This is a genomic window from Planomicrobium sp. CPCC 101110 (assembly GCF_007859395.1).
Lineage (GTDB): Bacteria > Bacillota > Bacilli > Bacillales_A > Planococcaceae > Planococcus.
The window spans coordinates 1,431,120-1,544,878 of sequence record NZ_VOHD01000003.1; the positions used below are offsets into that span (position 1 = coordinate 1,431,120).

Sequence of the window (113,759 nt, forward strand, 5' to 3'; positions counted from 1 at the left end):
GGCAGCCGGAAACTCAAGCAATGGCTGCACCAGCCGCTTGCCAACAGAAGGGGAATCGAAGAACGGCAACGCCTGGTGGAGGAGTTGATCACTCAATATTTCACCCGCGTCGAACTGCAGGGGCTGTTAAAAGAAGTCTATGATCTGGAACGCTTGAGCGGCCGTATCGCGTTCGGCAGTGCAAGCGGGCGTGATTTGGCGCAGCTGCGAAGCTCGCTTGAGAAAGTGCCCGCCATTATCAGCGAGCTTGCGGACTCAGGGAGTGGCGAGCTGGTGAAATTCAGCGCCAAACTGGACCGCTGCGGCGAAGTTTGCGATCTCTTGGAAGCCATCAGTGAAAATCCACCGCTATCCGCAAAAGAAGGCGGGGTTATCCGGGAAGGCTTCAACGACAAGCTGGACCAGTACCGCTATGCTTCGCGCAACGGCAAAGACTGGATTGCGGAACTTGAACAAAGGGAACGCCAATTGACAGGCATCAAATCATTGAAAATCGGCTATAACCGGATTTTCGGCTATTATATCGAAGTGTCGAAAGCGAATATGCATTTGGCCGATTTGGCCCGCTATGAGCGGAAACAGACGCTGGCCAATGCAGAGCGCTATATCACACCGGAACTAAAAGAAAAAGAAGCGCTTATTTTGACGGCGGAAGAAGAAAGTTTGTCCTTGGAATATGAACTGTTCGTCCAAATCCGGGACAAAGTGAAACAATATATCCCGCGCATCCAGAAGCTTGCTTCGACGCTGAGCGAATTGGATGTTTTCGTAAGTTTCTCGAATGTCGCCGAGAAATACCGGTTTGTGAAACCGGAGTTTAATGACGCGAGGGAAATTTCCATTATCGAGGGCCGCCATCCAGTTGTTGAGAAAATGCTCAACAAGCAGCATTACGTGCCAAATGATTGTGTGCTGACGGAACAGCAGAATATGATGCTGATCACAGGCCCGAACATGTCCGGTAAAAGCACTTATATGCGCCAAGTGGCATTAACGATCGTTCTGGCGCAAATCGGCAGCTATGTTCCGGCCGAATCTGCAAACTTGCCGATTGTCGACCAGATTTTCACACGGATCGGCGCGGCGGATGATCTTGTTTCCGGTCAAAGTACATTCATGGTCGAAATGCTAGAGTCGCAATACGCCATTACGCATGCCACTGAACGCAGCCTGCTGTTGTTTGATGAAATCGGACGCGGGACATCCACCTACGACGGCATGGCGCTTGCCCAATCGATGATCGAGTACATCCATGACCACATTGGCGCCAATACATTGTTTTCAACGCATTATCATGAGCTGACTGCACTTGACCAGTCGCTGGACAAATTGAACAACGTCCATGTAGCGGCGATGGAACAGTCCGGAAAAGTGGTGTTTCTTCACAAAGTGAAAAGCGGCCCGGCGGACAAGAGCTATGGCATCCATGTGGCCGAACTGGCCAACTTGCCGCAAGCCATTCTTGGACGCGCTCGGGACTTGTTAAAAAGCTTTGAAGAAGGCAAAAAGCAGAAAGTCAGCCATGTGGAGCAGTTGTCATTTTTTGATGAACGGGATACCGACAGCGAAGAGGTGCTGCAAACCATCGCTGATGTCAATATTGCGGCGATGACGCCGCTTCAATCGCTGCAGCTGTTGAACGATCTGCAGGCAAAACTAAGCAAGAAAGGGTGAGATGATGGGCCAGATTCGATTGATGGAAGAAAACCTATCCAATAAGATTGCTGCGGGGGAAGTGGTCGAACGACCGACTTCCGTGGTCAAAGAATTGGTGGAAAACGCCATTGACGCCGGCAGCACGGCAATCGAGGTGCTGCTGCTTGAAGCGGGGCTGACGTCCATCCAAATCATCGACAACGGCGCAGGAATGGACGATGATGATGCGCTGCTGTCCTTTTCTCGCCATGCGACAAGCAAAATTGCCAACGAGCACGATTTGTTCCGTATCCGGACGCTCGGGTTCCGGGGGGAAGCTCTTGCAAGTATCGCATCTGTTTCAAAAGTGACGCTTCATACTTCGACCGGCGAATCCGGAACGTTCATCCGGCTTGAAGGCGGCCGTTTGGTGGAACACAGGGCAGGATCGCTCCGGAAAGGGACGGATATTAAAATCGAGCAGCTGTTTTTCAATACGCCTGCCCGGTTGAAATACATGAAGACGCTGCAGACGGAACTTGGCCACACGATTGATTTGCTCAACCGTTTCGCACTAAGTTATCCGTCCATTTCCTTCAAGCTGGTGCATGAAGGGAAAATCATTCTCCAAACGGCAGGCAGCGGCGAAATGAAGCGGGTGCTGGCCGATATTTACGGCGTTTCGATCGCGAAAAAAATGATTCCGTTCGAAGGCGGGTCCCATGATTACAAAATATCGGGGTTCGCTTCATTGCCGGAAATCACGCGCGCCAATAAAAACTATATCTCCCTGTTTGTTAACGGCCGCTGGGTCAAGCATTACGCGATTGCAAATACGATCCATCAGGCGTATCACACATTTTTGCCGCTTGAGCGGCAGCCGATTGTGGTCATGAATATCGAAGGTGATCCATATTTGACGGATGTCAATGTCCATCCGGCCAAGCAGCAGATCCGGTTGAGCAAGGAAAAAGAGCTGATGGAATTGATTCATGCAACCATTCGCCAAACCATCAGCGGCACGGTGCGGGCGCCCGTTATCGAAAAACCGAAAGCGCCGAAGCAAATGCCTTCCAAGCAATTGGATATTTGGAAAACGGCCTATACCGTTCAAGAACCGGTTGCACCAATCCCTCCGCCTTTCGCAAGGCCGACAGAAATGGCCGAGACAGCGCCGGACGCAATGGTGGAGCGCGACACTGGACCGGAAGTTTTTCCGCAAGAACTTCCGGTTGAAGAAAGTGCGATAAACGAGGCACCGGTGGAAGAACCGCAGCAGGAAGAACTGGAACAGGCCCTCGAGCATCAGGAAGAGGAAAGCCCGCAGTTTCCCGAACTTGAAGTGGTCGGCCAAATCCACGGCACCTATATTTTGGCGCAGAGTTCAGACGGGTTTTATTTGATCGACCAGCATGCAGCTCAGGAACGCATCAAGTATGAATATTTCCGTGAAAAAGTGGGCCATATCGATGCGGCGGAGCGTCAGGCGCTGCTTTTGCCCATGACGTTCCATTACAGCCGGGATGAAGCGCTGCGTTTGAAAGAAAACCTGGAGGTGTTATACGAAAGCGGTGTGTTCCTCGAAGAGTTCGGCGATACTTCTTTTATCGTCCGGGACCATCCAACTTGGTTTCCTGCGGGATTCGAGCAGGAAGTGGTCGAAGATCTGATCGAACAGGTTTTGAATGAACGGAAAGTGGATGTCAAAAAACTGCGCGAAGAGGCAGCGATCATGATGAGCTGCAAACGATCCATCAAAGCCAACCATTATCTGCAGAAACATGAAATGGAACGCTTGCTGGCTGATCTGAAAACTGCCGAGCAGCCGTTCACTTGTCCGCACGGCCGGCCGGTGATCATTCATTTCAAGACATACGATGTGGAAAAAATGTTCAAACGTGTCATGTAATCCCTCCATTTGAGCAAGATTCGCCTTTATTCGCCTTTATTGATGCCCTGCAGTTTTATCCTGAATCGGGAAGGGTAGAGCATAATGACAGGGCATTTTTGTCCTTTAAGGAGTAAAGACGCATGATCAAGATTTCTTGCGGGTAAAAGGCAGTACATCAAATCGACATTCAAAATGAGGGAGAGGGAATGCTTATGTTTTCTGCAAAGCTACGAACACAACAAGTTGCTCATTTATCCAATCACCAGTACGATATTGTCATTATCGGAGGGGGAATTACCGGAGCAGGGATGGCACTCGATGCCACTTCCCGCGGCCTGAGTGTCGCATTGATCGAGATGCAGGATTTTGCAGCGGGCACATCCAGCCGGTCGACGAAACTTGTCCATGGCGGCCTGCGTTACCTGAAGAATTTTCAAGTGAAAATTGTGGCTGAAGTTGGCAGGGAACGTGAAATTGTCTATGAAAATGCGGTGCATGTAACTGAACCTAAAAAGATGCTGCTGCCGTTTTATAAAGGTGGTACATTCGGCCCGGTATTCATGAATATAGGGTTGCGTGCGTACGATATTTTGGCGAATGTCAAAAAAGCGGAACGCCGGACGATGCTGGATCCGCCGGAAACGCTTCAGAAAGAACCTTTGTTGAAACGGGACGGCCTTGTCGGAGGCGGCTATTACGTCGAATACCGGACAGACGATGCACGGCTGACCCTTGAAACGATGAAAAAAGCGGCAGAACTTGGAGCGGTCTGCCTGAATTATGTAAAAGCGGAAGGCTTCATCTATAATACCGACGGCAAAGTCACCGGGGTGCAAGCAACCGATCTTGTTGATGGCACGCAAATGGACATCTTCGCCAGAAAAGTCATCAATGCTACAGGGGCATGGGTAGATAATGTGCAGGATTTTGATGCGGAAACACCGGAAAAAGAGATGCGGTTGACAAAGGGTGTACATATCGTTGTCGATCAGAAAACTTTCCCGCTTAGCCAATCGGTGTATTTTGATACACCAGACAAACGGATGGTCTTTGCAATCCCGAGGGATACCAAAGTATATGTCGGCACAACCGATGATTTCTACGATGAGGATCCCATATCGCCGGCTGCTGAAAAGAAGGATGTCGATTATTTGATCCAAGCCGTCAGACGGACATTCCCTTCTGTCCAATTAACCCAGGACGACGTCGAATCAACTTGGGCGGGTGTTCGCCCGCTGATTTATGAAAGTGGAAAAGATCCTTCCGACATTTCAAGAAAAGACGAAATCTGGATTTCAGAATCCGGCTTGATTTCCATCGCAGGCGGAAAGTTGACCGGTTACCGAAAAATGGCGGAAACAACGATGGACCAAGTGGTAAAACTTCTGAAGCGGGAAACCGGCACTAAATACGGAAAAAGCGTCACAAAAAATCTGCCGTTATCCGGAGGAGATTTTGGCGGTTCAAAAAAATTCGCTGAATTTGTCCATAATACGGCGGTCCAAGCCGCTCAATATGGCCTAAGCCCCGAAGAAGGCCGGCTGTATGCGCAGTTTTTCGGGACGAATGCCAAAAAGGTGTTCCATTTTCACCGGGGCCTTCCCGATGACGTTCCAGGAGGAATTCCGAAAACACTGGCGGCTGTCGTAAAATATGCAATAGAGGAAGAAATGGCACGGACGCCAAGCGATTTCTTCATCAGAAGAACAGGTGATTTGTATTTCCATATCCAGGATGTTGTCCGGTACCAGGATGGGGTGCTGGAATATATGGCCAAGGCATTAAAGTACACCCCGGAGCAAAAAGAGGCTTACCGACAAGAGCTGCTGGCTGAAATCGAGCAAGCGACCCGCTATGGAAGGAAAGTCCTTGGATGAAAGTGACCAAAGGTTTCCTGGAGGCGTCAGACGGCCACGAAATCTATTATGAGCTGTACGAAGCGGAAAATCCGACGGCCCATGTCCACATCGTCCATGGGATGGCGGAACATATTGGGCGCTATGAGGAATTTTCCAAGTTTCTGGCGGACAACGGCTATTCAGTCTCTGGGCATGATCACCGTGGTCATGGCAGGACAGCTCAGCGCAACGGCATGCAAGGTTTTTTCGCCGATGAAAGAGGCTTCGAGCGGGTCGTGGAAGACGTAGAAGAAGTGATTTCTGCTGTACAGCAAAAAACTGGCGGTTTGCCGCTGGTGGTATTCGGCCACAGCATGGGCTCGTTTGTTGCCCGCCGCTTCATGCAGCTTCATAGCCGGATTTTGAGCCGTGTCGTATTGTCGGGGACTGGCGGCAACCCAGGGGCTGCAGGAAAGCTAGGCTTGTTGTTCGCTGCTTCCACCGCCAAAAGAACTGGCAAGACGGAAACCAGCAAGGTGCTTGGGAAACTGACTTTCGGCAGCTTTAACAAAGCGTTCAAAAAAGAAGAATCTTCTTTTGCTTGGCTCAGCAGCGATGCCGATGAAGTCGCCAAATACGAAAATGACCCCATGTGTGGATTTCCATCGACGAACCAGTTCTACGTGGATCTGTTTACTGGGCTGGCACTGATCCATACGCAGGCTGAAGTAGGCAAAATACGGAAAAATCTACCGGTTTTGCTGATCAGCGGGGCAAAAGATCCGGTCGGCGGTAATGGAAAGGGCATTTTTAGTTCCGCGGAGCAATATGCGAAAGCTGGTCTGAAAGACGTAACGGTTTTCCTTGCCGAAGAAGGACGCCATGAACTGCTGAACGAACGGAATAAAGAAATGCATTATCAAACGATATTAGGATGGTTGAAAAAATATGATTGATGTAGTAGCAATTGTCGGCCCGACGGCCTCCGGAAAAACCGCACTTAGCCTGGAGCTGGCGAAGCGGCTGGACGGGGAAATCATCAACGGGGATTCTATGCAAATCTACCGGGGCATGTCGATAGGGACGGCAAAAATAAAGCCTGAAGAAATGGCGGGCATTCCACACCATCTGCTGGATATCAAAGATCCGGACGAGGCATTTTCCGTCGCGGAATACCAGAAGCTGGTGCGCGGGAAAATCGAAGAAATCAAATCAAGGAAAAAACTGCCGATCATTGTCGGCGGCACCGGCTTGTATGTACAGGCGGTATTGTTTGACTACCGATTTACAGAAGCGCAAGTGGATGAGAACCTAAGAAAAAGCTTGTATGAAGAATTGGAGAATTTCGGCCCGGTACATATGCACGCCAAACTTCTGGCATTGGATCCGGAAGCGGATATCCATCCGAACAATACGCGGCGGGTGGTACGGGCGATCGAGATTTTGCTTAGCGACGAAAAGAAGACCGACCGGAGCCTTGCTTTGGCCCCGATGTACAACGATGCCATTATTGGGCTGGATATGCCGAGGGATCTGCTGTACGACCGCATCAACCAGCGGGTCGACGGCATGATGGAAGAGGGGCTGCTAGAAGAAGCCAAGGCTCTTCACGGAAGAGGTATACGGGGCGTCCAGTCGATTCAAGCAATCGGCTATAAGGAATTGTATGCTTATTTGGACGGGAAACTGGAACTTTCGGAAGCCGTTGACCAGCTTAAGAAAAATTCGCGGAGATACGCGAAAAGGCAATTCACTTATTTCAAGAACAAGTTGCCGATTCTTTGGATAGACGCATTGGCGGACCCTGAAAAAAACTTTCAGGAAATTCTTGCCTATATGCAGGAAAAAGAGCGGAAGCGTCGAATTCAAGAATAAGGTATACAAAAAAGAGCAGGGGATATAAGGGGGATTTTCATGAAACCGGTTAATATTCAGGATGTTTATCTGAATCAGCTTCGTAAAAACAATATTTTTGTTACAGTATTTTTGCTGAATGGCTTCCAACTGAAAGGGACCATCAAATCCTACGACAATTTTACGGTGCTGGTTGAAACGGAAGGCAAGCAACAGCTTATCTACAAACACGCTATCTCCACTTTTTCTCCGGCGAAAGCAGTCGCAATTGAACATCAAGAGTAAAAAAGGACCAGCTGGATACACCCGGCTGGTTCTTTTCATTGACAGCAGTAAGCCTGCAGTATACGATTTCAAAGTGAATAGTTTTTAATCAGGGGGTAACAGACAATGAAATCCATTACAACAGACGATTTGCAGCAACTTGTGGAAACCGGTGCTGAACTGAACTTGATCGATGTCCGTGAAGCGGAAGAAGTCGCTTACGGCATGGTGCCTGGGGCTGTCCATATACCACTTGGCCAATTGCCGGAACAGATTGGCGCTTTGGATCAGGAAAAAGAATATCATGTGATTTGCAAAGCGGGCGGCCGCAGCGCGATGGCTTGCGACTATTTGGCGGGCAATGGCTTCCAAACAGTGAATGTAGAAGGCGGCATGATGGATTGGAATGGCGAAGTTATCGCTTGACCAATTTCTGGCGGCCTAAAAGAAAACAGATCGAGAAGCCCCTTGGCTCCTCGATCTGTTTTTTTAAAGTGGATGGATTTGGCGCGTCGGCAGCCGCCATTTGAAGGTATATGATAATATGCGCAAAATGGTAATGACTAAAAATAACAGATACAGGCCCAGATCAATGCGGATAATTTCAAAGCTGATGACCAATCCTGCGCAAGCTGCCCATACCGCGTAGATTTCAGCCTTGAAGACGAGCGGCTTTCTGCCTGCAAGTACATCCCGGACAATGCCTCCGCCAGAACCGGTCAAAATGGCGGCCACTATGACTGCATAAATCGGCAAGTCTAGTTCAACGGCGTACATCGCACCTTGGACGGCAAAAGCCGATAATCCGATGGCATCAAAAAAATTGCCCCATCGGTTCCAGTGTCCAAGCAATTTATGGGGAAACAAAAACACAATGGTGATTGACGCCAACGCCAATTGAAACATCATTTCCTGTTCCCAAAGCGCTGAAACTGGCACGCCTATCAATAGATTCCGGATAGCGCCTCCGCCAAAAGCAGAGACCACACCGAGAATGTAAACACCAAAAATATCATATTCTTCTTCCATAGCGACGATTGCGCCTGAAACGGCAAACGCAATTGTTCCAATGGCACTTAATACTTCCCAAGCCATTACCTGTATCCTCCTAAAAAATGCAACTCTATGAATTGTAGCAGAATTTGACGCATTTTCAAGTAGGCCCCCATAATAGAAGAGTGACCAAAACAGAACGGAGAATTTGATGCAAACTACAATAAACACAATAGAAGAATTGATCAAGCCACAGTTGAAAAAAGCGGATGACACGGCTTTTCTCAATCAGCGGAAAGTGCTGGAAGCATTTCAGCGGCAGCAAGTCAGCGACCACCATTTCAATCCCTCGAACGGCTATGGTTATGATGACGAAGGCCGCGACACACTTGAGCGTGTCTACGCCGATGTTTTCAAAGCGGAAGCGGCGCTTGTCCGCCCGCAGATCATTTCAGGCACCCATGCCATCACCATTTCGTTATTCGGCGTTTTGCGGCCCGGGGACGAACTTTTATATATAACCGGCAAACCATATGATACGCTGGATTCCATCGTATCAGGCGGCGATCGGGATACGGGTTCGCTCCGCGATTTTGGAATCACCTATCAGCATGTCGATCTGACCGCTGAGAATGGAGTGGATTGGGACTCGGTTGGGCGGGCAGTCCATGAGCGGACCAAAGTGATAGCGATTCAACGGTCGCGCGGGTATGATGCGCGACCTTCTTTCACCGTCGGCCAGATTGAAAGCATGATCGAAAAAATTCGCCAGTTGAAGCCGGAGGCAATCGTTTTTGTCGACAATTGCTACGGAGAGTTTGTTGAAGAACGGGAGCCGATTGAAGCTGGGGCAGACTTGATTGCCGGATCGCTCATTAAAAATCCTGGCGGTGGGCTTGCTAAAATCGGCGGCTATATTGCCGGGAAGCAGGAGCTGGTGGAAAAGTGTGCGTTCCGGATGACTTCTCCGGGAATCGGCGGGGAGGCGGGCGCATCGCTCAATACCTTGGCGGATATGTACCAAGGCTTTTTCATGGCACCGCACATTGTGGCGCAAGCTTTGAAAGGTGCCATATTCACAGCTGCACTGCTTGAATCGGTCGGCATGGTTTCAACTCCCCATTATACTGATGACCGGACTGATCTGATTCAGTCTGTCTCGTTCAAGACGGCAGGGCAAATGATCGCTTTTTGCCAAACAATCCAAGCGAGTTCACCGGTCAATGCCCGATTCAAACCGGAACCGGCTTATATGCCTGGCTATAAAGATGATGTCATTATGGCCGCGGGGACCTTTGTCCAGGGCTCGAGCATCGAATTGACGGCAGACGGCCCGATTCGGCCGCCTTATACTGCCTTTGTCCAAGGCGGCTTGACATACGAACACGTGAAAATTGCCGTTTTGAATTCAGTTGAGGCCTTACGGAAACAAAAACTTCTATAGGAAATTCCCCGCAAAAAAGCGGGGAATTTTTTAGTGTAAGGAAATATAACATCTTGTTGACAAGAAATCTGACATGCATTACACTGAAGGAGTAGTACAAAATAAAGTGGGTGAAACAAAATGACGAATCGCGTTCGACGGTCGATGCCGCTTCTGCCCATCAGCATAGTAATGCAGCTGACGGATTTGACAGCGCGCCAAATCCGGTATTACGAAGAGCACGAGTTAATTCGCCCTGCCCGCACGGAAGGCAACAAGCGCATGTTTTCTTTGAATGACGTGGATGTTCTTCTGGAAATCAAAGAATATTTGGATCAAGGCCTGAATATGGCCGGCATCAAGAAAATTTTCGAAATGAGAGTGCAGCCGAAAGAGGACGTGGCAGAGCCGAAAACAGTAAGCGATGCTGAACTGCGCCAAATTTTGCGGGAAGAAATCCTGCAATCCCGTTCCCATGAGCGCGGCGGCTACCGGCAAGGTGATTTATCCCGTTTCTTTCATTAAAGAACGGGCTTACATAAACATACATAGGAGAGTGAAACCATGGCTAAGTACACAAAAGAAGACATTAAACGTTTAGTTCAAGAAGAAGAAGTTAACTTTATTCGTTTGCAGTTCACTGATATTTTAGGGATTATCAAAAACGTTGAGATTCCTATTTCCCAGCTGGACAAAGCGCTTGACAATAAAATGATGTTTGACGGCTCTTCAATCGACGGATTTGTCCGCATTGAGGAATCTGATATGTACTTGTTCCCGGACTTGGATACATGGGTTGTCTTCCCTTGGATCACAGGAAAAGGGAAAGTCGCCCGTTTGATCTGTGATATCTACCGTCCGGACGGCACTCCGTTCGAGGGAGATCCGCGCAACAACTTGAAACGCGTGCTAAAAGAAATGGAAGAACTTGGATTCACCCATTTCAACCTTGGGCCTGAGCCGGAATTTTTCCTTTTCAAATTGGATGAAAAAGGCGAACCATCACTTGATTTGAACGACAACGGCGGCTATTTTGACTTGGCTCCTGTCGATCTTGGCGAAAACTGCCGCCGTGATATCGTCCTGGAATTGGAAGCGATGGGCTTTGAAATTGAAGCATCCCACCACGAAGTGGCTCCAGGACAACACGAAATCGATTTCAAATACGCGGATGCGATCAAAGCATGCGACGATATCCAAACGTTCAAACTGGTTGTTAAAACTGTTGCGCGCCAGCATGGCCTTCACGCGACATTCATGCCAAAGCCATTGTTTGGCGTGAACGGTTCAGGTATGCACATGAACGTTTCATTATTCAACGGAAGCACGAACACGTTCTTGGATGAAGATGGCGAGTTGAAATTGAGTGAAACAGCATACCAGTTCCTGGCAGGAATTTTGGAGCACGCACAAGGCTTCACTGCAGTAACCAACCCGACAGTCAACTCTTACAAGCGCCTAGTGCCTGGCTATGAAGCGCCTTGCTACGTAGCTTGGTCAGGACAAAACCGTAGCCCGCTTATCCGGATCCCAGCTTCACGCGGCTTATCAACACGCGTTGAAATCCGTTCAGTCGATCCGGCGGCTAACCCGTACTTGGCAATGGCAGTTCTTTTGAGCGCAGGACTTGATGGTATCCGCAGAAAATTGACTCCGCCAAAAGCGGTAGACCGCAACATCTATGCGATGAACAGAAGAGAGCGCGAAGCAGTCGGCATTCAAGATTTGCCTGCAACATTGTATGCAGCTCTTCAGGAATTGCAGGATAACGAAGTGATGAAAAAAGCGCTTGGCGAACATATTCTGCACAACTTTGTTGAAGCGAAAGAAATTGAGTGGGACATGTTCCGTGTCAATGTCCACCCGTGGGAACGCGAGCAATATTTGAAGATGTATTAAGAGGCAGCAAACCGCCAGAGCTAATCGCTCTGGCGGTTTTTTGATAAGATCAGGGAAAGTCATGCCGGCATGTCGGCTTCATCTGGAAAGGGGCAAAGCATAAAGCGGTTAAGGCGAAATGAGATTTGAAGCCCAAAAGCTCCGTTGGCTGTCCGGTGCCTTTGCGGTTCATATAATGGCCATATTGGATAGGCATCCCCATTATGTTTGGCGCTTGCATGTTAGTATGGGGTTGAGAGAATTGGGCTACCGAGCTACTCCTCCATTTTTTATGCAATAGGGTCCTATAGGAGAAAACAAAATCTTTAGCTCCTGAGCTGGTGCCTTTGTAACAATGATGTGCCATGGAAAGGTCCGCCTGTTTCAAGTTTTCATCAATATACGATTGCCTTTTGCTTCAAACGGTGAGAGGCGTTTTTATTTTCCCGGATAAGGGTGCAACGCTTGAAATGGCAGAGCAGACTTTACGGCAACGCTAGAAGGCGATAAAGCAATTTTCTCCTTTTAATGTGTCCTGCGGCTATATAACAACATAGAAAGACCGCCAAAGCAACAGTGCTTTGGCGGTAAAGGAAGAACTACTCATTTTCAGAAAAACAGGCACATTCTGGCTTAAGGGGGAAAAGTCAGTAACAAAACAATCTACGTCTGGAAGTTGCCGTATATTGTTCTGTGCCTATAAATAGGGTAACATAACATGCGTGAAATTAAATGAATAGTTCGAATTGAATATGGTTCGAGAATATAATAAAAATATGGAAGCGATGAGGCGTTAGACTGTATGTATAGGGAGAAAACACTAAATCAGATATATGCTTTAAGTATGAGTTTGCTAAAAGAAAGAACAAGTCGAGCCCTTATGGCCACCTCCTGCTGTTTCTTGGAATGCAAAAGACGAGGGGAGATTTTTTCGGACTAATTCCTCATAAGTGCTATACATTCGGCAAAAAGGATGCAAAACTGCAAATAATATTATATGATTTAGTTTAAAGTGAAAATAGGTGACGGCAGTTCAAACGTGAATATCGCCTAATACATCGTATACTCGGCTTTAGCAGAGCTGGTTTTGAGTGAAGGAGAATCAAGATGCTGAAAAATGAACGACTGCACGAATTTTTATGCTCAAGAAATGAAATGATGACAGAACAATGGTATGAATCCTTGGATAAAAGCAAAAAGGGGATTTATAGCACGACAGACCCTAAAGAAATCGAACAGCTTAAAAAACAGAACTATGATTTTCACGTGCTGTTTTGCTCTATGTTCAGTAAAAACTATGATGTATTTTTAGTGGAATTCCAGTACTGGATCAAACAAGTGGCGAAAGATGAAGCCCATCTGAATACACCGCTTGAAGAAGTGCTGGAAGAATTTTTTAAGACCCAAAAACAATATTTGAAGTTGATCGAAGAATATTATTCTCTGAATAAAGAACAATTGTCCCATGAGCAGTATGCTGAATGGAACTTGGGTGTAGTGGATGCAATCAGTGAAATCATTCAGGAGTTTACTGTCCAAAATACCGAAGCTTCTCAAATCCGGCTGCAAGCTCAGCAGGAACTGATCGTGGAAATGAGCGCGCCGGTCATTTTATTGTCTAAGGATACGGGACTTTTGCCGCTGGTGGGCGAAATTAATACTTATCGTTCGCAAGTGATTTTCGAAAAAGCGTTGGAACAAAGTTCAAAATATAATATCGACAAATTGTACATCGATTTATCCGGAGTTCCGATCATCGATACGATGGTTGCCCAACAAATTTTCCAATTGATTTATGGGTTGAAAATCATTGGGGTCAGAACAGCGCTGTCTGGAATCAGCCCGGAAATTGCACAAACTGCTGTGCAATTGGGAATCCAGTTTACAGGCATCGAGGTATACAGTACTTTAGTGCAAGCAATGGAAAAAACCGGGGTTAACGCCTAGATGACAAGCGCCTTTCTTAAACGGAAAGGCGTTTTTTTTATTTTGAAAGAGGATGGAAAGTATAGCAGTCAGTAGAGGATTATCGGCTTCCGGTACAGAATTTTATAAACAGGAGGTGATGATATGAAAAAATACGTTATCCAATACCACATCGAAAAAGGATTGGTGGTCGAAAGGACAGTTGAAGCGAATTCCAAAGAAGAAGTGGCGGATAGAGTACAGGCGGAACAGATTGTCCAGTACATGGATAATTTCGGGGAACTGAATCTTTTTAACAAAGAAGACGTCAAATTAGTGAAGATAAAAGATTATGCAGACCCTGTTTTCACTTCAAGAAGAGGCGGATAGCCAGTAGAAGGAAAACAGTTTATCAGCCAGCCTTTAGAGAAAATAATACAAAATGGCTTCAGCGAATTTGAAGTCTTTTGCCACGGGGGAATGGATCGATGACTAGCCAATGGGAAATTGCATCGCAAGCACTGTCGAATATATCAGTTTCTGCCAATCCAAATAACGATCCGGTAACGATATACGGATCATCGCCGGAGTTGAAATGCGTCGGGGTAGGGACCGATGCTGCAGTTTTTCAATCTCTTTCAGCTCCATCTTTTGCATTCAAAGTGTACGCAGAGCAAAAATTGGACAAAATCAAAGCGGAGTCGGAAGTATATGATGTTTTAGGCCCGTCAGAGTTCTTTTCCACATGCTATGCGGCAACGGACAAGTTTCTCGTTTTGACATACGAGGAAGGACCGACACTTTTCGATTGTTTGCTTCAAGGCATACCCATCCCGGATCAGGTAATCCAGGATGTCGAGGCAGCCAGAAAAGTTGCCCGTGAAAAAGGATTGAATCCTCGCGACATTCATTTGAAGAACATTCTGATGCAAAACGGCAGAGCTAAAATCCTCGATGTGTCCGAGTATATACATCCGGGAAATGATTTTCGCTGGGAGCACTTAAAAAGGGCGCATCATGAATATTACCAATTTATCTCCGGGACCCCAATGCCATACTGGCTTTTAGAGACAATTCGCAAATGGTATCATCACTGGTCGAAATATTATCCCTCGTTTGAAGATTTCATGGGAACCGTTTTCAAACAGACAAATTATTGGAGAAAGCCATAAGAAAACCACCGGTGAATGACCGGTGGTTTTCTTATGGCTTTTCACATTAATGTTGAAGAATTGAGGTTGCCTTCAACCGCTTCAGCTGCTTGGTCTATGGATTGATAAAAGACGACTTGTCCGGTTTGGATGAATGTCATTTGCAGGACGCCCGTGTTTTTAACGCTTTTCACGATAATATGGTCGGTGTCTTCTTTGCTAAATGTTTGAGTAATGTCAACGGTATTGTAAAAGCTCACAGTTTGCAGAATTTCTTTGATATGCTCTAATTTCATTGGAATTCCTCCTTTTCCAGCGTTGGAAATTGACTAATAAAAGTCTGTAAGAATCCAAGTATTAAGGTCTGCCTCTATTATAACATAAATACCATCCACTAAAAGGGAAGACATAAATTGGCCTTTGTCCCCTATAGGTGGAATAATCGCTACTGGGAAGAAAAGTATAAAGTTATTATGTTTACATTTTAACAAAGAAGGAAATGAAGGAATATTCAAACTATTTTTAAATTCATTTGTATAAAATATACAGATGAAAGAGAGGAGAAATATCTATGCGAAAACTTAAGACATTATTCACGGAGGAAGACATCAAACGTGAAAATTGGATTTTGGAACTTGAAGGCTTAGGAATTTCGTCCGGACCGGAAGGCGAGGATTTGAGAAGTTTAGATTATTACACCATCCGCAACTTAATGGTCAGGGAAGAAATCCGCAGGGAGGAATAAAGGGAATTTCTATCCTTGTTTTCTTCCAAATCAGCGGAGTACAGGAAAGGCATGGCGCAAGAAACAGAATTTTTATTTTCAAGCCCATTAAATGCTGATTAGTTGTTTATCCGGAATGCTACAGGGAACAAATACATATACAAAAAATTCTTTGCTGGCTGGTTGAAGGACAGACTGAAAAGCGAAACCGCAAGAGCCATTGCAGATTTATGGGGCGCAGATTCATGGTCTATAGGGCTCGATATGTTTAAGGGCTCTGCAAACGTGCATTTGGTCCATTTCTTTGGCCATCAGCTATGAAAGCGGGCAAGAAAATGAGGATAAAAAACAAAACAACGTTAATGGACCCGGAAAAATTTCTGATCATTGCCCATCGTGGTGCCAGTGTGCAAGCCCCGGAACATACTATGGCTGCCTACCGGCTTGCGAAAGAACTGGAAGCGGATTACCTGGAAGTGGATGTACAGATGAGCAAGGACGAAGTGTTGGTTTCCATACATGACTTGACTGTCGATCGCACAACCGATGGCAGCGGAGTTGTAGCAGATATGATGCTGTCCGAGCTTAAACAGCTGGATGCGGGTTCTTGGTTCAACCGGAAATATCCGGATATGGCAAAAGAAGAATATGTAGGGCAGAAAATTCCTACACTGCAAGAAATCATCGAAGAATTCGGGGAAAGCGTCAATTATTATATTGAAACGAAGAAGCCGGAAGAAAATGAAGGAGTTGAAGATGAGTTGTTTGAACTGCTGGGTCAATACAACTTGTTGGATGAATCCTTGCCGGAAGGAAAAGTGGTCATCCAATCTTTCAGCGAGGAAAGCTTGAAAAGGATGCGGACTTTTAGCCAGACCATTCCGCTTATCAAGCTGGAAAAAGATCCGGTAGTCGGACCGGATGCAAGAAGACGATTGGAAGAAATTCGAGAGTATGCAATCGGCATCGGAACGTATTTTGAAAGAATTGATGATGATTATGTCAAGACGGCTAAAGAAGTCGGCTTGCTGGTCCATCTGTATACTGTTAATTCAGCAGAAATCGCAGAGAAATGGAAAGCTGTAGGAGCGCACGGAATATTTACAGATAACATACCTGGCACTCGTATATGAATTCACCTTTATTGGGCCCGCATCCGGCAATACGCCGAATGCGGGATTTATATGTTTTGCCGTTCCCTTTTCCTCATCAATTTCCCATGCCTTCACGGCAAGTGCTGCTCTAATGTAAATTTATCTATGTAAAATCAAAGAGCTGGCTTATAATGAAGGCGAAGGGATAGGAAGAGGTGAATACATAAGCATCATAAGGGGAGGGATGATTCTCGTGTTCAGGCAGGGAGATCAAGTTATCATCCATTCGCACCGCTATGCCGCACTTTACAAAGGAAAAATCTTTACGTGTCTTGCTGATGAGGAAAAATGGGATGAAGTAGAAAGTTACATCATTTTGAAAGAACTCGGGCAGGACGGCAAATCATTTTTCACCCGTTACTTGACGAAAGTCTAGAAGAAAACTAAGACTTATTTCAGGTTCAAGGATTAAACCTTAGGGATAAGGGTATAACTAAAATACCCCAGTAGTTTAATAACTCGTACTGAATTTTCTTTAGCGGAGTCTGCAAAGAGGATTTTGTGGGAGGTGATTAAATGAGTAAGATCCAAGGGGTACAAAGCTTGCTGGAGTATTTGGAGTCAGCGGATTTTCCATTATCGGAAGATCAGCTGCACGAGTACATGGCGAAAAGAAAGATTCCGCATAAAAAGTCATTTGGCGGCACCGTTTTTTTTGATCTCGCTCATATAGACTGGTGGATTGCCGAACAGCGGAAAACCGAATCTGCAACTTAAAAAGGTTTATAAAAATCGACGCCCCGAATTCGAAGCTATGAATCCATAGCTTTGAGTTCGGGGCATCGTCTTTTGGATTTTGACGAACTTTCTTTCAGCTGTGGCGTTCTGTATATTAACTTGCGAATTTAAGGAGGGTTGATATATGAAGTTTTTGAAGTTCCTAATCGTAATTCTTCTTGTTTTTGCTGTGATTGGCTACGGCATCTATTATGCGGGAACCAATATTGCATCAGAGAAAATTGCTGATCGGGCTGTTGCCGAACTAGAAAGTACCGGCCAAATCGAAACGGTCAAGTCTTATGTTGAAAATGATCCGCAACTGGCTGGGTATATCGAGGAAGCAAAAGCGGCTGATGAGGAATCTTTGCCGTTTGCCACTACTGGTGAAGCAAGCCGGGTTTTGATCCAGAAAGTAGGGCTGACTGAAATGAACAGAATTAAAACAAGTGTGGAGAACGGAACCATGTCCCCAGTGGATGTTATTGAAACACTGGAAACGAAGTTGACGGATGATGAGCTTCTGGCTCTGAAGGTAGTCGCTTACAAGGAGTTGTATACCAACGAGTAATGGTCTGCAAACCGGTTTAAACGATAGGATGAAAATGAAAAAGACGCTGAGCCGGTATGCTCAACGTCTTTTTTTCAATGAATCTGGCGGTAGACTCCGACCACTTTCCCTAAGATGGAGACCTGGTCTACGATGATTGGATCCATCGAAGAGTTTTCCGGCTGCAAACGGAAGTAGTTTTCCTCACGGAAAAAGCGTTTGACTGTAGCCTCATCATCAGCGGTCATAGCTACAACGATATCACCGTTGTTAGCGGTTTGCTGCTGTTTGACCACAACATAGTCCCCGTTCAGAATACCGGCTTCAATCATACTTTCCCCCATGATCTCCAGCATGAAAACATGGTCATCATCCGATCCGTAGGATTGCGGCAAAGGAAAATATTCTTCAACGTTTTCGATAGCCGTGATTGGTAGCCCGGCCGTTACTTTACCGATCAAAGGAACATGAAGGACAGGGCTTTTTTCAATAAGCGCTTCTTCTGTGCTGATGATTTCAATTGCTCTTGGTTTAGTAGGGTCCCGGCGGATCAGCCCTTTGCTTTCAAGCCGCGCCAAATGCCCGTGAACAGTCGAACTGGAAGCTAAGCCGACTGCTTCTCCGATTTCGCGGACAGAAGGCGGATACCCTTTAGCTCGAACTTCATCTTTTATGAAAGTCAATATATCTTCTTGGCGTTTCGATACCTTTTTCAACAGTTTCACCTCTTTTAGTTGTACTTCTTGTTTTTCTATCAATAGTATATCAACTTGGGCTTTGAAATGCAAACATAGGTTCGAATTTTATTGTTGACAAAAACATTTGTTCGCATTAATATGAGAACATACATTCCGAACACACATTCCTAGGAGGCGGTCTTTTTGACATTTTTTCAACGAAACTCTTACTTGATCTTATTCTTCTCACTCATTCTTACGTTTTCTTTCTATACGGTTCTTTCCCTGAAGGACGATGATGTTCAAGTCAGCCATGTTGAGATTAAAGAAGGCGATACGCTTTGGACACTGGCTGAAGCGTTCAGCGGAAACACTCCCCATCAGCAATGGATAGAACAGATCATGAAGGAAAATGACTTGGCAACTCCCCATATTGTAGCAGGGCAATCGATCAAGATTCCTTCCGACCAGCTGAAATATACGCCTGATGATACTGTGAAATTAGCTGGTGATGCCGAATGAGAAAAGCTGCACTGATTTATTGCCGGGTGAGCACCACGAAAGACACACAGGAATCTTCGCTGGAAAGACAGGAAGAAGAATTGATGAAATTCGCAACCGAACAAGGCTATATTGTTGATGGCGTATTTGCTGATCAGCATAGCGGCTATGAAATGGACAGGGAAGGCTTGCTTGAATTGCTGAACTGCATCAAAACGGATAAGGTGGCTGCCGTATTTGTACAGGACGAAACACGGTTAGGGCGTGGACATGCCCGCATTGCGCTTTTGCACGTCATGAAAAAGTATGAAGTGGAAGTATACACGCTATCCGATCAAGGGCCAATCGCTTTGAACGATATGGATGACATGGTATTGGAGATCTTGGCGATTGTTGAGGAATATCAGCGGAAAATACACAATGCGAAGATCAAGCGCGGCATGAAGCGGGCTGTCGAGAACGGCTATAAACCTGAAAAGAATTTAAAAGGCAGAGGAAATCCCGAAGGGCGCGAACGCTTAGAGTTGCCGATTGACCAGATTGTTAGTTTGAAAGCCAATGGGCTGACATTCCATGAAATTGCGACTACACTGCAAGGGTTCGGCTATCAGGCGAGCAAAGCCACTGTCCATAGAAGGTTTAAGGAATACGAAAAGTTTTCTCAAAGCTAAATCTTTGCAGAAACCTTTCTTTTTTTATACGATATTGTAAGAAGAAAGGTGGATGTCTATGTTATCACCAGATAAATTGAGGCGCATCAATGAATTATCACGAAAATCAAAAAGCGCAGGCTTGTCTTTGGAAGAAGCAAAAGAACAATCTGCACTGCGACAGGAATACTTGCAGACTTTCCGCGAAACAATGCGCGGCACTATTGAAAATGTGAAAGTAATTGACCCGAACGGAAACGATGTGACTCCTGAAAAGGTTAAAAATATCCGAGAGAATAAGTATTTGAACTAATACTTATTCTCTTTTTCGTTGTATTCTTTACCTTAGTTGACTAAACTAGATTAGTAGAATATTTTTGATTTCAGAAAGGATGTTTTTATGTCGACTACAGCAGATAAACTTGCAGTAACAACGATTCGTACGCTTTCCATCGATGCTATCGAAAAAGCTAACTCGGGCCATCCGGGCTTGCCAATGGGAGCCGCTCCTATGGCATATACATTATGGACAAAACACATGAACCACAATCCAAAAAATCCGGAATGGTTCAACCGTGACCGTTTTGTATTGTCAGCGGGTCACGGATCCATGCTTTTATACAGTTTGCTGCATTTGAGCGGCTATGGCTTGTCAATCGATGAGATCAAAAATTTCCGCCAATGGGAATCTAAGACTCCTGGACATCCTGAATACGGCCATACGGTTGGGGTAGAAGCGACCACAGGGCCCCTTGGCCAAGGAATTGGCATGGCTGTCGGTATGGCGATGGCTGAACGCCATTTGGCTGCTACATACAACAAAGATAACTTGAACATCGTCGACCACCACACTTTCGCTTTATGCGGAGATGGCGATTTGATGGAAGGCGTGGCAGGCGAAGCAATTTCTCTTGCGGGCCATCTGAAACTGAACAAATTGGTGGTTCTTTATGACAGCAACGATATTTCATTGGACGGCGAATTAAGCAAGAGTTTTTCTGAAAACATCCAAAAACGATTTGAATCATACGGATGGAATTACTTGCGCGTAGAAGACGGCAATGATTTGGCAGACCTTTCAACAAAAATCGCGCAAGCGAAACAGTCTTCCGACAAACCGACTTTGGTCGAAGTCAAAACTGTCATCGGCTACGGCGCTCCAAACAAATCCGGTAAAGCGGATGTCCATGGCGCACCGCTAGGCGAAGATGAAATGAAATTGGCCAAAGAATATTACGAATGGACGTTTGACAAAGATTTCCATGTTCCGGAAGAAGTTTATGAAACGTTTACGAACGCGACAGAAGAGCTAGGCGGAAAAGCGGAAACAGCTTGGAACGAATTGTATGCTGAGTACGAAGCGCAGCATCCTGAGCTTGCTGCTCAATTGGAGAAGGCTATCCGCGGCGACTTGCCTGAAAATTTCGATGCAGAGTTCCCTGAGTACGAAGTCGGTAAGAAACAGGCATCTCGCGCTTCTTCGGGCGACATGGTGAATGCAATTGCAAAAGCGGTTCCATCGTTCTTCGGAGGCAGTGCCGATCTTGCAGGTTCAAACAAAACAAACATCAAAGGCGGCGGAGATTTCGATGCGGAAAATCCGGCCGGCCGCAATATCTGGTTCGGCGTACGTGAATTCGCAATGGGAACTGCATTGAACGGTATGGCGCTCCACGGCGGACTTCATGTGTTCGGCGGCACATTCTTCGTATTCAGCGACTATGTGCGCCCAGCGATTCGTTTGGCAGCTTTAATGGGTCTTCCTGTAACATATGTCTTTACCCATGACAGTGTAGCTGTAGGGGAAGACGGACCGACCCACGAACCGGTCGAACAATTGGCATCTCTTCGTGCAATGCCGAATCTAGGCATTATCCGCCCGGCAGATGCAAATGAAACGAAAGAAGCTTGGCGTTTGGCGTTAACTTCAAAATCAATGCCGACATTATTGGTATTGTCACGCCAAGACTTGCCTGTGCTGGAACGAAGCGGCGAACTTGCCCGCGAAGGCGTTGAAAAAGGCGCGTACGTGGTATCGCCTGCAGAAAACCCGCAAGCTTTGATTTTGGCAACAGGTTCTGAAGTAAGCCTAGCGGTAGCTGCACAACAACAGCTTGCAGAAGAAGGAATTGCTGTATCGGTTGTTTCTATGCCTTCATGGGACCGTTTCGAGAAGCAGGACAAGGAATACAAGCAGTCAGTGCTTCCGAAAACAGTTAAAAAACGCTTAGCGATCGAGATGGGCACTTCATTCGGCTGGGAACGCTATACAGGCGACGAAGGCGATATTCTGGCAATCGACCACTTTGGTGCTAGTGCACCGGGTGAACGCATTATGCAGGAATTCGGATTCACTCCTGAGAACGTTGTAGCTCGCGTGAAAAATCTGATTCAAGAATAATATAAAGCGGAGGTGAATATCGCCTCCGCTTTTCTTAATGCCCAGCTCCGGCGATCAAACCCTCGGAGTCATAAGCGAGCTCAGCTGCGTGGCAAAGAACGCCGCTTCGCTGATTCCGCTTATCCTGTCGGGTTTTGCTCGATCGCTTCCGCTTTTCTTGTAGTCACATTGAAGTTTTTATAGTATAATCCTTTGTGGTGCAGTATTATTTAGGCAACGCGAAGGAGGTAACAAATTTGGATACTTGGATCTGGATCGTAATAGTAATCGTGGCGTTGATCGCCGGTGTTGCTCTAGGCTTTTTCATCGCTCGTCAATATATGATGAAGTATTTGAGAGAAAATCCACCGATTAATGAAGAGATGCTCCGTATTATGATGATGCAAATGGGACAAAAACCGTCTCAAAAGAAAATCAATCAAATGATGGCTCAAATGAATAAAGCTTCTAATAAACCTGCTAAAAAGTAAATATGAAACTTGGCAGCAGCTCCGCGAGTTATGGGCTTGGTCCACGATGCGTGAGGAGATCAACCATCTGGGAAGTTATTCCTCTAAAGCTTTAAAGGGATTTTTTCATATGATCATAGTTGAAAGATTATTTGTTTGCTGCTGTAAAACCACTTTTTCCGTTGAAACGGAAAAAGTGGTTTTTTATATGCGGCAGTTTTCTAATGCTCATTCCGGCTCAATCCTCTCACAAAAATGTCTTAGAAATATTTTCTGAATCTATAATTGCGTGGTACAATTTAACTATAAAGGCAATTAGGTAGATTGGAGAATGGGAAAATGAAATCGATGGTATTAAGGGCCGGATTACTGATGGGCTTATTTCTTGGATTGGCGTTCGAAGAAACTTCTGCAGCGTCTGACTTGGCCTCCAAATGTTCTGCGTTCGGGGAAATAAAGAAAAAGGAAGATCCTTCTTTTCAGCATATTAACTGCCTGCTGACAAATGCAGCTTTAGACGCAAATATTCCGCCAGAGGTATTAAAAGCGGTAGCGTACAAAGAAAGTGATTGGCGTCAGTATGAAGAAAAAGACAAGCCTCTTATTGCTAGTGACGGTGGAATCGGAATTATGCAAATTACGACAAAACCAAAAGGCTATGAAGATGTAAAGAGATTAAAATACGACATTGTCTATAACATCGAAGCAGGAGTAAAAATTTTAAATGAAAAATACCTTTACAAAATTCCTAAAATAAAGGATGCAGGAATAGGCGAAATAGAAAACTGGTATTTTCCAATAATGGCTTATAACGGAACAAAGTCAGTTAATTCACCACTTTATCAAAAAACTGGTTTAATTAATGTAAATGCCTATCAAGAACAAGTTTTTTCTTTGATTAAAAAGAAAAGTTTTTTAGCTGAGGTAAGCTTATCGGAATTTCCATTCAAGACCGAACATTTTAAGTACGACCCAAATTCTACAGAGAATATAATCTTTTTAAAAGATACATATACATTAACCAATCCACTACATCTTTCTAATTATCTCTTTAAAAAAAGTGATCAAGTTATTGTAACGGGCGGGGTAGGAAACTTAAGGTTTCAACCTTCAACTTCTGGAACAGACAATAAATTGGCTACAAAAAAAACCGTCTTAGAAATTACAGGACCCTTTCAATATGATAAAAATACAGAAAGTAAAAATCAATTTGTCTGGCTTCCTGTCAAAACTTTAGACGGAAAGTCAAAAGGATTCATTTCTTCTGCTTATGTAAAAAAACATATAGACAAAACCGCTCCGAAAACTCCAACGATCAATGCGGTCTCGGATAAATCTACTGCAGTTACTGGCAAAGCGGAAACAAATGCAATGGTTTATGCTAAAGTCGGAACCAAAGAAATCGGAAAAGCAACATCCAAAAACGGTGCTTTCTTGATTAAAATTTCCAAACAAAAAGCGGGAACAAGTATATCGGTTTATGCAGAGGATGCAGCAGAAAACCAAAGTGCAAGTAAAACCGTGAAAGTAACTGACAAAACGGCTCCAGGCCTTCCAACAGTAAATGCAGTTACCGATAAAACGACCACATTAACTGGCAAGGCCGAAAAGAATGCAACTGTATATGCAAAAGCAGGTTCCAAGAAGATTGGAAAAGCGACAGCCAAGAACGGTGCCTTTTCCATCACAATCTCCAAACAAAAAGCTGGAACGAGCGTATCAGTTTATGCGGTCGATAAAGCAAAAAACAAAGGTCCTGGTAAAACGGTCAAGATTTTGGATAAAACCGCTCCTGCAGTACCTGCGGTGAATAAAATAACCAGTAAAACTGTTGCGGTAGCCGGCAAGGGAGAAAAAGGGGCAGCACTTTACGTTTACAGCGGAAGCAAAAAAATCGGGCAAGGAACAGTGGACAGCCGAGGAGCTTTCAAAGTGAAAATCAAAGCGCAGAAGAAAGGCTCGGCCATAAAAGTCTATGCCAAAGACAAATCCGGCAATAAGAGCAAGAGCAGAACGGTCAAAGTGAGCTGAGAAGCTTCTTTCCTGAAGGCGCAACAATGCTGAAAGACGAACAGAAAACCCACCGATGCGTTCAAAGCTCCGGTGGGTTTTGCTATGTAATGCTATAAAATTGCTTGATAATGCCAAATAATTCTTTATGAAAGGCGTTCATCTTGTTTAGTGGAGGAATCGTTAGCCAATTGGTTCATCAATTCATGCAGTTTTGCTGCTTTCAATTCGTTTTTTATGCTTGTTTTGTAAGCGCGGGATTCCAGGATTAAATTCAAAGTAAATACGCCGGCAAGAAGAAACGCAGGCAGGGACTGTTGATAAAATCCGTATCCCAAAAGGGCGATAATTCCAGCCATTAAAAAGCCCATCGCATGTGCCGAATTGGTGTTCAACTGTTTGATTTCTTTGAAAGTATGGTTTTCCATATGCATTCCTCCTTCAATAATTGAATTATACGCAAAAAAATGAAAAAGAAAAGAAGAAATTTAAAAAAATATTGGCTGCTTCGTGACATTTAGGTTTATTTCAAAGGAGAAAAGGGTAATGAAGGATTTTTGGCCAGAAAGATGACCAGAAGAAAAACACAATTCTTCCTGATAGGAGAATTGAGTTTTGGGATTCCATTTACACAATCACTGGTGGCCTATTATTGAATGTTGAATATATGGTTCTTCAAGAAATGCCATTTCTTCTGCTGATAGCTTAACAGACAAGGCAGCTGCAGCATCTTCAAGGTGGGACAGCTTTGTTGCGCCAGCCAATGATAGGAGACGTTATTGGTTCTTTTTCCAGCAGCCAGGAAAGTGCAATATGGATGCGGGGAACACCTCGTTTTTCTGCAATTGCTGCAACTCGTTCTACAACCAGCCGGTCAGCATCAGCAGTAGCATCATATTTGGATTTCTGGATTTGATCTGTCTCGGAGCGGCGGGTTGTTTCTGACCAATCACGGGTCAATCTTCCTGATGCAAGTGGGCTGTATGGCGTAACACCGATTTTTTCTTCTCTGTAAAGAGAAAGCATTTCCCTTTCTTCTTCACGGCAGATGAGATTGTAATGGTTTTGCATCGATACGAAACGTGTCCAGCCGTTCTTCTCGGCAACGTGCAAGGCTTTCTGGAACTGCCATGCGTACATGGCTGAAGCGCCGATATATCTTGTTTTCCCGGCTTTTACTAGGTCATGCAATGCTTCCATCGTTTCTTCAATAGGCGTATAAGGATCCCGGCGCTGGATAATATACAGATCAACATAATCGGTCCCCAATCTCTTCAAGCTCTTATCGATTTCACTCATGATGGCTTTTCGTGATAAGCCTGACTCATTCGGACCCACATGCATCCGGCCGTGAATCTTAGTCGCAAGCACAATTTCGTCCCTATTTGCATAATCCTTTATAGCGCGGCCAAGAAATTCCTCGCTGGTTCCGAGAGAGCAGCCGGGAATATTCCCGCCTGTTCGGTTTGCCGCCATAGACGGATGTAAACCGGCTGAGAGAGAACTACAATTGAATGAGAATGACCCTTTACAGGGGAAATGTAAAACCAGCCGGAAATCTTCCGGCTGGTCTTTTTGATCACAACACCTTTTATGATTCATGGGTTCAAAGAAAAAGTCAAAGAAGAAAAGGGCTGCAGTTCTATTGGGAAATTCTGCTGCAGGGGTTTAGAAATCCTGTGAAGGGCTATGGAATGGGAAAGAAAAGGTGAAAGGAGGTGGAGGCATGGCTGGTGAAGAAGAGAGATTCGTCGTCTACATGCCGGTAATCGAAGAAGAAGAAAAAGGCCGGTTTCAAGTGAAGAAAAATGAACTTCAAAAAGCTTTCCCGCTTTCGCTGGATAAAATCAATGATTTGGTAAAAGGCATGACAGATTACAGTCTGGATACAATCGAACTCCACATTACAGGCGTGGTGAAATCGGGGCCGATCACAGAGCTGTTTATCGGGGCGGAAGGAGAAGCCGGCATGAAGTTGGTTTTGAACAAGAAAAAAACGCCGGATCAATGAAAAAGCTGCCGGGAGTTTTTCGACAGCCTGTTAAAAAGCGCTCACAAGGCGCTTTTTTTCGTTTCTTCACCTAACAAACCAAAATGGGCCAAAAATTCTTCTACTGTTTTTTCGTACGCAATCGGATCGGCATTGAACGATTGGGCATGGGCGCATTCTTCAAAAAACTTCAGCATTTTTGGTTCCGGCTTCAACTCATACAATTCTTGCGTCATTTTCGGAAGCACAAATTCATCATGTGTGCTATGGATAAACAAAACGGGGCTTAGGATTTGTTGGACCGCTTCGCGGGGCGATACAGTCCGGATGGAATAGCCGTCGCGCAGCTTTAAAAAAACGCTGATCAGCTTCAAGCTGATGGCAGTGGGGAGCTGCGTCTTTGTTTTCATGACATGCAGGATTTGTTCGTAGATGTCTGAATAAGCACAATCGGAAATATAAAAAGCAGCGCTGTCTTCCATGCCGGCATACAGGAGAGTGGTTGCCGCCCCCATTGATTCGCCATGGATTCCGAACATCAACTCAGGGCCAACGTGCGTTTGAAGCGCCTGGACAATCGCCTGTAAATCCATTTTTTCATAATGCCCGAAGCTCGTCGTTTTGCCGCCGGAATCTCCATGGCGCCGATGGTCATAGACGACAGAGTTGAAACCGAGGCGTTCAAACATGCGGGCATATTTGAAGGAATTGACTTTATTTTCCGTGACGCCATGGCAGATGATGGCATAGCGGTTGGTGTGGTGTGGTTCAAGAAAAATCGCTTTGATGGAATAGCCATTCGCCGACTCGATCCAGCGCTCGCTTTTGTTGGCATTGGCGTACCAGTATTCATCATATCGCTTTGCTGTAGTTTCCCGTTCCAATATCAAATGTTCATCTTTTTTCTTCAAGTACATCAGTTGATTGGATATGGCAATTCCGGAAACCGTGGTCAATGCAGTGAGGCTTGAGAAAATTCCAGTAAACCAGAGCATGCGTTTTGCCATAAACAACACTCCTCATTTGCGGTTTTTAAATAATGTGTACATGCCTGTTGCAATGGGATGAGATACATAGGGTTCGATTTTTTCGACAGCTGCGCATAACTGATCGAGATCAATGCCCGTCTCGATGCCTAAGCGATGCAGCATATTGACCACATCTTCAGTTGCCACGTTTCCCGTGGCCCCAGGCGCAAACGGGCAGCCGCCAAGGCCGCCGGCTGAACTGTCAAAACGGCTGATGCCGGCCTGCAAGGCCGCGTAAATATTGGCAATTGCCATTTTTCTCGTATCGTGGAAATGGGCGGTCAACATCACGCTCGGAAACGCTTCGGCCAATTGGCTGAACAAATCATAGCTTTCTTTCGGAGAAGCCATGCCTATCGTATCCGCCACGCTCAGTTCATCAATGCCCCATTCAGTGAATTGGCGGCATAAGGAAACTGTATCGTCAGGCATGACAGCACCTTCGAATGGGCAATAAAAAGCTGTGGAAATGCAGGCGCGGACAAATACGCCGTCCTGTTTCAATTTGAGGACAAGGGGTTTCAGCGTCTCCATGCTTTCAGCTGTTGTTTTGTTGATGTTCTTTTTGTTGAACGCATCGGAGACCCCAACAAAAACCGCTACCGCTTGGGCTCCTGCATCAAGGGCGGAAGCGATGCCTTTTTCGTTTGGCGTCAACACAAACTGCCGCCCTGTTTTTTGGACAGCGCTTACAATTTCTTTCGAATCTGACATCTGCGGAACCCATTTCGGGGACACGAACGATGTCAGCTCCATTTCTTCGATGCCTGCTTCCTGCAGGGCATGGATGAACTCCAGTTTCTTTTCAGCGGGAACAAGTTTCGCTTCATTTTGCAGGCCATCACGCGGTCCCACCTCGATAATCGTCACTTTGTTTGGTAAACTGAACATACTATCCCTCCTAACTCCATTGTATAGAGCTGGAGGATAAAAGAGCAACTCGCAACTGAAATTCTCAAGTGAAAAAGTCTGTTAAGGCATCAAGGGTGTCATGGGTGGCCTGTTGCGCCAAGATCGAAGGAGGGAAGTTTATGGCAAAGAAAAAGGAAGAAAACATCAGCAATTTGCCTCAAGATATTCTGGCGAAATTGCAGGAAACAAAGAATGCCCTGTTAAAAGAAGAACAAAAACAGGCGGAAGAAAAACAGGCCCGTGAATTGTTTGAGCGCAAGGAGCGGGAAAAGAACTTAACGTTCGAAGAATTGCTGGAGCGCCACGGCGATAAAGGAAACAAGTATTAACGGAAATCGCATCTTTCGGTACAAAAAAGAGCCTCCGCTGTTTTGCCATGCCCCGTCCAGTCGGAAGGCGCAAAAATACAATTATAATATCAATGAGACTGTTAATTCGCGCGTGAATTAACGGTTTTTTTAATGCTGTCATACCAAGATTTATCCTGAAACCGCGCTCTTTTTAGCAATCGAATTAGCATGATTTTCAACCTCCTTGCATTGATTATTGTAAGAGGCTGAAACTTGCGCCAAAACGGCTGCCAATTCATTTGTTAACAATCAAGTAAGGAAAGAAATATTATAGGATTTATACAGCGCCAGAAATTTTTTTAAGGTGCCTGTTGTTTCTTTGAATAAGTAAGTATATTATTTTAAGGAGGAAAAAAATAGAAATTATAGACGATTTAATCCAATCACCCTAACTAAGAAATGGAGTTCTATTATGCCGCTTATCGATCCCTTTTTAGAGCAACTAGTGATTGTTCCTTTCGGAGTTGTCGGGTTCGGGCTATTTGCAGCTATCCGTTCAAAAAAAGTAATTGTAGGTCCAATCGTAACTTTGCTGCTTAATGTGTTGTACGAAGTCTGGTATAGCTTTTCTTTCGACCCTAATATCGAATTATTTTTATCATTAAGGAATATCACTTTTCCATTGCTGACATTGGCCTTGTCTTTGCTCGTCTTGGTGGCAAAAGTGCCCAAAGTTCCCAAGGACTCGGACTAAACCGCATTTAATATAAGTGAAATTTCAACGTGTCCACTCAAATGGCGGATTCTTGATTGAAGGAAAAAGCATAAAAAATAGCATCTTGATTCGCTGCTATGGTCTTTAAACCATGCAAAATTGAGGTGCTATTTCTTTTTTTAAAGTGCTCTTTTTTTTACTGAATCATTGCAGTTCCGGTTGGTAGTTCAGCGTTTTGCACCTCTTATCTGAATGGGGTGGTTTTGCTGGCGGAGGTTCTTTTTATGAAACCGGAATGCTTAATGGCTTTCAGTGATTCTGATGCCGTTGACCGTTTTTTCTTTTGTTGAGATCCACTGAAGAACAGGCGGTGTATGGGGCTTTTTTAAGGCAGCCTTTTTTAAAGTGAAATAAAGGTTGACCGGAAGGGTGACTTATTGGTAAAAGAAATACTGGCTTAGAATTTGGGAAGGGATATTGTCATGGACTGTAATGGCTAAGACTGTATTTTGGGGAGTTTTGATAATCTTCATCATGGTTCTCATCTGCTTTCTTCTGTTTTATCTTTTGGGGAGTCCGATTGGCCCTACTGTTAAATATTTTGGGCTTGAAAGTTCTCTTCAAGCCCGGAAAAAATGGTTTCATTTGAAGTTGTTCTCAGTGGCCATGTCCGTGGCCATGATGGCGGCCGCCCCCGAAAAGACGGGCATCTGCACCGAGCTCTTCTAACTGCGTTTCGGCGTCATCCATTATGGCTTGGGCTTTTTCTTTTGTTTCATCATCAAGGCCAGCGAGAAAATCTTGGCGCCCTTGTTTTTCCGGAATTGTTACACCAAGGTTTCAAGTTCGGTTTTCGCTTCTTCGCGGCTCAGTGTACCTTCTTTGACTTTCTCGAAAATCGCTTCCGCTTTCGCTTTTGTCTCTTCATCAAGATTAGCGAACCTTTCCACTTTCGCCCCTCTTTCCGGCAGTACCACGCCAAGCGCTTCCAATTCCGTTTCGACCTGCTCCCGGATTTCTTCTATTTTGCTTTTTGCCGCTTCATCTATATTGTCCAAACCCCGCATGCCTTTTACTGTGCTTGCTTCTTCTGCCATGGAAGTTTCTTCTGAGTCTGCTGCATAAGCAAGTGTCCCGCCTACTGTCCCCAATGATAAAGCGGCAGCCAGTGCATAACCGAATAGTTTTCTGTTCATACTTATTCCTCCTTGAAATCGATTTTGTGAAGTCATCAAGATGCTTGCAATGAAAAATATAATGGAGACAGATGAAAATCCGATGAAAATGATAAAGGGATGAAAGGGGATTTTATTGGCAGCGGAGCAGAAGGAGTTTTCATTTCTTTTTCATCAAGAGATGATTTACTATTTATTTAGCTGAAAGGACAGTGGAAGGATGACGGCGATGAAAATATTGTTAGCAGAAGACGATGAGAATCTTGGTGAATTGATTGTCCACTTATTGAAGAAAAAAGGGGCGCAAAACGTGGATTGGGTGACAGAAGGCATGGAAGCATACGACTATGCATGCGCTTCTTTCTATGATGTTCTTATACTGGATTGGATGATGCCAAATGGCGATGGCGTTGAGGTTTGCCAACGCTTGCGCAAGGATGGATACAGCGGAGCGGTTTTAATGCTTACAGCCAAAGACGCGCTTACTGACCGGGTGAACGGATTGGAAGCCGGAGCGGACGATTACTTGGTCAAGCCGTTCGAAATCGATGAACTCTGGGCGCGGTTGCGTGCATTGGCGAGGAGGAATCTGGCGCCGATACAAGAAGAAACGGTCGAACTGAAAGGGCTGGCCATAAACAGAACAAGCCATACGGTTTCCAAAAAAGGCGAGATCATCAATCTGACTCCCCGCGAATTTCAGCTTTTGGATATGCTGGTGCAAAACCGCGGCCAAGTACTCACCAGAGAATTGATTTTTGACCGGATATGGGGATTTGATGGAGAAGTTTCCCTTAAAACGATAGATGCTACTGTAAAATTATTGAGAAAAAAGATCGACCAACAAGATCAGGGGAGCATCATCGAAACAGTCCGGGGAGTAGGATATAAAATTGAGGCTACCTGATGTTTCCAAAAAACGTCCTAACGCAGAGCAGGCAGATGTGTTTTCCCGGACTGGAAAAAATCTAACCTTGTTTTACAGCGGCATTATTTCTTTGTTTTTGATTGTCTTTGTAATAATCACACTGCTTATTCTGTACCAAGTTCTGATCAATGAACAGGAACAGAATATCCGGTCGCTCGCCGAGCGGGAAATGGGGAATATTCTGCGGTCTATTGACGGGGACTCCCGTAAGCAGGGTGAAGGAAGGCGTTTTTTGAGCGAAAACCAATTGTTTTTATATGTGACAGATATTGAAGGGCAAACAATTGAAGCAAATGAGAGCATTGATGAACTGCGTCCCTTTTACATGCGTTTTCTCGAACATTGGACTCCTGAACGTACAGAAATAAGAACAGAGAATATCAAAATTCCCGACAATGATCCGGAGTTTAGCCGTTTCAGGGACTTTGATATCCGGATTTTGATGTTGGCCGAGCCTGTAGTGACGAATGGCCAAACAGTCGGAATGATGTATTTAGGGCTGGATATTTCCTTTTTGAACAATATTTTCAGGTGGGTTCTAATTGTCTTTGTCAGCATCGCCGCCTTGTTTATCGGCATCGGAGTTTTGCTGAGCCTTTGGATGTCGAAGCGTGCCCTCGTGCCGATCCAACAGGCATATATTGCCCAGCAGGAATTTGTGTCTGATGCTTCCCATGAACTTCGGACTCCCCTTAGCGTCATATTATCTGCGGTGGAAGCGTTGGACATGGAAACCGATGCCAATGATCCATTTGCCAGAAAAATGTTATCGACGTTAAAGTTTGAGGTGAAGAGGATGACCAAACTGATTGATGAATTGCTGGCCCTTGCAAGATCCGATTCTGGACAGATAGTGTCTGCTTTAAAAAGGGAATGGTTTGATATTCGGCCGGCAGCCCTTGCTGTCATGGAATCACTCGGAAAATCAGCGGGGGAAAAATCCATCGATTTACAGCTTTCTGCGCCACATCCGATGAATGTATTCGGCGACCAGGATAAACTTACTCAGTTGATTTATATATTGGTTGAAAACGCCATCAAATACACGGCTGAAGGCGGCAGCGTCGAAATAGTGATAGGAAAAAGCTGCAGCAAAAAAGGTCAGGAGTTCAGTTTGTCTGTCGCAGACAATGGCATCGGCTTGACAGAGGAAGAACAAGAGAAAGTTTTTGACCGTTTCTACCGCGCTGATAAAGCAAGAACCAGAAAAGAAGGCGGCTATGGCCTTGGCCTTTCCATTGCAAGGTCGATTGCAGAAGCCCACAAAGGCGACATTGAGATTGAAAGCAAACTTGGCCAAGGAACAATGTTTTGGGTTAAACTGCCTTTCTCCGAGTAAGTGATGAAGAAGAAGTGGATAGAATTCTGTTTTATCGAAGGCACAGATGGCCATTGACGGGCTCTGTGCCTTTTTCCAATAGCTTGAATAGAAAGGCGAAAACAAAATGATAAGAATTTAAAAATTCTTTCAATTTAGTCTTGATTTATCATGAAAGCGCTTTTATAATTACCCTAATAACAATTGTTACGCATTAGAACATATGTAAAGAGGAGGGGCAAACGTGTGGGGATGGGTAATCGCTATATTCGCTGGCGTTTGGCTTTTGCAGCTATTGCTTACCAGAGTCCAAATGAAAAATTACCAGGAGACAATCAAAAAGCTGAGCAACCGGCCATCTGGATTTCTTGGAGTCGGCATAAAAAAACAGAAATTGGGTATAGGTGCTATCGCCATTTTGGTGACTGATACAAATGGAAGAGTAGTGGAAAGCCAAATAATGAAAGGGGTTACAGTATTCAGCCGTTTTCAGCCATTTGTCCAATGGAATGGAATGGCGCTGGAAGAAATAAGAGCACGCCTGCAAGAAGAACCTCTTGATGCTGCTTTTGTCATGGCAATTGAGCAGATTGAAAATCAAATGGAAAAGAAGACAAATTTAGCTTTTTAAGGAGGAAGACACATGGATTTTCTAGTTAAGCTGGCGGAAGGTTTCATCGGGATGTTTCAACAAGGGGGCGAAACGTTTGTAGGTTTGGTCACCGGAATTATTCCATTGCTAATTGTGTTGATCACAGCAATCAATGCCCTCATCCGGATTGTCGGAGAAGAACGAATCGATAGGCTGGCGCGGAAAAGCACTAAAAACATCATTCTCCGCTATACGCTTTTCCCGGTTTTAGCAGTGTTTTTCTTGACCAACCCGATGGCTTACACTTTCGGCAAGTTTCTTCCCGAAAAGCAGAAGCCCGCTTTTTACGATTCAGCCGTTTCTTTTGTCCATCCGATTACAGGTTTGTTCCCGCATGCCAATCCGGCAGAGCTATTTGTCTACCTGGGAGTTTCCGCAGGAATTACCACACTCGGTTTGTCGCTTGGGCCATTGGCTATTCGGTTCTTTCTCGTCGGTATCATTGTCATTTTGATCCGAGGCATTGTAACTGAAATTATCACTACCAGAATGATGAAGGCTAAAGGGATGGAATTATAAACAAATAGTACCGTGTTCACAAAAGGGGAGGCGTAAATAATGGAAGCAGTTCATGGATCAACGAACTATAAGGCGGTTACCATCACAAAAGGCCGGGGCGGATGGGGCGGCCCTCTGACCATCCAGCCAAGCGACGTCCAAAAATACATTGTTTCGGTAACAGGGGGCGGAATTCATCCAGTCGCTCAAGAAATCGCTTCATTGACCGGGGCTGAAGCGGTCGACGGATTCAAAGGATCCTATGAAAAAGAGTCGATGGCCTGCGTTATTATCGATTGCGGCGGTACTGCAAGATGCGGCGTATATCCAAAGATGGGTGTAATGACTGTCAATATCAACGCCACATCACCTTCCGGTCCGTTGATGAAATTTATCAACGAAGAAAACTTTGTATCCGGTGTTGGAGTATCGGATATCCGGGTTGCAGACCGCACGTTCGAAAATTCCAATGCGGTAAAAGAAGCTGTGGACGAAGTGGAGAACCCGAGTGTCAGCCAGCAGAACCGGACGCCACAAGAAATCAAGGAAGAAGCAAAACGCAAAGCGGCAGCGTACCAGCCGCAAAAAAAGCAGAACATCATTGAGAGGGTCGGCCGCGGCGCCGGGAAGATAGTCGGTATTTTCTATCAGGCCGGCCGTGAAACCATCGACCAAGTTATTAAGAATATTTTGCCGTTCATGGCATTTGTCAGTATGCTGATCGGGATAATTTTATACACAGGCATCGGCGATGTGATTGCGAATTTCGTTACGCCGCTCGCAGGCAATATTTTCGGGCTTTTAATCTTATCGGTAATTTGTGCGATCCCGATTCTTTCGCCTCTCCTTGGGCCAGGAGCCGTAATTGCCCAAGTTGTCGGTGTTCTTGTCGGAGTGGAGATTGGCCGTGGAAACATTCCGCCAGAACTTGCCTTGCCGGCTCTGTTTGCCATAAACCCGCAAGTCGGGGCAGACTTTGTTCCAGTCGGATTGACATTAGGGGAAGCGAAACCGGAAACAATCGAAGTCGGGGTTCCAGCCGTTTTGATATCCCGGTTAATCACAGGGCCATTGGCAGTGGTAATCGCTTATTTATTCAGTTTTGGCATGTATAACTAATAAGGAGGCAGACAGGTGAGGGATGTTATGACTAAAAAATACGAATCTAAAATAGTGGAAATCGGTGAAGAAGTTGAACTTTTCGCAGAGGAAAGCATGTTGATCATTTTTAATGATACTGTACCCGAAGCTCTGAGAATGATCGGTGTGATTCATGAAAAATCGGATCTTCTTGGAGAAGTTGAAGTCGGGGATGTATTGGAAATCAGTGGGGAAAGCTATGAAATCCTTTTTGTTGGCAGCAAAGTGAACGATACGCTCAAGGAAATCGGGCATTGCACGATTGTCTTCAATGGAGAAAAGACAGCGGAACTTCCAGGGACAATGTGCGTGGAAAAGAAGCCTATGCCTGTTCTGACCAAGGATTCTGCAATTCGCATCGTAAAATACTAACAGCAAAGGGGCTAATTGAATGCTAGGAATCAATAGAAAGCTAGAAGAATTGGAAAACCGAGGGGTATCCATCAAGGTCGGCTTGGTCGGTGCAGGGCAAATGGGAAGAGGAATGATTTCCCAAATAGAAAATATGGCCGGCATGAGAGTTGTGGTAACAGCCGACATCCAAGTCGACAACGTAAAGAATGCTTATGTTAAATCCGGTGTTTCCTCATCCGATATAGTCGAGACAAACGACAATGCTGAAGCGGCAGCAGCGATTCAAGCAGGAAAAGTTGTAGCGACGACTGATGCGCAATTGGTGACTTCATTGTCTGAAGTTGATGTTGTTGTTGATGCTACTGGAGTGCCGAATATTGGTGCCAAAATTGCATGGGATGCTATTTTGAACAAAAAGCATATCGTCATGCTGAATGTTGAAGCGGATGTTACAGTCGGCCCGCTGCTCAAAAAAATGGCGGACGCAAGCGGAGTGGTTTATACAGGGACAGCAGGCGACGAACCTGGAGCTATTATGGAGCTTTATGATTTTGCAGATGCGCTTGGTTTTGAAGTTGTAGCGCTAGGAAAAGGGAAAAACAACCCGTTGAACCAAGCGGCCAACCCCGATACGGCAGCAGAAGAAGCTGCAAGAAAAGGGGCAAGCCCTAAAATGCTGGCTTCGTTCCAGGACGGCACAAAGACGATGGTAGAAATGACCGCGGTGGCAAACGCTACTGGATTTTTGCCGGACAAGCCTGGAATGAACGGATTTGTAAGCGATGTAAAAGGACTTCCTGAAATTTTCAAATTGAAGGAAGATGGTGGACAAGTCAACAACAAAAAAATAGTAGAATATATCAATGGAGTGGCTCCGGGAGTTTTTGCCATAGTGGCTTCCCATAAAGAGGAAGTCAATCACGAAATGCAATACTTGAGCATGGGGGACGGCCCTAACTACGTGCTTTATCGTCCATATCACCTGACGAGTTTAGAAACGCCAATTTCGGTCGCGCGGGCTTATTTCTATAATGAAGCGACGATAGCGCCGTGGAAAGGCCTGCAGGCAGAAACGGTAACTGTAGCCAAAATCGATCTGAAAGAAGGCGACTTTCTGGACGGAATCGGCGGTTTCACAGTTTACGGCTCGATTCTCTCTGCAGAAGATGCCGGAAAGGAAAATGCGCTTCCATTGGGTTTGGTTGACCGCAATGTCCAGTTGAAACGCTCAATCAAAAAAGGTGAAATCATCACTTATGACGACGTTGTCCAAACAGTGGATTCCACGATCTGGCGTTTGCGCCGCATGCAGGATGAAACGTTCAAAACGGACACCGGCAAAGCGGTTGCGGTGAAAGCATAATATCCAATCCGACAGATAAATGATACATTGAAAGAGCAGGAAATGTATCAAACATCTAAACGGGAAGGTGTTCTTTATGAAGGTAAAGAAAATGGAAGCAGGTTTATATTGTCTTCATTGCCGGGAAGAAGTCGACCATGAAATAACGTATATCAACAGCCAGATCAAAAGCATCCGCTGCCTGGAATGCAACAAAACAAAAGAACTTAAAATTGATGTAAAAAAAGAATTATATAAAGAAATTTACGAACGCATATCGACAAAGCCCACGCGGGTGACAGAAGAATACCGGAAAGATCTCAGCCATTTGCTGTTTTCGCTCCCGGTAAGAGTTATAAAAAAACCTTACCAAGTTTTAAAAGATGTTAACAGCACACGTAAAGTGATCTGGAATTATAAAAAAAAGAAATAATGTTTATTGGGTATTCGTTATCATTGGGCCAAGCTTCTTTCTCGAATGTTGAAGAGGCTGGCCTTTTGGGGAATTGACGGATGCACTTTTGCATACCCGGGCGATTACATATGTAATCGTTCGGAACAAATGTAAATAGGAGGAAATGCTATGACCCAAAAAGTTAATTTACCACCTCGAGTAAACCAAAAAGATCTGGTGAATCTGTACAAGCAAATGTGGCTGATCAGATTTTTCGAAGAAAAAGTAGATGAATTTTTCGCTAAAGGCATGATTCACGGAACAACCCATCTGGCGGTTGGACAGGAAGCATCAGCTGTCGGGGCTATTGCGGTTCTGGAAGACCGGGATAAGATAACGAGTACGCACCGGGGCCATGGCCACTGTATCGCCAAGGGTGCAGAAGTCAACGGAATGATGGCTGAATTGTTTGGGCGGACAACCGGCTATTGCAAAGGCAAAGGAGGCTCCATGCACATCGCGGATGTCGAGAAAGGAAATCTCGGGGCGAATGGGATTGTTGGAGGCGGCTTTGCTATCGCAACGGGAGCAGCATTAACTTCTCAGATGAAGAAAGAAGGTTTTGTAGTGCTTTGCTTTTTTGGCGATGGCGCCTCAAATGAGGGGAGTTTTCATGAAGCGCTCAACTTGGCTTCCATTTGGAAGCTGCCGGTCGTCTTCGTGTGCGAAAACAATCAATATGGCATGTCAGGGCCTGCAAAAGAAATGATGAACATCGAAAATATTGCACAGCGCGGGCAAAGCTACGGCATTCCGGGGAAAGTGGTGGATGGCAATGATATCTTTGACGTCATGAACGGAGTCGGCGAAGCGGTGGACCGTGCACGCAATGGTGAAGGACCATCGATTGTCGAGGCAAAAACTTATCGGTGGAAAGGCCACTCAAAAAGTGATGCGAAAAAATACCGGACACGGGAAGAAGAAAAAGAATGGCGCCTGAAGGATCCGATTGAACGGATGCGATTGGTACTCGTTCAAGAAGGGATCCTGACCGAAGAAGCGGCTGAAAAAATCAAAGCTGAAGCAAAAGATGAAGTTGAAGCGTCGGTGGAGTTCGCGGCTGATAGCCCGCATCCCAGCTTGGACGATTTAATGGAAGATATCTACGCTTGATTACGGATAGAGGAGGCAAATAGAATGAGGGAATTAACTTACTTGGAAGCGGTCAGAGAAGCCATGAGCCAGGAAATGCGCCAAAATGAAGACGTTTTTATTTTAGGGGAAGATATCGGCGTCTACGGGGGAGCATTTGGCGTTACTCGGGGGATGATTGAAGAGTTCGGCCCCGAGCGGATTCGCAATACCCCCATATCAGAAGCGGCTATTTCCGGTACCGCTGTCGGTGCGGCCTTGACCGGCATGCGTCCGATATTGGAGCTCCAGTTCTCCGACTTTATCACGATCGCTATGGACAATATGGTAAATCAGGCAGCTAAAATCCGGTATATGTATGGCGGGAAAGGGAAGGTGCCGATGGTGCTGCGGACCCCGGCAGGATCTGGAACCGGAGCGGCCGCCCAGCATTCCCAAAGCCTTGAAGCTTGGATGGCACATATTCCGGGACTGAAAGTCGTTCAGCCTTCGACAGCCTATGATGCAAAAGGCCTTTTGAAAGCGGCGATCGATGATGATAATCCGGTCATTTTTTATGAGCACAAGCTCTGTTATAAAACCAAGTCCGATGTGCCGGAAGAACAATATTCCATCCCGTTAGGAAAAGCGGATATCAAACGGGAAGGAAAAGATGTCACGATTGTGGCTACGGCCATCATGGTCCATAAATCGCTGGAAGCCGCTGCCGAGCTTGAAAAAGAAGGCATCAGCGTCGAAGTGATTGACCCTCGGACGCTTGTTCCTTTGGATACAGAAACCATTATCGAATCGGTGAAAAAAACAAGCCGGCTAGTTGTCGTGCATGAAGCGGTGAAACGCGGCGGGTTCGGAGGGGAAATTGCCAGCGTGATCGCAGAAAGCGAAGCTTTCGATTATTTGGATGCGCCGATCAAACGGCTTGGAGGCAAGTCCGTTCCAATTCCTTATAACCCGGAACTGGAAAAAGCGGCGATTCCGGGAGTGGACGATATTATCGCCGCAGTCAAAGAAACAGTAAACCGATTGTAGGGAGGAGCAACGTAAAGATGGCTAAAGAAATCTTCATGCCCAAACTAAGCAGCACGATGCAAGTGGGAACCCTCTTGCAATGGTTCAAAGATGAAGGGGACACCGTAGAAGTCGGAGATCCTTTGTTTGAAATCATGACTGATAAAATCAATATTGAAGTCGAAGCTTACGAGGAAGGCGTCCTCCTGAAAAAATATTTTGAAGAAGATGATGAAGTTCCGATCAATCATGTGGTCGGCTATATCGGAAAACCCGGTGAAAAGGTTCCGGATTCGCCTCCAGGCGAGGCAGGAGCAGCAGGGTCGGTTCAGCAAGAAGAACAGCAAGAAGATGAAGAGGACGTATTTGACACGACTCCTGAGGAGCGAAGCGAACCTTCAGGCCAACCCTCTTCAGAACCGGCTGCAGCAAGCGAAAAACCGCGTGCCACTCCGGCAGCCCGCCGTGTAGCAAAAGAGGAGGCTGTCTCACTTGCTGATGTTGAAGGTTCAGGGCCGAACGGACGGATACATCAGGGAGACGTAATGGCTTTCGCTGCTTCAAGCGCTGCTCCAAAAGCTACTCCGCTCGCCAAAAAAGTTGCTGAGGCAGAAGGCGTCCGTTTGCAGGATGTGAAAGGAAGCGGCTCGCAAGGCAAGATTTACAGAACGGATGTCGAAGGGGCCAAACAACCGGTTTCTTCGCCGGCAGCTGCCGCCGGCAAACGGGTGAAAATGGAAGGGATCCGAAAAGTGGTAGCCGAGCGGATGGTGAAAAGCAAGACATCAGCCCCTCATGTTACTTTAACAAGCGAAATCGACATGACGGAAGTTGTAGGCATGCGCAAACAGCTTTTGAGCAGTATCGAGAAGCAGACAGGACTCCGCCTTTCATATACAGAAATCATCGTAAAAGCTGCAGCCCATTCCTTGAAGCGCCATAAAAATATCAATGTATCCCTAGAAGGCAGCGAAATTGTTTTTAATGAGGCTATAAATATCGGATTGGCAGTGGCGGTTGAAAATGGCTTACTGGTGCCTGTTGTGAAAAATGCAGACCAAAAAGGGCTTGCCGCGATTACAGAGGAATGCAAAGCATTAGGCAAAGCGGCGAGGGAAAGCAAGCTGAAGCCAGATGCGATGTCCGGCGGCACGTTTACAATCAGCAATCTTGGCATGTATGCCATTGATGCTTTTACACCGGTGATCAATCAGCCGGAATCGGCGATACTCGGTGTCGGCCGTATAAACGAGAAACCGGTTGGCTTGAACGGTTCAATCGTGCTCCGTCCAATGATGACAGTCAGCCTGTCATTCGATCACAGGGTAATAGACGGCGCGCCGGCCGCAGCTTTCCTGACCGAACTTAAAACGATTCTTGAACAACCGTACGAATTATTAACTTAAGGAGTAGATGTCATTGAATAACTATGACGTGGCGGTAATCGGTGGAGGCCCGGGAGGTTACGTGGCGGCAATCAGAGCAGCGAAACTGGGAAAAAAAGTTGCGCTTGTTGAAGCACGGGAACTTGGAGGGACTTGTTTGAATCGTGGCTGTATTCCTTCTAAAACATTATTGCGCCACGCTGAAATCATTGAAGATATTGAAAGGGCAAAAAGCTGGGGGATTGAAACCGGATCCCTTACTTTTTCCCTTTCAAAAATGCTTGAGAGAAAAGATGAAGTCATACAAACGCTGCGAAACGGAATCGCATATTTGATGAAAAAAGGCAATATCGATGTTTTCAACGGCCATGGAAAAGTGCTACAGGATAAAATGGTCTCTATCCGATTGGAAAGCGGGGAAGAAACCATACGGGGGGAAAAGATCATTCTAGCTACCGGCTCAAAGCCCATTGTACCGCCGATTCCAGGGTTGGATCAGGCAGCCTATTATACGAGCGATACCATTTTTGATATACCGGAAATTCCAGATTCCATGGTGATTGTTGGAGGGGGAATTATCGGTGTAGAGTTGGCCTGCATTTTTTCCAGTTTGAATGTGCCGGTCACAGTTGTTGAAATGGGCGAAAGAATTGTTCCAAGCGAAGACAAGGATGCCTCAAAACTTCTTGCAAAAGAGTTGAAGAAGAAAAAAATCACCTTGCTGACCAGTACGAAAGTGATGAGCGTCGAGAAGCGGCAAAACCGGCAGCTGGTGAATGTGGAAACAAAAGACGGGAAAAAAGATGCGTTAGAAGCTGCAGCCCTTTTGTTGTCGGTTGGAAGAGCGCCGAACACATCTGCATTTCCGGATTTAGCCCTGGAAATGGATGGACCTTTTGTAAAAGTGGATGAATATATGCAGACCAGCCTCCCTGCCGTTTTCGCTGTCGGAGATTTGGTGGGCGGATGGCAACTGGCGCATGTCGCAAGCGCAGAAGGGCTTATAGCAGCTGCAAATGCGGCCGGGGGAAAGGAAAAGATGGACTATAGCGTTGTGCCGCGCTGTGTTTACACGAGTCCCGAGATTGCCAGTGTCGGCCTGACTGAAGAAGAAGCGGAAAAGAAAAACCTGTCTTATAAAGTGGTGAAAATCGACCATGCAGGAAACGGTAAAGCTTTGACCCGAGGCGAAAAAGAAGGGTTTACAAAGTTGATAGCGGGCACAAAGTATGGAGAAATACTTGGCGTTACTATGGTCGGTTCCCATGTTACAGAAATGATAGCGGAACCGTCAGCATATATCCATTTAGAGGGGACAGTCGAAGAGTTGGCTGCCATGATACACGCTCATCCAACTGTTTCCGAAAGCGTATACGAAGCGGCATCTTCATGGCTCGACAAAGGAGTCCATCACTAATTTTTTTGGAAAACCTTCTGCCAATCCCCACAAAAGATGGTAGAATTTAGTTAGTGGTAAACTGTATGGAATAGACATGGGGAAATAATCGATAACGGGTATTTCTCACTTTAAGAAACTTTGATGAGAAGGTGTCACGATGATCGATTGGGAAGAACGCAGGCAAATTGTAAAAGTATCGAAACTGTATTATTTCGACGGACAGACACAGGCGGAAATCGCAAAAAAAATCGGCGTTTCCCGCCCTGTGATTTCCAAGTTGCTCAACAAAGCCAGAGATATTGGCATCGTTGAAATATACATTAAAGATGAAAGCGCCCACACAGTTGAATTGGAGCATCGTTTAGAGAAAACATACAATCTCAAAGAAGCGATTGTCATACCCACTACCGATTTGACGACGGAAATGGTCAAGCAAACATTGGGTAAAGCCGCTTCCGTATATGTATCAAAAAAATTGCCTGGCATCAAATCTTTAGGGATTTCTTGGGGAAGTACACTATCAAAATTTGTCCAGGAATATCCGTACGAGCAGCATCAGGAATTGAAAATCATTCCTCTCGTAGGCGGCATGGGAAGAAAGCTGGTTGAAATCCATTCGAACCTGTTGGCGTATCAGCTGGCCAAGAAGATGAATTCGAATTGTTCCTATCTTTATGCCCCCGCAATGGTCGGGTCGGATGAATTGAAACAGCGTTTGGTCCAATCAGAAGATATCGCGATGGTATTGGAAGAAGGGCGCAACGTTGAAATGGCTGTAGTAGGGATCGGCAATCCATTCGAAGGCTCCACTATGTCTGCGATGGATTACCTGAACGAAGCCGACTTGGAATCTTTGCAGCAAGCGGGAGCCGCAGGAGACATCGGCTCACGTTTCTTTGATGCGGCTGGAAAGCAGATCAAGCATCCGTTGAACGATTTGGTGATTGGCCTTGACCTGAACGAGTTCAAGAACATCCCGGAAGTGATCGGCATAGTGGAAGGGGCTCATAAGGCGGAAAGTGTAAAAGCCGCGTTGAACGGCGGCTATCTTGATGTTTTGGTTATAGACGATGTAACAGCGGAACTGATGTTTCAGAAATAGAATTCAAACGAAAAGCGCATCCGCGGCAGAAAGCTTTCCAGAGCTTTCTGTTTTTTTATGGAGCAGCATGGTAAAATATCACTTAAGTTACAATTTGTATCCAATGAAAACCTATAGCCTCGTTCTGGGAAGCGGCATGAATCGTGAGGGATGAACTGCTATTAAAAAGCGATTGCTGGCACAAAAAGGTCCAATCCGATTGTCAAACCGAACTATAAAGCAAACAGGGACTGGAGGGGATGGAAATGCTGATTCAAGAACAAGCGGCAGAAAAAATCTGTGCGAGCTTAATGGAAGATCCGCACGTCCAAGCAGTTTTCTTGAAAGGCTCCATGGGCCGCAATGAACACGATGAGCATTCCGATATCGATTTGTATTGCTTGGTCGAAGAAAGGGATGAGAAACAATTTTTGGCAGCGCGAGAAGCGCACCTCAGAGCATATCGCCCGATCATTTTCCAGGATGATATCTTCATCATTGCGCCACAGCTGATCGCTGTCTATGATAATCTGCTGCATATTGATTTGTTTACTGTCACACTGGAGTCTTTTCCGGTAAAAGATTATTTTCGGGTGCTTTACGATCCGGAAGGTTTGCTTGATCCATTCAAAGCTGCGCAAACGCTTGAGCTGAAAGCGGAGGAGTTTTCGGATGCCGTCATCGATGTCGCCTGGTTTTTGTTTCAATACAAAAAAGCAAGCGCACGTGGAAATGGTATATGGGCGGCAAGGATGCTGACGAATGTGACGGACCATTTGGCGCGTGTTTTGCTGCATCGATATGCTCCTTGCCGAGCGCAGCTGGGCATGAAAACACTTGCCCAATCATTGCCGCAAGAACTTTTCGAGAAAATGTCAGCAATCATGGATGCCACCACTCCGCAAGAACATCCAGCAGCGGCAATTCGGATCAGCCAGCTGATCGGCAAAGAATTGGATTGGATTTTAGCGGATTTGCCGGAAGATGCACAAATTGAACCTTTGCTCCGTAGAATGATAGAGGCCCCTGCAAAAACAACGGAAGGAACTAGTTAAACCGCATAAACACAAAAAAACAGGACAAAAGCTTGTGAAAGCTTTTGTCCTGTTTTTTCAAAAGGGCAACTTACTCAAGGTTGGCGTGCCTGCCATACATCGTTTGGGAAGTTAGCGATTTTTTTTCCATGATTTTTAAGATGATGGCATCGAAAAACAGCAGCAGCGACTGTTCGAAAAGAGAACCCATCGGCTGGATCGATTTCCCGCTATCGCCATCCGCTTTGGCTTGTGCCGGTATTTCGACTACCATATCGCCAAGTTTTCCGATTGAGGAAGCAGGGTTGATGGTCACGGCTGCGACAACAGCTCCGATTTTTTTGGCCTTTTCGGTCATGGCAACGAGGCTTTGTGTTTCGCCTGAGCCGGAAGCAACAACAAAAATATCTTCAGCTTCTAGATTGGGGGTTACAGTTTCCCCGACGATATACGGATCGAGTCCGACATGCATCAGGCGCATAACAAAAGATTTTGCCATGAAGCCCGAGCGGCCGCCGCCGGCAACAAAAATTTTCTCCGAAGCAAGCAGGGCTTCCGCCAGTTTATCGGCCTCGGAATCCTCAATGGCCGACAACACTGTCTGCAGTTCTTTTAAAATCACTTCCGTGTATCCCGCTGTCTTCATCTTAAACAGCCGCGCCTTCTTGAATCAGTTTGTAAATTTTTTCAGCTTCCGCTTTTTTGTCCTCTTTGCTCGTGATGCCGCCGCCGACGATGATCAAATCCGGCTGTTCTTGGATGACTTCCGGCAATGTCTCAAGTTTGATGCCGCCAGCAATGGCAACTTTCGAGTTTTTCACAACGCTTTTGATAGTGCGAAGATCGGCAAACGAATCTTTGCCTTCTGCTTGCAAATCATATCCCGTATGGACGCAAATATAATCGGCGCCAAAAGCATCCAATTCTTCAGCGCGAGTTTTAATGTCTTTTACAGCAATCATATCCACAAGGATTTCTTTCCCTTGTTTTTTCGCTTCTTCGACAGCGCCTTTGATCGAAGCATCTTCAGCTTGCGCAAGGATGGTTACGATATCCGCGCCGGCTGCGCTTGCCTGGGCCACTTCATATCCGGCAGCGTCCATGATTTTCACGTCAGCCAAGACAGTCAAATTCGGAAAAGCGGCTTTCAGTTCAGAAACAGCTTTCAGCCCTTCTTTGTTTATGACAGGAGTTCCGATTTCAACGATATCAATATGCTGTTCTACTTCTTGAACAAGCTCGATCGCTTGTGGAATGTTCACCAAGTCTAATGCCAATTGTAATTTCATCTTCTCATTCTCCTCAGTTTCGTTTTAGTTGCTCCTCCAGTGTATGCCTATACTTCGATTTCCGAAAGTACGCACATTATTCTCATATAGTGCTAAAAAGTATACCGTGGGAAAACGGAAATCAAAAAGCGGAAATCCGAATGGATTTCCGCGTTGAAGACCGTTATTTCGCTTTCGCCTCTTCTGCTTCGGCAGCAGGCACTGCTATCTCTAAAAAGCTTTTATATGTTTTGCCCCACTCATACATGTTCTCTAAGACAGGCATCAGCGACCGTCCTTGAGCTGTCAGCGAATATTCGACTTTCGGTGGAACTTCCGGATAAATTTCACGATGAATGATAAAGTCGGACTCAAGTTCCCTGAGCTGAGTGACAAGCATCCGTTGGGTTATGCCCGGAATCAGCCTTTTCAATTCGTTGAAGCGCTTAGTGCCTTCTTTGCCAAGGTGCCATAAAATCAACATCTTCCATTTGCCGCCGATTACAGCAAGGGTCAGTTCTTTTTCGCAGCTGAATTCCTTTTCGCATACATGTCCCATCTGTTTCCATCTCCTTGTCATTCAAGCGCAATCCCTGGTATCCCGGACGCAGCTGCTGTACTTTCGTTCTTCGTATAAAAGAGTATACGCCGTGCAAATATGGAAGTAAAACAACTGGTTTCTGCTACTCCCGGTGCTCTTGGTAGATATCTTGTTTGGCTGCTTTTTTTGCTTCTTTTATTTGGTCTGCAGATACCGGCGTCCCATAGGCGGCAATCGTATCTTTGATTTGCTGGGGAGAACTTGCGCCAGCTACGACAGAAGCGACTGTGCTGTTTTGCAGAATGCTATGAAGGGATAGGGCATGCAGGTTATCGTGTATTCCCATCAGTTTTTGCAGCGTACTTTTCAATTCGCTTTCGCTGTAAGTCAGATAGCTGCCCATTTTTTCGGCGCGTCGGAGGCCATCATTTGTCAAAAGCCCTTTTGCAAGTGTTCCGCGGGTCACAACAGAACGCCCGGCCGAGCCGATGTCCGAAAGCCACTCTTCAGGCCGGCGATCGAACAAGCTATACTGCATCATGATCGAGACGATATCACTTTTTGCCAAAAACCGTTTGATGACATTCGGACGGATAGAAGAAATCCCGTATTCCCGAATCAGACCTTCTTTTTTCAAAGATTCGAAAGCGTCGATTGTTTCTTCTGCATCGTCAGAGATCATCCCGCCATGCAGCTGGTATAAATCGATGTAATCGGTTTGAAGCCTCCTCAAGCTATTATGGACTTGTTCGAGTATATACGGTTTAGTGGCGTTCCATGTGACTTCGTCGCTGTCGCGGCTCCACCGGTTGCCGACTTTCGTGGCTATGATTACGTCTTGCCGGCGCCTTTTCAAAGCATGGCCGACAAGTGTTTCATTTTCGCCTTTGTTATAGAGATCCGCGGTATCAAAATAATTGATGCCGTTGGCGACCGCTTCCTCTACAATGGCTGAAGCCTGCTTGGAATCGATCGGCAAAGACATGCAGCCGAAACCGATTTCGCTCACTTTCAACGGGCTGTTTCCAAGATTCACTTTTTTCATAACGTCCCTCCATTGTAATTTCATGTTTCCCTTATGGTATACTGTGCGATAGAGAAATCTCAAACGAAAAGAGGAATATCATGAAAAAGTTTGAAGAAAAAACCATCGTTTCAGAACGCATCTATGAAGGCAAAGTGATCAACCTGAAAGTGGACGAAGTCAGCTTGCCGAACGGCAAAACCTCTAAACGTGAGCTTATCGAACATCCCGGGGCTGTCGCGATTGTTGCGTTTACCCCGGAAAACAAAATCATTATGGTGGAACAGTACCGAAAAGCATTGGAGCGTTCCATCATCGAAATTCCGGCCGGCAAGTTGGAAAAAGGCGAAGCGCCGGAATACACAGCCATGCGGGAGCTGGAAGAAGAGACCGGCTATACGGCCGATTCATTGGAACTGATTCAATCGTTCTCAACTTCTCCTGGTTTTGCGGATGAAGTGATTCATTTGTTTTTCGCAGATGGATTGAAAAAAGCCTCAAACGGCGCTGCACTCGACGAGGATGAATTTGTGGAATTGCTGGAAGTGTCAGTTGAAGAAGCGGAACAAATGATGAAAGACAACCGGATTTATGATGCTAAAACCGCTTTTGCTGTCATCTGGGCAAAACAGCGGCTATCAATTATCAATTAAACCGTCTCTAAATGATAATCATTCTAAAGTAAGAATGATAATATGTTGTAAATGAGAACACTCCTTTGCTATAATGGAAGCAGTTTAAGGAGGGCGTCGCATGGAAACAAGGATTGATCGTATCAAAAAGCAATTGCATGCTGCGAGTTATAAATTGACGCCACAGCGTGAAGCGACCGTCCGGGTTTTGCTGGATCATGAAGAAGACCATTTGAGTGCTGAAGATGTCTATCTTTTGGTAAAAGATATTGCACCGGAAATTGGATTGGCCACTGTTTACCGGACATTGGAATTATTGACTGAATTGAAAATTGTCGACAAAATAAATTTCGGTGATGGAGTTTCCCGTTATGATTTGCGCCAAGAAGGCGCAGCGCATTTCCATCATCATTTAGTGTGTTTAGAGTGCGGAGCTGTAGATGAAATACAGGAAGACTTGTTGGGAGATGTTGAAGGCGTTGTCGAAAAGCGCTGGAACTTTCAAATTAAAGACCACCGTCTTACGTTTCATGGCATTTGCTGGCGTTGCCATGACCGCAGCTCACAAGATCCATCTCAATGATTCGTGAGAAAAAAGAAGGGCGGCCATTAAAGGTCGCCCTTCTTTTTTAATTTCTTCTATAAAAAGGGGGTTCAAAGATGAAATACGCAAAAGATGCTCTTGATGATTATCTACATTTTCTGCGCGTGGAGCGGCAGTTGGCGGCCAATACGCTTGTGTCTTACGAGAGGGATTTGAAGGGCTACATTCAGTATTTGAAAGAAGTTGAACAACTCGATTCACTGCGTAAAGTGGAACGGATACATATATTGAACCATCTTCGCCATTTGAAGGAAACGACCAAAACATCCCGGACCGTAGCAAGGCATATCTCGTCAATCCGGTCATTTCACCAATTTTTGATCCGTGAACGGGTAGTGGACAATGATCCGACGGTCCACCTGGAAATGCCGCAAATGGATAAGAAGCTGCCGAACATCTTGTCAATTGAAGAAGTGGACGCACTAATGCAAGCCCCTGCTATTGATAAAGCGAACGGGATGCGGGACCAAGCAATGCTGGAACTATTGTATGCGAGCGGCATGCGCGTCAGTGAATGCATCAATTTGGATGTGGAAGATGTCAATCTGACCATGGGTTTTGTGCGGTGTTTCGGCAAAGGGGGGAAAGAGCGGATTATTCCGCTTGGTAAATCCGCTTTGAAAGCATGCAAAACATATTTGGAAAATGCACGGCACACCTTATTGAAGCCAGCGGAAAAAACCGATGCACTGTTCATCAATCAAAGAGGGAGACGATTGACTCGGCAAGGATTTTGGAAGCTGCTGAAACAGCACGCCCAAAAAGCCGGCATCCAAAAAGAGCTGACTCCCCATACATTGCGGCACTCGTTTGCAACCCATCTGATAGAGAATGGCGCTGATTTGCGCGCTGTGCAGGAAATGCTGGGGCATGCAGATATTTCAACGACCCAAATCTATACACACGTCAGCAAAACCCGTTTGAAGGATGTGTATTCGCAATTTCATCCCAGAGCATAAAGTAGACGTCAGACTTCCGACGAGAACGCGCTTTGTGGTAGGATAGAATCGTATACAAGGAGGAAATAACATGACACTAAAACCTTTTGAAAGAATTCATTTGATTGTCCTCGATTCAGTGGGAATCGGCGAAGCTCCAGATGCTGAAGCTTTTGGCGACACTGGATCGGATACGCTTGGCCATATTGCAGAAAGCGTCGGCGGCTTGCATATGCCAAATATGGAAAACCTCGGCTTGGGCAATATCAAACCTGCCAAAGGAATCGCTGCAGCTGAAAAACCTGCAGCATATTTCGGCAAGCTGCAGGAAGCATCTGTCGGAAAAGATACAATGACAGGGCACTGGGAAATAATGGGTCTTAATATCGATACTCCTTTCAAAGTTTATCCGGATGGATTCCCGGATTCCTTGATCCAAGCGCTGGAAGAAAAAACAGGGCGCAAAGTAATCGGCAACAAACCTGCAAGCGGAACAGAAATTCTCGATGAACTGGGGCAGGAGCATATGGAAACAGGCGCCATCATTGTTTATACCTCGGCAGATCCGGTTCTTCAGATTGCCGCGCATGAGGAGATTGTGCCATTGGAAGAGCTTTATAAAATCTGCGAAATTGCGCGTGGACTTACACTGGATCCGGAATATTTGGTCGGCCGCATCATCGCTCGCCCTTTCCTTGGTGAACCCGGCGCATTCAAACGCACATCGAACCGCCATGATTACGCGTTAAAGCCTTTTGACCGCACTGTCATGAATGAGTTGAAAGACATCGGAAAAGACGTCATAGCAATCGGCAAAATCAATGATATCTATAACGGTGAAGGTGTGACCAAAACGGTCCGGACAAAAGACAATATGGACGGCATGGATAAGCTGGTGGAAGTGGCCGGCGAAAACTTCAATGGCCTCAGTTTCTTGAATCTGGTGGATTTTGACGCCTTATACGGCCACCGCAGAGATCCGGAAGGATACGGTGCAGCGCTTGAAGCATTTGACAAGCGGCTTCCGGAAGTGCTTGAAAGGTTGACTGAAAACGATCTGCTCATTATCACGGCCGACCATGGCAACGATCCGACATTCCCTGGGACAGACCATACGCGTGAATATGTGCCGCTTTTAGCTTTTTCCCCGCGTTTTGAAAGTGGAAAAGAATTGGAGCTCGGCAAAACGTTTGCAGATATCGGCGCGACAGTAGCGGAAAATTTCTCAGCGCCAATGCCGAAATTCGGCATTAGCTTTTTATCGAAATTAAAATAAAAAGGCAGGTAAAACTCATGAGAATGGTCGACTTGATAGAAAAAAAACGCGATGGTTTGGAACTTTCCACCGAAGAAATTCAGCATATTATCACCGGCTATACAAACGGCGAGATTGCAGATTATCAAATGAGCGCCTTTTTGATGGCTGTCTACTTCCAGAATATGAGCGACCGGGAGCGTGCGGATTTGACGATGGCGATGGCCGGTTCAGGCGATCAAATCGACTTGTCAGCCATCGAAGGCATCAAAGTGGACAAGCATTCGACCGGCGGCGTGGGCGATACGACTACACTGGTGCTCGGCCCGCTTGTTGCGGCGTGCGGAGTGCCGGTGGCGAAGATGAGCGGCCGCGGGCTCGGGCATACAGGCGGTACAATCGACAAACTTGAAGCCATTGAAGGCTTTCATGTGGAATTGTCCACTGAAGATTTCATTAGACAAGTCAATGATATTAAAGTGGCTGTGATCGGACAAAGTGGAAACTTGACGCCGGCGGACAAGAAGTTATATGCTCTCCGGGATGTGACTGCAACAGTCAACAGCATACCCTTGATTGCAAGTTCGATCATGAGCAAGAAAATCGCTGCTGGCGCGGATGCCATCGTCTTGGATGTTAAAACGGGCGAAGGCGCTTTTATGAAAACTGAAGAGGATGCAAAGGAATTGGCGCATGCGATGGTTGGCATCGGCAATGCGACCGGCCGCAAAACAATGGCCATCATTTCGGATATGAGCCAACCGCTTGGCTTTGCGATTGGCAACGCGCTTGAAGTGAAAGAAGCGATTGAAACGCTTCGAGGCAAAGGGCCGGAGGACTTGACGGAGCTTTGCCTGGTTCTTGGCAGCCAAATGGTCGTTGTCGGCGGCAAAGCAAAAACTTTGGAAGAAGCGCGCGCCATGCTTGTGCAAGCGATAGAAAATGGCGAAGCGTTGAACATTTTCAAGCAATTCATCGAAAGCCAGGGCGGCAACCCGGCTGTTGCCGATAACGTGGAACTGCTTCCGCAGGCTGCATTCAAAACAGCAGTACCGTCTGAGAGGGAAGGCTATATTTCATTTATGGAAGCTGATGAAATTGGTACTGCAGCCATGATCTTGGGAGCAGGAAGAGCTACGAAAGAGTCTGAAATCGATTTGGCGGTCGGCATTGTCCTCCATAAGAAAGTGGGCGACTTTGTCCAGGAAGGCGAATCAATTGCAACGGTTTATTCCAATACGGAAGATGTCGCAGAATGCCTGCGCATGTTGTATAATAGTGTAGAATATTCAAGCGAACCGGTCGAAAAGACACCGCTTATTTCTGCGGTGATCACCGATTAACTCGTCTTGCTGAGATTATTCTCAGCAAGATTTTTCATATCTGCCATTCGCGGCTAGGAGGGAACTCATGCATTTATACGGAACACAAGCCATCAATGGCCAAGGCCATCTGACAATCGGCGGAACAGACACTGTAGAATTGGCAAAAGAATACGGAACACCGCTTTTTGTATATGATATTCAATTATTCCGTGATCGTGCCAAGGCATTCCAGAAGACATTCGAAGACGAGGCGGTTGCCTATCAGGTGGCTTATGCCAGCAAGGCGTTTTCAAGCATAGCCATTTATCAGGTGGCGGCTGAAGAGAATTTGTCTCTTGATGTAGTATCCGGAGGGGAATTGTACACGGCCATCCAAGCCGGATTCCCGACAGAAAAAATCCACTTTCATGGCAACAACAAAAGTGAAGCGGAATTGCGCATGGCCTTTGAAGAAGGAATCGGCTGCATCGTAGTCGACAACTTTTATGAAATCGATCTTTTGAAAAAACTTTCGGAAGAACTTAAGCAGCCGATGAACATCCTATTGCGGGTGACTCCGGGGATTGAAGCTCATACGCACGATTATATTACAACCGGGCAGGAAGATTCGAAATTCGGATTTGATTTGAAAAACGGCCAGGCGGATGAAGCGTTCCGACGGACATATGGCCATTCGTTCCTGAATCTTATGGGGCTTCATTGCCACATCGGTTCACAAATTTTTGATACAACCGGTTTCCAGTTGGCTGCCGAAAAGCTGGTCGAAAAGATGTCAGGCTGGGAAAAGGAATATGGCTACCGCTGCCCGGTTTTGAATCTTGGAGGCGGTTTTGGCATCCGCTATACAGAGGAGGACCAGCCGCTCGAGCCGGCAATCTACGTAAGAGATATGATCCGCACTGTCAAAAAAGTGTCGGCAGCTGCGGATTTCCAGTTGCCTGAAATCTGGATTGAGCCAGGACGGTCGTTAGTCGGCGATGCCGGCACAACGCTGTATACAGTCGGTTCAATGAAAGAAGTGCCGGGGCTTCGCAAATATGCGGCAGTTGACGGGGGAATGTCCGATAATATTCGTCCCGCTTTATATGGAGCCAAATACGCTTCGCTTCTTGCCAACAAAGCGGATGCGGAAGCAAACGAGCAGTACACCATTGCTGGAAAGCTTTGCGAGTCAGGGGACAAGTTGATAGAAGAAGCGCGTTTGCCGGCTGTGGAAGCAGGCGATATTTTAAGTGTGTTCTGCACGGGCGCCTATGGCTATTCCATGGCCAGCAACTATAACCGCATCGGCCGTCCTGCTGTTGTCTTTGTGGAAAACGGAGAACATCAGCTGGTGGTGCGACGGGAGTCCAATGAAGACTTGATCACCCATGACATGTCATACAAGCAAAAAGTCAAAGACAAATGAATAGAGCCAACGTGCTGTTATTGATATTCCTGCTGGTAGTGGCCATCGGGTGGGGAATCCTCTATTGGGTTTTCTTCGCAGATAATGTTCTAGGCGGTTAAGCTTTTTGTGAACTTGTGTTCTTCGCGAGTTTATAGTAGGATGTACAAAGCCGTGTATGGACGAAAACGAGGGATTAGTTATGCTACTAAGATACAAAAAATCATTCGAAAAAATCGCGATGGGTTTAATGTCATTCATGCCAAAAGAGCGGGATTTGAAAGTGCTTCAGCAAACGATGCAGAAATACGAAGATAATCCTGAGTGGCAATTGTTTCTCTGGAAAAAGGGAGAAGATTTTGTCGGGTTATTGGGAGTGGAAGTAGAAGAAGGCGCGTTCACGATCCACCACATGTCGGTCAACCCTTCTTATAGAAACGAAGGGATTGGCCATGCCATGGTCGAGAAAATCCAACAAACAATGCAGGACAGGGAAATGCGCTCGACGGAAGAAACGCGTGCATTTCTAGAAAAATGCCCTCAAAAAAAAGGCGGACTTTGATCAAAGGTTCCGCCTTTTTTTTTGTTCACGCAAACTGATGATGGAAGAACGGTCCCGCAGCCGGTGTTTATGCATGATATAATATGGATCCTGAGGGGCGATGGGATGGGCAGTCTGATAGCTTGCCACCATTTCCTTCAAGTCTTCAGATTCTATCGGGATTTGATAAGGGGAAAATGGCTTTCGGTCGGTAACCGCTTCTATGGAGACGGTCAACAGCCGGATCAGTTCAGCGTGATCGAATCCTTCCACCCAGATGCCTCCATCCGTGAGTTTTGCTTTTGCGCGGATGAACGATCGCAAAGCGCCAGGGTAATTGCTTCTTCTCCAATGGTACATGCCGACGGCCATCTGGATCCAGCCGGTCAGGGGATGGGTTTTATCTTTGGGTGCAAGAGATTTCCAGTAATCTTCGCCAACTTCGTGGCATTCAAAATAATCTTGTTCGCTATTGAAATTTATTAGGAATTGGATAAATAGCGGATGGTGGAGTGGGTGCATTTCAATCCCCTTTCTACTATAATAATATAAGTATCTTTAACAGTCAGGTGGTTAAGCATGTCCTATGAAGTAAAAGTTGAGGCCTTTGAAGGCCCTCTTGATTTATTATTGCATTTAATACACCGTTTGGAAATTGATATTTACGATATCCCGGTTTCACAGATCACTTCACAGTATATGGAACATATTCGCGCTCTGCAAGTTCTTGAACTGAATGAGGCGAGCGAATACCTGGTCATGGCTGCGACATTGCTCGCGATCAAGAGCAAGATGCTGCTGCCGGTCCATGAAGGGGAACTGGAGGATATCGAATACGAATTCGAAGACCAGGATCCGCGGGATGAACTGGTTTCACGGCTAGTGGAATACCGGAAATTCAAGGAAGCGTCTTTGCAGATGAAGGAGATGGAGAAAAATCGTTCGATCCTTTTCACGAAATCGCCCAAGGATTTATCCGAATATCAGCTTTCCATTCCAGTCGAGAACGTCGATTTGGAAGTGAACGCATACGATATGCTGGCCGCTTTTCAGAAGATGCTGCGCCGCAAGCAATTGAAGGCGCCATTGTCCGCCCGCATAGCACGCCAGGAAATTTCAATCAAAGACCAGATGACGTCAATTGTCAGCAGGTTGAAAGCCGCAAAAGGAAAAACGTCTTTTACAGATTTGTTTCCATCAAGCGACAAGTCAGTTTTAGTGGTTTCGTTTTTGTCGGTTCTTGAACTGATGAAACGGCAAGTGATAGCCGTAGAGCAGGAAAAGAATTTCACTGATTTGCTGGTGGAACTTAGAAAGGAAACGTGGGAATATGAAGACGAATCTTTCGAATAAAATCGAGGCGCTGCTTTTTGTAGTTGGCGATGATGGGCTGACGATGGCCCAGCTTGAGTTTCTGACTGAAGCGGCAGAAACTGAAATCCGGGAATGCATCGATGAAATGGCCAATCGCTATAAAGAACCTGAAAGCGGATTGATGATCAAAGAATTTTCAGGGGTTTTTCAGCTCGTCACGAAGCCTGAAGCAGCGGAAACCATCCAAAAGCTTGTGGAAAACCCGACGCCGCAAGCGCTGTCGCAGGCATCGCTTGAAGTGCTTGCAATCATTGCGTACAAACAGCCGCTGACGCGCTTGGAAATAGAGGATCTACGCGGCGTCAAAAGTGAAAAGCCGCTCCAGACGCTTGCTGCAAAAGGCCTGATTCAGGAAATGGGCCGTGCGGAAGGCGCCGGGCGCGCCATTTTATACGGTACAACGAACGAATTCCTCAATTATTTTGGTTTGAAAAACCTGGGTGAACTTCCGCCTCTTCCAGAAGAAGCGGGTGGCGAGCCGGAAGAAGAGACGGATTTGTTTATGACCAAGTTTCAAGAAACATTCAAAGAAGAAGTGAAAGCTTGACCGTTTGAAGGGAGACTGGGGATGGGGTGCAGTCTTCCTTTGTTTTTGTGGAGGCGTCGAACTTTCGCTTTTATGCTAAATGTGACATAATTCCGAGAGGAACGAACGGAAAAATATCAATGAGGTGAACTTATGGAGAGATTACAGAAAATGTTGGCACATGCCGGCATCGCATCAAGACGGAAGTCAGAACAGTTGATTCTTGACGGAAAAGTCAAAGTCAACGGCAAAGTGGTAAAAGAATTAGGCACAAAAGTATCGCACTCCGACACGATTGAAGTGGAAGGCGTGCAGCTTGAAAAAGAACAGAAAGTATATTATTTATTGTACAAGCCGCGCGGAGTCATTTCTGCGGTCAGCGATGATAAAAATAGAAAAGTGGTCACCGATTTCTTTGAGACGGTAGAAAAACGCATTTATCCGGTTGGACGCTTGGACTACGATACATCAGGCTTGCTGATCATGACAAATGACGGGGAGTTCGCCAATCTGCTGACCCACCCTAAATTTGAAATCGACAAAACATATGTTGCCCGCCTCAAAGGCATTCCGGCGCGGGAAGATTTACAGAAGCTGGAGCGCGGCATAAAGCTTGAAGATGGCATGACGGCACCGGCAAAAGTCAAATTGCTGTCTGCAGACCGGAAAACTGGAAAGGCCATTGTGCAGATTACGATCCATGAAGGCAGAAACCGCCAAGTGCGGAGAATGTTCGATGCCATCGGTTTCCCTGTCCAAAAACTGAGCCGGGAACAGTTCGCATTTTTAACGTTGAAAGGCTTGAATGCAGGAGAATCGAGAGAACTCAGCGCCCACGAAGTGAAGCTATTGCGGGTTATGGCGGAAACCGGAAAGCGCCATTAACGTTCACAAACCATTCAAAACTGCGTCCATTCAATAGTAGAAACTTTGCTATAATTGGTTTTGCATAAACCTCGAAGGAGGGAACATAAATGAGCGAAAAGAAAAAGAACAAAAAGAAAAACAGAGTCATTATGCGTTCAGTCATTCTCTTTTTGATGATTGCTGCTATCGGATACACCCTTTACAACAACGCAACAGCTGAAGATGTCAGCGTGTTGAAGGTCGGCGATGAAGCGCCCGATTTTAAACTGGTTGACCTTGAAGGCGAAAGCCATCAGTTGTCTGATTATAAAGGACAGGGAGTTTTCTTGAATTTCTGGGGAACTTGGTGCAAGCCTTGCGCAAAAGAGATGCCTGCTATGGATCGCCAATTTGAAGTGTTCAAAGACCAAGGCGTCCAAGTGCTGGCAGTGAATATTGCACAATCCGAATTCGAAGTCCAGTCGTTTGCCGATCAATATGATTTGTCATTTCCCGTTGTTATCGACAAGACGAAAAGCGTAATGACCGCTTACAACATCATACCGCTGCCGACGACGGTATTGGTGAATCCGGAAGGCAAGATCGAACGGATTGTCACGGGTGAAATGACAGAACAGGATATTGAAGGGTTTATGGAAGAAATTAAACCTGAATAAGGAGTTTTTTCGGATGGACAAAATGCAATGCCAATGCGGTCATGTGAATCCGCCCGGGACTATCCTTTGTGAATCGTGCGGACGCTCTTTGACCGAGAAGGAACAAAACAGCAAGCTTGTGGACATGCGCTATGAAGGGACCGCGAGAAGATCCCAGACCTACAACAAATCGATCATCGACAAAATCTGGAATTTCTTTTCCAGTGTCAAAGTGGGCGTAGGGATTATTGTTGCGCTTCTGGTGGCTGCCGCCATCGGCACGATTTTGCCGCAAGAGGAATATGTGCAAGTGGCCACTCGGAATGAAGATACGATAAAGGCCTATTATTCAGATGTATATGGTGAAATCGGCCGAATCTATCATTTTTTAGGGTTCCATGATTTATACAGTTCGTTCTGGTTCATTATCCTGGTGGGGATGCTTGCCATTTCTCTTATCATAGCGAGCCTCGACCGCTTTGTGCCGCTTTACCGTTCCCTGAAAAACCAGCGGGTTCTCCGCCATGAAAGCTTCATAAACAAACAGCGCATATACGGGAAGGGCTATGCCCAGGAAGATGTGCTGGCCAAAGCGGAAACAAAGCTTAAAGAATTAAAGTATAACGTAAAGCTGGACAAGAACGGCTTGCTTGCTGAAAAAGGCCGTTTTTCACGGTGGGGTCCATATGTCAACCATATCGGATTGATCATCTTCCTTTTCGGGGTTATGCTGCGCATGATTCCGGGATTTTATGTGGACGAAACCTTATGGATCCGGGAAGGCGAGACTAGGGCCATACCGGAAGTGCCGGATTACGCCCTTGAAAGCAAGAGCTTTGAACTGGAAACATATAGCGGCGAAGAAAACGGCGGCGCTTTCAGCGAAGCGGTGGACCGGGTCGGAAGCGTCGCTAAAAATTATCAGACAGATGTCATTCTGTATAAAAAGCCGGAAAACAGCCTGCCAGGGGCAACAGAAGATATGGAAGTGGTAAAGGAATACCCAATCCGCGTCAATCAACCCCTGAAATTTGACGGCTATGCTGTCTACCAGATGGATTTCAAATTAGATGAACTCAAGGCCATGACGTTCGCTTTGACGAACAAAGAGACAGAAGAATCGCTGGGCGAATTGACGATTGATTTGATTGATCCTGAAAAAATGTACGAACTTGAAAACGGTGCAACAGTAGAACTGAAGGGGTATTATCCTGATTTTTCCGGTTTTGAAAACGGAGAACCACAGACAGCCACCCCGCTTCCGAACAATCCAGGTTTCTTGGTTGAAATGACGACTCCTGAAACGCCAAAAGGGGAAACAAGTTTCATTCTTATAAGAAATACGATTGAACCTTTTGGGGATAACCAATTCAAATTGGAGTTTCAGGGCGTTGAAACTCGCGATGTATCCGGTTTGACAATCCGTAAAGACAGCACATTGCCAATTCTCGGGCTAGGCGGTCTGATTTTCATGATCGGTGTAGCGCAAGGGATGTACTTTAACCATCGCCGGTTCTGGATCCAACAAAAAGCGAATGGGGAAGTTATTCTGGCGGGCCATACAAACAAAAACTGGTATGCCCTGAAAAAAGACCTCGAGCAAGTTTCAGCGTATGCGTCACTTCCAGCTTATTCTGATCAGCAGGAAGAAATCGAGAAACAAATGAAAAAGGAAGGTGAGGAAGCGTTATGACTTTGGCCGAAATGAGCTCCAATTTCCTGTACGCAGCCTTCATTGCCTACCTGATCGCCACCTTTGTTTTTGGCGGAGCAGTAAAAGGCAATAAAACAGGCACATATAATTCGGAAAGCCGTTGGGGAAAGACGGCTTTCATAATCACTATCATCGGTTTTCTGGCCAATCTGGCTTATTTCTTTACAAGATGGGGAGCAACCGGACATGCGCCGCTCAGCAATATGTTCGAGTTTACTACTGCGTTCGGAATGACGCTTGTCGGCGGATTTTTAGTCCTTTACTTCCTATATAAAACGCCTGTCCTTGGGATGGTTGTTTTGCCGGTGGCTTTGTTGATCATTGCTTTCGCAAGCATGTTCCCAAGTGAAGTCAGCCCATTGATTCCGGCGCTTCAGTCCAACTGGCTGGCAATCCACGTCAGCACGGTGGTGATAGCTGAAGGGATTTTGGCAATCAGCGCGGCCGCAGGATTGGTCTACCTGTTAAAAGTAGTCGATTTAACAAAAAGGTCTAAACAGCGTTTTTGGCTGGAAGCTATTATGTATTCCCTTGTGCTTGTGCTAGGTTTTGTTATCGCCAGCACTTATTTTACAGCTGCAGGTTATCAAGCGGATTTCTCATACGTTGATAAAGAAGGCGTTGAGGCGGAGATCGAATACAAGATGCCGCCGATTTTCGGCATGAATGAATATACGGCCCTGTCTGAAAACACAATGACGCCGCTTGCAGAAATGCCTGCAGTGATCAATGCGAGCAAATTGACGACTGTTACGTGGTCATTGATTTTTGGAACGATTCTTTATTGGTTGATCCGGCTTGTTGCCCGAAGAAGAATCGCGGCCATCCTGAAACCGTTCGTCAAGAACGTCAACTTGAACTTGATGGATGAGATCGGCTATCGGGCTGTTATCATCGGTTTTCCGGTGTTCTCGTTAGGGGCATTGATCTTTGCAATGATCTGGGCTCAGATTGCCTGGTCGCGTTTTTGGGGCTGGGATCCAAAAGAAGTGTGGGCGCTTATCACATGGCTGTTCTATGCCGCTTACTTGCATTTGCGACTGGGCAAAGGATGGCAAGGCGAAAAATCAGCATGGCTTGGCGTGATTGGGTTTACAATTATCCTATTCAACCTTGTAGCTGTTAACTTGATAATTGCGGGGCTTCACTCGTACGCATAAAATAAAAAGCCTTTTCCATGGCAGGAAAAGGCTTTTTATTTATTTTTAGTTTTGTTGAAGGTACAATGAATCGTAAGAGAGAAAAGTTGGAGGGGTTACAATGTCTGAAGAAATCACTGTATTGGTTGTAGATGACGAAGAAAGGATCCGCCGGCTGCTGAAAATGTACCTTGAGCGCGAAGGGTATGTAGTGGAAGAAGCCGAGAACGGCGTCCAAGCTTTAGAAATGGCAACCGAAAAAGACTACCACTGCATCTTGCTCGATCTCATGATGCCGGAAAAAGATGGCATCGAAGTGAGCACGGAGCTGCGTGAACAGAAAATGACGCCAATTATCATGCTGACGGCAAAAGGAGAAGAAGCGAACCGGGTCCAGGGGTTTGAATCGGGAGCGGATGATTATATCGTAAAACCGTTCAGCCCGAGAGAAGTGGTGCTGCGGGTCAAAGCGATTTTGCGCCGCTCGTCCGCTTATTCGCCTGTAACCAATTCATCCGTTTCGAAGGATTTGGTCGTGTTTCCACATTTGACGATCGATCATGATGCTCATCGGGTCACCGCGGACAATGTTGAAGTGAATTTGACGCCAAAAGAATACGAGCTTTTATATTTCCTTGCAAAATCTCCGGATAAAGTGTTTGACCGGGAACATCTGCTGAAAGAAGTGTGGCATTATGACTTTTTCGGCGATTTGCGTACTGTCGATACCCATGTAAAGCGATTGCGCGAAAAGTTGAATCGTGTATCGGAATCAGCCGCTAAGATGATTGTCACTGTTTGGGGCGTAGGATATAAATTTGAGGTTGGAAATGAATAGAATATGGAATAGTGTCGTCGGGAAGCTGTGGTTAACCATTTTGCTTCTCGTTTCCTTTGTCCTGTTTATTGTAACTGTCCTGCTGCTGGAGTTTCTTGGGAACTATCACAGTGAAGCGGTTGAGGACACCTTAAAGCAGGAAGCGGCAACAATCGCCCGGATTTTCAACGATTACGGGGAAGTTTCCAACTCCATGACAATCATCGAAGATATTCTTGGTCCGGACACCAATGCTGTAATTGCCGAAGTTCCCCATGAAAGCACTTACTATATCCATGAGGGCATTAATGGAGAAGAGGTGCGTGAGACTATTTTGAACGAACCGGACTTCCAGAAAGTGTTCGAAACCGACCAGACGGTCATAAAAGAAATGCTTCTTCCTTCATTGTCCGAAGAAGATATGATGGAATCTTATATAGTGCTTGCCAGTCCGATCCAAACAGGGGAAGAGATGCACGGGACGGTCTTCATCTATCAGTCGCTCGAAGTCATGGACCGTACAGCCGGCAGGACGACTAATATTGTTTTTCTATCAGCGTTTATCGCATTTATATTGACTACTTTTTTTGCCTTTTTCTTATCCACCCGAATCACGCTGCCGTTGCGGAAAATGCGCGAAGGGGCATTTGAACTGGCTAAAGGAAATTTTGACACGAAAGTCCGGGCAGCGTCCAGTGATGAAATCGGCCAGTTGGCTACTGCATTCAATCAAATGGGCCGCCAACTGAAGCATCACGTCGAAGTCATCAATCAGGAAAAAGAACAGCTTTCAAGCATATTGACATCCATGGCTGATGCGGTCATTACATTCAACCAAGACCGGACCATTCTGCTCAGCAACCCGCCAGCTGAAAAACTTCTTCAGCAGTGGCTCAATAAGATCAGCAACAAGGAAAATGAACCGCTGCCCCCCGAAATGGTCCATATGCTTGACCATGTCCTGACGTTTGAAGAGGAAATTGAAGAGGAACTGGAGATGGAAGGCGCCTATTACGCCATTACCTTCAGCCCGCTCTACAGCGGCGAATCGATTCGCGGGGCAGTGGCAGTATTGCATAACATGACCGAACAGCATCGGCTTGAGAAGCTGCGTGAGGATTTTATCGCTAATGTATCCCACGAGCTCCGTACGCCAATTGCAATGCTTCAAGGCTATAGTGAAGCGATACTGGATGATGTTGGGGCAACAGAAGAAGAACGCCGTGAAATGACAAAAATCATTTACGAAGAATCCCAACGCATGGGCCGCCTGGTCACTGACCTGCTGAACTTGGCTCGCTTGGAATCCGGCCATATGCGGCTTTACAAAAACGTTGTGCAAATCAATAGTGTGATTGAACGCATGACAATGAAGTTTTCCCAAGCTGCGAAGGAAAAAGGCATCCATTTGTCCTTCAAAACCAGCCTTGACGATTGGGCCGCCACAGAACTTGACGAAGACCGGATTGAGCAAGTTATGACAAATCTGATCGACAATGCTATGCGCCACACGCCGGAAGAAGGGCATGTCATGGTCAATGTCGAACAAGAACAAGGATACGCGAAAATTTCCGTCAACGATACAGGCATCGGAATAACTAAAGAAGACCTGGAATACGTTTTCGAACGCTTTTACAAAGCGGATAAAGCCCGGACGCTCGGCAAGGGCGGCACAGGGCTGGGCCTTGCAATCGCCAGCAACATCATCAAAGCCCACGGCGGTGAGATTTACGCAGAAAGCGAAGTTGGCGTTGGAACTTCCTTTATCTTTTTGCTCCCATTGAAAAAGATGTAACTTTTTATAAATAGATACGACTAATCTAAAGAACGGGGGGGAGTTCATGAATGACTCCGTTTTTCATCGGCTTTACGATCAATATCATCAAGATGTCTTTCAGTTTCTTATCTATTTAGTAAAAAACCGCACGCTGGCAGAAGACTTGATGCATGAAGTGTATATCCGCGTTTTTCGGGCATATGACCGCTTTGAAGGGAAAAGCTCTGAAAAAACCTGGCTTTTTTCCATTGCCAAAAATGTCGCAATTGATCATTTCCGCAAAGCGGCTGTCAGAAAAAAGCATTCGATGGATTTTTTTGATTGGGAAACACAGCAATTGGTTTCGTCCGAACGCATCCCTGAAGAAATTTCGATGTTGAACGAAGACAAAATAAGGCTTTATAAAACATTGGACCTTTGTACGGGAGATCAGAAAATGGTCATAATCATGCGGTTTTTCCAAGATCTTTCGATAGCTGAAACTGCGGAAGTATTAGGTTGGACGGAAGGAAAAGTAAAAACGACACAGCACCGTGCGATAAATTCATTGCGCGATAAATTATCCTCTATGGAAGGGGGAGAGGCGAATGCCGAATAGCAAATGGGATGAGAGGTATATTGAAAATCTGTTAGGAGATTTTCCGGCAATTCAAGACCATCGGCCAAAAGATGAGGTTTACAGCCGTCTTGCCAAAAAAAGCCTACCCCGACAAAAGCGGCAGAGAAACTGGCTGCCTTTGCTTGTGGCAGTATTGGCCTTTATGACAGTAGGGATCCTTGTAGCCTCTATTCTAAGCCAAAACGGCATCGATTCGGCCTTTGAAGAAAGCGTATCTGACCAGCCGGCAGAGACGGCAGTCACTTCCCCTGAGCCTGAAGGCGATACCGGAGAGAATTCCGCCGCAATTTCAAGCCAGGAAAGCCAGGAAAGCCAGCAAAGAGAAGAATCCTCTGATTTTTCAGCAATGCAGCCGGCTGCGCTTAGCCGGACCGCAGTTTACTCTAATGAATTGGAAGGGGCCACCTTGTTTACAATTGGAATGACTGAAAATGCGTATGTGATTCCTGTTTCTTTTTTGATTCCCAACGAACAGATCGAAAGAGATTTTGACAGTGGGACGCCCACCTCTGTGGAGCTCTACAACCAGTATGCTTCCAATCTTGACGAAGAGGAGCTTGGCTTCGAGGAGTATCACCCTTATGCCGGGACAATAACGAAAACGGATAATGGGGCGGCGCATATGCTGCCGAGTGACCACAAATATGATGAGGCATCAGCAAGCATTGGCGTCTATATGGCTTCAATCCAGGAGACTTTCAAAGATGTGGAAGAAGTGGCGGTATTGAATGAAGACGGAACTCCGGCGGAATTCGGGCAAGTTGGGACAATGGAACCGATCAAGACCGGTGCTGCAAATGTTGCCTATCATGCTTACACAACAGCAACAGGGGCGACATACCTTTTGCCAAGCTACGGCATGACTTTTGGTTCTGCAGCAGAAGCTGTCGAAGGGCTTTCGGCATCGCCGAGTGATTTTCAGCAGGCGACAATCCCTGAAGACGCATCCTTTGCCGTTACCGAAACGGAAGAACTTGTTGAAGTCCAATTTACAGAGCCCCTTGATATGGATTCGATTGAACCATCGGCAGCGGTCCGTATGGTGGAAAGCTTGGCTTTGACGGCTCAATCGTTCGGCAAACAAGTGCAATTGGGAAACACGGTGCAAGAACAGTGGAACGATTTCGATTTCACCCAGCCGATTGCAGCTCCTATAGCGCCGAACAAAATGGAGTGGCCATTGCAATAACGTTTTTAAAAAATGAAAAGAAACCGGGCGTAGTGTAAGCATTATAGTTTACATTACGCCTTTTTTCTACTAACATTAGGATATAATAAAATATCGATTCATCTTCGGGGCAGGGTGCAATTCCCTACCGGCGGTAATAGAACCCAGTTCTTAAGCCCGCGAGCCGTAAATGGCAGGATTTGGTGCGATTCCAAAGCCGACAGTATAGTCTGGATGGGAGAAGGTGAAGGTACGGACGTATGTCGTTTACACGTAAACGAAGCGCTCTTTTTCAGTGTGCCTTTTTCTCCCTTGAGCAGTTTGAACGCTTAAGGGATTTTCTGTGTAACGGCGTAGGCCGAACCTTTCTTCTGGTGAATCTTTAAGGAGAGAGGAAAAAATGAAGAACAAAAAGTTACAATCTATGATCGCAATCGGGATGTTGAGCAGTATTTCTTTTATCTTAATGCTTTTCAATTTTCCATTGCCTGCGCTGCCTGCATTCTTGAAAGTCGATTTTAGCGATGTTCCTGCGCTGATCGCAGCTATTACCATGGGTCCGGCTGCCGGTATTCTTGTCGCCTTTTTCAAAAACGTATTGGATTGGCTGTTCCAAGGGAGCCAGACCGGAGTGCCGGTTGGCCACATGGCGAATTTCGCCACAAGCATTTTGTTTATCATGCCGGTGTATTTGATCTACCGTAAAATGTCCAACAAAAAAGGAATCTTAGTGGGGCTTACTATGGGGACTTTATCGATGGCAATCGGTATGAGTGTTTTGAACTATTTCGTCTTTTTGCCGATGTACACTTATTTCCTGAACTTCCCGGCAGAAACCGGAAGCGCCCTTTTTAATAGCATCCTTCTTGGTATATTGCCATTCAACCTGATAAAAGGATTCATGCTGACGGCAGTGGTTTTGCTTATGTTCAACAGCCTTCAATCCTGGATAGAGAAACAGCGTGCTTATTATCATTGATGCATCCAGCAGGATGGGGATTCCCGGCCTGTTGATAACATAAAAACAGGCATGCATGGAAGTAGCCACTTTCATGCATGCCTGTTTTATTTTCTTAGTCTTCGTATTTGAGGGGGTTCCCATCAAACGGAGCATCCGCTACTTTGATCGAATCAGTTGGACAGCCTTCGAATGCGTCCTCCATGTCTTCCTCTAATTCGTCTGGAACTTGCTCTACTCCCGTGTTATTATCTAGAATAACAAACGCAATTCCTTCATCGTCATAGTCGTAAATATCTGGTGCAGCCGCTCCGCAAGCTCCGCAAGCGATACAAGTATCCTTATCGACAATGGTATACTTAGCCATAATGCTTCCTCTCCTTTATCTCCGAACAAGTTCAGTTATACTATCAGATTCATTCTATAGATGTTTGTTTAGTTTTTCAACCAAAAACGCTAGGGGGACATGCCTTGTTATTTGACGAACTTTTAATCGCAATCATGAAAGCGGTGAATCGAGAGCGGACGATCTCTTCTCCTTTCCATCTGATAAAGGGGAAAAAGTCAGGGCAAACGATCCAAGATATCGGTTATTATGGGCTATATCCTTATTTTGCTGTTATGCCGAGGCTTGAGAAGCGCTTCTACGATCAGGTGGTAGAGGGTCTTTTTGCGCGTGGTCTGCTGCAAAAAAATGAAGACGTCATTGACTTGACGGACTTGGCCTTGACTTCCCAAACCCCCAAAACACAATTGGACGGCTGGAAATACCGTGGCAATGAACAGTTGTTTTTGAATCGGCTGTCACTAATTGTTCAAACTTTTTCCCATATCAGCCAAAAAGTGAACGTTTTTGATCCGGTAGTGAATACAGAAGAAATCCAATTATGGGTAAAGGCTTATTTGCGTAAAAGCAACTTTCGCGATCGGGCTGCAACAGCCGCTTTCAAAACACAACTTATGGACAGTTTGGAAGAGGCGCCTGTGACCGAAAGGCATAAAATGATTTTAATGCAGCGCTTATCAGGGTTAGGCTCAAGCGGATTGACGTGGGAACAGATTGCTGCAAGCCATGGAATGACTCCGCTGGATGTCCAGCTGTTCACAGTTGAAACATTGCATGCCTGGATGCAGATCATCGAGCAAAATCGTTATCCTCTGCTGTCAATGCTGATGGAAGGGGTCATTCAACAGTCAGCTTTGACGGAGTCGGCCCAGCGTACCGAAAAGCTTTTCGCCAGGGGATTTGCCTTGCATCAGATTGCGGAGCTGCGGCAATTGAAAACCAGCACCATCGAAGATCATTTTGTCGAACTTGCCATGAACGATCCTTATTTCGATTATTCATCTTTTCTCAGCGAAGAATTATATCAGGCAATTGTGGCAGTAAGCCGGAAACAGCAAACAAAAAGATTGCGCGATATAAAGGAAAAGGTGCCGGAAGCCTCATATTTTCAAATCCGGCTGGCACTGGCCATCAGATAAGCACAAAAAAAGCGGCACCGAACAGCCGTCAAACAGAAAGGAGAAAGACAAGTGGAATTGGAAAAATTGCTATACTCTACATATGGCTTTAGTTCATTCCGGCCCGGGCAGCGGGAAGTTATTGAGGAAGTTCTAAAAGGCAATAACGTGATTGCACTGCTTCCGACTGGCATGGGGAAATCGATGTGCTATCAATTGCCCGCCCATCTCTTGCCTGGAAGCGTTCTGATCGTTTCGCCGTTACTGTCATTGATGCAGGACCAAGTGGCACAGCTGAAAAAAATGGGTGAAAAATCGGTGGTCGCGATCAATTCTTTCTTGAAACCGGAAGACAAAGAGAAAATCTGGAGCACTCTTGGAAATTACCGTTTTATCTTTATCTCCCCGGAAATGCTTGTGCAGCCTTTTGTCAAAAAGCAGTTGCAGCGCATTTCGATATCGCTGCTTGTGGCCGATGAGGCGCACTGCATTTCCCAGTGGGGATTTGATTTTCGGCCGGATTACTTGCGGATCGCCGAAATCATGCCTTTGCTGAATTACCCGCAAGTCCTGGCGCTGACCGCTACAGCTACATCAAAAGTAACGAATGAAATAAAAAAGTATTTAAACATATCGAACCCTTTCATATATACCCATCCTATGGACCGAAAAAATCTGGTTTATGACGTCAAGCGGTTCGAAGACCAAAAAGAAAAAATCGGATGGTTGAAGAAATTCGTCGACCACTGTGAGGGCCCGGGGATTGTTTATGCCGGTACAAGAAAAAAAGCGGAACAGCTGGCTTTGGATCTTACAAATAGCGGTTTGTCAGCCTCTTTTTATCACGGAGGCATGGATCATCAGGATCGCATATTTGTCCAGCAGCAATTCCAGAACGGGGAATTGGACTGGGTTTGTTCGACCAATGCCTTTGGAATGGGAGTGCACATTCCGAACATCCGCCACGTTATCCATTTCCAGCTGCCGACATCGGTCGAAGGATATGTCCAAGAAGTCGGAAGAGCCGGCCGGGACGGCAAAGCAGCCTTGGCGACGCTTCTTTATGCGGAAGGCGATGAAGGGCTGTTGGAAAGTCTTGTAATGGATGAATTGCCTACTGTCAGAGAAATACGGGAAGTTTACGCCAACCGCACCGAACCCGAACGTTTGGTCGAACAAGGAATTGTCAGGGAAACGGCTCTGCGGGTAATTGCGTACTGGCAAAGCCGGCTGCCGCTGGAAGGGACGCTTCTGCAAATAGAGGAACTGCAGAAGGAAAAAATAAAACAAGCTGAAAAAATACGGAAACTGGTAACTATTGATGGGTGTATACGTCAATATATCAGTGAATGCTTTGATCAACATTTGCTCGACAAACCGGAGAATTGCTGCGTTAATGATGGCATTGACTATTCCGTTTTCAAAAAACGGGTGAAAAAGGCGGTGAAAGTTGTTCCGGCTAGTTGGAAAGACCGGCTAGATGCCCTTCTTCCTTCGTAAGAATACCTAGAAGAAACATTTACAAATAGCAATATTTTAGGCATAATGTAATTATTAGACAGGAATAGGAGAAATCGATTATGGGAAAGCAAAATTACCGGGAATCAATTGAAAAAGATCGCCAAAAAATTGCTGTAGCAAACCCTGCGGCTCCTTCCAGAAGAGCTGCGCGCAATTCGGCCAAAAATCTGCCGAAAAAGAAAAAAAGTATTTTGTTGCCGACCTTATTTTTCCTTTTTATTTTAATCCCTGTAACGATCCTTATCTATGTAGCCGTTTTCTATCAGCCAGATGATACCATCACGACACAAGCGATGAATAACGAAGTCAGTATAGAAACAAATACCGCACCTGACACTCCTATTGTTCCGGTAGAAGTGGAAGAAGATCAAGAAGAAGAGCCTGCAGAAGCGGCGGCAGCAAAAGCGGCCGATTCCGAAAAAGCGGCAGAAACCGCCAGTGAACAACCTGCGGAAGCATCGGCTGAAAAACAGCCTAAGGCAGAACCGAAAGCAGAACCAAAAGAAGAACCAAAAGAAGAACCAAAAGAAGCGGTGGAAAAACAGCCCGAACAGCCGCAGCAAGCTGCAAAAACATACGTAGTGAAACCTCAGGAAACCTTATACCGGATTGCAGTGAACAACTATGGGGCAGCGGGGGCAGCAGCGGCAGTCGAGAAAATCAAACAGGCGAACGGACTGGCATCCAATTCGATAAGTCCTGGACAAACATTAATTTTACCGTAATGGAGGAATTGGCTCCAACGGAGTCGAATAAGTTTTAATATAGATTGAGAAATAGAGGTGAGCGAATGTTTGTTAAAAGCGCTATGGTCAAGAGAGAAAACTGTTACACGGTGAAAATGGACGATTCCATTCAAGTTGGGCTCGATCTGCTGGAGAAGCACATATTGGATGCATTGCCGGTTGTGGATGGCACCGAATACAAAGGCATATTCACCTGGTACCATGCATACAGAGCTTTTTTCCATTCCGGTAAAAGCAAGGAAGAATTTATAAATTCAACACGTGTCAGCGATGTCGTGGTCAACCAAGACGTTTACTTGAACATCAATGACGTTTATGAAAAAGCGCTTATTGAACTAAACGATTTTCCAATCATTGCAGTTGTGGAAGGAACAGAATTTTTAGGAGTCGTCACACGGTTTGATGTGGTAAATCAATTGCAGAGTGCATTTGGCATACATAAACCTGGATTCCGCATTACCTTTACCTCAGTGGAGACCCAAGGCCGTATCGGACGATTGGGTGACATCATTGAAAAACACAAGGAATCCGTAATTTCGCTTGTTACATTTGACGAGACCGACAAGCTGGTGCGCCGCATCGTCTTGAAGATCCAGAAAAAAGACAATATCGAACGTTTCGTGAAAGAACTCGAAAAATCCGGTTTCCGCGTATTGGATGTTTCGGAAGATTGAATATAAGGAATAAGAAAAAAGGCATAAGAATAATATTCTTAATGCCTTTTTTCTTATTTTTAAGGAGGTTTTGAACATGAAGTTACTTGTTAAAGCCGGGGGCGCAGCGGTCATGCTTCTGCTCTTTATGTATAAAAATGCATTCGGCCATAATTTGCGGCGCCAGACTGTCCGGTTGGATGCGGCAGTGCCGTTTAGGCCATTCAATCTGCTCTTCATTGCGGATATCCATAGGAGGAGATTATCGGAAAAAATGCTTGATGTCCCGGTTGACGTTATTATTATCGGCGGGGATATGGCTGAAAGAGGCGTTCCTTTAAAACAGGTGGCTGACAATTTGAAATTGCTGGTGAACAAAGCGCCGGTCTATTTTGTGTGGGGAAACAACGACCGTGAAGTGAGGGAGCGGAATTTACGGAATCTGTTCACGCATTTTGGCATTAAGCCAATGGATAACGAAGCGGTTTCGCTTTTCGGAAATCCCCATTTGAAGCTGGTAGGTGTGAATTACTTGTCTTTGGAAAATGATGGTTTGGAACGCGCTTTTTCCCAAGTCAATGAAGAGGATACGGTAATTTTTGTGTCGCATTCTCCGTTTCTGTTCAAACGTGTGAAAAAGAAATACCGTGTGGATTTCTTCATGGCAGGCCATACCCACGGAGGGCAAATCCGATTAGGAAAGCTAGGGATTTACCGAAAAGGGGCGCTAAAGGTAAAGGGCGGTAAACCTGAACTCGTCACTAACGGGTTCGGTACGACAAAACTGCCTCTCCGTTTAGGCGCACCGGCGGAATTCCACTTGTTGACCATAGAGCCGAAGCGTCAAGATTGGCACAAATCTTAAGAATCTTCTATGCTATATAGAGAGATTAGTTTAGGAGAGGTAGTATATGCAAAAAACAGATGTACTGATTATCGGAGGCGGTCCATGCGGTTTATCGGCCGCTATCGAAATAAAAAAAGTCGGCCTTCGTCCGGTCGTTATAGAAAAAGGCAATATCGTCAATGCGATATACCAATACCCGACGCACCAAACTTTCTTCAGTTCCAGCGAACGGCTTTCCATTGGCGGGATTCCATTCATTACGGAAGAAAGAAAACCAAAGCGCAATCAAGCATTGGTCTACTACCGGGAAGTAGTAAAACGAACAGGGATCGAAGTCCGTCCTTTTGAAACCGTTTTGGCGGTTGAGAAAAAAGAGCTCTTTGAAATTACGACGACAAAAAATACGTACCAAGCAAAATACGTGGTGGCGGCGACCGGCTATTATGACCAGCCCAACAAGCTGGCGTCAGAAGGGGCCGATTTGCCGAAAGTCATGCATTATTTTAAAGAGGGGCATCCATTCTTTGATCAGGACGTATTGGTGATCGGGGGAAAGAATTCGGCTGTCGATGCAGCTCTTGAGCTGCATAAAGCAGGGAGCCGGGTGACGGTTTCGTATCATGGCGCCAGCTATTCCCAAAGCATTAAACCATGGATATTGCCTGAATTTGACGGACTTGTCCGCAAAGGGGAAATTCAAATGCTATTTGATTCCATTGTGGATCGCATAACGGAAGATGCGGTAGAACTGACAGTCAACGACGTGAAGGAGAGCATCCCGAACGATTTTGTGTTCGCCATGATCGGCTATCATCCTGATCACTCGTTTTTGACTTCATTGGGCATTGTGATCGACCCGGCATCCGGACGGCCCGAGCATAATGGGGAAACCATGGAGACGGCTGTCAAAGGGTTATTCATAGCAGGAGTGATTGCCGCAGGAAACAACGCAAACGAAATTTTTATAGAAAATGGCCGGTTCCACGGCGAGCAAATAGCAAAAGCATTGGCAGAAAAAGAAAGCGTACTCTAATGTACGCTTTTTTTCTTGAAATTGGCTCTCATTATTTCTTGTATACTAGTGTAGAATGAAATCTGAGAGGTGAAATTTCATGAAAAAAAGAGTTTCTTTAATAACAACTGGCGGGACGATTGCAAGCAAGGAAATTTCCAAAGGCTTATTGAAATCCGGTGCAATTTCCGGAAAAGATTTAGCTGCCTTGTGCCAATTGCCCGAAGAGATCGAAGTGAAAGTGATAGATGTATTTCAGCTTCCGAGCATGCACATCGGATTCCCAGAAATGCTAAACCTCCAAAAGGTGATCAAAGCTGAACTGGAGGATGAAACGGTTGACGGCGTGGTGGTTACGCACGGAACCGATACCCTAGAAGAAACGGCTTACTTTTTGGATTTGACGATCGCGGACAATCGGACTGTCGTCGTGACGGGGTCACAGCGTTCTCCGGACGACGTTGGAACGGATGTCTATTCCAATTTGCGGAATTCCATATACGTATCCGTCGACGAAACATTGAAAGGCGTCGGAACGGTTGTGGTATTCAATGAGAGAATCTATACAGCCAAATACGTCAAAAAAGTCCATTCGAGCAATTTGCAGGGTTTTGATTCGTTCGGCCATGGTTACTTGGGGATTATTGACAACGATAAAGTCAGCGTATATCAGAAGCCGATTGACCGGGATGTCCATAATGTGATGGGGAATCTGCCGCGCGTCGATATCGTAAAATGCTATTCCGGACAAGACGGGCAAATGATTGAATTGTTGGCAGGCAGCGACACAAAGGGCATTGTCCTTGAAGCGGCAGGGCGCGGACAAGTTTCTCCACATATGGTTGAAGCCATCGCCGAAGCTGTCAAAAAAGGCATCTCCGTCGTCTTGACAACCAGTGCAGAAGAAGGCAACACGTATCCCAGTTACGGATATCCGGGAAGCGCGCATGATTTGATGCTCAATGGAGTGCTGCTCGGCAGCGACTACGACAGCAAAAAAGCGCGGATAAAGCTGGCGGTGGTTCTTTCTTCCGGCAAAGAAGTGGACGTAGACACATTCACTAAATAAAAGTGATTCGATCGTTTTCCCTGAAAATGAAACTTGTTACCGTGCTATAATAGGACTACTTCAAGCAAAGGAGCATGCATATGCTTATCCTGCTAACAGTTGCCATTGCTCCGAGTCTGGCTTTGTTCAGTTATTTTTATTTGCGGGATCAATTTTCAAACGAGCCTTCTAAATTGTTGTTTCAATGTTTCATATATGGAGCAATTCTAACGTTTCCCATTTTGTTTGTTCAATACGTATTCGAAGCTGAAAATGTCTTTAGCCACGCTTTTTCACAGACGGTATTGTTTTCAAGCGTCATTGAAGAATTTTTCAAATGGCTTGTATTGCTGATTGCGATTTACCGGCATATCGAATTTGAAGATCCGTACGATGGGATATTATACGGAGCCAGTGTATCACTTGGATTTGCGACAGTTGAAAATATTTTGTACTTGGTGGAATTCGGGCTTCAGACGGCGTTCATCCGAGCGTTTTTGCCGGTATCGAGCCACGCGCTTTTCGGGGTGGTCATGGGCTATTATTTCGGGCGCGCGAAGTTTACAAGCGGGACCCCGAAAAAATGGCTGACAATAGCTTTGTTTACCTCAATGGGGCTGCATGTCTCCTATAATGCCTTGCTGTATTCCCATACGAATTGGCTATATGGGGTTATTCCATTCATGCTGTTTCTATGGTGGTTCGGTTTAAGGAAGGTGAAGCAAGCCCATCTTCTGTCGCTATCCCATTACCACGATCAAAACTCCATACATTCTTAATCCGGAAGCCTTGCCTTAGCAAGGCTTTTTTGTCCGGTTTTTTTGTCTGCTTATGCGCCGGCCGGAACTGGATAGCACCTGCACTTTTCTATTGTCCAGGCTCCGGCGCCTAGCTCCTCGAGCCGCTTCGGCCTCGCCGGCAAATGGCAAAGAGCGCCATTGCCGGCAAGCCCTCCAGCGCTGGCCGGAGCTGAATAGGCACGTGCGCTTTTCTATGCTAAAATATATTGAATACATATGATGAGGTGACTGTTTTGACGAAACCGATACAGATAGCAATTGATGGGCCTGCAGCTGCCGGCAAAAGTACAATCGCGAAAATAGTGGCAGAACAATTAGGGTATATTTATATCGATACTGGTGCAATGTACCGAGCAATTACTTTGAAAGCTCTTGATGAGGGCATAAATATGGCAAGCAATGAAGAAGCGGGGGCTCTATTAATGGAGACGGAAATCGATCTTCAGCCTTCTGAAAACGGCCAGCTAGTGTTCTTGGATAAAAAGGACGTGACTGAGGACATCCGGTCGCAGAACGTTACAAAAGCCGTCTCTGAGATGGCAGCCCATGAATTGGTCCGCCTTCGCATGGTAGAATTGCAGCAGCAATTGGCTGACGGCCGCGGTGTTGTAATGGATGGCCGGGATATCGGCACTCACGTGCTGCCGAACGCGGCACTTAAGGTCTTCATGTCAGCATCTGTAGAAGAGCGGGCAAGAAGAAGGTTTGTGGAAAACAAAAAACGCAATATCGAAACGCCGTTAGAGGAATTGCAGGAAGAAATTGCAAAACGAGACAAAATGGATAGCGAACGTGAAGTTGCACCGCTAAAAAAAGCGGATGACGCAATCTTTATCGATACAACCCCGCTAACAATCCGGCAAGCAGCTGATGAAATATTGAGATTGGCAAAAGAAAGGTTGAGCTGACGTGAATTTATACACCTTTGGCAAAGCGCTTGTAAAAGCAGCATTAACGCCTCTTTACCGTTTTGAGGTAATCGGGCTTGAGAAATTCCCTAAAGAAGGGGGCGTCCTTCTTTGTTCCAACCACATACACGCACTCGACCCGCCGGTAGTCGGAATGACGGCTCCGAGAACGGTCCATTTCATGGCTAAAGAGGAATTGTTCAAAACCCCGGTGCTCGGCCCGATTTTACCTAGAGTGAACGCATTTCCGGTCAAGCGGGGAATGAGCGACCGGGAAGCGCTCCGAAGCGCCTTGAAAATTTTGAAAAGCGGGGAAGTGATGGGCTTGTTTCCTGAAGGGACCCGATCGACTGACGGCGTTTTGAAAAAAGGGTTGAGCGGTGCCGGCTTTTTTGCGCTTCGCGGGGATGCTGATGTGGTCCCATGCGCCATCATCGGCCCTTATAAAACATTTCGCAAAGTGAAAGTGGTATACGGAGATCCGATCAATATGGCGCCTTTCCGCGAACGCAAAGCTTCCGCGGATGAAGTGACCGAGGTCATAATGGAACGCATCCAGGCAATTCTCGATGAATACAAGGAAAATAAGTGATTATTTTTGTTTTTATTAGAGAATTCGCATAAAATAGAAAGTGGATAGTTTGTGAAGGAGGGCTACTTATGTCTGAGGAAATGAACATGACGGAAAACAGTGATTTCCAAGTTGGGGATCGTGTAAAGGGAATAGTTGATAAAATTGAAGAAAAAGCAGTGACTGTAACGATCAATGGAGCACCTTTTGATGGCATTATTCCAATCAGCGAGTTATCAAGCCTCCATATTGAGAAAGCTTCGGATTCGGTCCAAGTAGGGGACGAACTGGATTTAGTGATTACCAAGGTGGAAGATGAAAACTATGTGTTGTCAAAACGCAAAGTGGACGCCGAACAAGCTTGGGATGAACTCGAAGGAAAGTTCCAGTCAGGCGAGATTATTGAAGCCGAAGTGAAGGATGTCGTAAAAGGCGGATTGGTTGTGGACTTAGGAGTCCGCGGTTTTGTGCCGGCTTCATTGGTGGAAGATTATTTCGTCGAGTCGTTCGAAGATTACAAAGGGAAAGTCATGACTTTTAAAATTGTTGAAATGGAAAAAGAAAACAACCGCTTGATTCTTTCGCATCGCGCGGTGGTGGAGAAAGAAAAAGAATCGCAAAAAGTCCATGTGATGGAAACCATACATGCCGGCGACCAGTTGAAAGGCAAAGTACAGCGCATTGCTTCTTTCGGCGCATTTGTTGATATCGGCGGCGTAGATGGGCTGGTGCATATTTCACAATTGTCCCATGAGCATGTAGATAAAGTCTCTGATGTGGTGACAGAAGGGCAGGAAGTCACTGTGAAAGTCCTGTCTGTTGACCGTGATTCAGAACGTATTTCTTTATCAATCAAGGACACATTGCCTGGACCTTGGGATGCAATCGAAGAAAAGGCGCCTAAAGGTTCTGTTCATACAGGAACGGTCAAACGCCTTGTCAGTTACGGTGCCTTTGTTGAAGTGATGCCTGGTGTCGAGGGATTGGTGCACATTTCCCAAATTGCGCACAAGCACATCGCAACCCCGAACGAAGTGTTGAAAGAAGGGCAAGAGGTGCAAGTGAAAGTGATTGAAGTAAACAAAGCGGACAAGCGCCTGTCCCTCAGCATCAAAGAGCTGCAGGAAAAAGAAGTGGAGCAGGATTTCACTGAATATGAAGCCCCTGAAGAATCTTCCGGATTTTCAATCAGGGATGTTATCGGGGATAAACTAAAAGGGTTCAAATCCGAATAAATGTCTAGGTCAGAACGGAAGATGGACCATATTCAATTTGCATTATCCACTTCACAAGCTCCAAGGACGATGTTTGATGATATCCGTGTGGTTCATCAAGCGCTTCCTGGTTTAGGAGTGGAAGATATTCTCCTACAACCCGAAACAGGTGATTTGCATTTAAAATCACCTGTTTTTATTAATGCGATGACCGGTGGCGGAGGGATACAGACCGAAAGGCTGAACGCTTTATTGGCGCGTGCTGCAAAGGAAACTGGGATGGCCATGGCGGTGGGGTCCCAAATGTCGGCACTGAAAAATCCGGTCGAGCGGCATACTTACGAAATCGTCCGGAAAGAAAACCCGGATGGTATCTTGTTCGCCAATCTCGGAAGTGAAGCAAGTGTCCAACAAGCCAAAGATGCTATCGAAATGATTGAAGCGAATGCCTTGCAAATCCACTTGAATGTTGTGCAGGAACTAACGATGCCAGAAGGCGACCGTGATTTCAAAGGGGCTCTTGAACGCATTCAGCAGATTGCCGATCAAGTGGACGTGCCGATCATCGTGAAAGAAACCGGCTTCGGCATTTCGCGTGAGGCGGCTCGCCAGCTGGAAGCAGTGAATATTGCAGCCATCGATGTCAGCGGATTCGGCGGCACAAATTTCGCCGCGATAGAAAATGAACGGCGGGTTAGAAAGCTTGCTTACTTTCAGGAATGGGGCATTCCGACCGCAGCAGCTATTGTAGAAACAGATAGCGTGTTCAGTAAAACGGTTCTAGCTTCCGGAGGCATCCAGAATGCATTGGATATACTGAAAGCTTTTATACTCGGTGCGGATGCTGCCGGTTTGGCGGGTTCTTTCCTGAAAATCGCAATGGAAAAAGGAGAGAAAGAACTGATAGCAGAAATCCAGGCGCTGCATGAGGACCTAGCGATGATGATGACTGCTCTCGGTGCCAAAAGCCTGCCCGAACTGGCTCATTGCCCAGCCATCATTTCAGGGGAACTGTTCCATTACTTGACTGTCCGCGGCTTGGATCCGGCTTCTTTTGCCAGCCGGGTGAAAAACTGAATATTGCACCTTTTAAGGCGATGGACATTTAGAAGATGCCATCGCCTTTTTCGTGTATAATGGCAATATATGAAGTGGAAGGATGAATAAATTATGTCAAAACCGGTAGTAGCAATCGTCGGACGGCCGAACGTAGGCAAGTCGACGATTTTCAATCGTATAGTAGGGGAACGGGTTTCCATCGTGGAAGATATTCCAGGAGTAACTCGTGACCGTATCTATAGTTCAGCAGATTGGCTGACACATGAATTCAATATTATTGATACAGGCGGCATCGATCTTCGGGATGAGCCGTTTCTTGAACAAATCCGCCAACAGGCAGAAATCGCCATGGACGAGGCGGATGTCATCATTTTCCTCGTTAACGGGCGCGATGGTGTTACTGCACAAGACGAACAAGTGGCGAAAATTTTATACCGTACGAAAAAGCCGGTTATTTTAGCGGTCAACAAAATCGACAATCCGGATATGCGCCATCTGATTTACGATTTCTATACCCTGGGAATGGGCGAACCTTATCCGATTTCAGGCTCCCACGGCCTTGGTCTTGGAGATTTGCTTGACGAAGTGGCGAAAAACTTCCCGCAAGACGATGACGGAGAATATCCGGACGATGTTATCAAATTCTCTTTGATTGGCCGTCCGAATGTCGGAAAATCATCGCTTGTCAATTCTTTCCTCGGTGAAGAGCGGGTAATCGTAAGTGATGTTGCTGGCACGACCCGTGATGCTGTCGATACCCAATATGAATATGACGGACAGCCTTATGTCATCATTGATACTGCCGGTATGCGCAAAAAAGGGAAAGTCTATGAATCTACAGAAAAATACAGTGTTTTGCGCGCGCTTCGGGCGATTGAACGCTCCGACGTAGTCTTGGTCGTATTGAATGCAGAAGAAGGCATTCAAGAACAGGACAAAAAAATAGCCGGCTATGCCCACGAAGCGGGAAAAGCAGTTATTATAATCGTCAACAAATGGGATGCCATTGAAAAAGATGAAAAAACGATGAATGTCATGATGCGTAAAATTCGAGAGCATTTCCTGTTCTTGGACTATGCACCAATTATGTTTGTTTCTGCGCTAAGCGGGAAACGGGTCCATACTGTGCTTGAAGTCATCAATCGGGTGAACGAAAACCATTCAAGACGGATCCAGTCGAGCATCTTGAACGAAGTTATTGAAGATGCTGTTGCGATGAATCCGGCTCCAACCGATAAAGGCCGCAGATTGCGTTTGTATTACGCGACACAAGTGGCCATACAGCCGCCGACTTTTGTCGTGTTTGTCAATGAGCCGGAATTGATGCACTTTAGCTATGAACGGTTTCTGCAGAACCGCATCCGTGAAAGCTTCGATTTTGAAGGGACTCCGCTCCGTCTGATTACGCGAGCCCGAACTTAATAGTCTAGAGGTGGTGTAGAATAATGGAAAAAGTTTCGATTTTTGGTGCGGGCAGCTGGGGAACGGCATTAGGATACGTCCTTGCCCAAAATAACCAGGATTTATTGATTTGGACCCACCGCCCGGAACAAGCGGAAGAAATCAATCAGCACACAAACAGCAAATATTTAAAAAATGTCCGCTTGCCCGAAAACCTGGTTGCAACTTCTGACTTGCGGAAAGCTGTTGAGCATGCCGAAGTGCTGGTGTTGGCGGTTCCAACAAAAGCTATACGCGAAGTGTGCGCGAGCATACGGGAAACGCTTGATAAGAAAGTCTTGTTTGTCCATGTCTCAAAAGGCATCGAACCAGATTCCCTTAAACGGATCAGTGAAATGATCAAGGAAGAGATTCCTGAGCAATGGATTGAAGACGTTGTGGTTTTATCTGGGCCCAGCCATGCGGAAGAAGTAGTGCAGGATCAGCCGACAACAGTAACAGCAGCTTGCGAAAATACCCGTTCCGCAGAACGGGTCCAAGACATGTTCATGAATCAGTATTTCCGGGTTTACACGAATACCGATGTGATCGGGGTGGAACTCGGGGGAGCTTTGAAAAACATCATCGCATTGGCCGTAGGAATAACTTCTGGCCTCGGCTACGGGGATAACGCAAAAGCTGCTTTAATGACCCGTGGGCTGGCGGAAATCGCCCGGCTTGGCGTCAAGATGGGGGCAACCCCGTTAACGTTCTCCGGCCTTACAGGCGTCGGAGATTTGATTGTGACATGTACAAGCGTCCATTCAAGAAATTGGCGGGCCGGCAATATGCTGGGCAAAGGCAAAACAATCGACGAAGTGCTGGATGAAATGGGCATGGTTGTTGAAGGGATCCGCACAACAAAAGCGGCCCATCAATTAGCTCATAAATTTGATGTTCCTATGCCGATTACAGATGCATTGTTCTCCGTTTTGTTTGATGGCGTCTCAACGGAAGAAGCGGTCAACAAGTTGATGGCCCGCAACAAGAAAAACGAAATGGAAGACTTGATTAACTTACTTTAATTGTCACAAAAGGAGGGGACGGGAGTCTGAGCCCCTTCTTTTTTTATGCTATACTATTGACTGAAACCGAAAGAAAGGCGGCCTATTATGAGTTCTTTAGATAAAATGTGGGTATCGTTTGCCGGTATCGGCTTTTTGCTTCTTTCCATGGGATTGATCTATGTAAGCAGATACAAAATATCCAACGGCATTCTTAAATTCCTTGTAGCATTAATTGCATATATCTTGCTGATTCTTGGATTCTTTATTACAGTGTTCACGGTATTTAGCGGCCCAACCGGCAGCGCGTGAGGTGGAAAAGATGAAAAAAATAGCTAATATATTTATTATGTTAACTTGTCTGGCGGTATTGTCAGGGTGCATGTATCCTGAAAGCGAACGGGCTGAAAACCAGACTCCTTATGAAGAGCAACTTATTTCTGTTCAAAATGCTGTAAACCAGTTCCGCGGGGCAAACGGCAACCTATTGCCGATTAAAACTCGGGATATGGATGTGGATCAGTACATCAAATATCCGATTGATTTTTCCAAACTTGTGCCGGCGCATATGGCTGAAGTTCCGCCCAATGCCTTTGAAACGGGCGGCATTTTCCAATATGTGCTGATGGATGTCGAAGAAAATCCGACTGTCAAGCTGGTCGATTTGCGGATTGCGGAAGCGATTCGCTCGATTAACATTAGAAAAAGCGCAAATGCCGGCCAGGTGCCGATTTCCGAAATACTTGCAGAAAATGTATATAAATTCAATCATGAAGCGATGGGCATGAAAGAAGAGCCGACGGTAGTCAGCCCTTATAGCGGCAGGAATCTGCCGCTTGTCATTACTGGGAAAGGCGATATTTATGTCGACTATTCGATGGACTTGTATACAGCGATCCAAGAACATGACGGTGAACTGAAAGAAGGCGAAGATATCCGTTTTTTATTGTATGAAAACAGCCCTGTCGTGCCGGCCTACTCTTTACCGTATACTATTAACAAAGACAATGAACCAGTTTTTAACAATAAATAACCCGTGATATAATGAGATTTTGATGTAAAAGATGAATTATAGGGTTATATTGGAAATAATCGGCCGTTTTATCGCTACAGCGCGGTATTAGTGGTTGCTATGCATTTTTCGTTATGATACTCTTTTTACAGGATTGATGGATTGCATCCCCTTTGAGAGGAGGTGAATAGCATGAACAAGACAGAATTAGTGAACTCTGTTGCTGAAGCGGCTGAACTTTCTCGTAAAGACGCGGCTAAAGCAGTTGACGCTGCATTTGAAGCAATTCAAAATGCTTTAACTCAAGGTGACAAAGTCCAATTAATTGGATTTGGTAACTTTGAAGTTCGTGAGCGTGCAGCTCGCAAAGGACGCAACCCGCAAACTGGTGCTGAAATCGAAATCGCTGCAAGCAAAATCCCTGCATTTAAGCCAGGTAAAGCGCTTAAGGACGCAGTGAAATAATCTTCAGTGATGTACATAGAATGGCTTTTGCGAGACTAGTTCACGCAAAAGCCATTCTTTTTTTGAGTGTCCGGTTTTGCCAATCCTAACGCCATATGCTACGATTCATGTGAGAAAAGCGCAAGTGCGTCCGAATAGAGCCGATCGCCGGGTCTTGGAACAGAAAAGCGCAGGTGCCGATACAATCTCTACATGCGCATAAACATAAACTTAGCGGTAAAAGATACCAAAGAATTTCACAAATATAAAGGATATGTTTTCAACAGGAGGAAACAGAGTGATTGATATGGAGTTGCAAAACGTAGATTTGAATAAAATTGAAAAAGCAGTGGCTATGATTTTGGAAGCAGTAGGAGAAGATGTTGAGAGAGAGGGCATACGGGATACGCCGAAACGGGTAGCGAAAATGTATGCGGAAGTTTTCTCCGGATTGCATGAAGACCCGAAGGAATTCTTTAAAACCGTTTTTCATGAGGGCCATGAAGAATTGGTGCTCGTAAAAGATATACCATTCTATTCGATGTGCGAACATCACTTGGTGCCGTTTTTCGGAAAAGCTCATGTTGCGTATATTCCGCGGGATGGGGTTGTGACAGGATTGAGCAAACTGGCGCGTGCTGTCGAAACAGTTGCAAAGCGTCCGCAGCTTCAAGAGCGCATCACTTCGACAATTGCCGATTCACTGGTGGATACATTGAATCCGCATGGCGTTTTTGTCATGGTGGAAGCCGAACATTTGTGCATGACGATGAGGGGCATCAAAAAACCTGGAGCTAAAACAGTGACTGCTGTTTCAAGGGGAGTCTTTGAAGAAGACGCTATCAAACGTTCTGAAATCATTTCTTATATAAAGATGGGCTAAACTATTAAAAGCAGGTGATATGTAATGGCACAAACCGAATATATCATTATCCGCGCGCAAGAAGATGGAGTTAATGTCATCGGATTGACGCGGGGCAATGACACGAAATTCCACCATACTGAGAAGCTGGACAAAGGCGAAGTGATGATCGCCCAATTTACAGAACACACTTCCGCCATGAAAATCCGCGGAAAAGCGGAAGTGCATTCCGCATATGGCATTATAGAAAGCGAATCGAAAAAATAGGCTATATTGCATGAAGGGAATGTATAGCCTGTGATATACTGAAGTGGTATGTCGAAATCATGAATGGAGCAAGCAGTATGAATCTACAGCAAATACAGTCTAAAATAACTTCCATGGAAATCGACGTCCTGAAAGCAGTGCAGCAACGGACGCTCGAAAAATACACAGCAGGTCCTTCTGTTGAACAGGCGCGGTTGTTTTTTTTGCTATTGCCTTTTTTTGATGGCAAACAATGGTCAGGCAAAATTGAAGCTTCTGCGAAAACAGTGTCGATCGTTTATGCTGCGTTACATGCCCATGATCAAGTCAAAGAAGATGCTCCTGTAACAAAAAAACAGCAATTGACGGTATTAGCAGGCGATTTCTATAGCGGGATTTATTATCATATGCTGACCAATCTGAAAAACATTCCGCTCATCCAGAGAATAGCGACCGCAATTGTGCAAGTCAGCGAAAGAAAAGCTTCTTTCTATGAAGAGGCGGTCCGTTCCATTGTGGACATAGACGAGACTGTCGAAGTTATCGAAACAGAGCTATTGACCGCTTTTTACGATTTTTACGGCTATGATGAATACACGCCTCTAGCTAAATTGACATTGAATTATCTTCGATATGCAGAGGAGTTGGAATGTCTGCAGCGGGATGGCCAGACGCATGTATTGAGACTGTTGAAACAGTCATTGCGGCATGAGTTGCATACCGAAAACTGGCTGCTTGAAAAGTTGGACCATTTGCACAGCCAAATCGTAAAGTGTGTTAATGGCTATGCGTTTGACTATGAACTAAAACACTTTGTGCTCCATCAAATAACCCCGCACCAGCATAGAGCTGAGCAGCTAACCCGAGAAGGATGACTAAAATGCAAAAAACGAAAGAACAGCGAGTCCATGAGGTTTTTGAAAAAATATCTGACAATTATGACCAGATGAATTCTGTCATCAGTTTTCAGCAACATAGCAAATGGCGCCGTGACACGATGCAGAAAATGCAAGTTTCTCCTGGCGCTTCCGTCATAGACGTTTGTTGTGGAACAGCTGATTGGACAATAGCACTGGCGAAAGCCACAGGTGAGTCTGGAAAAGTTGTCGGCCTGGATTTCAGCCAAAACATGCTTAATGTTGGAATTGAAAAAACGAAGGATTTGCCTCAAGTTCAGTTGATCCAAGGCAATGCGATGAGTTTGCCTTTTCCAGACAACTCCTTTGACTTTGCAACAATAGGTTTCGGCCTCCGGAATGTGCCTGATTACCGTCATGTGCTATCAGAAATGCACCGTGTGTTAAAGCCGGGAGGAATGATTGCTTGTTTAGAAACTTCTCAGCCTGAAAGTTTGCTGTTCAAGCCTTTTTTCCGTTTATATTTCCGTTTCATCATGCCGGTTTTCGGCAAATTGTTTGCTAAAAGCTATAAGGAATATTCGTGGCTTCAAGAATCGGCGAAAAGTTTCCCGGGAATGAAGCAGCTAGCTAAATTGTTTACTCAAGTCGGTTTTGTGCAAGTAAAATACAAACCTTATACTGGAGGAGCCGCCGCGCTTCATTTGGGTATTAAAAAAGTAAAATAGCGGGAGAAGGTTTTTTTAGTGGAAAAGATGAAGTTGAAATTGCTCTATTCCGACCTTAAACCGGAGTTAGATATGATTGAAAAAGAACTAGAACAGGCAGTGGATTCCAATTCTCACCTATTAACTGAAGCTTCTCTTCATTTGCTGCAGGCCGGAGGGAAACGAATCCGACCTGTTTTTGTTTTGCTTGCCGGAAAGTTTGGGAATTACAACATTGATATCATGAAGCAAGTGGCGGTTCCGCTTGAGTTGATCCATATGGCTTCTTTAGTTCACGACGACGTCATAGACGACTCGGAGATGAGGAGAGGCCAGCCGACTGTCAAAGCACAGTGGAACAATAGTGTGGCGATGTACACGGGAGATTTTATCCTGGCGCGCGCCCTGGAGTATATTACGGAAGTGGACACTCCGAACATCCATGAGATTTTATCGAAAACGATGATTGAAGTGTGCAGGGGAGAAATCATTCAGATCGAAGACAAATACAAGCTGGATCAGAACATGCGGGATTATTTGCGCCGCATCAAGCGCAAAACGGCATTGCTGATTTCTTCCAGCTGTGAACTCGGCGCCCTGGTGTCGGGAACTGATGAAAAAACGGCGGCTCATTTGCGCCGCTTTGGTTATTTTATCGGGATGTCTTTCCAAATAATCGACGATATTTTGGATTTCACTTCGACTGATGAAGAATTAGGAAAGCCTGCAGGCAGCGATTTTATCCAAGGGAACATTACCTTGCCGGTTCTGTTTGCCCGCAAAGACAAGGAAATCTACCGGCTCCTCAAAGAAAGCCTGTATAAGGATCTGACAGATGACGAGCGGATGCATATCGTTAAGCAAGTCCGGAACAGTCCGGCCATCAAAGAATCCAAAGCGATAAGTGAAAGGTATTTGAACAAAGCCTTGAAAGAATTGGCCTATCTGCCGAAAAGTACAGCTAACAAAACAATGCGCAATATCGCGTTTTTTATCGGGAAAAGAAAGTTTTAACTGGGCAGTTGACAAATAGTGTCACAATGTTAGTATTTTTTAGGGTGGGCAAATTGCCCGAGTTCTAATTAGAGGAGTGTTTATAATGGAAAAAACTTTTTTAATGGTTAAACCGGATGGCGTTCAACGCAATGTAATCGGTGAAATTGTCGCTCGTTTCGAGAAAAAAGGCTATCACTTGGTAGGCGCTAAATTGATGCAGATCCCTACTGAATTGGCTGAAGAGCATTACGGCGAGCACAAAGAGCGTCCTTTCTTCGGCGAATTGGTAAGCTTCATCACTTCAGGTCCTGTATTCGCAATGGTATGGGAAGGCGAAAATGTTATTTTGACTGCGCGTCAAATGATGGGCGCTACAAACCCTAAAGATGCAGCTCCTGGAACAATCCGCGGTGACTTCGCAGTTACTGTCGGCAAAAACATGATCCACGGTTCTGATTCGGCTGAAAGCGCTGAGCGCGAAATCGGCTTGTTCTTCAAAGAAGAAGAATTGGTATCTTATGAAAAAACAATCAACAGCTGGGTAAACTGATCCAGATTGAAAAGGCAGCCTCGCTGCCTTTTTTATTTTGAAAAAAATACATTTCCTCTGCACTATCCAACATAATTGTTTGGATAGTTTTGTTTTATCTGTTTTTTTAATATAGAATTGGTCAAATAGGATATGTTATAGTGGTCTATAAATACTTTAGCACGTTGAAGGGAGAAAGTGTACATGCGTTATTTAACAGCAGGAGAGTCTCATGGACCGCAATTGACAGCAATCATTGAAGGGTTGCCGGCATTGATGCCGCTAACAGCCGAAATGATCAATAAAGAATTGAAGAGGCGTCAAGGAGGGCATGGGCGCGGCAGAAGAATGCAGATTGAGAAGGATACAGTCGATATCGTATCAGGCGTACGGCATGGCAAAACTCTCGGTTCGCCGGTTGCTTTAGTCGTGAAGAATGATGACTGGAAACATTGGACCAACATTATGGGAATCGAAGAGATTAACGAGACGGATGAAGTGAAACGCCAAATATCCCGTCCTCGTCCTGGGCATGCTGATTTGAATGGCGGCATCAAATATGGCCACAGAGATTTGCGGAATGTTCTTGAACGTTCTTCTGCCCGGGAAACGACAGTGCGCGTAGCTGTCGGAGCAGTTGCGAAACAGCTGCTCGCTGAACTCGGCATCAACATTGTTTCCCACGTTACTGAAATTGGCGGCATCAAAGTCAATCCGGAGAGTTATCTTGGGAAATCGGCAAATGAGATCCGGGAGATTGTTGAAAACGATGCGGTTTATTGTGCAGATCCTTCCGTGACGAAGAAAATGACCGATTTGATTGATGAAACGAAAAAGAACGGAGACTCCATCGGTGGTACAGTCGAAGTGATTGTAGAAGGCATGCCGCCTGGAATCGGAAGCTATGTCCACTATGACCGCAAGCTGGATGCGAAAATAGCTGGAGCCATTATGAGCATCAACGCGTTCAAAGGCGTGGAATTCGGAATCGGCTTTGAAATGGCAAGAAGGCCGGGAAGTGAAGTCCATGATGAAATATTATGGGACAGTGGTAATGGCTACACCCGAAAAACAAACAATCTGGGCGGTTTTGAAGGCGGCATGACAACAGGCATGCCAATTGTTGTAAGAGGCGTCATGAAGCCGATACCGACGCTTTACAAGCCGCTGCAGAGTGTGGATATCGAAACGAAAGAGCCATTCCAAGCAAGCATTGAACGGTCAGACAGCTGTGCTGTTCCGGCTGCTTCCATCGTTGCTGAACATGTTGTGGCCTGGGAAGTGGCAAATGCCTTGATGGAGCAATTTGATGCGGATCAGCTGCCTCGCCTGAAAGAAAATTTGCAGAACTACTTACAGTATTCAAAGGGGTTTTGAATATGAAGCTACTTCGCGTCGAAGCCGACCAGCCTTATAATGTACATATCGGACATGAGGTTTTCAGTTTGTTCAAGGAAGACTATCGCGGGCTATTGGATGCTGCTGACCGGATCGTGGTAGTGGCTGACGCCCAAGTGGCCAGACTGCACATGGAGTATCTGCTCCGGTATCTGCAGGAATATGATGTGAGCATATTGACGGTTCCTTCAGGGGAACAGGCGAAATCAGTGGAAACGTTCATGGATTGCCATACTTTCCTGCTCAAAGAAGGCTGTTCACGCAAGTCGCTGTTGCTGGCATTCGGAGGCGGAGCCGTGGGAGATGTGGCCGGATTTGTCGCCTCTACATTTATGCGCGGCATTCCGTATATCCAAATTCCGACGACCATCCTTGCCCACGACAGTGCAGTGGGCGGTAAAACCGCTATCAACCATGCGCTTGGGAAAAACATGATCGGCACATTTTATCAGCCCAAAGCTGTTCTTTACGACATCCAGCTGCTGCGGACCCTGCCAGCTCATGAAATCCGCTCCGGAATGGCCGAAGTGATCAAGCACGCGTTTATTTCCAACGAGGATTGGCTCCTAGAATTGCTTGAAATAACGGACTTCAGCTCGCTGTCAGATGAAGAAATCGCTGCTCATCTTGAAAAAGGGATTGCGGTTAAAGCGGCAATTGTTGAAGAAGACGAATTTGAGGGCGGCGTGAGAAAGTATCTGAATTTCGGGCACACCCTTGCCCATGCGCTGGAAGGCCATTTCGGTTATGGGAAACTTACGCACGGCGAAGCTGTGGCGCTGGGCATGGCTTACGCTTTGCGCTTATCAAACCATCCGCAATTGGATCCATTTCTTGTATGGTGCAGAAAAAACGGATATCCTCTGCAAAAATTGAACGAAGTGGCGTTTGAGGAAATACTGCCTTTTATGAAAAAAGATAAAAAATCCTCAAAAGGGTCACTCAGCTTCGTGCTTCTGGAAAAAACCGGCGCGCCGTTTCTTGAGGCAATTGATGAAAACCGGGCCGAAAAGGTATATTTAGAACTTTGTGCAATGATTGGAGGAGTTTAAATGATTCGTGGAGTTAGAGGCGCAATCACAGTAACAAAAGACCAGCCGGAAGAAATTTTTCAGGAAACAAAAAAGCTGGTCTTGGAAATGGTAAAAGCAAACAGCATTGATCCTGATAAGGTCGCATCGGTTATTATATCGACGACTCCCGATATTTCTTCCGCTTTTCCCGCCAAAGCAGTTCGGACATTGGAGGATTGGACTTATGTTCCGGTAATGTGTACGCATGAAATGGACGTCCCGGGAAGTCTTCCGCTTTGCATCCGTGTGATGATGCACGTCAATACCGAACAAAAACAACAAGATATACAGCATATTTTCATGAACGAAGCGGTCAAGCTCCGGCCGGACTTGGTGAAGAAAAACCAGGTGGGGCAAGCATGAATGCACATGTTTTGATCATTGGCCTGGGGTTGATCGGCGGGTCGCTTGCAAAATCATTGCAGCGGCACCAGGAAGTCCATATTGCAGGCTATGATGCAGACCCGATGACTCAGCGCAAAGCTTACAAAATGGGCGTTATACATAGCGCACCTCCGACGCTGGAAAGCGCGGCGAGGAATGCGGATATTATTGTCTTTGCCACCCCTGTCGGTGCGACCCTTAAACTGATGGAGCAAAGCCGTTTCTGGGATTTGAAGGAAAACGTGATTTTAACGGATACGGGCAGCACGAAATTGCGGATCATGGAAGCGGCCGAAGCTTTGGAAAAGCCGTTTATCGGCGGCCATCCTATGGCGGGCTCCCATAAAAGCGGAGTGGAAGCGGCGAAAGATCTGTTGTTTGAAAATGCGTTTTATATATTGACGCCGTCTAAGCTGGCGAATGAAGGGGATCTTTCAAAGCTGAAATTGCTGCTGTCTGTCACCAAAGCGAAAATCGAGGTTTTGCCGGCGGAAAAACATGATTATTTGACTGCGATTGTCAGCCATTTTCCGCACCTGATCGCCGCCTCGCTTGTTCATCAGTTGGAAAAAGAGGAAAAAGAGGATCCTTTTGTCCGCCAGCTTGCGGCCGGCGGATTCCGGGACACTACGCGCATCGCTTCTTCCAATCCGGAAATGTGGCGCGATATTACAACTCAAAACAATGGCATGATCATCCGCCAACTGGACAGTTGGATGAGTGAAATGAACCGGTTGAAGCATTTGCTGGAAGAAAATGAACCAGATTCCATCCAGCAGTATTTCAAGCAGGCAAAAGAAGTGCGCGATGAACTTCCGATTGCGGTAAGCGGGGCACTGTATTCCGTTTTCGATCTGCATATCGACGTTCCCGATGTACCGGGAGTCATCTCGGAATTGACAGGTTACTTGGCCGAGGAAAATATCAGCATTGTCAATATCCGTATACTGGAAACCCGCGAAGACGTTTTCGGTATTTTGGTTATCAGTTTTCAGACAGCTGAGGACCGTGAGCGTGCAAAAAAGTGTTTCAACCGAAGAACTTCCTATGATTCATATATTTCCTGAAAGGACGTCTGTGTGATGGCTCTAACTTTATCTTATTCAAACCCTTCTTTGGCAGGGACCATACAAGTACCGGGAGATAAATCCATTTCCCACCGCTCGATCATGTTCGGCGCAATGGCAGCTGGCACAACTACCGTAGAAGGATTCCTTCTCGGAGATGACTGTTTGAGCACTATAAGCTGTTTCCGCAAACTTGGAGTGGAGATCGCTTTAAACGGCGACAAAGTTACCATCAAAAGCGGCGGAGAAAATTCTTGGGAAGAACCTTCCGAAGTGCTGGACACCGGGAATTCCGGAACGACAACCCGCCTGATGCTGGGCCTTCTTGCCGGCACTTCTTTCCATACTGTTATGGCAGGCGATGAATCGATTGCTAAACGGCCGATGAAACGGATTATTGACCCGCTTCGTGAAATGGGAGCGGATATCCGCGGCCGCCGCGACGGCCAATTTACTCCGCTTGCCATCCAAGGGACCAAGCTGACAGCGATCGATTACACGTTGCCTGTTGCCAGCGCTCAAGTGAAGTCGGCGATCCTTCTTGCCGGACTGAAAGCTGAAGGCATAACAAGAGTGACAGAACCGGTCGCTTCCCGGGACCATACGGAAATCATGCTCGAACATTTCGGTGCAGAGATTTCAAGAAATGACGGAACCATCGAAATTGAAGGCGGCCAAACGCTTAAGGCCAACCATGTCAAAGTGCCGGGCGATATTTCCTCTGCCGCTTTTATGATAGGTGCAGCGCTTATTGCCCCGAACAGCCAAGTCACGCTGACAAATGTCGGAACGAATCCGACGCGTACAGGTATTTTGGACGTTATCGAAAAGATGGGCGCTGATTTTGAGGTTGAGGAGCAGCAGGCAGCAGGAGAAAAAGCGGCAGATTTGACTATCCGTTCTTCAGCGCTAACAGGGACTGAAATTGGCGGCGACTTGATTCCCCGGCTGATCGATGAAATACCGCTGATTGCTTTGATTGCCACACAGGCACACGGCACGACGGTTATCAAAGACGCTGAAGAATTGCGCGTCAAAGAAACGGACCGGATAGCGGCAGTCGTAGCGGAACTGTCGAAATTGGGAGCTGATATCAAAGCGACCGATGATGGCATGATCATCAATGGGCCGACTCCTTTGACAGGGGCCCATGTAAAATCATACGGCGATCATCGTCTTGGGATGATGGAAGCGGTAGCGGCGCTCGTTGCTTCGGGCGATGTCGTAATCGACAATCCGGCGTGTATTTCCGTTTCTTATCCCGGCTTTGTTGAACAATTGGATTCCTTGATAAACTAACTCTCCGAAAGGGGAGTTTTTATTATGCTTAGCCAAAGCTTTCGTGTAGGATTAGAAGATGAAATTGAAAAAGAATAGGTGATAGCATGGCAAACTTGAAAGATATTCAAAAAGCGGTCGAGCAAGGGGATATGGACTCGGTCCATTCTTTGTTGGACCAGTATTTGCTGAGCGGCGACCCTGACGAACAATATGGATTGTCGGAGTGGTTTGCGGAAATCGGTTTTGTGGAAGAAGCGATCAAAGTGTTGGAACATCTCCAGTATATCTTTCCGGAAGAAGGGCAACTGGCGATTGACAAAGCCAATATGCTGATTGAGGCGGACCGTGAAGATGAGGCGCTTAACGCACTGATGGAAATTTCAAAAGATGACGAATTATATCCTCAGGCGCTTGTGACGCTGGCGGATTTGTTTCAGCTTCAAGGCCTTCTTGAGGCGGCGGAAAGCCGGCTGAATGAAGCGATCGAGCTGCTTCCTGAAGAGCCATTGCTGATGCAGGCCAAAGCGGAATTGCTCTTGGATTCTGGTCGGTATTTGGAATCGGCGAAAATCTATCAGGACCTTAAAGAACAAGGAGTTGCGATAGAAGGGGTCAACCTATCCGAGAGGCTGGCTGAAGTATACAGTGCAGGAGCGGCTTACGAAGAAGCGCTCCCATATTATAATGAGGCGCTGGATGATTTGAAACAGCCCGATGTCATGTTCGGGGCAGCTTTTGCGGCATTCCAGACCCGCCAATACGAGATGGCCGTCCGCTGGCTGGAAGAGCTTATTGAAATAGATCCGGATTATTTTTCAGCCTATTTCCTTCGTGCCCAAAGTTTGAATATGGCGGAAGATTATAAAGGTGCATACAAGGCGATCCAAGAAGGCATCGCCCGGAATGAATATGAAAAAGAACTGTATTTGTTTGCCGGCAAGCTGGCGCTTAAACTAGGCAACAAAGAAGCTGGCGTCGACTATTTGCGGCAGGCGATCGCGCTTGACCCGGAATATATGGAAGCTATCTATACGCTTGTATCCTATTTCCATGCAGAAGAGATGGATGAGGAAGTTCTTGAGCTGACCGAAACGGTAGTCGCCAACGAAGACGATTGGGCCGGCCTTTATCCGATGATTGCGGAGTCATACGCGCGCACGGAGCAATTTGTCCAGGCGGCGGCTTATTTCGATAAAGCATACCCGGCGTTTTCCGAAGATCCGGCGTTTCTTGAAAATTATGCGCGTTTTCTGCTTGAAGAAGGAAAACGGGAACGCGCCCTCGAAATTATTAAAAAGCTGCAGAGCCTGCAGCCGAACAATCCTGAATGGTTCGACTGGCAACAGTCTGTGGAATGAAAGGAGGAACAAACATGACCGCATCGGTTTCAGTGGGAGAGAAAAAGCAGTTTGTCCGTTGGTTTTTACAGTCGCACAAGATGAAGAGACGGGAATGCATCTGGATACTCAATTACATGCTCAGCAATGAGAATTTGCTGGAGAAAACCCATTTTGTTGAAGAAGCGCATTACTGCCCTCGCGCCATGGTCATGTCCTCGACAGAGTCGAAGGAAATACCGTTCCGTTTCTACAAAGGAAACCTCATGACGGCGGACGCGGAAAAGTCGTTCCATGACCTCCGCTTGAATCCCGAGGAAGAATTATATGTTCAATTGAACTTCCCGAATCGCCCGCCGTCTCCGCTTTACTTGTCTGTTTTGGAGGAAAATCCTTATATGCCCAAAAATGCCTCCTACAACGTCCAAGACCGCCTCATAGCGGAAAAGGTGCTCGAAGAAAGCATGTCCGCTTTCCAGGAGGAAGCGATATTGAAGCAAATTGATGAAGCGCTTGACTCAAATGACCGGGACAAATTCTTCAAGTTGTCCGAGCTGCTTCAATCAATCCAAACCATGAACAAAACGGAGAGTGAATAAAACCTATGTATTTTATCGGCAAAGATATGGATCAGTTTATTCAACAGAAAGAATACGTAGACACGGCAATCGTGCCGCTGCTCGAAGTGGATTTGAGCACTGAAGGCGTTAAAAGAAGCGCTAGCGCATCCGAGTATCTGCAATCGCTAACCGCTTTACTAGAAAAACAATTTAAAGGGCGGATCCTTTTGCTTCCGCCTATTTCTTATGCAAAAAAAGCGGACCGTGAACGGATTGCCGGCGAATTGGGGGAAGAGCTGCATGCGGCAAACTTCAAGCATGTGTTCTATTTGACGACAGATGCTGCCTGGCGCACAATCGACAGCCTGGAAAATGTCTTGTGGCTGCCTGCCATCCCGATAGAAAACATGGACCAAAGATTCCGGAATTCCGTCATGGAAGACCAGCTGCGGCAAGTGCTCCCGCTCTTCACAAAAGAGTGGACAAAGCCTTCATGAAATGTTCACAAACTGTCTTAATAGATTCACATTAGATTGAATGCAATATTGACCTGCACTTTCTATTGATATATCATTAGGTTGTCCTAGTAATTATATTTGAATGAGTATGTCCATTGGACTGACCTTGAATGTTAGAGGGGGGAAAAGGATGAGTAACAATCGTGTATCAAGACGTCAATTTTTAGGTTATACTTTAACAGGCGTTGGTGGTTTCATGGCAGCAGGAATGCTAATGCCGATGATTCGTTTTGCGGTAGACCCAATTCTCCAAGAGAATACAGCTGGGGATTTCGTATTGACTGACCAAGCAGTAGCTGATTTATCTGAAGAGCCGGTACGTGTTGACTTTGCATATGAGCAAGTTGATGCATGGTACACCTCGGAAGTGACAAGCTCTGCATGGGTGTATAAAGAAGGCGACAAAATTATCGCACTCTCACCTGTCTGTAAGCATTTGGGCTGTACAGTGAACTGGGCAGCTGACCCGGAACACCCGACCCAATTTTTCTGCCCATGCCACGCTGGACGTTATGAAAAAAATGGCCAAAACGTTCCAGGAACACCGCCGCTTGGACCGCTCGATGAATTCGCAGTTGAAGAACGAGACGGATATCTTGCTATCGGTGCAGTAAAAGCAAACAGTTTAATTTAATAGTTTAAGGGGGTACGACACCAGTGCTAAACAAGTTATATGATTGGGTTGATGAGCGCTTGGACATCACGCCGATCTGGCGTGATATTGCTGACCATGAAGTACCGGAACACGTAAACCCCGCACACCACTTCTCGGCATTTGTTTACTGCTTCGGAGGATTAACCTTCTTCATTACAGTAATCCAGATCTTATCCGGTATGTTCTTAACAATGTATTATGTGCCTGATATCGAAAATGCTTGGCAGTCGGTATATTATCTTCAAAACGAAGTCGCTTTTGGAGAAATCGTGCGTGGGATGCACCACTGGGGTTCTTCTCTAGTAGTGGTAATGATTTTCCTTCATACATTACGTGTATTCTTTACAGGAGCTTACAAAAAACCTCGTGAGTTGAACTGGATCGTCGGAGTTTTGCTGTTCGGCGTAATCTTAGGGCTCAGCTTCACAGGCTACCTGCTTCCATGGGATATGAAAGCATTATTTGCAACAAAAGTAGGAATTGAAATTGCCGCTTCTGTACCAGTAATCGGCGGTATGATCAAAGTCCTTCTTGCCGGGGATTCAACAATTCTCGGTGCACAAACTTTGACTCGATTCTTCGCGATTCATGTATTCTTCTTGCCTGCCGCATTACTTGGGTTGATGGGCGCGCATTTCGTCATGATCAGAAGACAAGGTATTTCAGGACCGCTTTAAAATTTTGCGGTCTTAAGGATTTATAAAGGAGGGGACACTATGCATCGCGGAAAAGGGATGAAGTTCGTAGGGGATTCTCGTGTGCCTGGTTTACAGCATCGTAAACCAAATATCCCTAAAGATTATTCCGAATACCCTGGTAAAACAGAAGCTTTCTGGCCCAACTTCCTTTTGAAAGAATGGATGATTGGTGCTGTCTTCTTGATCGGATATTTGCTTTTGACTGTCGCGCATCCTTCGCCTCTTGAAGGCCAGGCAGACCCGACAGATACAGGTTATATTCCGTTGCCAGACTGGTATTTCTTATTCTTATACCAATTGTTAAAATATCAATTTGCATCCGGCCCGTTCAATATCGTCGGAGCAATCATCATGCCAGGACTTGCTTTTGGGGCTCTAATGCTAGCGCCATTCTTGGATCCTGGCCCTGAACGACGCCTGTCAAAACGCCCATTGCCTGTGGCATTCGGACTTTTGTCAGTAGCGGCCATCTGTTTCTTGACTTGGGAATCTGTAGCGAACCATGACTGGGAAGCTGCAGAAGCTCAAGGGCAAATCGTTGAGGAAGTTCAAATTGATACGAGCGATCCAGGATATGAAATCTATTCAGGTTCTGCATGTATCAGCTGCCACGGCGATAACTTGGAAGGCGCGGTTGGACCGGCTCTTACCAACACAGAATATACAGCTGAAGAAATTGCTGAAATTGCTGTGAATGGTATTGAAGAAGACGGCCAGCAAAAAATGCCGCCATCATGGGAAGGTTCAGACGAAGACTTGCAAGTCTTGGCTGAATTCATCGATGGACTATCTGAATAATTGCAGTTGAAAGAGCCGGGAAACCGGCTCTTTTTTACTACTCGGAAAGGGAGAAAATGATGCTTTCCTTTATGCAAAATCTTTCTGCATGGCTCATGTATCGGCCATTTTTGCTGCTGTTGTTTATCGTGAATCTGTTTGGCACAATTTATGGCTACATATGGTATGGCTGGCAATTGAAAATCACAGAGCCTAAATTTTTAATATTCGTGCCGGATAGTCCGACTGCAAGTTTGTTTTTTACGGTTGTTTTAGGGCTATGGCTCATTGGCAAGCGCAGTTCACTGTTTGAGGCATTGGCATTTATCACCTTGATCAAATACGGCCTTTGGGCAGTCGTCATGAATTTACTGACGCTTTGGCAAGCGGGTGAAATCGGCTGGATGGGCTGGATGCTTGTCGGTTCTCATTTTGCGATGGCGCTGCAAGCGGTGCTTTACATAGACCACTACCGTTTTGGCTGGTGGGCTGTTGGGCTTACAGCCGTTTGGACCCTGCATAACGATGTTATCGATTATGTGTTTGGCCAGATGCCGATTTACAGCAGTTTAAGCGATTACAGTGCGCAAATTGGTTATTTCACATTTTGGCTGTCGATTGGCTGCATCGCTTTCGCGGGTTACGTTGCCCAGTTGAACAAAGCAAGTGCGTTTCAATTGACCAATACTGACGTTTCTTAGTAAAATAAAGGTACGAAATAGTATGAAAGAGGTGTGGAAATAAGATATGGGATTCATTGTCTACTTTATCCTGTTGCTTGCTTTGCCGCTATGGGCCCAGTTCAAATTGAAACGAACGTATAGCAAGTATTCAAAAGTCCGTTCTACTTCCGGCCATACGGGCGCGCAAGTTGCCCGCATTATTTTGGACCAAAACGGTTTGCATGATGTGAAAGTTGTGGAAAGCCGCGGTATGTTGAGTGACCACTATAACCCATTAACGAAAATAGTTGCTTTAAGCTCCCATAACTATCACGAAGCTTCGGTTGCTGGCACAGCAGTTGCTGCACACGAAGTAGGGCATGCAATCCAAGACGCGGAAGCTTATTCGTTCCTGCGCTTGCGCCACCGCCTAGTACCGCTTGTTAACGTATCATCGAACGCTTCATGGATTTTTATCATGATCGGTTTGTTCTCCGCCTGGAGCGACGCTTTGCTGCTTGGAATAATCTTGCTTGCTGCAGGGGTTGTGTTCCAAATCATCACGTTGCCGGTGGAGTTCAATGCATCAAGCCGTGCAATGGACCAGTTGTTGTCGCATAACATCATCCGCAACGAAGAAGAAAGGCACGCGAAAAAAGTGCTGAGTGCTGCTGCAATGACTTATGTTGCAGCTACTGCAGTAGCGGTTCTTGAACTGGCACGTTTAGTTTTGATCTATACAGGCATGAACCGTTCATAAAGAAAAACCGGTCCGAATTTTCGGACCGGTTTTTTTGTGGAAACAAAAAAATTTTTCTTTACAGCAAACCCACTGGAGAGTTACCCAATTGGCTGTTTTTGTTCATCAAGCGTAAAACCTTCTCCCATGACATCGTGCACTTCGATAAGGGAGACGAAAGCATGCGGGTCCACACTGTTGATGATATTTTTCAACCGGACGATTTCGTTTTTGGCGACGACGCAGTACAGCACTTCACGTTCTTCTTTCGTAAAATGCCCGTAGCCGCGCAGAATGGTAATCCCCCGGTCCATATCAATCGCAATGCGGCTTGCAATCTCTTCTTGGTAGCTGGAAATTATCAAAGCCCCTCGTCCGGAATAAGCGCCTTCCTGGACAAAATCGATGACGCGGGCTCCTACGAAAACAGCTACCAAGGTGTACATCATCGTCCGATTGTCCAGAAACGTTAAGCGGGACAGAACGATCACAACCGCATCGAACAGGAACATCGTCTTGCCCATGCTCCATCCGCTGTATTTTTGGACAAGGCGCGCGATAATATCCACTCCGCCAGTAGTTCCCCCGTACCTGAAAATGATGCCGAGACCGATGCCGACAGAGACGCCTGCGAACAAAGTGGCCAAGAACAAGTCTTCGTGAAGATCGATTTGGATTTCATAAATAAGGAATAGTTTCAGAAATACTGAAACTGCTACGGTTCCGATAATGGTATAAAGAAACACTTTCCGGCCGAGCAGCTTCCAGCCGATGAAGAACAAAGGAATGTTCAGCAATAAGTTCATTAGCGCAGGATCCCATTGAAACAGGAAAAATAAAATCAATGTTATGCCCGCAAATCCGCCTTCCCCCAATTCGTTTTGGATATTAAAGTGGACAAAACCAAAACTATAAATGGCGGCTCCGATCAAAATAAAGAAAATGTTTTTGATTTGCAGTCCTTTTAGCAAATGATCAACTCCCATCCATTCTTCAACTCTTGTATTATCAGCTATAAGAAGGATTTTGACAACATCCCCCATTTTCTTTACGATGAAAAGAGGAGTGTGATGAAATGGCTGGCCAAAAAACGATGAGCGAACTTCAGCAGGAAGTGGATAATTATATAGGGCAATTCAAGGAAGGTTATTTTGAGCCGCTGGAAATGCTGGCGCGGCTTACGGAAGAACTTGGCGAGCTGGCGCGTGAAGTGATTCATGTACATGGCCCGAAGAAAAAGAAGGCGACCGAAGAAGAGAAAAGCATTGAAGATGAGATGGGCGATATGCTTTTCGTCTTGATTTGCATGGCAAATTCAATGGATATCGATTTGGAAAAAGCGCATGACCGCGTCATGCATAAATTCAACACACGGGACAAAGACCGTTGGACGAGAAAGGAAGAAACAGAATGACAATACGCGTAGCAATTGCAGGGGCAAGAGGCAGAATGGGACAAGAGGCTGTACATACAATTATGAAAAATCCTGATATGGAATTGGTTTCGGTGCTGGATTATAAAAACATCTGGAAGACGCTTGAAGATACGAACCTGTTTCCGCCTTCCTATGGAGCGCCGATATTTACAGACTTAGGGGAACTTCACGAAAAAACAAAACCGGATGTTCTTGTCGACTTAACGTCTCCTGAATCTGTTTATGAACACACTAAGAAAGCTCTGGAGCTCCGTATACGCCCGGTTGTCGGGACAACCGGCTTCACGGATGAAGAACTGGAGGAATTGAAAGCATTTGCGGAAAAAGCGGAAATCGGCTGCATCATAGCGCCGAACTTTGCAGTTGGCGCTGTTTTGATGATGAAATTTGCAGAGCAGGCGGCCAAATATTTACCGGACGTTGAAATCATTGAAATGCACCATGATCAAAAATTGGACGCTCCTTCAGGGACAGCACTGAAGACAGCCAACCTGATTTCCTCGGTGCGTCCGTCACATATCCAAGGCCATCCTAAAGAAAAAGAAACGATCCAGGGCGCCAGAGGCGCTGATTATGAAGGGATGCGCATCCACAGCGTCCGGCTGCCGGGCCTTGTTGCCCATCAGCAGGTGCTGCTGGGAGGAGAAGGCCAGCTATTGACGATTCGCCATGATTCTTTCAACCGCGGTTCGTTCATGTCTGGAGTTGTGCTGTCTGTAAAGACCGTCATGAATTTAAAAGAGCTGGTGTATGGCCTTGAACATATTATCGACTAAAAGGGGAAGATAGAATGAAAATCGCGTTAATTGCCCATGACCGCAAAAAAGACGACTTGGTTCAATTTGTTATAGCTTACCAGCCAATTTTAAAAGAGCATTCGCTTTATGCGACAGGAACGACAGGAAAACGCGTCATTGATGAAGCGGACCTTCCTGTGACCCTTTTCCGTTCTGGACCATTAGGAGGGGATCAGCAGATCGGAGCCATGATTGCCCAGGACCAAATGGATATGATCATCTTTTTCCGCGACCCGTTGACTGCGCAGCCGCATGAGCCGGATGTGACGGCATTGATCCGCTTGTGCGATGTTTACGGCGTGCCTCTTGCAACCAATATGGGGACGGCGGAAGTGCTGTTGAAAGGCTTGTCGGAAGGATTTGTGGACTGGCGATTGATTCGCGGGCGGAGAGGATAGGAGGAAAAGCTTTGCGGAAAATGAAAATCGGCATCACGTGTTATCCCACAGTAGGGGGGTCCGGGGTCGTAGCGACAGAATTAGGGAAAATGCTTGCAGAAAAAGGGCATGAAGTCCACTTTATCACATCAAGCACGCCATTCCGATTGAACCGGAATTATCCCAATATCTACAGCCATCAGGTTGATGTCAACAGCTATTCCGTGTTCCAGTATGCGCCTTATGATATCGCCCTTGCCACAAAAATAGCGGAAGTGATCCAGAACGAAAAACTGGACTTGATGCATGTCCACTATGCCATTCCCCACGCCGTCTGTGCAATTCTCGGCCGGGATATGTCCGGTGCTGACATCGGCATCGTCACCACTCTTCATGGAACCGATATCACGGTTCTTGGCACGGATTCTTCCTTGAAAGAAGCCATACGTTATGGCATAGAAAAATCTGACGTCGTGACAGCTGTATCCGATTCGCTGAAAGACCAGACATATGAAATGATTGATCCGGACCAGGAAATCCAAACGGTATATAATTTTGTGGATGAACGCGAATACCGGCTCAAACACGTAGAGGGATTGAAAGAAGAATTTGGCATCCGGAAAGATGAGAAGGTCATTGTACACGTTTCCAATTTCCGGAAAGTAAAACGCGTTGCCGATGTCGTATCCACATTTTACCGGGTCAAGCAGCAAGTTGATGCTAAACTGCTGTTGATCGGTGATGGCCCGGAAATGGGAAGAGTTGTTCAGCAAGTCCGTGAACTCGGCCTGGAAAACCATGTGCTGTTCCTCGGCAAACGCGATAATTTGTCCGAGCTTTACAATATATGCGATTTGAAACTGCTGCTTTCTGAAAAAGAGGCATTCGGGCTTGTTTTGCTTGAAGCGATGGCTTGCGGCGTTCCAGGCATCGGAGCCCGTATTGGCGGCATGCCCGAAATCATTTCTCCTGGTGTCAACGGTTATTTGATTGATCTAGGGGATGTTGAACAAGCTGCCCGATACGCATTGGAGATTTTGACAAATGACGAACTCCATCGGCAGTTGAAAACCGGCGCTTTGGAGACTGTCGAAAAACGGTTTCATTCAACCTCGATCCTCGAGCAATATGAAGCCATTTATGAAACTCTGCTCGATAGGGGTGGACAAGCATGAAAATTGCGGTGAAAGTGATCCGCATTCTCGAGAACGCTGGATATGAAGCGTACTTGGTAGGGGGAGCAGTCCGTGATTTTTTGCTTGGAAAGCAGCCGGACGATTTTGATGTAGCCACCAGTGCATCACCGGAAAAAGTGAAAGGGCTGTTCAACCGCACAGTCGATACCGGAATCGACCATGGCACTGTATTGGTTCTTCTTGACGGAAGCGGCATAGAAGTGACGACGTTCCGGACTGACGGCTTGTATTCTGACAAGCGGCGGCCGGATTCTGTTGAATTTGTCCAATCGCTGGAAGAGGATTTGAAGCGGCGCGACTTTACCATCAATGCCATGGCTATGGCAGAGGACTTGAATGTGATCGATCCGTTCGGGGGAAGGGAAGACTTGGAAAAACGCATTATCCGGGCTGTCGACAACGCTGATAAACGGTTCCAGGAAGACGCTCTGCGCATGTTGAGGGCCGTACGTTTTTCGGGGCAGCTTGATTTCTGGATCGACGGTGAGACCTTGGCTGCTATTCAAAGGCAAGCCCATCTGATCCGTTCTATAGCGGTCGAGCGCATCAAAGCCGAGCTGGACAAAATTTTTTCGAACAATCATACCGCTCGGAGCATGGGCTATTTGGAACAGTCAGGCTTAAGTGCCAATTTGCCGGCAGGCCCGCTGTTTTCGATTGATTGGTCAGCTTATATTGCCACCGGCGATCATTTGTTAGGATGGAGTTATATGCTTTACCGGCAAGGGGGAAAAGCGGACAATCTACTGGAATATAGATTTTCCAATGACGAAAAGCGGGTGATTGCGAAAGCTTTGGAGGCATCGCGCGCGGAGAATTGGGACGCTTGGACTTTTTATTCCTTTTCAGCCAGAGAATTGAACATCGCTTCTTTTTTGAAGGAAAAGAAAGTGGATGTCGAATCGGAAAAAGCCAAACTGCCCATCCAGTCAAAAAAAGAGCTGGCAGCGACCGGCAATGATCTGATGCAATGGAGCGGAGACGGGCAAGGGCCATGGCTAAAGGGATGGATTTCCGAAATGGAGCGGCAAATTGTGTATGGCCGTCTGCAGAACGATAAAGAACAGATAAAGGAATGGTTTTCACATGAATATCACCGTCACGCATAAACTAGCGAAACGATTGATGGAAGCGGGAGGGGAACCTCTTTCCGGCCAGCGCTTGGCGGACGAATTCAGCATTTCCAGGACTGCTGTTTGGAAGCACATCAAGGAATTAGAAGAAAAGGGCTATTCCATCGAATCGATAAAAAAACGGGGATATATTTTAAAGAGCGTGCCGGATACATTAGAACCGGCTGCGATCCAGCCGCTTTTAAGGACGAAGAAAATCGGCCAAGCAATGGAATATATCGAATCGTGCCCTTCCACTCAAATTCTTGCACACAACCTTGCCCAAGAAGGAACGGCGGATGGAACGGTCGTTTTGACTGAAACACAGACAGAGGGCCGCGGAAGGCTTGCGCGCAAATGGGATTCAGCTCCGCAAAAAGGCATCTGGATGAGCGTTATTCTGAGACCGGATGTGGTTCCGCAAAAAGCGCCGCAATTCACGCTGGTTGCAGCTGTTGCAGTAGTGCGCGCCATTGAAGAAGTAACCGGATTAAAGCCGGAAATCAAATGGCCGAACGATATTCTGTTGAACGGCAAAAAATGCACCGGCATTCTGACTGAATTGCAGTCTGATGCGGACGGCATTCAAGCGTTGATCATCGGCATAGGGATGAACGTCAATCAGGAAATGGAAGATTTCAGCCCGGAAGTCCGTGATATTGCTGCTTCGCTGAAGATGGCAGGCGGACAAGGGGTGAATCGCCAGGACTTGGTTCGTTCCCTGCTCTTCCATTTGGAGCAGTATACAGAGTTGTATGTTGAACAAGGCTTCGGCTTGCTGAAAGTAATGTGGGAAGGCTATTCGTCTACAATTGGGCGCCCGGTCCGTGCAAGGATGGCAAAAGAAACACTCGAAGGCATCGCAGAAGGAATCACCGATGACGGTGTTCTGCAGCTGCGCACACCAGACGGCAGGCTCCATGGCATTTATTCGGCTGATATCGAAATGAAAAATTGATGTTTGGTTTTTTCACAATGCTTCTGGTATAGTGTCATTAGTGGGCAGTATCGCATGCGAACTGCACCCAAACCAAACATTTGAGCAATCCAATCCAATAATTCTGCCTTGATCTTTCAGACAGGGACGGAGGAAACCTAAAATGCATTTTCTGTCCTTCTGTCCTTTTTTAGCGGCGGAAGGCTTTTTATATGGTTTACTCCAAAAAGGAGAGAAAACGTGTGCAAACGATTCGAACGGTCGAAGAACTGAAAAATTGGGTCCGCGAAGAAAAAAAATCGGGACAAACGATCGGGCTGGTCCCGACAATGGGCTTTCTCCACGAAGGCCACCTGTCTTTGGTCGAAAAAGCCAAGCAGGAAAACGACAAAGTGGTCATGAGCATTTTCGTGAACCCGGCGCAATTCGGTCCGAATGAAGATTTCGACCGATATCCGCGCGATATGGAACGGGATCAGCAATTGGCTGCTTCCGCAGGCACAGATGTTATATTTGCCCCTTCGGTTGCGGAAATGTATCCTCGTGAATCGCAAATTTCAATTTCGGCCGGCGCCCAAGCGGAAGTGCTCTGTGGGGCAAAGCGTCCTGGCCACTTTGACGGCGTCTTGAAAGTCGTCACAAAACTGTTTCATTTAACGGAACCCAACCGGGCTTATTTTGGGCAGAAAGACGCGCAGCAGTTGGCGATTATTGAATCGCTTGTCGCTGATTACAATTTTCCGCTGGAGATACGCCGAGGGGAAACGGTACGGGAAGCGGATGGACTTGCAAAAAGTTCCCGGAACGTTTATTTGAGCGAAGCGGAGCGTAGGGAAGCACCGCATTTGCATGCAGCGCTCCAGCTGGGCAAGCAACTCGTGCTTGGAGGCGAAAATCCGTTGCAGGAGATGAGCGAGTACTTGAAGGAACGCATCTCGGGGAAAATCGACTATATTGAATTGCATGACTACCCGACACTGTCAAAAGAAATTACAGACGAAGCCATTTTGGCGCTAGCCGTGCAGTTTGAAAAAGCGCGTTTGATCGATAATGTCATCATAAAATTAAAGGGGAACTGAAAATGCTGCGAATGATGCTAAATGCCAAACTCCATCGTGCGACTGTAACACAAGCCGACCTTAACTATGTCGGAAGCATCACGATTGACCAAGATTTACTGGATGCAGCGGGCATGCTGCCGAACGAGAAAGTCCATGTGGTCAACAACAACAACGGCGCCCGGTTTGAGACGTATATCATTGCGGGGGAACGGGGAAGCGGCGTGATATGTGTGAACGGCGCAGCGGCTCGCCTTGTCCAAAAAGGAGACATTGTCATCGTGCTGACGTATGGCTATGTTATGGATGAGAACGCGCCCAGCCATAAACCGACTGTCGCCATCATGAATGAAGACAATACGATTCGGGAAATTATCCATTATGAACCTGAAGCAACCATCATGTAAGAATGCGCCTCCATGTTTGGAGGCTTTTTTGTTGGTCTTCCATAAGCGGTCCGTGACATTTTTATGGCTGAACGCAAAGGCATGGGTGAATTAGTCTTGCCGTTAAAAGACGGAAGGCTGAACGATATGGTACAATTTTTACGAGAGATTCACCTTAGAAAGAGGGATTTTGATGAATACGCAAAAATATGTTGTTGTCGATATTGAAACAACGGGACATTCCCCTGCAAAAGGTGACCGGATTATTCAAATAGCGCTCGTGACGATTGAAAAAGGTGTTATTGTTGATACATATATGAAGTTTATCAATCCTGGGAAAAAAATTCCGGTGTTTATTCAAGATTTGACGAATATCTCGGATAAGGACGTGGCAACTGCTCCGCCTTTTGAAGATTTTGCCGAAACGATCTTCGAAAAATTGCAGGACGCCATCTTTGTGGCGCATAATACCAATTTCGACTTGACTTTTTTGCAGGCTGAACTGAAAAGGAGCGGGCTGCCGAAATGGCATGGCCTTGCTATGGACACAGTCGAGCTTACGCGCCTGATGTACCCGACAGCGTTCAGCTATAAATTGCAGGATATCGCAGCGGAACTTGGCATTCCGCTGACAAGCGCACATCGTGCAGATGAAGATGCAATAGCCACAGCCCATTTGTTCCTCCGCGCCAAGGAAGATATGGGAAGGCTTCCTTACGATACGCTGTCGCTTTTGCATAAGCGGTCGTTCCAGTTAAAGTCCGATCTGTCCCGCTTGGTGTTTGAGATGATGCAGAAAAAAAGAAATGCGCAGCCCGATTTGTTCGACCGCTTTAATGGCATTCCGCTAAAAATCAAAAACAGAATTTCAAACACAGCTCCTGTGGAAGTGCCATCGGGGGACTGGCAAAATCGGCTCGAACGAGCGTTCCCCAATTTTGAGCGCCGTAAAAGCCAAATAGATATGATGAATTCCATTCAAAACACCCTGTTTGAAAACGGGGAAATGGTTATCGAAGCATCGACCGGCATGGGCAAGACGATTGCATATTTGCTGCCGGCAGCAGAATTCGCCTTTGCGACAAACAAGCAAGTTGTTGTCAGTACCTATACGACCCACCTGCAAGACCAATTGCTGCAAAATGAAGGGAAAATCGTTGAAAGAGCCATCGGGGCGCCGCTTCGCATTGCACTGATCAAAGGGCTGGGCCATTATATTGACCTGACCCGGTTTGCAGAATTGTTGCAAGGGGATGATGAATCCTATGATGAAACATTTACCATCATGCAAGTTTTAATATGGTTGACTTCCACAGAAACAGGCGATTTGAATGAACTGAATGTCTCAAGCGGCGGCCAGTTTTTGCTCGATAAAATCCGGCGTTCGCATCTTAGGAGGCTGACGCCGCCTGAAAAACGGTATGATTATTACGAAAACGCCTTGATGCAAGCCAAAGAAGCGCATATTATCGTAACCAATCATGCTTTCTTATTGAATCAACGGGTGCCTAACCCGGCTGTTCTGGAGAATGTCGGCGCCTTTATTTGGGATGAAGCCCACCAAGTGGTCCAAGCCGCCGTCGCTCAGCACGAAAAAACATTCGTTTATACCCAATGGAAATATATTTTTGGCCAGCTCGGGCTGTACGATGAACAGCAGCTGTTTTCAAAACTCTATGAAGCAGCGGACCGTACCGGATTTTCAACAGTGCCGGAACTATTGAAATTAGAGTCGCTGTTCATCAAGTTTGTGGCATTGTTCGATGAAGTCAGCGCCATTTTGTCAGCCAGTTTTTCCGAGAAGTTCAGAAACAGCCGGCATCAAAAATGCTCTTCATTATTGAGTGAATTGGACATCAACAAAGACCGGTTTTTTGATATGCTGCGCTATTTGAACGAATGGATCGATTTGTCGCAGCTTATTTTGCAAAAAGCGGACCGTCTTACGGAAAAAACAGTCAGTGACCGGATCATCCTGACCGATTGGCGCCATTGGACAGAAGAGCTGATGTTGAAAGCAGTCGAATTCAGCGAAATTTTCGTTTTCCCGCTGGCTGATGAAGTCAGTTGGATCGAAGGCGATTTAAGAAGTCTGCCTAACAGCTTATCGTTCTACAAACGTCCGTTTGAAGTGACTTCGCTTGTTGAAAACGTCATCGGCCCAGTTCGTGGAACAAAAGCGGTTGTCTGGTTGTCTGGAACGATGAGCGTGCCTTCGAACGAACGGTTTATCGTCAATCAGCTCGGCATTCCACGGAATGTTCCCATTTCCAAATTCGATCCGCCGAAAGATTTCTACCAAGGGGCCCGCGTTTTTGTCGTCGATGATATGCCGGATATCCAACAAGTTTCCCAGAGCGAATACATCGAGTCGGTCGCTGATGCTGTCGTCCAGACGGTGCTTGTTACGGAAGGTCGCTGTTTTGTGTTGTTCACATCCCAGGACATGCTGCGCAAAACGGTAGAGCTGATTCAAGATACCGGCCTGTTGGATGATTATATGCTGTTTGCCCAAGGTATTTCTTCCGGCAGCCGGTTAAGGCTGCTGAAGTCGTTCCAGCGTTTCCAGAAATCCGTTTTGTTTGGCACGAACAGTTTCTGGGAAGGAGTGGACGTGCCGGGGGACGCGCTGCGTGCTGTAGTCGTCGTTCGTCTGCCATTCACGTCGCCGGATGAGCCGATCTTCAAAGCAAGAACTGAAGCAATCGCAAAAGAAGGGGTCAATCCATTTCTTCAGTATGCGCTGCCGGAAGCCGTGTTGAGGCTTCGCCAAGGATTCGGGCGGCTGATCCGGTCGAAAAACGACAAAGGGCTGTTCATTGTGTTGGACCGCCGGATTGAGACGAAGTCATATGGCAAGGAATTTCTAAGCGCCTTGCCAAAAGTGAAAGTCTCAAAAGTGTCCTTAGAAAAGATGGTAACGGATATTGAAGATTGGTATAATAAGCAATGATAGTTTGGCAAAGAAAAAAGAGTGCAAGCGGGAAGCTGCCGAATTATTTCTTTAGGCGAAAAAGCGAAGGGAAGGTCACATATGGAATCCAAAATTGAAGTTCTTACTACCGTGAATGTAACGTACCAAGAGGATTTGTATAAAGTAGTGGACGCCTTGAACCGGACATTGAAGCACAATAATTTGATGTTTGGCTTGGCGCTTGATAAAGAAGACCAGACAAAAGCGGTTTTCACAATTTATAAGACTTAGGTGATCAAATGAAGCAATGGGTTATATTTATATCGGGCTTTCTCTCTTTTTTGGCGGTCGCGCTGATGATTTTAATCATTTTCACGGGCAATAAGCCATTTTCTGCAGCTGAAAAAGAAGCTGTGGAACGCGTGGAAAGCGAGAATCTGCTTGCGGATATCGACCGGACATATGTTTATTCGAACAAGCAGCTCTCTGTCACCGTCATAGGCACAGATGCAGAAGGCAAGGCCAAAGCGGCCTTCGTTCCATCAGGAAAGGGCAAAATAGAGGCGATCAGCCTTGAAGATAAAATAACTGCCCAAGAAGCGCGCGAAATCGCGCTGAAAGAGATGGAAGTCAAAGATATTTTGCATACGAAATTGGGAATGGAAAGCGATGGCCCGGTTTGGGAAATTGCTTTTATAAATGAGGAAGAGCAATTGAATTACGTTTATATTCTAGCAAAAGATGGAACTTGGTGGAAACGTATTTTGAATTTGTGAAAGGGCTGATAATATTTGATCAACTTAGCAGGGCGCGTCCAAACTTTAACACCTTCTACAACTTTGGCCATTACGGCAAAAGCGAACGAACTGAAAGCTGCAGGAGTTGACGTCATTGGCTTGGGAGCGGGAGAGCCAGACTACAATACTCCGGAAAACATTTTAACTGCTGCTTATCAGTCCATGAAAGACGGCAAGACGAAATATACACCTTCAGGCGGCCTGCCTGCTTTGAAAGAAGCGATTATCAACAAGCTGAAGCAGGACCAGAATTTAGCCTATGAACCAAAAGAAATCATGGTCGGGATTGGTGCGAAACACGTACTATACACGTTATTCCAGGTTTTGCTTAATGAAGGCGATGAAGTGATCATCCCGATCCCATATTGGGTCAGCTATCCGGAACAAGTGAAATTGGCGCAAGGGGTTCCGGTATACATAGAAGCGACATCCAGCCAATCATACAAAATAACTGCCGAACAATTGCGGGATGCAATAACCGAACGCACAAAAGCCGTGATCATCAATTCACCGAGCAATCCGACAGGCATGCTTTATACAAAAGAAGAGTTGGCAGAGCTTGCGGAAGTTTGCCGCGAGGCGGATATTCTGATTGTCTCCGACGAAATTTATGAGAAACTGATCTACGGCGAAGCAGTCCATACCTCAGTAGCAGAACTGTCAGAAGACGCCAAAAAACGGACAATCATCATCAATGGTGTATCAAAATCCCATTCCATGACGGGCTGGCGAATCGGTTATGCTGCAGGCGATGCGAAAATCATCAAAGCGATGACTGATCTGGCTAGCCATTCCACATCAAATCCGACGACGACTTCACAATATGCAGCAATTGAAGCGTACAATGGACCGCAAGACGCGGTGGAAGAAATGCGCCAGGCTTTTGAAGAGCGGCTGGAAGCTATTTTCCCGAAAGTCGCGGCAATCCCGGGCTTTAACGTAATTCGTCCGGAAGGGGCGTTTTACTTGCTGCCGGAAGTGGCAGAGGCAGCGGAAAAAACCGGCTATTCCTCTGTTGATGAATTTGCGACGGCGCTTTTGACAGAAGCGAATGTCGCAGTCATCCCGGGTTCCGGATTCGGCGCTCCGTCGACAATCCGTTTGTCATACGCAACTTCCCTAGAAGCGCTGACAGAAGCGGTTGCCCGTATCGATAAATTTGTTGCATCAAAATGGCAAGACTAAGAAGATTATTTTTTGGAGGCTAGTATGAAAAAGATAACAATTGCCGAAATGGCAAAATATAACGGACAAACAATCAAATTAGGCGCTTGGGTAGCGAACAAGCGCTCAAGCGGAAAAATCGCTTTTCTTCAACTTCGCGATGGTACAGGTTTTGTACAAGGCGTAGTTGTGAAAGCGGAGGTGGGGGAAGAACTGTTTGCAACCGCGAAAGGGCTGACTCAGGAAACATCCCTTTATGTGACGGGCGAAGTGAAAGAAGACGAGCGTTCATCATTCGGTTACGAGCTTCAGGTCACAGGCATCGAAGTGCTTCATGTTGCGACTGATTTCCCTATCACACCAAAAGAGCACGGCACAGAATTTTTAATGGACAACCGCCACTTATGGCTTCGATCAAGAAAACAGCATGCCATCATGAAGATCCGCAATGAAATCATCCGAGCAACGTACGAGTTTTTCAACGACAATGGGTTTGTCAAAGTGGATCCGCCGATTCTTACAGGTTCAGCACCTGAAGGAACTTCCGAGCTATTTGCAACAAAGTATTTCGATGAAGACGCGTTCTTATCGCAGTCTGGTCAGCTTTATATGGAAGCTGCTGCAATGGCACTTGGGAAAGTATTTTCTTTCGGCCCGACTTTCCGCGCGGAAAAATCCAAGACACGCCGCCATTTGATCGAATTCTGGATGATCGAACCGGAAATGGCTTTTGTTGAACATGAAGAAAGCCTGGAAGTGCAGGAGCAGTTCGTCTCGCATATTGTCCAATCGGTCTTGAAAAACTGTGCGTTGGAGCTGGAGCGTTTAGAAAGAGATACAACGAAACTTGAAAAAATAAAAGCACCATTCCCGCGCATTTCATATGATGACGCCATCAAATGGTTGAATGACAACGGTTATGACGACATTAAATGGGGAGATGATTTTGGCGCTCCGCATGAAACGGCGATTGCTGAAAATCACGATATGCCGGTCTTTATCGTCAATTACCCGATCGGCATCAAACCGTTTTACATGCAGCCGCACCCTGAGCGCAATGATGTCGTCCTGTGTGCAGATTTGATCGCCCCGGAAGGATACGGGGAAATCATCGGCGGTTCTGAACGGATCCACGATTTTGAATTGATGAAACAACGCATAAATGAGCACAATTTAGACGAGCAGGCGTATGCATGGTATTTGGAACTCAGCAAATATGGAGCTGTCCCGCATTCAGGCTTCGGGCTTGGGCTTGAGCGCACTGTGGCGTGGATCAGCGGAGCCGAGCACGTTCGCGAATCCATTCCATTCCCACGACTGTTGAACCGTCTTTATCCATAATTAGTTCACTTCAGGGCTGAACCGCAAAACGGTTTCAGTTTAAAACGAAGAGCGGCCGTTTTGTGGAACTCCTGCATCATTGGCCGGCATTACCGGGTTACCGCCCGGCGCAGAAACGAATAGAAAGGTGGTTGGGATATGCAACAGCCGAATCGACTGCAGACCTGGATCGAGCAGGGAAATGTTCACATTTCCCAGCTTTTTTTTCAATTCTATAAGGAATTGAAGATCACGGACGAAGAAGCGATGTTGCTTATGCACATACACGCGTTTCAACAGCAAGGAAATCAATTCCCCACCCCTGATGAAATAGGCGCACGCATGATGACTTCGCAATTAAATGTCACGACAATGCTGCAAAAATTGATGCAGCAAGGCTATTTAGCCATTCAACAAGAAACAATAGAAGAAGTGCTGAACGAAAAGATTTCGCTGCAGCCGCTTTGGGACAGGCTGCTCGACTGTGTATTCAAAGAGCAGGACCAAGAAAAAGAAAACTCCCAACAGGAAATGGAAGGAGAAATCTTCCAGTTGTTTGAACAGGAATTCGGCCGTTTCCTTTCGCCGATGGAAATCGAGACAATATCCATGTGGATGGACCAGGACGGACATACGCCTGCGATTATACGCATGGCCCTGAAAGAAGCGGTCATCTCTCAAAAAATCAGTCTGCGTTACGTAGACCGGATTTTATTTGAGTGGAAAAAGAAAAACATCAAAACGAAAACAGAAGTATCCAAACATGCAACATCTTTCAGAGAAAAAAATATACGGATCCAGCCCGCAGGAAATTCGGCAAAAAAAGTGCAATTTTACAATTGGCTGGAGGACCGCAACTAGAAGGTGATCGGTTTGATGACGAGAAAAGAATGGCACCATTGCCTCGAAGAAATGGATCATATGTTTCCGGACGCCCATTGCGAACTTGTTCATAGAAATCCTTTCGATTTATTGATTGCCACGTTGTTGTCTGCACAATGTACAGACAAACTGGTAAACCGGGTGACTGCGACACTTTTTCAAAAGTACGCAGTGCCGGAAGATTATGCAGCGGTTCCTTTGGAGGAATTGGAACAAGATATCCGTTCCATCGGACTTTACCGCAATAAAGCGAAAAACATACAGGCGCTTAGCCGGATACTCATAGACCAATACGAAAGCCAAGTGCCGGCAGACCGGGATCTCTTGATGACGCTTCCTGGTGTAGGCCGCAAGACAGCCAACGTTGTCGTATCAGTGGCTTTTGATATACCGGCGCTCGCCGTGGACACCCATGTCGAGCGTGTAGCAAAACGGTTAGGCATGAACCGCTGGAAAGATACGCCTCTGCAAGTGGAAGAGACAATCATGAAAAAGACATCGAAGGAAAATTGGTCGAAAACGCACCATCAAATCATTTTCTTTGGCCGTTACCACTGCAAGGCACAAAATCCCGGCTGCCATATCTGTCCGCTTTTTGACCGGTGCAGGGAAGGGAAAAAGCGTGATAAAAAGGGACTTGTTAAACGTGAAGTTGTCACTAAGGTTAACTAAAGAACTTATAGATCCGTTTTTTAGCGAGTGGGAAAACAGGTCGCCCGTCATTTCTGAATTGCATAAGCAGCGCAAACAACCCAAAAACGAGGTGGAAGCAGGCATTCTTCTATACAGGAAGCTGCTTGCCCATTGCAACAAACCGGAATCGGCTTCCAATGGACAAGCATTGATGCCCGTGAACGGGGAAGAACGTTTGGCTTTCATTGAGTCCAATCCAGGCAGCTTTGCTGCTTTCCGCCAACTTGATGAGCTTTTCAAAGAGATGAAGAAGGGAATAGCATCAAAGCGTGTCCAACTGAAAAGGGCCGAAGAGAAAACATAAAAGCCCCCGCATCAGCAATATCGCTGATGCGGGGGCTTTTTATAGGCCGGAAAAGAGACCTATGAAATTGGTAGAGAAACGGAGAAGGGGACTTTAATTTCCGTTCCCATTCCCATTTCCTTGGTTGCCACTGCCTTGGTCCTCATTCCCATTTCCTTGGTTGCCACTGCCTTGGTCCTCATTTCCATTTCCTTGGTTGCCACTGCCTTGGTCTCCATTTCCATTTCCTTGATTGCCACTGCCTTGGTCTCCATTTCCTTGATTGCTATTTTCATTGCTATTATTATCATTTTCTTCTTCATTTTGAACTGGGGTGTCAGTTTGGCCTCTGCGGGATGCAGTTCCATCTTCTTCGGCCGGCTCTTCCTCGGCCGGCTCTTCTTCGGCCGGCTCTTCTTCGGCCGGTTCTTCTTCGACCGGTTCTTCCTCGGCCGGCTCTTCTTCGGCCGGCTCTTCTTCGGCCGGTTCTTCCTCAGCCGGTTCTTCTTCAACCGGTTCTTCTTCAACCGGTTCCTCTTCGGCCGGTTCCTCTTCGACCGGTTCCTCGGAAGCGGCAAGTTCCACAGTGACGGAAGCTGGATCGCTTCGCTGATCATCGGTTACAGCCGTTACGCTGAATGTGTAGGAAGTCCCTTGCTCAAGGCCATTGAAAGTATAGTTGGTGCCGCTTGTCGTGGTTAAGACTGACCCGTTTACCGCAACTTCAAATGCGACATCTGCATCGCCGCCATATGTCCAAGTTAGAGCGGCGGACTGCCCTTCAACATCAGCGCGCAATCCGGAAGGGGCATCCAACTCTTCCTGTACATATGTTTCGGATATTTGGGTCGGCTCTTCGCCGCGTACAAACAATTCGGTTCTTCTCAAACTGTATGGCGTGTAGTCGCTCGCCAATTTAAGAGGAGAGGTGCCTCTCTCTATTGTTTTTTCAACTACTGAATCAGGCTGCTGGAAACCTTCAGTGTCTGAGCTTGAAATTTCTGACATCACCTGTTTGAAAAGGCGTTGAGCCAGCAAGCGTTCGTCAGACCCGGTATCTATCGCATATTTACGGGAAGGGTAGCCGCTCCAGACAGAAATGGAATAATCGGTTGTATAGCCGGCAAACCAAACATCCGGTGCAGAAGATGCATCCAGATTGTAATCGCTGATTTCATCTGCTGTATAGTTGGAAGTTCCTGTTTTGCCTGCCAGGTCCAGGCCGCTAATAGCTGCTTCTTTTCCTGTGGCGCCTGCTATGCTCGGGTCGACAACATCACGCAGCATATCGGTCACCATATAGGCGGTACTGTCCTTCATCGCTTCCACCGGTTCCGGTTGGACGACTTGTTCGGTTGTGCCATCGCGGAAAACGATTTTTGTAATGGTATGGGGTTCTGTAAATTCCCCTCCATTTCCAAAAGCAGCAAAGGCGCCGGCCATTTCGACCGTCGAAATGTTCTTTTCCGGTGAGCCAAGAGAAGCAGACTCATAAATTCCGCCGAAATCCAAGCCTAATCTTTTCGTGAATTCCGAAGCCTCATCAAATCCTACTTCTTGCAAGGTTTTGACTGCCGGAATATTGCGTGAGCGATATAAAGCTTCACGGACAGTCATTGGTCCAAGGAAATCTCCATCGACATTCCGGATTTCCTGGCCGCTTTCGTATTCATATGGTTCGTCGACAAGCGTTTGGCCGGTCGACCAATTCAGAAATTCGATTGCGGGACCGTAGTCAAGCAAAGGTTTG

At 46.1% G+C, this 113,759-nt stretch carries 126 protein-coding genes, 1 pseudogene and 1 riboswitch (1 of these 128 only partly in view); of the genes and pseudogenes, 111 read left to right on the forward strand and 16 right to left on the reverse strand.

What is annotated here, in order from left to right; translation table 11 throughout:
- The 7 genes from mutS to FQV30_RS06955 all read left to right on the forward strand — a co-directional run.
- The coding region (gene mutS / locus FQV30_RS18175) for a DNA mismatch repair protein MutS (protein WP_255473337.1) at positions 1–1,674 on the forward strand (1,674 nt) is incomplete at its 5' end.
- A gap of 4 nt (positions 1,675–1,678) precedes the next feature.
- Positions 1,679–3,544, forward strand: coding sequence for a DNA mismatch repair endonuclease MutL (gene mutL / locus FQV30_RS06930; RefSeq protein WP_146499362.1), 1,866 nt, complete (start codon positions 1,679–1,681; stop codon positions 3,542–3,544).
- Between the two features lie 194 nt (positions 3,545–3,738).
- The gene (locus tag FQV30_RS06935; protein ID WP_146499600.1) at positions 3,739–5,403 is read left to right on the forward strand and encodes a glycerol-3-phosphate dehydrogenase/oxidase; all 1,665 of its coding nucleotides are present in this window, start codon (positions 3,739–3,741) and stop codon (positions 5,401–5,403) included.
- A complete protein-coding gene (locus FQV30_RS06940) occupies positions 5,400–6,320 on the forward strand; it encodes an alpha/beta fold hydrolase (RefSeq protein ID WP_146499363.1) in 921 nt (306 codons plus the stop codon). The genes FQV30_RS06935 and FQV30_RS06940 overlap by 4 nt, the downstream gene beginning before the upstream one ends.
- Positions 6,313–7,239 carry a tRNA (adenosine(37)-N6)-dimethylallyltransferase MiaA gene (gene miaA / locus FQV30_RS06945; RefSeq protein WP_146499364.1) on the forward strand — a complete coding sequence of 309 codons (927 nt, stop codon included), beginning with the start codon at positions 6,313–6,315 and terminating at the stop codon, positions 7,237–7,239. The genes FQV30_RS06940 and miaA overlap by 8 nt, the downstream gene beginning before the upstream one ends.
- Positions 7,240–7,278: 39 nt before the next feature.
- On the forward strand, positions 7,279–7,503 hold the full coding sequence (hfq, locus tag FQV30_RS06950; protein WP_146495308.1) for an RNA chaperone Hfq: 225 nt from the start codon (positions 7,279–7,281) through the stop codon (positions 7,501–7,503).
- A gap of 105 nt (positions 7,504–7,608) precedes the next feature.
- Positions 7,609–7,908 (forward strand): rhodanese-like domain-containing protein, encoded by a 300-nt coding sequence (locus FQV30_RS06955; protein WP_146499365.1) that lies wholly within the window; start codon positions 7,609–7,611, stop codon positions 7,906–7,908.
- 63 nt (positions 7,909–7,971) lie between these two features.
- Here FQV30_RS06955 and FQV30_RS06960 read toward each other — a convergent pair whose 3' ends face one another.
- Positions 7,972–8,577 carry a trimeric intracellular cation channel family protein gene (locus tag FQV30_RS06960; RefSeq protein ID WP_146499366.1) on the reverse strand — a complete coding sequence of 202 codons (606 nt, stop codon included), beginning with the start codon at positions 8,575–8,577 and terminating at the stop codon, positions 7,972–7,974.
- Between the two features lie 109 nt (positions 8,578–8,686).
- On the opposite strand from FQV30_RS06960, the gene FQV30_RS06965 reads away from it, so the two are divergent.
- From FQV30_RS06965 to FQV30_RS06990, 6 genes are all read left to right on the forward strand, one after another.
- Complete coding sequence (locus FQV30_RS06965; RefSeq protein ID WP_146499367.1) at positions 8,687–9,919, forward strand: methionine gamma-lyase family protein; 1,233 nt, start codon at positions 8,687–8,689, stop codon at positions 9,917–9,919.
- A 120-nt stretch (positions 9,920–10,039) separates the two neighbouring features.
- A complete protein-coding gene (locus FQV30_RS06970) occupies positions 10,040–10,423 on the forward strand; it encodes a MerR family transcriptional regulator (protein ID WP_146499368.1) in 384 nt (127 codons plus the stop codon).
- A gap of 39 nt (positions 10,424–10,462) precedes the next feature.
- Complete coding sequence (gene glnA, locus FQV30_RS06975) at positions 10,463–11,797, forward strand: type I glutamate--ammonia ligase (protein ID WP_146499369.1); 1,335 nt, start codon at positions 10,463–10,465, stop codon at positions 11,795–11,797.
- A 1,086-nt stretch (positions 11,798–12,883) separates the two neighbouring features.
- Positions 12,884–13,723: an STAS domain-containing protein gene (locus FQV30_RS06980; RefSeq protein ID WP_146499370.1), complete on the forward strand. Its 840-nt coding sequence runs from the start codon at positions 12,884–12,886 to the stop codon at positions 13,721–13,723.
- Between the two features lie 123 nt (positions 13,724–13,846).
- Positions 13,847–14,071, forward strand: a complete 225-nt coding sequence (locus tag FQV30_RS06985) for a hypothetical protein (RefSeq protein ID WP_146499371.1) — start codon at positions 13,847–13,849, stop codon at positions 14,069–14,071.
- Between the two features lie 98 nt (positions 14,072–14,169).
- On the forward strand, positions 14,170–14,853 hold the full coding sequence (locus tag FQV30_RS06990; RefSeq protein ID WP_146499372.1) for a serine/threonine protein kinase: 684 nt from the start codon (positions 14,170–14,172) through the stop codon (positions 14,851–14,853).
- 41 nt (positions 14,854–14,894) lie between these two features.
- Here FQV30_RS06990 and FQV30_RS06995 read toward each other — a convergent pair whose 3' ends face one another.
- Positions 14,895–15,128 carry a hypothetical protein gene (locus FQV30_RS06995; RefSeq protein ID WP_146499373.1) on the reverse strand — a complete coding sequence of 78 codons (234 nt, stop codon included), beginning with the start codon at positions 15,126–15,128 and terminating at the stop codon, positions 14,895–14,897.
- Positions 15,129–15,403: 275 nt separating this feature from the next.
- Between FQV30_RS06995 and FQV30_RS17895 the strand changes: the two genes are divergently transcribed.
- The 5 genes from FQV30_RS17895 (at position 15,404) to FQV30_RS07015 (ending at position 17,998) form a co-directional block, all read left to right on the forward strand.
- On the forward strand, positions 15,404–15,577 hold the full coding sequence (locus tag FQV30_RS17895) for a hypothetical protein (protein WP_186725543.1): 174 nt from the start codon (positions 15,404–15,406) through the stop codon (positions 15,575–15,577).
- A 314-nt stretch (positions 15,578–15,891) separates the two neighbouring features.
- A complete protein-coding gene (locus FQV30_RS07000) occupies positions 15,892–16,689 on the forward strand; it encodes a glycerophosphodiester phosphodiesterase family protein (RefSeq protein WP_186725544.1) in 798 nt (265 codons plus the stop codon).
- Positions 16,690–16,903: 214 nt separating this feature from the next.
- On the forward strand, positions 16,904–17,086 hold the full coding sequence (locus FQV30_RS07005; RefSeq protein ID WP_146499375.1) for a hypothetical protein: 183 nt from the start codon (positions 16,904–16,906) through the stop codon (positions 17,084–17,086).
- Positions 17,087–17,226: 140 nt separating this feature from the next.
- Entirely contained in the window at positions 17,227–17,427 is a 201-nt protein-coding gene (locus tag FQV30_RS07010; protein ID WP_146499376.1) for a hypothetical protein, read from the forward strand.
- Between the two features lie 145 nt (positions 17,428–17,572).
- On the forward strand, positions 17,573–17,998 hold the full coding sequence (locus FQV30_RS07015) for a hypothetical protein (protein ID WP_146499377.1): 426 nt from the start codon (positions 17,573–17,575) through the stop codon (positions 17,996–17,998).
- A gap of 74 nt (positions 17,999–18,072) precedes the next feature.
- Here FQV30_RS07015 and lexA read toward each other — a convergent pair whose 3' ends face one another.
- On the reverse strand, positions 18,073–18,693 hold the full coding sequence (gene lexA, locus FQV30_RS07020) for a transcriptional repressor LexA (RefSeq protein WP_146499378.1): 621 nt from the start codon (positions 18,691–18,693) through the stop codon (positions 18,073–18,075).
- Between the two features lie 165 nt (positions 18,694–18,858).
- Here lexA and yneA point away from each other — a divergent pair, with 165 nt between their 5' ends.
- The 6 genes from yneA (at position 18,859) to FQV30_RS07050 (ending at position 24,686) form a co-directional block, all read left to right on the forward strand.
- Positions 18,859–19,176 carry a cell division suppressor protein YneA gene (gene yneA / locus FQV30_RS07025; protein WP_146499379.1) on the forward strand — a complete coding sequence of 106 codons (318 nt, stop codon included), beginning with the start codon at positions 18,859–18,861 and terminating at the stop codon, positions 19,174–19,176.
- The gene (locus FQV30_RS07030) at positions 19,173–19,826 is read left to right on the forward strand and encodes a YneB family resolvase-like protein (protein ID WP_146499380.1); all 654 of its coding nucleotides are present in this window, start codon (positions 19,173–19,175) and stop codon (positions 19,824–19,826) included. Before yneA ends, FQV30_RS07030 begins: the two co-directional genes overlap by 4 nt.
- A 58-nt stretch (positions 19,827–19,884) precedes the next feature.
- Positions 19,885–20,118 carry a DUF896 domain-containing protein gene (locus tag FQV30_RS07035; protein ID WP_146499381.1) on the forward strand — a complete coding sequence of 78 codons (234 nt, stop codon included), beginning with the start codon at positions 19,885–19,887 and terminating at the stop codon, positions 20,116–20,118.
- Positions 20,119–20,205: 87 nt separating this feature from the next.
- Positions 20,206–22,206 carry a transketolase gene (tkt, locus tag FQV30_RS07040; protein WP_146499382.1) on the forward strand — a complete coding sequence of 667 codons (2,001 nt, stop codon included), beginning with the start codon at positions 20,206–20,208 and terminating at the stop codon, positions 22,204–22,206.
- A 236-nt stretch (positions 22,207–22,442) separates the two neighbouring features.
- Positions 22,443–22,676, forward strand: a complete 234-nt coding sequence (locus FQV30_RS07045; RefSeq protein ID WP_146499383.1) for a YneF family protein — start codon at positions 22,443–22,445, stop codon at positions 22,674–22,676.
- A 318-nt stretch (positions 22,677–22,994) separates the two neighbouring features.
- A complete protein-coding gene (locus FQV30_RS07050; RefSeq protein WP_146499384.1) occupies positions 22,995–24,686 on the forward strand; it encodes an Ig-like domain-containing protein in 1,692 nt (563 codons plus the stop codon).
- 125 nt (positions 24,687–24,811) lie between these two features.
- Here the strand turns inward: FQV30_RS07050 and FQV30_RS07055 are convergent, their stop codons facing one another.
- Positions 24,812–25,093 carry a hypothetical protein gene (locus tag FQV30_RS07055; protein ID WP_146499385.1) on the reverse strand — a complete coding sequence of 94 codons (282 nt, stop codon included), beginning with the start codon at positions 25,091–25,093 and terminating at the stop codon, positions 24,812–24,814.
- 207 nt (positions 25,094–25,300) lie between these two features.
- A pseudogene (locus FQV30_RS07060) lies at positions 25,301–26,096 on the reverse strand (aldo/keto reductase); the annotation flags it as partial.
- A 295-nt stretch (positions 26,097–26,391) separates the two neighbouring features.
- On the opposite strand from FQV30_RS07060, the gene FQV30_RS07065 reads away from it, so the two are divergent.
- Positions 26,392–26,676: a hypothetical protein gene (locus FQV30_RS07065; RefSeq protein WP_146499386.1), complete on the forward strand. Its 285-nt coding sequence runs from the start codon at positions 26,392–26,394 to the stop codon at positions 26,674–26,676.
- 41 nt (positions 26,677–26,717) lie between these two features.
- On the opposite strand, the gene FQV30_RS07070 is transcribed toward FQV30_RS07065, so the two are convergent.
- Positions 26,718–27,662, reverse strand: coding sequence for an alpha/beta hydrolase (locus FQV30_RS07070; protein WP_146499387.1), 945 nt, complete (start codon positions 27,660–27,662; stop codon positions 26,718–26,720).
- A 12-nt stretch (positions 27,663–27,674) separates the two neighbouring features.
- Complete coding sequence (locus FQV30_RS07075) at positions 27,675–28,574, reverse strand: hydroxymethylglutaryl-CoA lyase (RefSeq protein ID WP_146499388.1); 900 nt, start codon at positions 28,572–28,574, stop codon at positions 27,675–27,677.
- A gap of 140 nt (positions 28,575–28,714) precedes the next feature.
- Between FQV30_RS07075 and FQV30_RS07080 the strand changes: the two genes are divergently transcribed.
- Both FQV30_RS07080 and FQV30_RS07085 read left to right on the forward strand, forming a co-directional pair.
- Positions 28,715–28,924, forward strand: a complete 210-nt coding sequence (locus FQV30_RS07080) for a YqkE family protein (protein WP_146499389.1) — start codon at positions 28,715–28,717, stop codon at positions 28,922–28,924.
- Positions 28,925–29,357: 433 nt separating this feature from the next.
- Positions 29,358–29,639, forward strand: a complete 282-nt coding sequence (locus FQV30_RS07085) for a hypothetical protein (protein WP_186725545.1) — start codon at positions 29,358–29,360, stop codon at positions 29,637–29,639.
- Between the two features lie 788 nt (positions 29,640–30,427).
- Here the strand turns inward: FQV30_RS07085 and FQV30_RS07090 are convergent.
- Positions 30,428–30,796: a hypothetical protein gene (locus FQV30_RS07090; protein ID WP_146499390.1), complete on the reverse strand. Its 369-nt coding sequence runs from the start codon at positions 30,794–30,796 to the stop codon at positions 30,428–30,430.
- Between the two features lie 208 nt (positions 30,797–31,004).
- Here FQV30_RS07090 and FQV30_RS07095 point away from each other — a divergent pair, with 208 nt between their 5' ends.
- From FQV30_RS07095 to FQV30_RS07160, 14 genes are all read left to right on the forward strand, one after another.
- Positions 31,005–31,682: a response regulator transcription factor gene (locus tag FQV30_RS07095; protein ID WP_146499391.1), complete on the forward strand. Its 678-nt coding sequence runs from the start codon at positions 31,005–31,007 to the stop codon at positions 31,680–31,682.
- Positions 31,669–33,042 carry a sensor histidine kinase gene (locus tag FQV30_RS07100; RefSeq protein WP_146499392.1) on the forward strand — a complete coding sequence of 458 codons (1,374 nt, stop codon included), beginning with the start codon at positions 31,669–31,671 and terminating at the stop codon, positions 33,040–33,042. The genes FQV30_RS07095 and FQV30_RS07100 overlap by 14 nt, the downstream gene beginning before the upstream one ends.
- 223 nt (positions 33,043–33,265) lie before the next feature.
- The gene (locus FQV30_RS07105) at positions 33,266–33,652 is read left to right on the forward strand and encodes a transcriptional regulator GutM (protein ID WP_146499393.1); all 387 of its coding nucleotides are present in this window, start codon (positions 33,266–33,268) and stop codon (positions 33,650–33,652) included.
- Positions 33,653–33,664: 12 nt separating this feature from the next.
- Positions 33,665–34,192: a PTS glucitol/sorbitol transporter subunit IIC gene (gene srlA, locus FQV30_RS07110; RefSeq protein WP_146499394.1), complete on the forward strand. Its 528-nt coding sequence runs from the start codon at positions 33,665–33,667 to the stop codon at positions 34,190–34,192.
- 39 nt (positions 34,193–34,231) lie between these two features.
- The gene (gene srlE / locus FQV30_RS07115) at positions 34,232–35,290 is read left to right on the forward strand and encodes a PTS glucitol/sorbitol transporter subunit IIB (RefSeq protein WP_146499395.1); all 1,059 of its coding nucleotides are present in this window, start codon (positions 34,232–34,234) and stop codon (positions 35,288–35,290) included.
- 15 nt (positions 35,291–35,305) lie between these two features.
- Positions 35,306–35,683 (forward strand): PTS glucitol/sorbitol transporter subunit IIA, encoded by a 378-nt coding sequence (locus tag FQV30_RS07120; RefSeq protein ID WP_146499396.1) that lies wholly within the window; start codon positions 35,306–35,308, stop codon positions 35,681–35,683.
- 19 nt (positions 35,684–35,702) lie between these two features.
- On the forward strand, positions 35,703–37,028 hold the full coding sequence (locus FQV30_RS07125) for an NAD(P)H-dependent oxidoreductase (RefSeq protein ID WP_146499397.1): 1,326 nt from the start codon (positions 35,703–35,705) through the stop codon (positions 37,026–37,028).
- 76 nt (positions 37,029–37,104) lie between these two features.
- Positions 37,105–37,440 (forward strand): bh protein, encoded by a 336-nt coding sequence (locus FQV30_RS07130; protein WP_146499398.1) that lies wholly within the window; start codon positions 37,105–37,107, stop codon positions 37,438–37,440.
- Between the two features lie 150 nt (positions 37,441–37,590).
- Complete coding sequence (locus FQV30_RS07135; protein WP_146499399.1) at positions 37,591–38,574, forward strand: thiamine pyrophosphate-dependent dehydrogenase E1 component subunit alpha; 984 nt, start codon at positions 37,591–37,593, stop codon at positions 38,572–38,574.
- 24 nt (positions 38,575–38,598) lie between these two features.
- Positions 38,599–39,582: an alpha-ketoacid dehydrogenase subunit beta gene (locus FQV30_RS07140; protein WP_146499400.1), complete on the forward strand. Its 984-nt coding sequence runs from the start codon at positions 38,599–38,601 to the stop codon at positions 39,580–39,582.
- Between the two features lie 17 nt (positions 39,583–39,599).
- Entirely contained in the window at positions 39,600–40,967 is a 1,368-nt protein-coding gene (locus FQV30_RS07145; RefSeq protein ID WP_146499401.1) for a dihydrolipoamide acetyltransferase family protein, read from the forward strand.
- Positions 40,968–40,974: 7 nt separating this feature from the next.
- The gene (gene lpdA, locus FQV30_RS07150) at positions 40,975–42,363 is read left to right on the forward strand and encodes a dihydrolipoyl dehydrogenase (protein ID WP_146499402.1); all 1,389 of its coding nucleotides are present in this window, start codon (positions 40,975–40,977) and stop codon (positions 42,361–42,363) included.
- Positions 42,364–42,502: 139 nt separating this feature from the next.
- Positions 42,503–43,447 carry a sugar-binding transcriptional regulator gene (locus tag FQV30_RS07155; protein WP_146499403.1) on the forward strand — a complete coding sequence of 315 codons (945 nt, stop codon included), beginning with the start codon at positions 42,503–42,505 and terminating at the stop codon, positions 43,445–43,447.
- A 245-nt stretch (positions 43,448–43,692) separates the two neighbouring features.
- Positions 43,693–44,481 carry a nucleotidyltransferase domain-containing protein gene (locus FQV30_RS07160; protein ID WP_146499404.1) on the forward strand — a complete coding sequence of 263 codons (789 nt, stop codon included), beginning with the start codon at positions 43,693–43,695 and terminating at the stop codon, positions 44,479–44,481.
- Between the two features lie 70 nt (positions 44,482–44,551).
- Here the strand turns inward: FQV30_RS07160 and hxlB are convergent, their stop codons facing one another.
- The 4 genes from hxlB to FQV30_RS07180 all read right to left on the reverse strand — a co-directional run bounded on the left by hxlB (position 44,552) and on the right by FQV30_RS07180 (position 47,314).
- Positions 44,552–45,106: a 6-phospho-3-hexuloisomerase gene (gene hxlB, locus FQV30_RS07165; RefSeq protein ID WP_146499405.1), complete on the reverse strand. Its 555-nt coding sequence runs from the start codon at positions 45,104–45,106 to the stop codon at positions 44,552–44,554.
- Position 45,107: 1 nt separating this feature from the next.
- Complete coding sequence (gene hxlA, locus FQV30_RS07170; RefSeq protein ID WP_146499406.1) at positions 45,108–45,749, reverse strand: 3-hexulose-6-phosphate synthase; 642 nt, start codon at positions 45,747–45,749, stop codon at positions 45,108–45,110.
- A gap of 163 nt (positions 45,750–45,912) precedes the next feature.
- Positions 45,913–46,287 (reverse strand): winged helix-turn-helix transcriptional regulator, encoded by a 375-nt coding sequence (locus FQV30_RS07175; protein ID WP_146499407.1) that lies wholly within the window; start codon positions 46,285–46,287, stop codon positions 45,913–45,915.
- Positions 46,288–46,411: 124 nt separating this feature from the next.
- Positions 46,412–47,314, reverse strand: a complete 903-nt coding sequence (locus FQV30_RS07180) for an aldo/keto reductase (protein ID WP_146499408.1) — start codon at positions 47,312–47,314, stop codon at positions 46,412–46,414.
- 80 nt (positions 47,315–47,394) lie between these two features.
- On the opposite strand from FQV30_RS07180, the gene FQV30_RS07185 reads away from it, so the two are divergent.
- The 7 genes from FQV30_RS07185 to FQV30_RS07215 all read left to right on the forward strand — a co-directional run bounded on the left by FQV30_RS07185 (position 47,395) and on the right by FQV30_RS07215 (position 53,996).
- Entirely contained in the window at positions 47,395–47,946 is a 552-nt protein-coding gene (locus tag FQV30_RS07185; RefSeq protein ID WP_146499409.1) for an NUDIX hydrolase, read from the forward strand.
- 100 nt (positions 47,947–48,046) lie between these two features.
- Complete coding sequence (gene fur, locus FQV30_RS07190; RefSeq protein ID WP_146499410.1) at positions 48,047–48,508, forward strand: ferric iron uptake transcriptional regulator; 462 nt, start codon at positions 48,047–48,049, stop codon at positions 48,506–48,508.
- A gap of 77 nt (positions 48,509–48,585) precedes the next feature.
- Positions 48,586–49,488 carry a site-specific tyrosine recombinase XerD gene (xerD, locus tag FQV30_RS07195; protein WP_146499411.1) on the forward strand — a complete coding sequence of 301 codons (903 nt, stop codon included), beginning with the start codon at positions 48,586–48,588 and terminating at the stop codon, positions 49,486–49,488.
- Between the two features lie 70 nt (positions 49,489–49,558).
- Positions 49,559–50,743, forward strand: coding sequence for a phosphopentomutase (gene deoB / locus FQV30_RS07200; RefSeq protein WP_146499412.1), 1,185 nt, complete (start codon positions 49,559–49,561; stop codon positions 50,741–50,743).
- A 17-nt stretch (positions 50,744–50,760) separates the two neighbouring features.
- Positions 50,761–52,065, forward strand: coding sequence for a pyrimidine-nucleoside phosphorylase (locus FQV30_RS07205; RefSeq protein WP_146499413.1), 1,305 nt, complete (start codon positions 50,761–50,763; stop codon positions 52,063–52,065).
- 67 nt (positions 52,066–52,132) lie between these two features.
- Entirely contained in the window at positions 52,133–53,455 is a 1,323-nt protein-coding gene (gene lysA, locus FQV30_RS07210; RefSeq protein ID WP_146499414.1) for a diaminopimelate decarboxylase, read from the forward strand.
- A gap of 181 nt (positions 53,456–53,636) precedes the next feature.
- Complete coding sequence (locus FQV30_RS07215; protein WP_146499415.1) at positions 53,637–53,996, forward strand: GNAT family N-acetyltransferase; 360 nt, start codon at positions 53,637–53,639, stop codon at positions 53,994–53,996.
- Here FQV30_RS07215 and FQV30_RS07220 read toward each other — a convergent pair whose 3' ends face one another.
- Positions 53,997–54,497 carry a DUF309 domain-containing protein gene (locus FQV30_RS07220; RefSeq protein WP_146499416.1) on the reverse strand — a complete coding sequence of 167 codons (501 nt, stop codon included), beginning with the start codon at positions 54,495–54,497 and terminating at the stop codon, positions 53,997–53,999.
- Between the two features lie 57 nt (positions 54,498–54,554).
- On the opposite strand from FQV30_RS07220, the gene FQV30_RS07225 reads away from it, so the two are divergent.
- The 11 genes from FQV30_RS07225 to FQV30_RS07275 all read left to right on the forward strand — a co-directional run bounded on the left by FQV30_RS07225 (position 54,555) and on the right by FQV30_RS07275 (position 65,590).
- Positions 54,555–55,328 carry a segregation/condensation protein A gene (locus tag FQV30_RS07225; protein ID WP_146499417.1) on the forward strand — a complete coding sequence of 258 codons (774 nt, stop codon included), beginning with the start codon at positions 54,555–54,557 and terminating at the stop codon, positions 55,326–55,328.
- Complete coding sequence (gene scpB, locus FQV30_RS07230; RefSeq protein WP_146499418.1) at positions 55,306–55,896, forward strand: SMC-Scp complex subunit ScpB; 591 nt, start codon at positions 55,306–55,308, stop codon at positions 55,894–55,896. Before FQV30_RS07225 ends, scpB begins: the two co-directional genes overlap by 23 nt.
- 132 nt (positions 55,897–56,028) lie before the next feature.
- The gene (locus tag FQV30_RS07235; protein ID WP_146499419.1) at positions 56,029–56,760 is read left to right on the forward strand and encodes a pseudouridine synthase; all 732 of its coding nucleotides are present in this window, start codon (positions 56,029–56,031) and stop codon (positions 56,758–56,760) included.
- Positions 56,761–56,849: 89 nt separating this feature from the next.
- Positions 56,850–57,398 carry a thiol-disulfide oxidoreductase ResA gene (gene resA, locus FQV30_RS07240; protein ID WP_146499420.1) on the forward strand — a complete coding sequence of 183 codons (549 nt, stop codon included), beginning with the start codon at positions 56,850–56,852 and terminating at the stop codon, positions 57,396–57,398.
- A 13-nt stretch (positions 57,399–57,411) separates the two neighbouring features.
- A complete protein-coding gene (locus FQV30_RS07245) occupies positions 57,412–59,070 on the forward strand; it encodes a cytochrome c biogenesis ResB family protein (protein WP_146499421.1) in 1,659 nt (552 codons plus the stop codon).
- Positions 59,067–60,251 (forward strand): c-type cytochrome biogenesis protein CcsB, encoded by a 1,185-nt coding sequence (gene ccsB, locus FQV30_RS07250; protein WP_146499422.1) that lies wholly within the window; start codon positions 59,067–59,069, stop codon positions 60,249–60,251. Before FQV30_RS07245 ends, ccsB begins: the two co-directional genes overlap by 4 nt.
- Positions 60,252–60,351: 100 nt before the next feature.
- Positions 60,352–61,068, forward strand: coding sequence for a response regulator transcription factor (locus tag FQV30_RS07255; RefSeq protein WP_146499423.1), 717 nt, complete (start codon positions 60,352–60,354; stop codon positions 61,066–61,068).
- A complete protein-coding gene (locus FQV30_RS07260) occupies positions 61,061–62,842 on the forward strand; it encodes an ATP-binding protein (protein WP_146499424.1) in 1,782 nt (593 codons plus the stop codon). Before FQV30_RS07255 ends, FQV30_RS07260 begins: the two co-directional genes overlap by 8 nt.
- Positions 62,843–62,888: 46 nt before the next feature.
- On the forward strand, positions 62,889–63,422 hold the full coding sequence (gene sigX / locus FQV30_RS07265; protein WP_146499425.1) for an RNA polymerase sigma factor SigX: 534 nt from the start codon (positions 62,889–62,891) through the stop codon (positions 63,420–63,422).
- Positions 63,412–64,632, forward strand: coding sequence for a hypothetical protein (locus tag FQV30_RS07270; protein WP_146499426.1), 1,221 nt, complete (start codon positions 63,412–63,414; stop codon positions 64,630–64,632). Before sigX ends, FQV30_RS07270 begins: the two co-directional genes overlap by 11 nt.
- 96 nt (positions 64,633–64,728) lie before the next feature.
- Positions 64,729–64,861: riboswitch (FMN riboswitch) on the forward strand.
- Positions 64,862–65,011: 150 nt separating this feature from the next.
- Positions 65,012–65,590 carry an ECF transporter S component gene (locus FQV30_RS07275; protein WP_146499427.1) on the forward strand — a complete coding sequence of 193 codons (579 nt, stop codon included), beginning with the start codon at positions 65,012–65,014 and terminating at the stop codon, positions 65,588–65,590.
- A gap of 94 nt (positions 65,591–65,684) precedes the next feature.
- On the opposite strand, the gene FQV30_RS07280 is transcribed toward FQV30_RS07275, so the two are convergent.
- Positions 65,685–65,936 (reverse strand): ferredoxin, encoded by a 252-nt coding sequence (locus FQV30_RS07280; RefSeq protein WP_146499428.1) that lies wholly within the window; start codon positions 65,934–65,936, stop codon positions 65,685–65,687.
- A 104-nt stretch (positions 65,937–66,040) separates the two neighbouring features.
- Between FQV30_RS07280 and FQV30_RS07285 the strand changes: the two genes are divergently transcribed.
- From FQV30_RS07285 to FQV30_RS07460, 36 genes are all read left to right on the forward strand, one after another.
- Positions 66,041–67,054, forward strand: coding sequence for a YpbB family protein (locus tag FQV30_RS07285; protein ID WP_146499429.1), 1,014 nt, complete (start codon positions 66,041–66,043; stop codon positions 67,052–67,054).
- 51 nt (positions 67,055–67,105) lie between these two features.
- On the forward strand, positions 67,106–68,533 hold the full coding sequence (locus FQV30_RS07290) for a RecQ family ATP-dependent DNA helicase (protein ID WP_146499430.1): 1,428 nt from the start codon (positions 67,106–67,108) through the stop codon (positions 68,531–68,533).
- Positions 68,534–68,613: 80 nt separating this feature from the next.
- The gene (locus FQV30_RS07295) at positions 68,614–69,279 is read left to right on the forward strand and encodes a LysM peptidoglycan-binding domain-containing protein (protein ID WP_146499431.1); all 666 of its coding nucleotides are present in this window, start codon (positions 68,614–68,616) and stop codon (positions 69,277–69,279) included.
- Positions 69,280–69,344: 65 nt separating this feature from the next.
- On the forward strand, positions 69,345–69,974 hold the full coding sequence (locus FQV30_RS07300) for a CBS domain-containing protein (protein WP_146499432.1): 630 nt from the start codon (positions 69,345–69,347) through the stop codon (positions 69,972–69,974).
- A gap of 76 nt (positions 69,975–70,050) precedes the next feature.
- Positions 70,051–70,818: a metallophosphoesterase gene (locus tag FQV30_RS07305; protein WP_146499433.1), complete on the forward strand. Its 768-nt coding sequence runs from the start codon at positions 70,051–70,053 to the stop codon at positions 70,816–70,818.
- A gap of 46 nt (positions 70,819–70,864) precedes the next feature.
- Positions 70,865–71,833, forward strand: a complete 969-nt coding sequence (locus FQV30_RS07310; RefSeq protein WP_146499434.1) for a YpdA family putative bacillithiol disulfide reductase — start codon at positions 70,865–70,867, stop codon at positions 71,831–71,833.
- A gap of 79 nt (positions 71,834–71,912) precedes the next feature.
- Positions 71,913–72,881: an asparaginase gene (locus FQV30_RS07315; RefSeq protein WP_146499435.1), complete on the forward strand. Its 969-nt coding sequence runs from the start codon at positions 71,913–71,915 to the stop codon at positions 72,879–72,881.
- An 80-nt stretch (positions 72,882–72,961) separates the two neighbouring features.
- Positions 72,962–73,639, forward strand: a complete 678-nt coding sequence (gene prsW / locus FQV30_RS07320; protein ID WP_146499436.1) for a glutamic-type intramembrane protease PrsW — start codon at positions 72,962–72,964, stop codon at positions 73,637–73,639.
- A 254-nt stretch (positions 73,640–73,893) separates the two neighbouring features.
- Entirely contained in the window at positions 73,894–74,568 is a 675-nt protein-coding gene (gene cmk / locus FQV30_RS07325; protein WP_146499437.1) for a (d)CMP kinase, read from the forward strand.
- Between the two features lies 1 nt (position 74,569).
- Positions 74,570–75,160, forward strand: coding sequence for a lysophospholipid acyltransferase family protein (locus FQV30_RS07330; RefSeq protein WP_146499438.1), 591 nt, complete (start codon positions 74,570–74,572; stop codon positions 75,158–75,160).
- A gap of 68 nt (positions 75,161–75,228) precedes the next feature.
- The gene (gene rpsA, locus FQV30_RS07335) at positions 75,229–76,374 is read left to right on the forward strand and encodes a 30S ribosomal protein S1 (RefSeq protein WP_146499439.1); all 1,146 of its coding nucleotides are present in this window, start codon (positions 75,229–75,231) and stop codon (positions 76,372–76,374) included.
- On the forward strand, positions 76,375–77,430 hold the full coding sequence (gene fni / locus FQV30_RS07340; protein ID WP_146499440.1) for a type 2 isopentenyl-diphosphate Delta-isomerase: 1,056 nt from the start codon (positions 76,375–76,377) through the stop codon (positions 77,428–77,430).
- Positions 77,431–77,523: 93 nt separating this feature from the next.
- Positions 77,524–78,834 carry a ribosome biogenesis GTPase Der gene (gene der, locus FQV30_RS07345; protein WP_146499441.1) on the forward strand — a complete coding sequence of 437 codons (1,311 nt, stop codon included), beginning with the start codon at positions 77,524–77,526 and terminating at the stop codon, positions 78,832–78,834.
- Positions 78,835–78,857: 23 nt separating this feature from the next.
- Complete coding sequence (locus FQV30_RS07350) at positions 78,858–79,877, forward strand: NAD(P)H-dependent glycerol-3-phosphate dehydrogenase (protein WP_146499442.1); 1,020 nt, start codon at positions 78,858–78,860, stop codon at positions 79,875–79,877.
- An 87-nt stretch (positions 79,878–79,964) separates the two neighbouring features.
- A complete protein-coding gene (locus tag FQV30_RS07355; RefSeq protein WP_146497690.1) occupies positions 79,965–80,168 on the forward strand; it encodes a DUF2768 domain-containing protein in 204 nt (67 codons plus the stop codon).
- A gap of 10 nt (positions 80,169–80,178) precedes the next feature.
- On the forward strand, positions 80,179–80,889 hold the full coding sequence (locus FQV30_RS07360) for a hypothetical protein (RefSeq protein WP_146499443.1): 711 nt from the start codon (positions 80,179–80,181) through the stop codon (positions 80,887–80,889).
- A 171-nt stretch (positions 80,890–81,060) separates the two neighbouring features.
- Positions 81,061–81,333 (forward strand): HU family DNA-binding protein, encoded by a 273-nt coding sequence (locus tag FQV30_RS07365; RefSeq protein ID WP_146499444.1) that lies wholly within the window; start codon positions 81,061–81,063, stop codon positions 81,331–81,333.
- A 286-nt stretch (positions 81,334–81,619) separates the two neighbouring features.
- On the forward strand, positions 81,620–82,195 hold the full coding sequence (gene folE / locus FQV30_RS07370) for a GTP cyclohydrolase I FolE (protein WP_370512373.1): 576 nt from the start codon (positions 81,620–81,622) through the stop codon (positions 82,193–82,195).
- 24 nt (positions 82,196–82,219) lie between these two features.
- Positions 82,220–82,441 carry a trp RNA-binding attenuation protein MtrB gene (gene mtrB / locus FQV30_RS07375; protein ID WP_146499445.1) on the forward strand — a complete coding sequence of 74 codons (222 nt, stop codon included), beginning with the start codon at positions 82,220–82,222 and terminating at the stop codon, positions 82,439–82,441.
- A 77-nt stretch (positions 82,442–82,518) separates the two neighbouring features.
- Positions 82,519–83,295, forward strand: coding sequence for a heptaprenyl diphosphate synthase component 1 (locus tag FQV30_RS07380; protein WP_146499446.1), 777 nt, complete (start codon positions 82,519–82,521; stop codon positions 83,293–83,295).
- A 5-nt stretch (positions 83,296–83,300) separates the two neighbouring features.
- On the forward strand, positions 83,301–84,005 hold the full coding sequence (locus FQV30_RS07385) for a demethylmenaquinone methyltransferase (RefSeq protein ID WP_146499447.1): 705 nt from the start codon (positions 83,301–83,303) through the stop codon (positions 84,003–84,005).
- An 18-nt stretch (positions 84,006–84,023) separates the two neighbouring features.
- A complete protein-coding gene (gene hepT / locus FQV30_RS07390; protein ID WP_146499448.1) occupies positions 84,024–84,998 on the forward strand; it encodes a heptaprenyl diphosphate synthase component II in 975 nt (324 codons plus the stop codon).
- Between the two features lie 85 nt (positions 84,999–85,083).
- Positions 85,084–85,530, forward strand: a complete 447-nt coding sequence (gene ndk / locus FQV30_RS07395) for a nucleoside-diphosphate kinase (RefSeq protein ID WP_146499449.1) — start codon at positions 85,084–85,086, stop codon at positions 85,528–85,530.
- Positions 85,531–85,713: 183 nt separating this feature from the next.
- Positions 85,714–86,886 (forward strand): chorismate synthase, encoded by a 1,173-nt coding sequence (gene aroC, locus FQV30_RS07400; protein WP_146499450.1) that lies wholly within the window; start codon positions 85,714–85,716, stop codon positions 86,884–86,886.
- Between the two features lie 2 nt (positions 86,887–86,888).
- A complete protein-coding gene (gene aroB / locus FQV30_RS07405; protein ID WP_146499451.1) occupies positions 86,889–87,959 on the forward strand; it encodes a 3-dehydroquinate synthase in 1,071 nt (356 codons plus the stop codon).
- Positions 87,960–88,343, forward strand: a complete 384-nt coding sequence (aroH, locus tag FQV30_RS07410; protein WP_146499452.1) for a chorismate mutase — start codon at positions 87,960–87,962, stop codon at positions 88,341–88,343. It abuts the gene before it with no gap.
- Entirely contained in the window at positions 88,340–89,431 is a 1,092-nt protein-coding gene (locus tag FQV30_RS07415; protein WP_146499453.1) for a prephenate dehydrogenase, read from the forward strand. The genes aroH and FQV30_RS07415 overlap by 4 nt, the downstream gene beginning before the upstream one ends.
- A 15-nt stretch (positions 89,432–89,446) precedes the next feature.
- The gene (gene aroA / locus FQV30_RS07420; protein WP_146499454.1) at positions 89,447–90,730 is read left to right on the forward strand and encodes a 3-phosphoshikimate 1-carboxyvinyltransferase; all 1,284 of its coding nucleotides are present in this window, start codon (positions 89,447–89,449) and stop codon (positions 90,728–90,730) included.
- 86 nt (positions 90,731–90,816) lie between these two features.
- Positions 90,817–92,070 carry a tetratricopeptide repeat protein gene (locus tag FQV30_RS07425; protein ID WP_146499455.1) on the forward strand — a complete coding sequence of 418 codons (1,254 nt, stop codon included), beginning with the start codon at positions 90,817–90,819 and terminating at the stop codon, positions 92,068–92,070.
- Between the two features lie 14 nt (positions 92,071–92,084).
- Complete coding sequence (locus FQV30_RS07430) at positions 92,085–92,648, forward strand: ReoY family proteolytic degradation factor (RefSeq protein WP_146499456.1); 564 nt, start codon at positions 92,085–92,087, stop codon at positions 92,646–92,648.
- Positions 92,649–92,653: 5 nt separating this feature from the next.
- Positions 92,654–93,106 carry a YpiF family protein gene (locus FQV30_RS07435; RefSeq protein WP_146499457.1) on the forward strand — a complete coding sequence of 151 codons (453 nt, stop codon included), beginning with the start codon at positions 92,654–92,656 and terminating at the stop codon, positions 93,104–93,106.
- Positions 93,107–93,257: 151 nt separating this feature from the next.
- Entirely contained in the window at positions 93,258–93,761 is a 504-nt protein-coding gene (locus tag FQV30_RS07440) for a QcrA and Rieske domain-containing protein (protein ID WP_146499458.1), read from the forward strand.
- Positions 93,762–93,784: 23 nt separating this feature from the next.
- On the forward strand, positions 93,785–94,459 hold the full coding sequence (qcrB, locus tag FQV30_RS07445) for a menaquinol-cytochrome c reductase cytochrome b subunit (RefSeq protein WP_146499459.1): 675 nt from the start codon (positions 93,785–93,787) through the stop codon (positions 94,457–94,459).
- Between the two features lie 39 nt (positions 94,460–94,498).
- Positions 94,499–95,278, forward strand: a complete 780-nt coding sequence (locus FQV30_RS07450; protein ID WP_146499460.1) for a menaquinol-cytochrome c reductase cytochrome b/c subunit — start codon at positions 94,499–94,501, stop codon at positions 95,276–95,278.
- A 71-nt stretch (positions 95,279–95,349) separates the two neighbouring features.
- Entirely contained in the window at positions 95,350–95,958 is a 609-nt protein-coding gene (gene lhaT, locus FQV30_RS07455) for a lipoprotein heptaprenylglyceryl N-acetyltransferase LhaT (RefSeq protein ID WP_255473347.1), read from the forward strand.
- A 46-nt stretch (positions 95,959–96,004) separates the two neighbouring features.
- Positions 96,005–96,679 carry a zinc metallopeptidase gene (locus tag FQV30_RS07460; RefSeq protein WP_146499461.1) on the forward strand — a complete coding sequence of 225 codons (675 nt, stop codon included), beginning with the start codon at positions 96,005–96,007 and terminating at the stop codon, positions 96,677–96,679.
- A gap of 80 nt (positions 96,680–96,759) precedes the next feature.
- Here the strand turns inward: FQV30_RS07460 and FQV30_RS07465 are convergent, their stop codons facing one another.
- Positions 96,760–97,629 carry a YitT family protein gene (locus FQV30_RS07465; RefSeq protein WP_146499462.1) on the reverse strand — a complete coding sequence of 290 codons (870 nt, stop codon included), beginning with the start codon at positions 97,627–97,629 and terminating at the stop codon, positions 96,760–96,762.
- Between the two features lie 104 nt (positions 97,630–97,733).
- On the opposite strand from FQV30_RS07465, the gene FQV30_RS07470 reads away from it, so the two are divergent.
- The 16 genes from FQV30_RS07470 to FQV30_RS07545 all read left to right on the forward strand — a co-directional run bounded on the left by FQV30_RS07470 (position 97,734) and on the right by FQV30_RS07545 (position 112,030).
- A complete protein-coding gene (locus FQV30_RS07470) occupies positions 97,734–98,072 on the forward strand; it encodes a nucleotide pyrophosphohydrolase (RefSeq protein WP_146499463.1) in 339 nt (112 codons plus the stop codon).
- The gene (dapB, locus tag FQV30_RS07475) at positions 98,069–98,869 is read left to right on the forward strand and encodes a 4-hydroxy-tetrahydrodipicolinate reductase (protein ID WP_146499464.1); all 801 of its coding nucleotides are present in this window, start codon (positions 98,069–98,071) and stop codon (positions 98,867–98,869) included. Before FQV30_RS07470 ends, dapB begins: the two co-directional genes overlap by 4 nt.
- 14 nt (positions 98,870–98,883) lie before the next feature.
- Complete coding sequence (mgsA, locus tag FQV30_RS07480; protein ID WP_146499465.1) at positions 98,884–99,288, forward strand: methylglyoxal synthase; 405 nt, start codon at positions 98,884–98,886, stop codon at positions 99,286–99,288.
- An 11-nt stretch (positions 99,289–99,299) separates the two neighbouring features.
- Positions 99,300–100,442 (forward strand): N-acetyl-alpha-D-glucosaminyl L-malate synthase BshA, encoded by a 1,143-nt coding sequence (gene bshA, locus FQV30_RS07485; RefSeq protein ID WP_146499466.1) that lies wholly within the window; start codon positions 99,300–99,302, stop codon positions 100,440–100,442.
- Positions 100,439–101,572, forward strand: a complete 1,134-nt coding sequence (locus FQV30_RS07490; protein WP_146499467.1) for a CCA tRNA nucleotidyltransferase — start codon at positions 100,439–100,441, stop codon at positions 101,570–101,572. The genes bshA and FQV30_RS07490 overlap by 4 nt, the downstream gene beginning before the upstream one ends.
- Positions 101,550–102,533, forward strand: coding sequence for a biotin--[acetyl-CoA-carboxylase] ligase (locus FQV30_RS07495; RefSeq protein ID WP_146499468.1), 984 nt, complete (start codon positions 101,550–101,552; stop codon positions 102,531–102,533). Before FQV30_RS07490 ends, FQV30_RS07495 begins: the two co-directional genes overlap by 23 nt.
- A 221-nt stretch (positions 102,534–102,754) precedes the next feature.
- The gene (gene panC, locus FQV30_RS07500; RefSeq protein WP_146499469.1) at positions 102,755–103,591 is read left to right on the forward strand and encodes a pantoate--beta-alanine ligase; all 837 of its coding nucleotides are present in this window, start codon (positions 102,755–102,757) and stop codon (positions 103,589–103,591) included.
- A 2-nt stretch (positions 103,592–103,593) separates the two neighbouring features.
- Positions 103,594–103,977, forward strand: a complete 384-nt coding sequence (gene panD / locus FQV30_RS07505) for an aspartate 1-decarboxylase (RefSeq protein WP_146499470.1) — start codon at positions 103,594–103,596, stop codon at positions 103,975–103,977.
- 172 nt (positions 103,978–104,149) lie between these two features.
- Positions 104,150–106,909, forward strand: a complete 2,760-nt coding sequence (dinG, locus tag FQV30_RS07510) for an ATP-dependent DNA helicase DinG (RefSeq protein ID WP_186725547.1) — start codon at positions 104,150–104,152, stop codon at positions 106,907–106,909.
- 81 nt (positions 106,910–106,990) lie between these two features.
- A complete protein-coding gene (locus FQV30_RS07515) occupies positions 106,991–107,161 on the forward strand; it encodes a YpmA family protein (protein WP_146497661.1) in 171 nt (56 codons plus the stop codon).
- A 65-nt stretch (positions 107,162–107,226) separates the two neighbouring features.
- Complete coding sequence (locus FQV30_RS07520; protein WP_255473348.1) at positions 107,227–107,646, forward strand: cell wall elongation regulator TseB-like domain-containing protein; 420 nt, start codon at positions 107,227–107,229, stop codon at positions 107,644–107,646.
- Positions 107,647–107,661: 15 nt separating this feature from the next.
- On the forward strand, positions 107,662–108,852 hold the full coding sequence (locus FQV30_RS07525; protein ID WP_146499473.1) for a pyridoxal phosphate-dependent aminotransferase: 1,191 nt from the start codon (positions 107,662–107,664) through the stop codon (positions 108,850–108,852).
- Between the two features lie 24 nt (positions 108,853–108,876).
- On the forward strand, positions 108,877–110,172 hold the full coding sequence (gene asnS, locus FQV30_RS07530; RefSeq protein ID WP_146499474.1) for an asparagine--tRNA ligase: 1,296 nt from the start codon (positions 108,877–108,879) through the stop codon (positions 110,170–110,172).
- 138 nt (positions 110,173–110,310) lie between these two features.
- Positions 110,311–111,012, forward strand: coding sequence for a DnaD domain-containing protein (locus tag FQV30_RS07535; RefSeq protein ID WP_146499475.1), 702 nt, complete (start codon positions 110,311–110,313; stop codon positions 111,010–111,012).
- Between the two features lie 12 nt (positions 111,013–111,024).
- Positions 111,025–111,705, forward strand: a complete 681-nt coding sequence (nth, locus tag FQV30_RS07540; RefSeq protein ID WP_146499476.1) for an endonuclease III — start codon at positions 111,025–111,027, stop codon at positions 111,703–111,705.
- Complete coding sequence (locus FQV30_RS07545) at positions 111,680–112,030, forward strand: YpoC family protein (RefSeq protein WP_146499477.1); 351 nt, start codon at positions 111,680–111,682, stop codon at positions 112,028–112,030. Before nth ends, FQV30_RS07545 begins: the two co-directional genes overlap by 26 nt.
- Positions 112,031–112,123: 93 nt before the next feature.
- On the opposite strand, the gene FQV30_RS07550 is transcribed toward FQV30_RS07545, so the two are convergent.
- Positions 112,124–113,759 carry the 3' portion of a penicillin-binding protein 1A gene (locus tag FQV30_RS07550; protein WP_146499478.1) on the reverse strand. 1,175 nt of this gene lie beyond the right edge of the window, so 1,636 of the gene's 2,811 nt are visible here — the last part of the coding sequence; its start codon lies off the right edge, out of view — the gene reads right to left on this strand; the stop codon is at positions 112,124–112,126.

Excerpts from the sequence above, each read along its gene's own strand:
- FQV30_RS07235 (WP_146499419.1), top strand. The coding sequence starts at position 56,029 with ATGGAGAGATTACAGAAAATGTTGGCACATGCCGGCATCGCATCAAGA.
- FQV30_RS07275 (WP_146499427.1), top strand. The coding sequence starts at position 65,012 with ATGAAGAACAAAAAGTTACAATCTATGATCGCAATCGGGATGTTGAGC.
- FQV30_RS07270 (WP_146499426.1), top strand. The coding sequence starts at position 63,412 with ATGCCGAATAGCAAATGGGATGAGAGGTATATTGAAAATCTGTTAGGA.
- FQV30_RS07295 (WP_146499431.1), top strand. The coding sequence starts at position 68,614 with ATGGGAAAGCAAAATTACCGGGAATCAATTGAAAAAGATCGCCAAAAA.
- asnS (WP_146499474.1), top strand. The coding sequence starts at position 108,877 with ATGAAAAAGATAACAATTGCCGAAATGGCAAAATATAACGGACAAACA.
- aroA (WP_146499454.1), top strand. The coding sequence starts at position 89,447 with ATGGCTCTAACTTTATCTTATTCAAACCCTTCTTTGGCAGGGACCATA.
- aroH (WP_146499452.1), top strand. The coding sequence starts at position 87,960 with ATGATTCGTGGAGTTAGAGGCGCAATCACAGTAACAAAAGACCAGCCG.
- FQV30_RS07015 (WP_146499377.1), top strand. The coding sequence starts at position 17,573 with ATGAAGTTTTTGAAGTTCCTAATCGTAATTCTTCTTGTTTTTGCTGTG.
- FQV30_RS07055 (WP_146499385.1), bottom strand. The coding sequence starts at position 25,093 with ATGGAAAACCATACTTTCAAAGAAATCAAACAGTTGAACACCAATTCG.
- FQV30_RS07470 (WP_146499463.1), top strand. The coding sequence starts at position 97,734 with ATGGCTGGCCAAAAAACGATGAGCGAACTTCAGCAGGAAGTGGATAAT.
- FQV30_RS07140 (WP_146499400.1), top strand. The coding sequence starts at position 38,599 with ATGAGGGAATTAACTTACTTGGAAGCGGTCAGAGAAGCCATGAGCCAG.
- FQV30_RS06970 (WP_146499368.1), top strand. The coding sequence starts at position 10,040 with ATGACGAATCGCGTTCGACGGTCGATGCCGCTTCTGCCCATCAGCATA.
- FQV30_RS07075 (WP_146499388.1), bottom strand. The coding sequence starts at position 28,574 with ATGTTCAGTTTACCAAACAAAGTGACGATTATCGAGGTGGGACCGCGT.
- deoB (WP_146499412.1), top strand. The coding sequence starts at position 49,559 with ATGACACTAAAACCTTTTGAAAGAATTCATTTGATTGTCCTCGATTCA.
- FQV30_RS06965 (WP_146499367.1), top strand. The coding sequence starts at position 8,687 with ATGCAAACTACAATAAACACAATAGAAGAATTGATCAAGCCACAGTTG.
- FQV30_RS17895 (WP_186725543.1), top strand. The coding sequence starts at position 15,404 with ATGCGAAAACTTAAGACATTATTCACGGAGGAAGACATCAAACGTGAA.
- FQV30_RS07135 (WP_146499399.1), top strand. The coding sequence starts at position 37,591 with ATGACCCAAAAAGTTAATTTACCACCTCGAGTAAACCAAAAAGATCTG.
- FQV30_RS07220 (WP_146499416.1), bottom strand. The coding sequence starts at position 54,497 with ATGCACCCACTCCACCATCCGCTATTTATCCAATTCCTAATAAATTTC.
- tkt (WP_146499382.1), top strand. The coding sequence starts at position 20,206 with ATGTCGACTACAGCAGATAAACTTGCAGTAACAACGATTCGTACGCTT.
- FQV30_RS07090 (WP_146499390.1), bottom strand. The coding sequence starts at position 30,796 with ATGAACAGAAAACTATTCGGTTATGCACTGGCTGCCGCTTTATCATTG.
- FQV30_RS06980 (WP_146499370.1), top strand. The coding sequence starts at position 12,884 with ATGCTGAAAAATGAACGACTGCACGAATTTTTATGCTCAAGAAATGAA.
- FQV30_RS07460 (WP_146499461.1), top strand. The coding sequence starts at position 96,005 with ATGGGATTCATTGTCTACTTTATCCTGTTGCTTGCTTTGCCGCTATGG.
- FQV30_RS07435 (WP_146499457.1), top strand. The coding sequence starts at position 92,654 with ATGTATTTTATCGGCAAAGATATGGATCAGTTTATTCAACAGAAAGAA.
- FQV30_RS07365 (WP_146499444.1), top strand. The coding sequence starts at position 81,061 with ATGAACAAGACAGAATTAGTGAACTCTGTTGCTGAAGCGGCTGAACTT.
- FQV30_RS06940 (WP_146499363.1), top strand. The coding sequence starts at position 5,400 with ATGAAAGTGACCAAAGGTTTCCTGGAGGCGTCAGACGGCCACGAAATC.
- aroC (WP_146499450.1), top strand. The coding sequence starts at position 85,714 with ATGCGTTATTTAACAGCAGGAGAGTCTCATGGACCGCAATTGACAGCA.
- FQV30_RS07070 (WP_146499387.1), bottom strand. The coding sequence starts at position 27,662 with ATGGCAAAACGCATGCTCTGGTTTACTGGAATTTTCTCAAGCCTCACT.
- FQV30_RS07050 (WP_146499384.1), top strand. The coding sequence starts at position 22,995 with ATGAAATCGATGGTATTAAGGGCCGGATTACTGATGGGCTTATTTCTT.
- FQV30_RS07255 (WP_146499423.1), top strand. The coding sequence starts at position 60,352 with ATGTCTGAAGAAATCACTGTATTGGTTGTAGATGACGAAGAAAGGATC.
- FQV30_RS07130 (WP_146499398.1), top strand. The coding sequence starts at position 37,105 with ATGAAGGTAAAGAAAATGGAAGCAGGTTTATATTGTCTTCATTGCCGG.
- folE (WP_370512373.1), top strand. The coding sequence starts at position 81,620 with ATGGAGTTGCAAAACGTAGATTTGAATAAAATTGAAAAAGCAGTGGCT.
- FQV30_RS07225 (WP_146499417.1), top strand. The coding sequence starts at position 54,555 with ATGTCCTATGAAGTAAAAGTTGAGGCCTTTGAAGGCCCTCTTGATTTA.
- FQV30_RS07425 (WP_146499455.1), top strand. The coding sequence starts at position 90,817 with ATGGCAAACTTGAAAGATATTCAAAAAGCGGTCGAGCAAGGGGATATG.
- FQV30_RS07450 (WP_146499460.1), top strand. The coding sequence starts at position 94,499 with ATGCATCGCGGAAAAGGGATGAAGTTCGTAGGGGATTCTCGTGTGCCT.
- FQV30_RS07175 (WP_146499407.1), bottom strand. The coding sequence starts at position 46,287 with ATGGGACATGTATGCGAAAAGGAATTCAGCTGCGAAAAAGAACTGACC.
- glnA (WP_146499369.1), top strand. The coding sequence starts at position 10,463 with ATGGCTAAGTACACAAAAGAAGACATTAAACGTTTAGTTCAAGAAGAA.
- FQV30_RS07520 (WP_255473348.1), top strand. The coding sequence starts at position 107,227 with ATGATTTTAATCATTTTCACGGGCAATAAGCCATTTTCTGCAGCTGAA.
- FQV30_RS07535 (WP_146499475.1), top strand. The coding sequence starts at position 110,311 with ATGCAACAGCCGAATCGACTGCAGACCTGGATCGAGCAGGGAAATGTT.
- FQV30_RS07065 (WP_146499386.1), top strand. The coding sequence starts at position 26,392 with ATGGCTGGTGAAGAAGAGAGATTCGTCGTCTACATGCCGGTAATCGAA.
- FQV30_RS07030 (WP_146499380.1), top strand. The coding sequence starts at position 19,173 with ATGAGAAAAGCTGCACTGATTTATTGCCGGGTGAGCACCACGAAAGAC.
- FQV30_RS07350 (WP_146499442.1), top strand. The coding sequence starts at position 78,858 with ATGGAAAAAGTTTCGATTTTTGGTGCGGGCAGCTGGGGAACGGCATTA.
- FQV30_RS07125 (WP_146499397.1), top strand. The coding sequence starts at position 35,703 with ATGCTAGGAATCAATAGAAAGCTAGAAGAATTGGAAAACCGAGGGGTA.
- FQV30_RS06995 (WP_146499373.1), bottom strand. The coding sequence starts at position 15,128 with ATGAAATTAGAGCATATCAAAGAAATTCTGCAAACTGTGAGCTTTTAC.
- resA (WP_146499420.1), top strand. The coding sequence starts at position 56,850 with ATGAGCGAAAAGAAAAAGAACAAAAAGAAAAACAGAGTCATTATGCGT.
- FQV30_RS07305 (WP_146499433.1), top strand. The coding sequence starts at position 70,051 with ATGAAGTTACTTGTTAAAGCCGGGGGCGCAGCGGTCATGCTTCTGCTC.
- der (WP_146499441.1), top strand. The coding sequence starts at position 77,524 with ATGTCAAAACCGGTAGTAGCAATCGTCGGACGGCCGAACGTAGGCAAG.
- FQV30_RS06990 (WP_146499372.1), top strand. The coding sequence starts at position 14,170 with ATGACTAGCCAATGGGAAATTGCATCGCAAGCACTGTCGAATATATCA.
- aroB (WP_146499451.1), top strand. The coding sequence starts at position 86,889 with ATGAAGCTACTTCGCGTCGAAGCCGACCAGCCTTATAATGTACATATC.
- FQV30_RS06955 (WP_146499365.1), top strand. The coding sequence starts at position 7,609 with ATGAAATCCATTACAACAGACGATTTGCAGCAACTTGTGGAAACCGGT.
- fni (WP_146499440.1), top strand. The coding sequence starts at position 76,375 with ATGTCTAGGTCAGAACGGAAGATGGACCATATTCAATTTGCATTATCC.
- fur (WP_146499410.1), top strand. The coding sequence starts at position 48,047 with ATGGAAACAAGGATTGATCGTATCAAAAAGCAATTGCATGCTGCGAGT.
- miaA (WP_146499364.1), top strand. The coding sequence starts at position 6,313 with ATGATTGATGTAGTAGCAATTGTCGGCCCGACGGCCTCCGGAAAAACC.
- panD (WP_146499470.1), top strand. The coding sequence starts at position 103,594 with ATGCTGCGAATGATGCTAAATGCCAAACTCCATCGTGCGACTGTAACA.
- FQV30_RS07440 (WP_146499458.1), top strand. The coding sequence starts at position 93,258 with ATGAGTAACAATCGTGTATCAAGACGTCAATTTTTAGGTTATACTTTA.
- FQV30_RS07355 (WP_146497690.1), top strand. The coding sequence starts at position 79,965 with ATGAGTTCTTTAGATAAAATGTGGGTATCGTTTGCCGGTATCGGCTTT.
- FQV30_RS07155 (WP_146499403.1), top strand. The coding sequence starts at position 42,503 with ATGATCGATTGGGAAGAACGCAGGCAAATTGTAAAAGTATCGAAACTG.
- scpB (WP_146499418.1), top strand. The coding sequence starts at position 55,306 with ATGAAGACGAATCTTTCGAATAAAATCGAGGCGCTGCTTTTTGTAGTT.
- FQV30_RS07080 (WP_146499389.1), top strand. The coding sequence starts at position 28,715 with ATGGCAAAGAAAAAGGAAGAAAACATCAGCAATTTGCCTCAAGATATT.
- FQV30_RS07260 (WP_146499424.1), top strand. The coding sequence starts at position 61,061 with ATGAATAGAATATGGAATAGTGTCGTCGGGAAGCTGTGGTTAACCATT.
- FQV30_RS07180 (WP_146499408.1), bottom strand. The coding sequence starts at position 47,314 with ATGAAAAAAGTGAATCTTGGAAACAGCCCGTTGAAAGTGAGCGAAATC.
- FQV30_RS07360 (WP_146499443.1), top strand. The coding sequence starts at position 80,179 with ATGAAAAAAATAGCTAATATATTTATTATGTTAACTTGTCTGGCGGTA.
- rpsA (WP_146499439.1), top strand. The coding sequence starts at position 75,229 with ATGTCTGAGGAAATGAACATGACGGAAAACAGTGATTTCCAAGTTGGG.
- srlE (WP_146499395.1), top strand. The coding sequence starts at position 34,232 with ATGGAAGCAGTTCATGGATCAACGAACTATAAGGCGGTTACCATCACA.
- mutL (WP_146499362.1), top strand. The coding sequence starts at position 1,679 with ATGGGCCAGATTCGATTGATGGAAGAAAACCTATCCAATAAGATTGCT.
- FQV30_RS07300 (WP_146499432.1), top strand. The coding sequence starts at position 69,345 with ATGTTTGTTAAAAGCGCTATGGTCAAGAGAGAAAACTGTTACACGGTG.
- mtrB (WP_146499445.1), top strand. The coding sequence starts at position 82,220 with ATGGCACAAACCGAATATATCATTATCCGCGCGCAAGAAGATGGAGTT.
- prsW (WP_146499436.1), top strand. The coding sequence starts at position 72,962 with ATGCTTATCCTGCTAACAGTTGCCATTGCTCCGAGTCTGGCTTTGTTC.
- xerD (WP_146499411.1), top strand. The coding sequence starts at position 48,586 with ATGAAATACGCAAAAGATGCTCTTGATGATTATCTACATTTTCTGCGC.
- mgsA (WP_146499465.1), top strand. The coding sequence starts at position 98,884 with ATGAAAATCGCGTTAATTGCCCATGACCGCAAAAAAGACGACTTGGTT.
- FQV30_RS07215 (WP_146499415.1), top strand. The coding sequence starts at position 53,637 with ATGCTACTAAGATACAAAAAATCATTCGAAAAAATCGCGATGGGTTTA.
- FQV30_RS07380 (WP_146499446.1), top strand. The coding sequence starts at position 82,519 with ATGAATCTACAGCAAATACAGTCTAAAATAACTTCCATGGAAATCGAC.
- dinG (WP_186725547.1), top strand. The coding sequence starts at position 104,150 with ATGAATACGCAAAAATATGTTGTTGTCGATATTGAAACAACGGGACAT.
- FQV30_RS07515 (WP_146497661.1), top strand. The coding sequence starts at position 106,991 with ATGGAATCCAAAATTGAAGTTCTTACTACCGTGAATGTAACGTACCAA.
- FQV30_RS06935 (WP_146499600.1), top strand. The coding sequence starts at position 3,739 with ATGTTTTCTGCAAAGCTACGAACACAACAAGTTGCTCATTTATCCAAT.
- FQV30_RS07415 (WP_146499453.1), top strand. The coding sequence starts at position 88,340 with ATGAATGCACATGTTTTGATCATTGGCCTGGGGTTGATCGGCGGGTCG.
- hxlA (WP_146499406.1), bottom strand. The coding sequence starts at position 45,749 with ATGAAATTACAATTGGCATTAGACTTGGTGAACATTCCACAAGCGATC.
- sigX (WP_146499425.1), top strand. The coding sequence starts at position 62,889 with ATGAATGACTCCGTTTTTCATCGGCTTTACGATCAATATCATCAAGAT.
- hfq (WP_146495308.1), top strand. The coding sequence starts at position 7,279 with ATGAAACCGGTTAATATTCAGGATGTTTATCTGAATCAGCTTCGTAAA.
- FQV30_RS07010 (WP_146499376.1), top strand. The coding sequence starts at position 17,227 with ATGAGTAAGATCCAAGGGGTACAAAGCTTGCTGGAGTATTTGGAGTCA.
- hxlB (WP_146499405.1), bottom strand. The coding sequence starts at position 45,106 with ATGAAGACAGCGGGATACACGGAAGTGATTTTAAAAGAACTGCAGACA.
- FQV30_RS07245 (WP_146499421.1), top strand. The coding sequence starts at position 57,412 with ATGGACAAAATGCAATGCCAATGCGGTCATGTGAATCCGCCCGGGACT.
- FQV30_RS07035 (WP_146499381.1), top strand. The coding sequence starts at position 19,885 with ATGTTATCACCAGATAAATTGAGGCGCATCAATGAATTATCACGAAAA.
- FQV30_RS07315 (WP_146499435.1), top strand. The coding sequence starts at position 71,913 with ATGAAAAAAAGAGTTTCTTTAATAACAACTGGCGGGACGATTGCAAGC.
- ccsB (WP_146499422.1), top strand. The coding sequence starts at position 59,067 with ATGACTTTGGCCGAAATGAGCTCCAATTTCCTGTACGCAGCCTTCATT.
- dapB (WP_146499464.1), top strand. The coding sequence starts at position 98,069 with ATGACAATACGCGTAGCAATTGCAGGGGCAAGAGGCAGAATGGGACAA.
- lhaT (WP_255473347.1), top strand. The coding sequence starts at position 95,350 with ATGCAAAATCTTTCTGCATGGCTCATGTATCGGCCATTTTTGCTGCTG.
- FQV30_RS07385 (WP_146499447.1), top strand. The coding sequence starts at position 83,301 with ATGCAAAAAACGAAAGAACAGCGAGTCCATGAGGTTTTTGAAAAAATA.
- FQV30_RS07160 (WP_146499404.1), top strand. The coding sequence starts at position 43,693 with ATGCTGATTCAAGAACAAGCGGCAGAAAAAATCTGTGCGAGCTTAATG.
- FQV30_RS07000 (WP_186725544.1), top strand. The coding sequence starts at position 15,892 with ATGAGGATAAAAAACAAAACAACGTTAATGGACCCGGAAAAATTTCTG.
- FQV30_RS06985 (WP_146499371.1), top strand. The coding sequence starts at position 13,847 with ATGAAAAAATACGTTATCCAATACCACATCGAAAAAGGATTGGTGGTC.
- FQV30_RS07495 (WP_146499468.1), top strand. The coding sequence starts at position 101,550 with ATGAATATCACCGTCACGCATAAACTAGCGAAACGATTGATGGAAGCG.
- lysA (WP_146499414.1), top strand. The coding sequence starts at position 52,133 with ATGCATTTATACGGAACACAAGCCATCAATGGCCAAGGCCATCTGACA.
- FQV30_RS07310 (WP_146499434.1), top strand. The coding sequence starts at position 70,865 with ATGCAAAAAACAGATGTACTGATTATCGGAGGCGGTCCATGCGGTTTA.
- FQV30_RS07095 (WP_146499391.1), top strand. The coding sequence starts at position 31,005 with ATGAAAATATTGTTAGCAGAAGACGATGAGAATCTTGGTGAATTGATT.
- srlA (WP_146499394.1), top strand. The coding sequence starts at position 33,665 with ATGGATTTTCTAGTTAAGCTGGCGGAAGGTTTCATCGGGATGTTTCAA.
- FQV30_RS07185 (WP_146499409.1), top strand. The coding sequence starts at position 47,395 with ATGAAAAAGTTTGAAGAAAAAACCATCGTTTCAGAACGCATCTATGAA.
- lpdA (WP_146499402.1), top strand. The coding sequence starts at position 40,975 with ATGTCATTGAATAACTATGACGTGGCGGTAATCGGTGGAGGCCCGGGA.
- FQV30_RS07430 (WP_146499456.1), top strand. The coding sequence starts at position 92,085 with ATGACCGCATCGGTTTCAGTGGGAGAGAAAAAGCAGTTTGTCCGTTGG.
- FQV30_RS07490 (WP_146499467.1), top strand. The coding sequence starts at position 100,439 with ATGAAAATTGCGGTGAAAGTGATCCGCATTCTCGAGAACGCTGGATAT.
- ndk (WP_146499449.1), top strand. The coding sequence starts at position 85,084 with ATGGAAAAAACTTTTTTAATGGTTAAACCGGATGGCGTTCAACGCAAT.
- FQV30_RS07145 (WP_146499401.1), top strand. The coding sequence starts at position 39,600 with ATGGCTAAAGAAATCTTCATGCCCAAACTAAGCAGCACGATGCAAGTG.
- FQV30_RS07085 (WP_186725545.1), top strand. The coding sequence starts at position 29,358 with ATGCCGCTTATCGATCCCTTTTTAGAGCAACTAGTGATTGTTCCTTTC.
- FQV30_RS07280 (WP_146499428.1), bottom strand. The coding sequence starts at position 65,936 with ATGGCTAAGTATACCATTGTCGATAAGGATACTTGTATCGCTTGCGGA.
- FQV30_RS06960 (WP_146499366.1), bottom strand. The coding sequence starts at position 8,577 with ATGGCTTGGGAAGTATTAAGTGCCATTGGAACAATTGCGTTTGCCGTT.
- FQV30_RS07205 (WP_146499413.1), top strand. The coding sequence starts at position 50,761 with ATGAGAATGGTCGACTTGATAGAAAAAAAACGCGATGGTTTGGAACTT.